Annotated in this window: 123 protein-coding genes and 9 pseudogenes (2 of these 132 cut by a window edge); 90 read left to right on the plus strand and 42 right to left on the minus strand. The window is 44.1% G+C overall.

Features of this window, described 5'->3' with window-relative positions:
- The 7 genes from E8L90_RS06270 to E8L90_RS06300 all read left to right on the plus strand — a co-directional run.
- Nucleotides 1–209, plus strand: the 3' end of a protein-coding gene (locus E8L90_RS06270) for an SDR family NAD(P)-dependent oxidoreductase (protein ID WP_137028466.1). Its footprint begins 5677 nt before the window's first position; only the last 209 of its 5886 coding nucleotides appear in the window; its start codon lies off the left edge, out of view; its stop codon occupies nt 207–209.
- 30 nt (nt 210–239) lie between these two features.
- Nucleotides 240–1232, plus strand: coding sequence for an LLM class flavin-dependent oxidoreductase (locus tag E8L90_RS06275; RefSeq protein ID WP_137028467.1), 993 nt, complete (start codon nt 240–242; stop codon nt 1230–1232).
- 19 nt (nt 1233–1251) lie between these two features.
- Nucleotides 1252–1500, plus strand: coding sequence for an acyl carrier protein (locus tag E8L90_RS06280; protein WP_137028468.1), 249 nt, complete (start codon nt 1252–1254; stop codon nt 1498–1500).
- A 497-nt stretch (nt 1501–1997) separates the two neighbouring features.
- Nucleotides 1998–2975, plus strand: a complete 978-nt coding sequence (locus E8L90_RS06285) for a hypothetical protein (protein WP_137028469.1) — start codon at nt 1998–2000, stop codon at nt 2973–2975.
- A 1-nt stretch (nt 2976) separates the two neighbouring features.
- Nucleotides 2977–3219 (plus strand): hypothetical protein, encoded by a 243-nt coding sequence (locus tag E8L90_RS06290; protein WP_162309050.1) that lies wholly within the window; start codon nt 2977–2979, stop codon nt 3217–3219.
- A gap of 783 nt (nt 3220–4002) precedes the next feature.
- Nucleotides 4003–4251, plus strand: coding sequence for a carbamoyltransferase C-terminal domain-containing protein (locus tag E8L90_RS29865; RefSeq protein ID WP_137028471.1), 249 nt, complete (start codon nt 4003–4005; stop codon nt 4249–4251).
- 121 nt (nt 4252–4372) lie between these two features.
- On the plus strand, nt 4373–5308 hold the full coding sequence (locus tag E8L90_RS06300; RefSeq protein WP_137028472.1) for a GNAT family N-acetyltransferase: 936 nt from the start codon (nt 4373–4375) through the stop codon (nt 5306–5308).
- 161 nt (nt 5309–5469) lie between these two features.
- Here E8L90_RS06300 and E8L90_RS29870 read toward each other — a convergent pair whose 3' ends face one another.
- Complete coding sequence (locus tag E8L90_RS29870; protein WP_162309052.1) at nt 5470–5970, minus strand: hypothetical protein; 501 nt, start codon at nt 5968–5970, stop codon at nt 5470–5472.
- 35 nt (nt 5971–6005) lie between these two features.
- On the opposite strand from E8L90_RS29870, the gene E8L90_RS06310 reads away from it, so the two are divergent.
- From E8L90_RS06310 to mutL, 9 genes and pseudogenes are all read left to right on the plus strand, one after another.
- Entirely contained in the window at nt 6006–7037 is a 1032-nt protein-coding gene (locus E8L90_RS06310; RefSeq protein WP_162309053.1) for a serine hydrolase domain-containing protein, read from the plus strand.
- A gap of 117 nt (nt 7038–7154) precedes the next feature.
- A pseudogene (locus E8L90_RS06315) lies at nt 7155–7448 on the plus strand (thioesterase II family protein); the annotation flags it as partial.
- A 76-nt stretch (nt 7449–7524) separates the two neighbouring features.
- A complete protein-coding gene (locus E8L90_RS06320; protein ID WP_137028476.1) occupies nt 7525–8274 on the plus strand; it encodes a 4'-phosphopantetheinyl transferase family protein in 750 nt (249 codons plus the stop codon).
- 123 nt (nt 8275–8397) lie between these two features.
- Nucleotides 8398–9909, plus strand: coding sequence for a tRNA (N6-isopentenyl adenosine(37)-C2)-methylthiotransferase MiaB (gene miaB, locus E8L90_RS06325; protein WP_137028477.1), 1512 nt, complete (start codon nt 8398–8400; stop codon nt 9907–9909).
- 6 nt (nt 9910–9915) lie between these two features.
- Nucleotides 9916–10359, plus strand: coding sequence for a YlbF/YmcA family competence regulator (locus E8L90_RS06330; RefSeq protein ID WP_137028478.1), 444 nt, complete (start codon nt 9916–9918; stop codon nt 10357–10359).
- A gap of 136 nt (nt 10360–10495) precedes the next feature.
- Nucleotides 10496–11056: an outer spore coat protein CotE gene (gene cotE / locus E8L90_RS06335; protein ID WP_137028479.1), complete on the plus strand. Its 561-nt coding sequence runs from the start codon at nt 10496–10498 to the stop codon at nt 11054–11056.
- A 108-nt stretch (nt 11057–11164) separates the two neighbouring features.
- The gene (locus tag E8L90_RS06340) at nt 11165–12454 is read left to right on the plus strand and encodes a putative amidoligase domain-containing protein (protein ID WP_137028480.1); all 1290 of its coding nucleotides are present in this window, start codon (nt 11165–11167) and stop codon (nt 12452–12454) included.
- Between the two features lie 89 nt (nt 12455–12543).
- Complete coding sequence (mutS, locus tag E8L90_RS06345) at nt 12544–15132, plus strand: DNA mismatch repair protein MutS (protein ID WP_137028481.1); 2589 nt, start codon at nt 12544–12546, stop codon at nt 15130–15132.
- A gap of 24 nt (nt 15133–15156) precedes the next feature.
- Complete coding sequence (gene mutL / locus E8L90_RS06350) at nt 15157–17208, plus strand: DNA mismatch repair endonuclease MutL (protein ID WP_137028482.1); 2052 nt, start codon at nt 15157–15159, stop codon at nt 17206–17208.
- A gap of 538 nt (nt 17209–17746) precedes the next feature.
- Here mutL and E8L90_RS31310 read toward each other — a convergent pair.
- Both E8L90_RS31310 and E8L90_RS31315 read right to left on the minus strand, forming a co-directional pair.
- Nucleotides 17747–18139, minus strand: a complete 393-nt coding sequence (locus tag E8L90_RS31310; protein WP_137033289.1) for a tyrosine-type recombinase/integrase — start codon at nt 18137–18139, stop codon at nt 17747–17749.
- A gap of 540 nt (nt 18140–18679) precedes the next feature.
- Nucleotides 18680–19024, minus strand: a complete 345-nt coding sequence (locus E8L90_RS31315; protein ID WP_137028484.1) for a DUF1871 family protein — start codon at nt 19022–19024, stop codon at nt 18680–18682.
- Between the two features lie 568 nt (nt 19025–19592).
- On the opposite strand from E8L90_RS31315, the gene E8L90_RS06375 reads away from it, so the two are divergent.
- A complete protein-coding gene (locus tag E8L90_RS06375; RefSeq protein WP_137028486.1) occupies nt 19593–19808 on the plus strand; it encodes a hypothetical protein in 216 nt (71 codons plus the stop codon).
- A 437-nt stretch (nt 19809–20245) separates the two neighbouring features.
- Here E8L90_RS06375 and E8L90_RS06380 read toward each other — a convergent pair whose 3' ends face one another.
- Nucleotides 20246–20518 (minus strand): YesK family protein, encoded by a 273-nt coding sequence (locus E8L90_RS06380; protein WP_137028487.1) that lies wholly within the window; start codon nt 20516–20518, stop codon nt 20246–20248.
- Between the two features lie 181 nt (nt 20519–20699).
- The gene (locus E8L90_RS29875) at nt 20700–20861 is read right to left on the minus strand and encodes a hypothetical protein (protein ID WP_162309056.1); all 162 of its coding nucleotides are present in this window, start codon (nt 20859–20861) and stop codon (nt 20700–20702) included.
- Between the two features lie 154 nt (nt 20862–21015).
- On the opposite strand from E8L90_RS29875, the gene E8L90_RS06385 reads away from it, so the two are divergent.
- From E8L90_RS06385 to hfq, 13 genes and pseudogenes are all read left to right on the plus strand, one after another.
- Nucleotides 21016–21660, plus strand: coding sequence for a hypothetical protein (locus E8L90_RS06385; protein ID WP_137028488.1), 645 nt, complete (start codon nt 21016–21018; stop codon nt 21658–21660).
- A 308-nt stretch (nt 21661–21968) separates the two neighbouring features.
- Nucleotides 21969–22385 (plus strand): annotated as a pseudogene (locus tag E8L90_RS06390) (DUF4280 domain-containing protein); the annotation flags it as partial.
- A gap of 857 nt (nt 22386–23242) precedes the next feature.
- Nucleotides 23243–23446: a hypothetical protein gene (locus tag E8L90_RS06395; RefSeq protein ID WP_137028489.1), complete on the plus strand. Its 204-nt coding sequence runs from the start codon at nt 23243–23245 to the stop codon at nt 23444–23446.
- A gap of 167 nt (nt 23447–23613) precedes the next feature.
- Nucleotides 23614–23745, plus strand: coding sequence for a hypothetical protein (locus tag E8L90_RS31065; protein ID WP_279633647.1), 132 nt, complete (start codon nt 23614–23616; stop codon nt 23743–23745).
- Between the two features lie 426 nt (nt 23746–24171).
- Nucleotides 24172–24486: an HNH endonuclease gene (locus E8L90_RS06400; RefSeq protein WP_137028490.1), complete on the plus strand. Its 315-nt coding sequence runs from the start codon at nt 24172–24174 to the stop codon at nt 24484–24486.
- Entirely contained in the window at nt 24476–24739 is a 264-nt protein-coding gene (locus tag E8L90_RS06405) for a hypothetical protein (protein WP_137028491.1), read from the plus strand. Before E8L90_RS06400 ends, E8L90_RS06405 begins: the two co-directional genes overlap by 11 nt.
- Nucleotides 24740–24799: 60 nt before the next feature.
- Nucleotides 24800–25153: a P27 family phage terminase small subunit gene (locus E8L90_RS06410; RefSeq protein WP_137028492.1), complete on the plus strand. Its 354-nt coding sequence runs from the start codon at nt 24800–24802 to the stop codon at nt 25151–25153.
- Nucleotides 25154–25175: 22 nt separating this feature from the next.
- Nucleotides 25176–25758: pseudogene (locus E8L90_RS06415) on the plus strand (terminase large subunit domain-containing protein); the annotation flags it as partial.
- Between the two features lie 1338 nt (nt 25759–27096).
- The gene (locus E8L90_RS06435; RefSeq protein ID WP_137028495.1) at nt 27097–27504 is read left to right on the plus strand and encodes a hypothetical protein; all 408 of its coding nucleotides are present in this window, start codon (nt 27097–27099) and stop codon (nt 27502–27504) included.
- A 681-nt stretch (nt 27505–28185) separates the two neighbouring features.
- Nucleotides 28186–29388: a hypothetical protein gene (locus E8L90_RS06440; protein WP_137028496.1), complete on the plus strand. Its 1203-nt coding sequence runs from the start codon at nt 28186–28188 to the stop codon at nt 29386–29388.
- A 261-nt stretch (nt 29389–29649) separates the two neighbouring features.
- Nucleotides 29650–30435, plus strand: a complete 786-nt coding sequence (locus E8L90_RS06445; RefSeq protein ID WP_137028497.1) for a class I SAM-dependent methyltransferase — start codon at nt 29650–29652, stop codon at nt 30433–30435.
- Complete coding sequence (gene miaA, locus E8L90_RS06450; RefSeq protein ID WP_137028498.1) at nt 30432–31391, plus strand: tRNA (adenosine(37)-N6)-dimethylallyltransferase MiaA; 960 nt, start codon at nt 30432–30434, stop codon at nt 31389–31391. The genes E8L90_RS06445 and miaA overlap by 4 nt, the downstream gene beginning before the upstream one ends.
- Before the next feature lie 29 nt (nt 31392–31420).
- Nucleotides 31421–31660, plus strand: coding sequence for an RNA chaperone Hfq (gene hfq / locus E8L90_RS06455; RefSeq protein WP_007719110.1), 240 nt, complete (start codon nt 31421–31423; stop codon nt 31658–31660).
- A 137-nt stretch (nt 31661–31797) separates the two neighbouring features.
- Here hfq and E8L90_RS06460 read toward each other — a convergent pair whose 3' ends face one another.
- The 3 genes from E8L90_RS06460 to E8L90_RS06470 form a co-directional block, all read right to left on the minus strand.
- Entirely contained in the window at nt 31798–32229 is a 432-nt protein-coding gene (locus E8L90_RS06460) for a VOC family protein (RefSeq protein ID WP_137028499.1), read from the minus strand.
- A gap of 112 nt (nt 32230–32341) precedes the next feature.
- The gene (locus tag E8L90_RS06465) at nt 32342–33574 is read right to left on the minus strand and encodes a multidrug effflux MFS transporter (protein WP_137028500.1); all 1233 of its coding nucleotides are present in this window, start codon (nt 33572–33574) and stop codon (nt 32342–32344) included.
- 23 nt (nt 33575–33597) lie between these two features.
- Nucleotides 33598–34089 (minus strand): MarR family winged helix-turn-helix transcriptional regulator, encoded by a 492-nt coding sequence (locus E8L90_RS06470; protein ID WP_208759416.1) that lies wholly within the window; start codon nt 34087–34089, stop codon nt 33598–33600.
- A gap of 200 nt (nt 34090–34289) precedes the next feature.
- Here E8L90_RS06470 and infC point away from each other — a divergent pair, with 200 nt between their 5' ends.
- Both infC and E8L90_RS06480 read left to right on the plus strand, forming a co-directional pair.
- Nucleotides 34290–34775, plus strand: coding sequence for a translation initiation factor IF-3 (gene infC, locus E8L90_RS06475; RefSeq protein WP_137028502.1), 486 nt, complete (start codon nt 34290–34292; stop codon nt 34773–34775).
- Nucleotides 34776–34796: 21 nt separating this feature from the next.
- On the plus strand, nt 34797–35546 hold the full coding sequence (locus E8L90_RS06480) for a DUF4184 family protein (RefSeq protein WP_137028503.1): 750 nt from the start codon (nt 34797–34799) through the stop codon (nt 35544–35546).
- Nucleotides 35547–35578: 32 nt separating this feature from the next.
- Here E8L90_RS06480 and E8L90_RS06485 read toward each other — a convergent pair whose 3' ends face one another.
- On the minus strand, nt 35579–36529 hold the full coding sequence (locus tag E8L90_RS06485) for an AAA family ATPase (protein ID WP_137028504.1): 951 nt from the start codon (nt 36527–36529) through the stop codon (nt 35579–35581).
- 155 nt (nt 36530–36684) lie between these two features.
- Between E8L90_RS06485 and E8L90_RS06490 the strand changes: the two genes are divergently transcribed.
- The 5 genes from E8L90_RS06490 (at nt 36685) to E8L90_RS06515 (ending at nt 42637) form a co-directional block, all read left to right on the plus strand.
- Nucleotides 36685–36993 carry a hypothetical protein gene (locus E8L90_RS06490; RefSeq protein WP_137028505.1) on the plus strand — a complete coding sequence of 103 codons (309 nt, stop codon included), beginning with the start codon at nt 36685–36687 and terminating at the stop codon, nt 36991–36993.
- A 686-nt stretch (nt 36994–37679) separates the two neighbouring features.
- Nucleotides 37680–37910 (plus strand): aspartyl-phosphate phosphatase Spo0E family protein, encoded by a 231-nt coding sequence (locus E8L90_RS30640; protein WP_244297165.1) that lies wholly within the window; start codon nt 37680–37682, stop codon nt 37908–37910.
- Between the two features lie 157 nt (nt 37911–38067).
- Complete coding sequence (gene katG, locus E8L90_RS06505) at nt 38068–40251, plus strand: catalase/peroxidase HPI (RefSeq protein ID WP_137028506.1); 2184 nt, start codon at nt 38068–38070, stop codon at nt 40249–40251.
- A 199-nt stretch (nt 40252–40450) separates the two neighbouring features.
- On the plus strand, nt 40451–42265 hold the full coding sequence (locus tag E8L90_RS06510; protein ID WP_137033293.1) for a PucR family transcriptional regulator: 1815 nt from the start codon (nt 40451–40453) through the stop codon (nt 42263–42265).
- A gap of 132 nt (nt 42266–42397) precedes the next feature.
- Nucleotides 42398–42637, plus strand: a complete 240-nt coding sequence (locus E8L90_RS06515) for an amidohydrolase family protein (RefSeq protein ID WP_244297166.1) — start codon at nt 42398–42400, stop codon at nt 42635–42637.
- Nucleotides 42638–42829: 192 nt separating this feature from the next.
- Here the strand turns inward: E8L90_RS06515 and E8L90_RS31320 are convergent.
- Nucleotides 42830–42953, minus strand: a pseudogene (locus E8L90_RS31320) (IS256 family transposase); the annotation flags it as partial.
- Nucleotides 42954–42968: 15 nt separating this feature from the next.
- Nucleotides 42969–43181 (minus strand): annotated as a pseudogene (locus E8L90_RS06520) (MFS transporter); the annotation flags it as partial.
- Nucleotides 43182–43550: 369 nt separating this feature from the next.
- Between E8L90_RS06520 and E8L90_RS06530 the strand changes: the two are divergent.
- The 10 genes from E8L90_RS06530 (at nt 43551) to glnA (ending at nt 54508) form a co-directional block, all read left to right on the plus strand.
- Complete coding sequence (locus E8L90_RS06530; RefSeq protein WP_137028507.1) at nt 43551–45263, plus strand: methyl-accepting chemotaxis protein; 1713 nt, start codon at nt 43551–43553, stop codon at nt 45261–45263.
- 113 nt (nt 45264–45376) lie between these two features.
- Nucleotides 45377–46072, plus strand: a complete 696-nt coding sequence (locus E8L90_RS06535; RefSeq protein ID WP_244297167.1) for an IS3 family transposase — start codon at nt 45377–45379, stop codon at nt 46070–46072.
- 428 nt (nt 46073–46500) lie between these two features.
- Nucleotides 46501–47514: an NHL repeat-containing protein gene (locus E8L90_RS06540; RefSeq protein WP_137028508.1), complete on the plus strand. Its 1014-nt coding sequence runs from the start codon at nt 46501–46503 to the stop codon at nt 47512–47514.
- A 97-nt stretch (nt 47515–47611) separates the two neighbouring features.
- A complete protein-coding gene (locus E8L90_RS06545) occupies nt 47612–48121 on the plus strand; it encodes a hypothetical protein (protein ID WP_137028509.1) in 510 nt (169 codons plus the stop codon).
- A gap of 83 nt (nt 48122–48204) precedes the next feature.
- Nucleotides 48205–48666: a hypothetical protein gene (locus E8L90_RS06550; protein ID WP_137028510.1), complete on the plus strand. Its 462-nt coding sequence runs from the start codon at nt 48205–48207 to the stop codon at nt 48664–48666.
- Between the two features lie 311 nt (nt 48667–48977).
- Nucleotides 48978–49895: an RNA ligase family protein gene (locus E8L90_RS06555; protein WP_137028511.1), complete on the plus strand. Its 918-nt coding sequence runs from the start codon at nt 48978–48980 to the stop codon at nt 49893–49895.
- An 86-nt stretch (nt 49896–49981) separates the two neighbouring features.
- Nucleotides 49982–51274, plus strand: a complete 1293-nt coding sequence (gene hflX / locus E8L90_RS06560) for a GTPase HflX (RefSeq protein ID WP_137028512.1) — start codon at nt 49982–49984, stop codon at nt 51272–51274.
- A 7-nt stretch (nt 51275–51281) separates the two neighbouring features.
- Entirely contained in the window at nt 51282–52559 is a 1278-nt protein-coding gene (locus tag E8L90_RS06565) for a methionine gamma-lyase family protein (protein ID WP_007719088.1), read from the plus strand.
- A gap of 168 nt (nt 52560–52727) precedes the next feature.
- Complete coding sequence (locus tag E8L90_RS06570; RefSeq protein WP_137028513.1) at nt 52728–53138, plus strand: MerR family transcriptional regulator; 411 nt, start codon at nt 52728–52730, stop codon at nt 53136–53138.
- Nucleotides 53139–53173: 35 nt separating this feature from the next.
- Nucleotides 53174–54508, plus strand: a complete 1335-nt coding sequence (gene glnA, locus E8L90_RS06575) for a type I glutamate--ammonia ligase (RefSeq protein WP_137028514.1) — start codon at nt 53174–53176, stop codon at nt 54506–54508.
- A gap of 40 nt (nt 54509–54548) precedes the next feature.
- On the opposite strand, the pseudogene E8L90_RS06580 reads toward glnA, so the two are convergent.
- Nucleotides 54549–55140, minus strand: a pseudogene (locus E8L90_RS06580) (site-specific integrase); the annotation flags it as partial.
- A 27-nt stretch (nt 55141–55167) separates the two neighbouring features.
- Here E8L90_RS06580 and E8L90_RS06585 point away from each other — a divergent pair.
- The 6 genes and pseudogenes from E8L90_RS06585 to E8L90_RS06605 all read left to right on the plus strand — a co-directional run bounded on the left by E8L90_RS06585 (nt 55168) and on the right by E8L90_RS06605 (nt 57397).
- Entirely contained in the window at nt 55168–55695 is a 528-nt protein-coding gene (locus tag E8L90_RS06585; protein WP_137028515.1) for a polysaccharide deacetylase family protein, read from the plus strand.
- A 150-nt stretch (nt 55696–55845) separates the two neighbouring features.
- Nucleotides 55846–55995, plus strand: a complete 150-nt coding sequence (locus tag E8L90_RS29880) for a hypothetical protein (RefSeq protein ID WP_162309057.1) — start codon at nt 55846–55848, stop codon at nt 55993–55995.
- Between the two features lie 85 nt (nt 55996–56080).
- On the plus strand, nt 56081–56446 hold the full coding sequence (locus E8L90_RS06595; RefSeq protein WP_137028517.1) for a hypothetical protein: 366 nt from the start codon (nt 56081–56083) through the stop codon (nt 56444–56446).
- Nucleotides 56443–56577, plus strand: a complete 135-nt coding sequence (locus E8L90_RS30645; RefSeq protein ID WP_244297168.1) for a phage holin family protein — start codon at nt 56443–56445, stop codon at nt 56575–56577. The genes E8L90_RS06595 and E8L90_RS30645 overlap by 4 nt, the downstream gene beginning before the upstream one ends.
- Nucleotides 56578–56651: 74 nt before the next feature.
- Nucleotides 56652–56729, plus strand: coding sequence for a hypothetical protein (locus tag E8L90_RS31465; RefSeq protein ID WP_482758294.1), 78 nt, complete (start codon nt 56652–56654; stop codon nt 56727–56729).
- Nucleotides 56730–56746: 17 nt separating this feature from the next.
- A pseudogene (locus E8L90_RS06605) lies at nt 56747–57397 on the plus strand (glycoside hydrolase family 73 protein).
- A gap of 118 nt (nt 57398–57515) precedes the next feature.
- Here the strand turns inward: E8L90_RS06605 and E8L90_RS31325 are convergent.
- Entirely contained in the window at nt 57516–57641 is a 126-nt protein-coding gene (locus E8L90_RS31325) for an AbrB/MazE/SpoVT family DNA-binding domain-containing protein (RefSeq protein WP_425267098.1), read from the minus strand.
- A gap of 484 nt (nt 57642–58125) precedes the next feature.
- On the opposite strand from E8L90_RS31325, the gene E8L90_RS06615 reads away from it, so the two are divergent.
- The gene (locus tag E8L90_RS06615; protein WP_137028518.1) at nt 58126–59178 is read left to right on the plus strand and encodes a hypothetical protein; all 1053 of its coding nucleotides are present in this window, start codon (nt 58126–58128) and stop codon (nt 59176–59178) included.
- Nucleotides 59179–59284: 106 nt separating this feature from the next.
- Here E8L90_RS06615 and E8L90_RS31330 read toward each other — a convergent pair.
- Nucleotides 59285–59497: pseudogene (locus E8L90_RS31330) on the minus strand (hypothetical protein).
- A gap of 94 nt (nt 59498–59591) precedes the next feature.
- Between E8L90_RS31330 and E8L90_RS06625 the strand changes: the two are divergent.
- Complete coding sequence (locus E8L90_RS06625; RefSeq protein WP_137028519.1) at nt 59592–59894, plus strand: hypothetical protein; 303 nt, start codon at nt 59592–59594, stop codon at nt 59892–59894.
- A 548-nt stretch (nt 59895–60442) separates the two neighbouring features.
- Nucleotides 60443–60712 carry a hypothetical protein gene (locus E8L90_RS31470; protein ID WP_482758295.1) on the plus strand — a complete coding sequence of 90 codons (270 nt, stop codon included), beginning with the start codon at nt 60443–60445 and terminating at the stop codon, nt 60710–60712.
- A 932-nt stretch (nt 60713–61644) separates the two neighbouring features.
- Here the strand turns inward: E8L90_RS31470 and E8L90_RS06645 are convergent.
- A complete protein-coding gene (locus E8L90_RS06645) occupies nt 61645–62028 on the minus strand; it encodes a hypothetical protein (RefSeq protein WP_137028521.1) in 384 nt (127 codons plus the stop codon).
- 89 nt (nt 62029–62117) lie between these two features.
- Nucleotides 62118–62582, minus strand: coding sequence for a GNAT family N-acetyltransferase (locus E8L90_RS06650; RefSeq protein ID WP_137028522.1), 465 nt, complete (start codon nt 62580–62582; stop codon nt 62118–62120).
- Nucleotides 62583–63608: 1026 nt separating this feature from the next.
- Here E8L90_RS06650 and E8L90_RS06660 point away from each other — a divergent pair.
- Nucleotides 63609–64166 (plus strand): DUF4062 domain-containing protein, encoded by a 558-nt coding sequence (locus E8L90_RS06660; RefSeq protein ID WP_137028524.1) that lies wholly within the window; start codon nt 63609–63611, stop codon nt 64164–64166.
- A gap of 169 nt (nt 64167–64335) precedes the next feature.
- Here the strand turns inward: E8L90_RS06660 and E8L90_RS30655 are convergent.
- A pseudogene (locus E8L90_RS30655) lies at nt 64336–64422 on the minus strand (Arm DNA-binding domain-containing protein); the annotation flags it as partial.
- 536 nt (nt 64423–64958) lie between these two features.
- On the opposite strand from E8L90_RS30655, the gene E8L90_RS29890 reads away from it, so the two are divergent.
- A complete protein-coding gene (locus E8L90_RS29890; protein WP_162309059.1) occupies nt 64959–65792 on the plus strand; it encodes a hypothetical protein in 834 nt (277 codons plus the stop codon).
- A gap of 456 nt (nt 65793–66248) precedes the next feature.
- Here the strand turns inward: E8L90_RS29890 and E8L90_RS06670 are convergent, their stop codons facing one another.
- Nucleotides 66249–67073 carry a DUF6492 family protein gene (locus E8L90_RS06670; RefSeq protein WP_137028525.1) on the minus strand — a complete coding sequence of 275 codons (825 nt, stop codon included), beginning with the start codon at nt 67071–67073 and terminating at the stop codon, nt 66249–66251.
- 667 nt (nt 67074–67740) lie between these two features.
- On the minus strand, nt 67741–68037 hold the full coding sequence (locus E8L90_RS06675) for a recombinase family protein (protein ID WP_137028526.1): 297 nt from the start codon (nt 68035–68037) through the stop codon (nt 67741–67743).
- Between the two features lie 457 nt (nt 68038–68494).
- On the opposite strand from E8L90_RS06675, the gene E8L90_RS06680 reads away from it, so the two are divergent.
- From E8L90_RS06680 to E8L90_RS29895, 3 genes are all read left to right on the plus strand, one after another.
- Nucleotides 68495–68950 (plus strand): hypothetical protein, encoded by a 456-nt coding sequence (locus E8L90_RS06680; RefSeq protein WP_137028527.1) that lies wholly within the window; start codon nt 68495–68497, stop codon nt 68948–68950.
- A 338-nt stretch (nt 68951–69288) separates the two neighbouring features.
- Nucleotides 69289–69549: a glycoside hydrolase domain-containing protein gene (locus E8L90_RS31335; RefSeq protein ID WP_162309060.1), complete on the plus strand. Its 261-nt coding sequence runs from the start codon at nt 69289–69291 to the stop codon at nt 69547–69549.
- Nucleotides 69434–69715, plus strand: coding sequence for a glycoside hydrolase family 25 domain-containing protein (locus E8L90_RS29895; RefSeq protein WP_162309011.1), 282 nt, complete (start codon nt 69434–69436; stop codon nt 69713–69715). Before E8L90_RS31335 ends, E8L90_RS29895 begins: the two co-directional genes overlap by 116 nt.
- A gap of 153 nt (nt 69716–69868) precedes the next feature.
- On the opposite strand, the gene E8L90_RS06695 is transcribed toward E8L90_RS29895, so the two are convergent.
- Both E8L90_RS06695 and E8L90_RS06705 read right to left on the minus strand, forming a co-directional pair.
- Nucleotides 69869–70303, minus strand: a complete 435-nt coding sequence (locus E8L90_RS06695) for a hypothetical protein (protein WP_137028529.1) — start codon at nt 70301–70303, stop codon at nt 69869–69871.
- A 546-nt stretch (nt 70304–70849) separates the two neighbouring features.
- Complete coding sequence (locus E8L90_RS06705) at nt 70850–71542, minus strand: hypothetical protein (RefSeq protein ID WP_137028530.1); 693 nt, start codon at nt 71540–71542, stop codon at nt 70850–70852.
- A 102-nt stretch (nt 71543–71644) separates the two neighbouring features.
- Between E8L90_RS06705 and E8L90_RS31340 the strand changes: the two genes are divergently transcribed.
- The gene (locus E8L90_RS31340) at nt 71645–71842 is read left to right on the plus strand and encodes a leucine-rich repeat domain-containing protein (RefSeq protein WP_137028531.1); all 198 of its coding nucleotides are present in this window, start codon (nt 71645–71647) and stop codon (nt 71840–71842) included.
- Nucleotides 71843–72281: 439 nt separating this feature from the next.
- Nucleotides 72282–72659, plus strand: coding sequence for a PH domain-containing protein (locus E8L90_RS06715; RefSeq protein ID WP_137028532.1), 378 nt, complete (start codon nt 72282–72284; stop codon nt 72657–72659).
- A 472-nt stretch (nt 72660–73131) separates the two neighbouring features.
- Here E8L90_RS06715 and E8L90_RS29900 read toward each other — a convergent pair whose 3' ends face one another.
- On the minus strand, nt 73132–73455 hold the full coding sequence (locus tag E8L90_RS29900; protein ID WP_162309061.1) for a hypothetical protein: 324 nt from the start codon (nt 73453–73455) through the stop codon (nt 73132–73134).
- 832 nt (nt 73456–74287) lie between these two features.
- Here E8L90_RS29900 and E8L90_RS06730 point away from each other — a divergent pair.
- Nucleotides 74288–75235, plus strand: a complete 948-nt coding sequence (locus E8L90_RS06730; RefSeq protein WP_137028533.1) for an iron-hydroxamate ABC transporter substrate-binding protein — start codon at nt 74288–74290, stop codon at nt 75233–75235.
- 363 nt (nt 75236–75598) lie between these two features.
- On the opposite strand, the gene E8L90_RS06735 is transcribed toward E8L90_RS06730, so the two are convergent.
- Complete coding sequence (locus E8L90_RS06735; protein ID WP_137028534.1) at nt 75599–76105, minus strand: hypothetical protein; 507 nt, start codon at nt 76103–76105, stop codon at nt 75599–75601.
- Between the two features lie 734 nt (nt 76106–76839).
- Nucleotides 76840–76926 (minus strand): YjcZ family sporulation protein, encoded by an 87-nt coding sequence (locus E8L90_RS06745; RefSeq protein WP_016743434.1) that lies wholly within the window; start codon nt 76924–76926, stop codon nt 76840–76842.
- A gap of 1342 nt (nt 76927–78268) precedes the next feature.
- On the opposite strand from E8L90_RS06745, the gene E8L90_RS06755 reads away from it, so the two are divergent.
- Together E8L90_RS06755 and E8L90_RS06760 are read left to right on the plus strand one after the other, a co-directional pair.
- On the plus strand, nt 78269–78613 hold the full coding sequence (locus E8L90_RS06755; protein WP_137033305.1) for an ArsR/SmtB family transcription factor: 345 nt from the start codon (nt 78269–78271) through the stop codon (nt 78611–78613).
- Between the two features lie 31 nt (nt 78614–78644).
- The gene (locus tag E8L90_RS06760) at nt 78645–79160 is read left to right on the plus strand and encodes an SRPBCC domain-containing protein (protein WP_137028535.1); all 516 of its coding nucleotides are present in this window, start codon (nt 78645–78647) and stop codon (nt 79158–79160) included.
- Between the two features lie 63 nt (nt 79161–79223).
- Here the strand turns inward: E8L90_RS06760 and E8L90_RS06765 are convergent, their stop codons facing one another.
- Both E8L90_RS06765 and E8L90_RS06770 read right to left on the minus strand, forming a co-directional pair.
- Entirely contained in the window at nt 79224–79862 is a 639-nt protein-coding gene (locus tag E8L90_RS06765; RefSeq protein WP_137028536.1) for a FusB/FusC family EF-G-binding protein, read from the minus strand.
- A gap of 157 nt (nt 79863–80019) precedes the next feature.
- Nucleotides 80020–80283, minus strand: coding sequence for a CD3324 family protein (locus E8L90_RS06770; RefSeq protein ID WP_137028537.1), 264 nt, complete (start codon nt 80281–80283; stop codon nt 80020–80022).
- 550 nt (nt 80284–80833) lie between these two features.
- Here E8L90_RS06770 and E8L90_RS06775 point away from each other — a divergent pair.
- Nucleotides 80834–81724, plus strand: a complete 891-nt coding sequence (locus E8L90_RS06775; protein WP_137028538.1) for a GNAT family N-acetyltransferase — start codon at nt 80834–80836, stop codon at nt 81722–81724.
- Between the two features lie 63 nt (nt 81725–81787).
- On the opposite strand, the gene E8L90_RS06780 is transcribed toward E8L90_RS06775, so the two are convergent.
- Complete coding sequence (locus E8L90_RS06780) at nt 81788–82363, minus strand: DUF4269 domain-containing protein (RefSeq protein WP_137028539.1); 576 nt, start codon at nt 82361–82363, stop codon at nt 81788–81790.
- 108 nt (nt 82364–82471) lie between these two features.
- Here E8L90_RS06780 and E8L90_RS06785 point away from each other — a divergent pair, with 108 nt between their 5' ends.
- Nucleotides 82472–82957, plus strand: coding sequence for a DUF456 domain-containing protein (locus tag E8L90_RS06785; RefSeq protein WP_137028540.1), 486 nt, complete (start codon nt 82472–82474; stop codon nt 82955–82957).
- Nucleotides 82958–83006: 49 nt separating this feature from the next.
- On the opposite strand, the gene lexA is transcribed toward E8L90_RS06785, so the two are convergent.
- A complete protein-coding gene (lexA, locus tag E8L90_RS06790) occupies nt 83007–83630 on the minus strand; it encodes a transcriptional repressor LexA (RefSeq protein ID WP_137028541.1) in 624 nt (207 codons plus the stop codon).
- A gap of 162 nt (nt 83631–83792) precedes the next feature.
- Between lexA and E8L90_RS06795 the strand changes: the two genes are divergently transcribed.
- The 4 genes from E8L90_RS06795 to E8L90_RS06810 all read left to right on the plus strand — a co-directional run bounded on the left by E8L90_RS06795 (nt 83793) and on the right by E8L90_RS06810 (nt 87152).
- Nucleotides 83793–84128, plus strand: coding sequence for a LysM peptidoglycan-binding domain-containing protein (locus E8L90_RS06795; RefSeq protein ID WP_137028542.1), 336 nt, complete (start codon nt 83793–83795; stop codon nt 84126–84128).
- 76 nt (nt 84129–84204) lie between these two features.
- Nucleotides 84205–84402, plus strand: coding sequence for a DUF896 domain-containing protein (locus E8L90_RS06800; RefSeq protein ID WP_007718933.1), 198 nt, complete (start codon nt 84205–84207; stop codon nt 84400–84402).
- 96 nt (nt 84403–84498) lie between these two features.
- On the plus strand, nt 84499–84864 hold the full coding sequence (gene crcB / locus E8L90_RS06805) for a fluoride efflux transporter CrcB (RefSeq protein ID WP_137028543.1): 366 nt from the start codon (nt 84499–84501) through the stop codon (nt 84862–84864).
- Nucleotides 84865–84902: 38 nt separating this feature from the next.
- On the plus strand, nt 84903–87152 hold the full coding sequence (locus E8L90_RS06810; protein ID WP_137028544.1) for a HelD family protein: 2250 nt from the start codon (nt 84903–84905) through the stop codon (nt 87150–87152).
- Nucleotides 87153–87214: 62 nt separating this feature from the next.
- Here the strand turns inward: E8L90_RS06810 and E8L90_RS06815 are convergent, their stop codons facing one another.
- On the minus strand, nt 87215–87517 hold the full coding sequence (locus tag E8L90_RS06815; RefSeq protein WP_137028545.1) for a HesB/IscA family protein: 303 nt from the start codon (nt 87515–87517) through the stop codon (nt 87215–87217).
- Between the two features lie 125 nt (nt 87518–87642).
- Here E8L90_RS06815 and ltaE point away from each other — a divergent pair, with 125 nt between their 5' ends.
- The 3 genes from ltaE (at nt 87643) to E8L90_RS06830 (ending at nt 90871) form a co-directional block, all read left to right on the plus strand.
- On the plus strand, nt 87643–88668 hold the full coding sequence (ltaE, locus tag E8L90_RS06820) for a low-specificity L-threonine aldolase (protein WP_137028546.1): 1026 nt from the start codon (nt 87643–87645) through the stop codon (nt 88666–88668).
- Nucleotides 88669–88897: 229 nt separating this feature from the next.
- On the plus strand, nt 88898–90541 hold the full coding sequence (locus E8L90_RS06825; protein WP_137028547.1) for a peptide ABC transporter substrate-binding protein: 1644 nt from the start codon (nt 88898–88900) through the stop codon (nt 90539–90541).
- A 132-nt stretch (nt 90542–90673) separates the two neighbouring features.
- The gene (locus E8L90_RS06830; RefSeq protein WP_137028548.1) at nt 90674–90871 is read left to right on the plus strand and encodes a hypothetical protein; all 198 of its coding nucleotides are present in this window, start codon (nt 90674–90676) and stop codon (nt 90869–90871) included.
- A gap of 3 nt (nt 90872–90874) precedes the next feature.
- On the opposite strand, the gene E8L90_RS06835 is transcribed toward E8L90_RS06830, so the two are convergent.
- Complete coding sequence (locus E8L90_RS06835; protein ID WP_137028549.1) at nt 90875–91609, minus strand: alpha/beta hydrolase; 735 nt, start codon at nt 91607–91609, stop codon at nt 90875–90877.
- A 328-nt stretch (nt 91610–91937) separates the two neighbouring features.
- Between E8L90_RS06835 and pdhA the strand changes: the two genes are divergently transcribed.
- From pdhA to E8L90_RS06860, 5 genes are all read left to right on the plus strand, one after another.
- Entirely contained in the window at nt 91938–93023 is a 1086-nt protein-coding gene (gene pdhA / locus E8L90_RS06840; RefSeq protein ID WP_069844732.1) for a pyruvate dehydrogenase (acetyl-transferring) E1 component subunit alpha, read from the plus strand.
- Nucleotides 93024–93026: 3 nt separating this feature from the next.
- Nucleotides 93027–94007, plus strand: a complete 981-nt coding sequence (locus tag E8L90_RS06845; protein WP_137028550.1) for an alpha-ketoacid dehydrogenase subunit beta — start codon at nt 93027–93029, stop codon at nt 94005–94007.
- Nucleotides 94008–94112: 105 nt separating this feature from the next.
- Entirely contained in the window at nt 94113–95501 is a 1389-nt protein-coding gene (locus E8L90_RS06850; protein ID WP_137028551.1) for a dihydrolipoamide acetyltransferase family protein, read from the plus strand.
- Between the two features lie 6 nt (nt 95502–95507).
- Nucleotides 95508–96917, plus strand: coding sequence for a dihydrolipoyl dehydrogenase (gene lpdA / locus E8L90_RS06855; RefSeq protein ID WP_137028552.1), 1410 nt, complete (start codon nt 95508–95510; stop codon nt 96915–96917).
- A 121-nt stretch (nt 96918–97038) separates the two neighbouring features.
- Entirely contained in the window at nt 97039–97200 is a 162-nt protein-coding gene (locus tag E8L90_RS06860; RefSeq protein ID WP_137028553.1) for an aspartyl-phosphate phosphatase Spo0E family protein, read from the plus strand.
- Here the strand turns inward: E8L90_RS06860 and E8L90_RS06865 are convergent.
- Nucleotides 97195–97950, minus strand: coding sequence for a hypothetical protein (locus E8L90_RS06865; RefSeq protein WP_137033307.1), 756 nt, complete (start codon nt 97948–97950; stop codon nt 97195–97197). The genes E8L90_RS06860 and E8L90_RS06865 overlap by 6 nt on opposite strands.
- Nucleotides 97951–98079: 129 nt before the next feature.
- Entirely contained in the window at nt 98080–98229 is a 150-nt protein-coding gene (locus tag E8L90_RS06870) for a small acid-soluble spore protein P (protein ID WP_137028554.1), read from the minus strand.
- A 234-nt stretch (nt 98230–98463) separates the two neighbouring features.
- On the opposite strand from E8L90_RS06870, the gene E8L90_RS06875 reads away from it, so the two are divergent.
- Entirely contained in the window at nt 98464–99321 is an 858-nt protein-coding gene (locus tag E8L90_RS06875; protein ID WP_137028555.1) for a HEPN domain-containing protein, read from the plus strand.
- Between the two features lie 38 nt (nt 99322–99359).
- Entirely contained in the window at nt 99360–100931 is a 1572-nt protein-coding gene (locus E8L90_RS06880; protein WP_137028556.1) for an ABC-F family ATP-binding cassette domain-containing protein, read from the plus strand.
- A gap of 45 nt (nt 100932–100976) precedes the next feature.
- Here E8L90_RS06880 and E8L90_RS06885 read toward each other — a convergent pair whose 3' ends face one another.
- Nucleotides 100977–101492, minus strand: coding sequence for a DUF6886 family protein (locus E8L90_RS06885; protein ID WP_137028557.1), 516 nt, complete (start codon nt 101490–101492; stop codon nt 100977–100979).
- A 35-nt stretch (nt 101493–101527) separates the two neighbouring features.
- The gene (locus tag E8L90_RS06890) at nt 101528–102598 is read right to left on the minus strand and encodes a phosphodiester glycosidase family protein (RefSeq protein WP_137028558.1); all 1071 of its coding nucleotides are present in this window, start codon (nt 102596–102598) and stop codon (nt 101528–101530) included.
- Nucleotides 102599–102733: 135 nt separating this feature from the next.
- Here E8L90_RS06890 and E8L90_RS30165 point away from each other — a divergent pair, with 135 nt between their 5' ends.
- From E8L90_RS30165 to E8L90_RS30170, 3 genes are all read left to right on the plus strand, one after another.
- A complete protein-coding gene (locus E8L90_RS30165) occupies nt 102734–102877 on the plus strand; it encodes a hypothetical protein (RefSeq protein ID WP_162837736.1) in 144 nt (47 codons plus the stop codon).
- A gap of 152 nt (nt 102878–103029) precedes the next feature.
- Nucleotides 103030–104274, plus strand: a complete 1245-nt coding sequence (locus E8L90_RS06895; protein ID WP_137028559.1) for a DEAD/DEAH box helicase — start codon at nt 103030–103032, stop codon at nt 104272–104274.
- 36 nt (nt 104275–104310) lie between these two features.
- Nucleotides 104311–104466 carry a hypothetical protein gene (locus E8L90_RS30170; RefSeq protein WP_167497586.1) on the plus strand — a complete coding sequence of 52 codons (156 nt, stop codon included), beginning with the start codon at nt 104311–104313 and terminating at the stop codon, nt 104464–104466.
- 33 nt (nt 104467–104499) lie between these two features.
- Here the strand turns inward: E8L90_RS30170 and E8L90_RS06900 are convergent, their stop codons facing one another.
- Nucleotides 104500–105342 carry a serine/threonine protein kinase gene (locus tag E8L90_RS06900; protein ID WP_137028560.1) on the minus strand — a complete coding sequence of 281 codons (843 nt, stop codon included), beginning with the start codon at nt 105340–105342 and terminating at the stop codon, nt 104500–104502.
- A 110-nt stretch (nt 105343–105452) separates the two neighbouring features.
- On the opposite strand from E8L90_RS06900, the gene E8L90_RS06905 reads away from it, so the two are divergent.
- From E8L90_RS06905 to E8L90_RS06915, 3 genes are all read left to right on the plus strand, one after another.
- Nucleotides 105453–106568, plus strand: coding sequence for a DUF3900 domain-containing protein (locus E8L90_RS06905; protein ID WP_137028561.1), 1116 nt, complete (start codon nt 105453–105455; stop codon nt 106566–106568).
- A gap of 15 nt (nt 106569–106583) precedes the next feature.
- Nucleotides 106584–107180, plus strand: coding sequence for a DUF1444 family protein (locus E8L90_RS06910; RefSeq protein ID WP_137028562.1), 597 nt, complete (start codon nt 106584–106586; stop codon nt 107178–107180).
- 77 nt (nt 107181–107257) lie between these two features.
- Nucleotides 107258–108175 carry an apurinic/apyrimidinic endonuclease family protein gene (locus E8L90_RS06915; RefSeq protein WP_137028563.1) on the plus strand — a complete coding sequence of 306 codons (918 nt, stop codon included), beginning with the start codon at nt 107258–107260 and terminating at the stop codon, nt 108173–108175.
- Here the strand turns inward: E8L90_RS06915 and E8L90_RS06920 are convergent.
- The 3 genes from E8L90_RS06920 to E8L90_RS30175 all read right to left on the minus strand — a co-directional run bounded on the left by E8L90_RS06920 (nt 108142) and on the right by E8L90_RS30175 (nt 110372).
- Nucleotides 108142–109086 (minus strand): hypothetical protein, encoded by a 945-nt coding sequence (locus tag E8L90_RS06920; RefSeq protein ID WP_137028564.1) that lies wholly within the window; start codon nt 109084–109086, stop codon nt 108142–108144. The genes E8L90_RS06915 and E8L90_RS06920 overlap by 34 nt on opposite strands.
- 21 nt (nt 109087–109107) lie before the next feature.
- Entirely contained in the window at nt 109108–110163 is a 1056-nt protein-coding gene (locus tag E8L90_RS06925; protein WP_137028565.1) for a DUF2515 family protein, read from the minus strand.
- A gap of 68 nt (nt 110164–110231) precedes the next feature.
- A complete protein-coding gene (locus E8L90_RS30175) occupies nt 110232–110372 on the minus strand; it encodes a hypothetical protein (protein ID WP_007718846.1) in 141 nt (46 codons plus the stop codon).
- 101 nt (nt 110373–110473) lie between these two features.
- Between E8L90_RS30175 and E8L90_RS06930 the strand changes: the two genes are divergently transcribed.
- The gene (locus E8L90_RS06930; RefSeq protein WP_137028566.1) at nt 110474–110782 is read left to right on the plus strand and encodes an iron-sulfur cluster biosynthesis family protein; all 309 of its coding nucleotides are present in this window, start codon (nt 110474–110476) and stop codon (nt 110780–110782) included.
- Here the strand turns inward: E8L90_RS06930 and E8L90_RS06935 are convergent, their stop codons facing one another.
- Entirely contained in the window at nt 110783–111232 is a 450-nt protein-coding gene (locus tag E8L90_RS06935; protein WP_137028567.1) for a DUF441 domain-containing protein, read from the minus strand.
- A gap of 112 nt (nt 111233–111344) precedes the next feature.
- On the minus strand, nt 111345–111656 hold the full coding sequence (locus tag E8L90_RS06940; protein WP_137028568.1) for a YfhH family protein: 312 nt from the start codon (nt 111654–111656) through the stop codon (nt 111345–111347).
- Between the two features lie 102 nt (nt 111657–111758).
- Between E8L90_RS06940 and E8L90_RS06945 the strand changes: the two genes are divergently transcribed.
- Entirely contained in the window at nt 111759–112523 is a 765-nt protein-coding gene (locus E8L90_RS06945) for an SDR family NAD(P)-dependent oxidoreductase (protein WP_137028569.1), read from the plus strand.
- Between the two features lie 306 nt (nt 112524–112829).
- Here E8L90_RS06945 and E8L90_RS06950 read toward each other — a convergent pair whose 3' ends face one another.
- Nucleotides 112830–113453: a cell wall hydrolase gene (locus tag E8L90_RS06950; protein ID WP_137028570.1), complete on the minus strand. Its 624-nt coding sequence runs from the start codon at nt 113451–113453 to the stop codon at nt 112830–112832.
- A 219-nt stretch (nt 113454–113672) separates the two neighbouring features.
- Nucleotides 113673–113962 carry the 3' end of a peptidylprolyl isomerase gene (locus E8L90_RS06955; RefSeq protein WP_137028571.1) on the minus strand. 397 nt of this gene lie beyond the right edge of the window, so 290 of the gene's 687 nt are visible here — the last part of the coding sequence; its start codon lies beyond the right edge, outside the window; it ends in the stop codon at nt 113673–113675.

Below are 113962 nucleotides of genomic sequence, written 5' to 3' on the forward strand. Positions count from 1 at the left end.
TTTTCTGTCCCATGCAAGATTCAACTGAAGCCAAGTTATTGACAATGAACATCATTCAGGATTCAAACAAGCTCGTGAATAAATTCGTTACCAGTATCTATCGCAAAAGTATGCTTAGTCATGAGGACATCGCACAATACCGTGAGAGGATTGTCAGTAATACACAATTTTTATTCAGGATTATGGCAAGAGAATATGGTCTACTTTAGTTCCCCCAACACCGTACAAGGAGAGGTCCTATGAAATTTTGTTGGGTACTACCACAAGGAGAATTTCAACGTATCCAAGAAGACGCGATTCAAGCAGAACGTTACAACTTTGAATCTATTTTACATATCAGCTTGCAGTCATATCTCGACCCGTGGATCGTCGCAACGAAGCTCTCCTCAATCACCAAACGGATTCGTATGCTGATAGCCCAAAATCCCCAATTTGTCTCACCTCCTGTAGCACTAAAATCGTTAAACACGATCAACTTGCTTACGGACGGACGGGCTGACATTAATATCGTTTCGGGTAGCTCCATAGTCGAATTATCCCAAGTAGGGAAATTCCAAGACCACACTACCCGCTACAGAAGAACACGTGAGTTCGTCGAAGCATTCCGTGAACTGCAAGCTGGTCCAGCGACCTACCAGGGAGAGTTTTTTGAAGCCAATAATTGCACAGTTATTCCAAAAGGGCATCCCACAATTCCCTCTGCGCTGTTCTTGTCTGGAAGCTCTGACGATGCCATGTTGATTGCTGCCCAGCATGCAGACTATTACCTCGTCTATGCGGATGATTTGCCAAGCATTCAAGATCAGTTCGCTCGTTTCAAAGCACACACCCGGTCGTTCGGAAGGGAAGTATCTTGCGGTATGGTCATTGATATCATCGCCCGTAAGACATCAGAGGAAGCTTGGGAGGCTGCAAGATGTATGCTGTCCTCCTTCGCCCCTCTGGAGAAGCGACTTGTCCGAATGTACCGCAACAGTGCAGACTCCGTTGGCATCTCCAACCAAAAAAAGCATTACAACTATGATCAATTTGTTGTGGACAAAAATTTGTGGGGGGGACTCTGCCAAATCAGTACAGCACACACCTTATCCATCGTGGGAAGCTATGAGGAGGTACGCGATACGATGAAGAGATTTCATGAACTCGGAACCGAGTATTTCCTGTTGACTGGTTCAGTAGGGGATCACGAGATCGAAAGGTTGGGAGAGTATATCCTGCCGTACCTAACCTAGCAGAAAAGGATGAAATGCGATGACGACACCGGAATTGACAGATCTAATCAACGCAAAGATCAAAGAATTGTTTCACTACGATCGAGTTATTCAACCCCAAGAGAACTTGAACGCACTTGGACTCGACTCGAAAAGAGCCTTGGAGCTGCTAGTGGCTTTAGAAACTGAATTAAACGTCATGGTCGATGATGAAGATTTAGTCGTGGAAAATTTCGCAACGATTGAGGCAATTGCCAATATGTTCTCTCAAAAGTTCCAAATCCAATAAATCAAAATATTTAACAATTTATGGTTTGATAGTAAGAATTTATATTGTATAATAGAGGTAATTGAAAAATTTGAAAAATCAATCAACGATTGCTCTAATAGATTCTATGGTCTCTATGAAAGGAGGTGATCATGAATGTACTACATGAAAAAGCTTTTCTCTATCACTCCAGATGCTTGCCAAGCCTAGTCAGATGAAAGATTACTCTAAAAGATTCTATGGTCTCTATGAAAGGAGGTGATCATGAATGTACTACATGAAAAAGCTTTTCTCTATCACTCCAGATGCTTGCCATTTCTAGCCAGATGAAAGATTACTCTAATAGATTCTATGGTCTCTATGAACGGAGGTGATAATGAATGTACTATATCAAAAAGCTTTTCACTATCACTCCAGAAGAGTGCCGATTATAGCCAGATGAGCCTAGCCAGATGAAAGTCTGGCATAGGCTCATTTGTTTCTATTTATAAGCATGGGGGAGAGGAGGAGTTATTTCTATGAAGGATTTCCCTGATAGTTCTGGTGAAAACTGTTTTCTCGAAATCATTCGAAACTGGATTTTTCATCAAACCGGTCAAAGCCTTGAGGAATCATACCTTTATATGGTTTCGGGAAGTTTCGATTTTCAATATTCAGCAGAATGGGTAAGTGAAACCGAAGTTTTCCCCAAAGTGGATATTGTTCAAAAATATCGGTATGATTACTATCCTACCTGGTTAGGGATTAGTCTTACCATGGTCACGCCTCAGAACGCTAAAATTGGATGGGAGCAGATTCAGACTGAGTTAAACGCGGGGAATATCCCGATCGTGCGGATTGATGCATCGAAATTACCTGATATGGTTGATAAAAAAACAGCTACTTATATGGTAGTACACAGATACAATGAGAGTGAAGAAACAGTCGGAGTATCCAGTTTGTTTTACAATGGTCAATTACCGCTCTCAACACTTACTGCCTGTAGAGAAGCGATTAGTATCTATGGACTCCCTGCGCATAGTTGGCTTAAGCTACAAGTGGTGAAAGAGATCCTGACGAGAGACCCTTCCTCATTGTATAAGTTTGTCTGTACGATCCTTTGTCAGGACCCAAAAACAGGAGAATCTATTCAAAACAACATCAATGCCTTTTCTGACATTTTGCAAATTCTCACAGATTTACCTACGCTGTTAGTCAGAATTCAGATGCATAATCTCAGCAATCAATTCTTCCATCCATTGGGTCCCCCGGAGTCAAGAAAGAAAATGCTTCAGATTCTGAAGATCTTACATAACGCCAATTATCTCTCGATTGATACCGTTTCACAATATGAGAAGATATCAAGTGATTGGGATCTCTTAAAAATGTTATTGTACAGAAGCACTATCGGCCAGCCAAAAGAAGCTCTTGAACGCATCCAAGATCGCCTGAGAAATATAGGTAAGCTTGAAAAAGAAGCATACGAACAAATCTTACATGAAATAAAGGTGAAATAATTTGAAAACATATACACTCTCAAATTATGTAGTGAAACTGGAAGAGGATGGACAGACGATGTTTCTCCATCGTGCAACAGGCGATGTGATGGATATTTCTCCGAGAATGAGAGATTTACTCGACTTCCTCGCTGAACCGAAAACCTATCAGCAGCTTCGTGAATTCGTTGAGGTAGATGGAGCTGATGTTGATGATGTGATTGGAATGTTGAAAGATCATTCTTTTCTCGAAATTTCTTCCTGAACAAACTTCGTGAGCAATAAGAATAAGGTGATCCCTAGAATGTCTCCCTAACAAGTACTACTATATCAAAAAACTATTTACTGTCATTCCAGAGACCTGCTGCCTTTAAAAAATGAGGCCTATGCCAAACTGAACTACACCCCAATTGTTAAACACCACTAACAATTGGAGGTGCAGTTTTTCTATGGCCAGGCTCTCTTTTTTATTGATTCTTCTTTGAATATCTGTTGCCAATTGACAAAAAGTATAAAACTATTCCGAAAAGATAACTTTTCACTATAGATTGGTATAACTAAGTAGGAGTTTTGTTTTGGAAGAAGAATTATAAATAATGTGTCCTGGACCTCTTTAGTGATTCGATCACTTAGCTAAGTTGATCCAATTAATGTGATCTGAGATTAACGTGGGGCCAGTACACTCCAAAACATACTACCCACACGTTTTGAGTAGGCAGCCGAAAGGGACCAAACTGGTTCCTATTTTTATTTAGCCAACTAATTCTACATAATAATAATGCGTAATTTTCATCGCGACGCTTATATACATCTACACATTAAAGAAATGGAAATGTGTGTGGCGACACAAACATACTTTCAATTAATTTTACGACACAAACATACTACTAATGAGGTCTGATTTTAGCGTTAAGCAGTATGTTTGTGTCGTAATTAAGATGACGTAAACATACTGCTATAACATTCAAGATTTGGGACAGTCCTATAAACAGGCAGACGATGTCGCGGAACTCGCGGCGGAGTTGTTGGCACAAGGGTATTCTGTTGGCTGTTTCAAGGCCGTGCCGAATACGGACCTCGCGCGCTGAGAAACCGTAGTATGCTGGCCAATCCGTCAGTACCTGGGATTCAAAATCACATGAATCACAACGTCAAAGTGGACAAGCGTGACAAGATACCAGGTGTTGTACACGTCGCCGGATCTTCACGCACACAAACGGTGACCGCAGAGACAAACTGGCGCTATTATGATCTACTCCAAAAATTAAAAGCGAAAACGGGGTTGTCGATGGTGTAGAACACGTCGTTCAACCTGCGCGGCGAACCGATGGTCTGTACCCGTAGGATGCTGTGCTGATCATGGAGGATATTGTCCTGAAGAAACCGCATGTGTTCATGTAAAGAACGGAGGAAGTGAAATGCAAGACATCATTGTACGCCCTTACACCCCTGCAGTGCTGGACGAACTGCAAGAGATTGAAAAGAAAATGAGAAAGCGCTTCCCGGATTTTCCTACGTGGGCAAACTGGGTCTACCTCCACAAACCGGAGTTAAAACCTGACAACATGTACGTAGCCTACAAAGATAGGAAGGCGATTGGGTATGGTCACTTGATTCCCCGTTTCGCTCATGCAAATGATCCAGCACATGTACCGAACACAATCTATCTGGACATGGTTGCCTCGCTGGAGGCAGAACAGCCTGAGAGAGTGCTCGATGCCCTGTATGAGGCTTTGAAAGCGCGTGTTGGAGAGATGCTGGTAGAAGTGTTGCCGCGCAAAACTGAATTGTGCATCCAACACTATGCGACCGTTCATCCGATTCTCGAGTATGCGGCAGGCCAAGGATTTGAGAGGGTAGAGAGCTATCGATTGCTTCAACGTGACCTGAATATGAAAATTCCCGATCGATTGGTACATGGCGACTTGGAGATTCGCGAGTGGAAGCTAGAGACTTTGGCTGATAAGGAAAAGTTTCTAGCGGCTAACAAATTGGCTTTTCCAGAGGAATCCGCAACGCTCGAGCAGTTGGAAGGGATCGTAAGTATTCCGAATTTTACGACGTTTACCGTTTTTACGCCGGCTAATGAGGTGGCAGGCGTAATCATGGTGCGAGCAGAAGATGCGACTGTGGGTTTTATCGAAAATATGTTTGTGTTGCCTGAATTCCGTGGACACGGACTCGCCGAAGCGCTGGTTGCACGTGGGATGCTCTACCTGCTTGAACAGGGCTTTCAGTCGGTGTTGTTGCATGTGGCGGCCCCAAACGTTCCCGCTTGCAACTTGTACCAAAAGGCTGGTTTCGAGATTGTGAAAGAACAAATCGAGATTCGGCGCGACTGGAATGCTCAGTAAAAAGGAGGAGGACATATTGGAGAAAGGTCATAAGCTTGACAAGCAAAACATAGAAGACATTATCGGTTTAAGCCCCTTGTAAGAAGGAATCCTCTTTCACCACGTCAGCGAACCTGGAACATATGTGGAGCAACTTTCCTTCCGCCTGACTAGTTCTAAATCTAGTGAAGCCGTTCGTCAGGCATGGGTTGTGCTCGTAGATAAAATCCAGTCTTTACGTACGGTTTTTCACTGGGAAAAGTTAGAAAAACCTGTGCAGATCTTCTTGCGCCGCAAAGTAATTCCTGTAACGGAACATGACTTTCTTTCTTTGCATCTAGTGGAACAAAAAGCACGCCTGAAGGAAATCCGCGACGCTGTTCGAAAGGGAGCAACACTCCAATTTTGGCGAACTGTTTCGCTTGGTGGCAGCAGTAAAAGCGGATGCTGACCTTGCGTATGACGGGGAAGACGTCTATCGCGCACGGCTGCTTGCTGAGCGCGGTACCGTTTTCCCAGCGTTCGCTGAAGAGGGAGGGAGGCTCGCTCCCTATGACTTTGGAATCGAATGGCAGGCCGCCACGGTCGAACTCCGGATGGTGGTCAATCAAGACCGGGTGGCGGCGGAGAAGCTCCAGACCCTGCACAAGCAATTTATCGGATTTATAAAACACTTCACCCAACAATACACGTCCGTTCAAGGGAGTTGAGCCTGACGATGAAAGCAAACGGCAAGACTACTGCTATTTTTCCGTTTACAAAGCCGGAAGATCAGGGGCTTGACCCGAATCGCCTTGAAAAATGGCAGAAAAGACTACGAAAGGAGAAGGTCACCAGTTGCCTGATTATTAAGAACGGACATTGCGTGTTCGAATACTACAAAAACAAAAAGATCGAAAGCAAACCGCAAAAAATCCACTCGGTGACCAAGAGCATCGTCTCTGCCTTGGTCGGCATTTGCTTCGACCAAAAGCTTATCCCGAGTCTGGATACGCCAATCCTCGATTTTTTTCCTAAATTTGCGGAGTTGGAGCAGGACTCTCGCAAACGGTCGATCACGGTCAATCATCTGTTGACAATGACGCCAGGGTATCACTGGCCAGAGTTTGGCGAATGGGATGGGTTCAGCCACATGTTTTACGCACCAAACTGGGTGCGTTTCGTTCTAGAGCGGAAGTTGGAATGTGATCCTGGTACGCGGATGAACTACAACACGGGCGCCACGCATCTTCTGACAGCCATCGTGCAGAGGGTCAGCGGCATGAAGGCGTCCGAGTTTGCCGATAAACACTTGTTCAAACCCTTGGGTATTACTGAGTACATTTGGCACGAAGATCCCCAGGGCATCAACAACGGCGGGTCTGGGATGATGATGCATACCTTGGACCTAGCCAAGTTCGGTATCATGTACCTCAACCAGGGTAGGTACGGTAAGAAACAGATCGTGTCCAAGGAATGGGTGTCTAATTCGATGACCCCGCAATTTATGACCTATGAAAACATTGGCCACTATGCTCGTCATTGGTGGGTCGGCCAACTAGATCGTGAACAGCCTTTGGAAGGGGCCAATATGTGCTACTTCGCTCTCGGCTATGGCGGTCAATTCATTATCGTTCTCCCAGCCCATCAAATGGTTGCGGTAATTACAAGCGAGTTGTATGAATCCTCTCTGTTGCCTCTGAGCCTGTTCCGCGAGCATATCGTGCCCGCATTGCTCAGAGGGGGGATTGGAAGCAGTGAGCCAGTGTAAACCGTAACAGACTCGAAGCTCAAATTTATCAAAACGTTCGCTTCCGGGGTTTTTATGATAAAAGCCTAGAATTTGAGGCGGTTGGCGATGTAATGAAGCGAATCACGTACACCACAAGAAGTACTTGAGAATAGGGAGCTACTAAAATTGTTCTTGCCAATCTTGCGAGCAGATTTTCAATTGGTTGAGACTTATCAACTGCCTGAAGGAAGAGAACCTCTTGACGTTCCGTTCGTCATTTTGAGTGGAATCAAAGACACCGTTGCCAATGCTGAGGACATGGAAGGGTGGAAGTCCTATACGAAGTCTTCTTGTAAGATCGTTTATTTTAACGGAGGGCACTTCTTTATAAATGATCATACAGATGACATCACTCAGATCGTGAAAAATCAACTTACACGATTAATCTGAACCTATTAAAGCAAGGAAAACAGACATAACAAATGAGAAAACATAGAAGGTAAACCACAAGGGGGAGGGAGAGAAAATGATTGTTTGTACATCGGAGTATGGTGAAAAGCACCCCAAGTGGTCATTTAATAATGGTAAGAACACCGGATTAAACCTATATTGGCTACAGATTCCGGATCATATCACAATTTCAGAAATTCAGCACAATCTGCACTATTTGGATGATGACGAGCGAAAGACCTATGAAGCGTATCGGGTGGAGGAAAAGCGGATCGAATTCCTTTTAGGTCGAGTATTACTCAAAAATTTGTTAGGCGTACGGCTTGGATTGCAACCGGAACAGGTTCGATTTATTAAAAATGCATACGGTCGGCCCTATTTGATTCCGTCACAGGCTCAGCCGGATCTGTTTTTTAATCTTTCGCATACGAGAGGGGTAATTACTTGCGTCATTGCACCTTGGGATAAAGTCGGTATTGACGTGGAGCGGACAGACCATGACGCCTCCGATGTCATGCGAATGGTTTTTGTTGAAAAGGAGATCGAATTTGTAAACAGTCAATGGACATCAGATGCCAAGCGTCAGGCGTTTTATCGAATATGGACACGTAAAGAAGCTGTCATGAAAGCGGAAGGAAAAGGCTTTTCACTTCCTCCTAAGTCATTTACTGTACCCTTGGAAGGCGAATGTGTATCTGATGGAAAGTACGAGTATGTAACGTATTTTCTACTACCAGATTGTTTGTGCTCATTAGTAGTTGAGAAGCTAGATTCTGAAATTAGTTGTAACGAAAGTTTTGTCAGCATTGAAGCCATGATTATATAATGCAAGCGTTTCGTACATATTTTGCCTCATAATGGTTATTAAGCATTGGCTTTTGTATCACCCAAAATGATATAATTCTTTATTGGTTACTTATGTAGATGATTATAGCTGAGGTGATATATGATGAAGGAAACGAAAGAGGCGACTGTGGACTTAAAATCCGTTAAGTCTCCAAAGAAAACGGAAGACTTTGCGAAATACTTCCAGGCCCCTTCTCTGAAAGATGCGAAAACGCGCGGTAAGGAAGAAATTTTAGTCCATTACGATTTTAATATCCCAGAAGACATGCAGAACATCGGAAAAGGAAAGCGTTATCACGTTCGTACGTATGGCTGCCAAATGAACGAGCACGATTCGGAGACAATTTCTGGTATTTTGCAGGCAATGGGCTATACCTCCTCTGATTCTGTCGAAGATGCGGATGTCATCCTTTTTAACACCTGTGCGATTCGCGAAAATGCAGAGGATAAAGTATTTGGAGAGCTCGGCCATATGAAGCGGCTCAAGAATAACAATCCAAATCTGATCCTCGGTGTTTGCGGATGTATGTCCCAAGAAGAGAAAGTCGTCAAGAAAATCTTGAAAAGCTACCAGCAGGTCGACTTGATTTTTGGAACACACAATATTCACCGTCTGCCAGAACTGATGCGCGATGCGATGTTCAGCAAAGAAATGGTGATTGAGGTTTGGTCCAAAGAAGGCGATATCGTCGAAAATATGCCGAAGCTCCGCGAAGGAAACACCAAGGGCTGGGTTAACATCATGTACGGCTGTGACAAGTTCTGTACGTACTGTATCGTGCCGTATACCCGCGGAAAAGAGCGCAGTCGACGCCCGGAAGATGTCATCGCGGAAGTGCGTGATCTCGCTCGCCAAGGTTTTAAGGAAATCATGCTTCTTGGACAAAACGTCAATGCGTATGGGAAAGATTTTGAGGACATTGAGTATGGTTTTGGAGACTTGATGGATGAGGTCCGCAAGATTGATATCCCGCGTGTGCGCTTCACAACAAGTCATCCGCGTGATTTTGACGACCATTTGATCGAGGTGCTGGCAAAAGGCGGCAACCTCGTGGAGCAAATTCATTTGCCTGTCCAATCCGGTTCGACAGAAGTACTCAAGCGGATGGCGCGCAAATATACGCGTGAGCATTATCTGGAGCTCGTTCGCAAAATCAAGGACGCGATCCCGAATGTCTCACTTTCTACCGATATTATTGTTGGCTTCCCAGGGGAAACCGATGAGCAGTTCGAAGATACGATTTCGATGGTGGAAGAGGTCAAATATGAATTTGCGTATACCTTCATTTATTCCCCACGTGAAGGTACACCGGCTGCTGTCATGGAAGACAACGTTCCAATGGAAGTGAAAAAAGCGCGCTTATATCGACTCAATGAAGTGTTGGCTCGCATCGCACTGGAGCAGAACAAAAAACTACAGGATCAGGTTGTCGAGGTACTGGTGGAAGGCGAATCGAGGACGAATGCGGAAGTGCTTGCGGGTCGTACGCGTACAAATAAGCTGGTCCATTTCACCGGCGACAAATCCTTGATCGGACAGTATGTTCACATAAAAATTACAGATGCGAAAACGTGGACACTTCACGGTGAACTCGTATCCAAAGTTGAGGTGTAGATCATTATGGAACAAACAAACGCATATACACAGAAAGAAATTCTCGATAAAGCTCGCGAGCTTGCAGCGATGATTGCACGTACGAATGAAGTTGATTTCTTCAAACGTGCCGAATTGCAAATCAAGAACAATGAACGTGTGCAAGATTTGATTGATACCTTGAAGCAGAAGCAAAAGCAAATGGTGATGTTTGAATCCATCAACAAGCCGGAACTGGTGAAAAAAGTGGAAGATGAGTACAGCCAATTGCATGAGGAACTGGATGCCATTCCAATTGTTACGGAATTCAAGCAATCGCAGGTCGATGTGAATGATCTTTTGCAAATGGTCACGAACGTGATCACGAACACCGTTTCGGAGCGTATTATTTTGGATACAGGCGGAAACCCATTGACAGGAGAGACGGGTGGCGGGCCTGAAAAGAAAAAATCTGGCGGCTGCTGCTCCTAATTCTTGAAGGAAAGCTTTCCCGGCGCTGTTTTGATGAATACCCAACAACTTTCCCAAATATAAAGTGGTTGTTTGCACGCTAGTCGAATGCCCTGCATACAAATGTACAGAAACGTTGTATGGAGGAGGTAACGAAATGTCGGGTATAGACAAAGATCTACAGTGCCGGGAACTTATCGCGAAAGCAGTCTGCGGCAAAGGCCATAAATTTTCTATTACCACCCACACCATCATACCGTCGCAAACTCCTTCGACGATCCTCGGATGCTGGATTATAAACACGAACTTCCAAGCAGAGAAAGTCGGAGATGCCGTTGAAGTATCTGGTATGTATGACGTCAACCTGTGGTTTTCGTTTGCTAATAACACGCAAACCGAAGTCAAGCGGGAAACTGTTCAGTTCTCCGTACTCGTACCGCTTACGTTCTTCGACAAAAACTGCAGAGGCGATTTGGAAATCGTCGCACGCGCCGTGGAGCAACCGAAGTGCATAAAAGCGGAGTTAAGTGGTGGTGGCACAATCACAGTCAGAGTGGAAAGTGAATATGCAGTAGAGGTCATTGGAGAAACAAAGGTGTGCGTTGTCGTCTGCAATAGTTGTGATGAAAAAGAGTTTCATCTGGTTGACGACTTTGAAGACAACAGTGACGAGTTTGATGACTTTGATTCCGCTACGCTACTCGACGAGCTCGATTAAAGAGGAGAAATTATCTCCTCTTTTTTCTTTTTTCGGATGCGTACCATTCACACTTTTTTCTGGGCGCAGTCATAAGATAACGAAAGAAAAGCGGGGAGTGTGGAAGGCATGATTCTACGCACAAGGGCGAGTCAGCAAGCTAACAAGCAGGAGACGCCAGCAACACAACCGATGACGGCCAACGCGAAAGAAGTCGTTGCGTATTTGCATCGTCCAGAAATCGGGCGCTGGTTGCTCCGTATGGGGAGAATACCTGTTACGACAGGAAAAGCTGCGCGACCAGGCTGGCGAACATATAGGCTCTGCCTGTACCAAGACTATGTACTAAATATCGCCAGGAGCGAGGAGCAATCACAATGGCTGCTGCATCGCCTAGAGGAACCCGAGTGGCATTCCGTCTCCTTGCCTTCCACTGAGACAGAGATCCATGTGGTGCAAGTGCTGGCTGCGCGCAGTTTGTATGCCGCCGGAGCCGATGCGGGTCAAGTGACGGTCATGGCGGCTTCTCCCCATCGACTTAAGGTCGTCGAGGTGGAACCAAATTGGCCAGCCAACCATGCTGACGAATATATGCAGCGTGCCCGAGATTGGTGGGAAGCTCGGATGCGCAAACAGCCGCAAAAGCTGCAAAGCATGGGGGCTGATCCCGAATTTGCTTTGCGGAAGCCCACAGGAGAAATGGCACTTGCTTCTGACTTCCTGAGCATCCATGGGACGGTTGGATGTGATACGACACGCTACCGGGAAGAATTAGGTCTCCATCAACACCCAGTTGCAGAGTTGAGACCTGCGCCATCGGAGGACCCTGATCAATTATTTATGCATATATACGATAATCTGGCACTCGCATACCAAAAAATAGGGAACGCGTCTATCGAATGGCTCGCTGGCGGAATGCCGTTTCAAGGTTACCCAATCGGCGGGCATATTCATTTTGGCGGGCTCACACCTACTTTTTCTCTTCGACGAAAGCTGGATGCGTACTTGGCTCTTCCCCTTGTTCTGATTGAGGATGCAGGCTGTATGAACCGCAGAGAGCGCTATGGATTTTTGGGGGATGTAAGGGAGAAGGAATATGGATTCGAATATCGTACACTTCCGAGTTGGCTCGTTGATCCCCTTGTCACTCGAGGTATTCTTCATTTGGCCCATTTGGTTGCAACCAATTACGAGAAGCTACAAGCGACGCCTCATCTAAAGCTCCCGCTTATCAAGGCGTACTACCAGGGCGAAAAAGAAAAGCTCCTGCCGTACGTAGTCCAAGTATGGGAAGAAGTAAAGGAGCTACCAGGCTATACGCTGTCACGCATTCATTTGGATCGATACTTTTCTTTTTTAATCGAAAGCCAATCATGGAGAACGGATGAAGACCTGCGCAAGACATGGAAGCTACCATAAACGGATACTGCCATCGGATGCAGGGTCAACATTACCGTATAATCATGATATAATAGCGACGAGAATTCGTAGGCTAGGAGAAGAAAATCATGGCTCAATATACCCCGATGATTCAACAGTATCTGGCTATCAAAAAAGATTATCCGGATACTTTCTTATTTTTTCGCTTAGGCGATTTTTATGAACTGTTTTTTGATGACGCCACTCTTGCGTCCCGTGAGCTGGAAATTACACTGACGGGACGTGAGGGTGGTGGTTCTGAGCGCATACCCATGTGTGGTGTTCCACATCATGCGGCAGATGGCTATATTGCAGAGCTACTAAAAAAGGGACATAAAGTAGCCGTTTGTGAGCAAGTTGAAGATCCAAAAGAAGCCAAAGGGGTCGTTCGGCGGGAAGTGACACGCGTCATTACTCCGGGAACGATGATGGAAGGCAAATGGCTGACGGATAAGGAGAACAATTACATGGCAGCGTTGGCCCAAGTAGAAGGGCGAACGGGTGTTGCTGCTTGTGATATGAGTACAGGCGAGTTGTACGTTACCTCTTTAGTGGGACAGGCAGAGGCTGTTCTGGATGAAGCCTTGCAATATCGCCCTAAGGAGCTCGTCTTTTTTGGCCTCACTGTTTTGCCGAAGACAGCACTGCCATCTACTATCGTGGATGCACACCAACTGGACGCACTTGCGGTGGATAGTCAATACGGGGAGCAGGCAAAAGGGCTGGACATGTCCATGCGGGCGGCTGTAAATGCTCTCTTGTTCTATATAGGGACAACGCAAAAACGTAGCCTTGCCCATATGCGTCTGTTAAAGCAGTACGATGCAAAGCAGTATCTGCAAATGGACGGATTTTCCAGACGAAATTTGGAATTGACAGAGACCATTCGCGATAAGACGAAAAAAGGCTCTTTGTTGTGGCTGTTGGATCGAACTCAAACGGCAATGGGTGGTCGTCTTTTGCGCAGATGGATTGAGCGTCCATTGCTCAGCCGCGATCAGTTGGAGGCACGTCTGAGCGCTGTGGAAGCCTTGAAGGGTGACATGCTGCTTCGATCCGATTTGCGGACTTGCCTGGACCGTGTCTATGATTTGGAGCGTCTCGCGGGTCGTATTTCCTACGGGAATGCGAACGCTCGCGACCTCATTCAACTGCGGATGTCCTTGGAAGCTGTTCCAGAGCTGAAGCAATATATGAGCCAAACGAATACGCCGGTATTGATGGAACTGGCACAAGGGATGGATGAGTGTACGGATATCGTCAACTATTTGGCTCATGCACTCGTGGATGATCCCCCGATATCGGTTCGTGAAGGCGGAATGATTCGGACAGGATACGATGAGTACCTGGACAAGCTCCATACGGCAAGTCGCGAAGGGAAGACGTGGATAGCCCAACTGGAGCAGGGAGAACGGGAAGCAACAGGGATTCGTTCACTTAAAGTTGGCTTTAATAAAGTGTTCGGCTATTACATCGAAATATCGAAATCCAACATCGCCAATGTCCCGGCTGGACGGTATGAGCGCAAGCAAACTTTGGCCAATGCAGAGCGATATATCACGCCAGAGTTGAAGGAACGCGAAGCGCTCATTCTGGAAGCGGAAGAAAAGATGATTGAGTTGGAATACCAACTGTTCGTGGCTGTAAGAAGTGAAGTCGCGAAGCATATACCAAGATTGCAGAATCTTGCAGAGCGCATTGCATCTGTGGACGTTCTCCAGGCGTTTGCTACGGTAAGTGACGAGCGCGGTTTTATCCGCCCTGAGCTTGTGGAAAGCGGCGAATACGTCATTACAGAAGGGCGTCATCCAGTAGTAGAAGCCGTTCTGGAGCGCGAAAAATATGTGGCTAATGACGTGGAGATGGATCAGACCAATCGTCAAGTTTTACTCATTACGGGTCCGAATATGGCGGGTAAGAGTACGTACATGAGACAGATTGCCTTGATCACAGTGATGGCACAAATCGGTTGCTTTGTTCCTGCTAAACAGGCCAAGCTGTCGATTGTCGATCAGATTTTTACTCGAATTGGGGCAGCCGATGACTTGGTAGGCGGGCACAGTACGTTTATGGTGGAAATGCTGGAGACGAGACACGCCCTGCAAAAAGCGACAGCGAAGAGCTTGATCCTGCTCGATGAAATTGGTCGCGGAACTTCGACGTACGATGGAATGGCGCTTGCACAGGCAGTCATTGAGTACATTTGCCAAAAAATTGGTGCCAAAACACTCTTCTCGACGCATTACCACGAGTTGACCGGGTTAGCGGAGACGTTGAGTGGTGTCGTGAACGTCAACGCTCGATGCGAAGAACGGGAAGGGAAGCTTTTGTTCCTTCACAAAATTGAAGAAGGACGAGCAGATAAAAGTTATGGAATTCATGTCGCAGAGCTGGCTGAAATGCCGACCTGGGTCATTGAGCGGGCGCGCAGTATCTTAACTGGGCTTGAAGCGAATGGAAGTGCAGGGAATGGAAATGCAGCGAGTGACGTGCAAATGTCGCTCGAATCGGTATGGACGGCACCAGTTGCTGCGGTGCGTGAAGAACCGATACAGTTTGCGTCGGCGGAGGAAGATGCGATTATGGCTGAACTGCGCGAGCTGGATTTGAATTCAACGACGCCAATGGACGCCATGATGAAACTGTACGCATGGAAACAGCAATTGAAAAAGCGATAGGGTTGGTCAGGAGGGGAGGCACTCATGGGGAGCATTCAAGTGTTAGATGAGCATCTCGCCAATATGATTGCTGCAGGGGAAGTAGTGGAAAGACCGGCTTCGGTTGTCAAAGAGCTGGTCGAAAATGCAATTGATGCCAGTGCAACGACAATCGAGATCCACGTTGAAGAAGGCGGCCTGGAGATGATTCGGATCGTTGACAATGGGAAAGGGATGGATCGGGAAGATTGTCAGCTGGCTTTTGAGCGCCATGCTACCAGTAAAATCAGCAACGCTCGTGATTTGTTCCGCATTCGTACACTGGGCTTTCGTGGAGAGGCCCTGCCGAGTATTGCGGCAGTCTCGCGCATGGAGTTGACGAGCAGTACGTCTAGTAGTGAGGTTGGCACTCATCTCTTGATTGAAGGTGGGCAGCTCGGAACGATTTCCGATAAAGCCGCTGTAAAAGGGACGGAAGTTTGCGTACGCAGTTTGTTTTTCAACACACCTGCTCGTTTGAAATACATGAAGTCGATCGCCACGGAGGTCGGACATATTTCCGATTATGTGAATCGGCTTGCACTCACACATCCGTCGGTCTCCTTCCTGCTGACTCATAATAGCAAGACACTCTTGCAAACGTCTGGCGACGGAAAGCTGTTGCACGTCATGGCGGCTATCTACGGTGTGCAAGTAGCGAAGCTGTTGCTTCCAATTGCAGGGGAGACCCTCGACTATAAGTGGTCTGGTTTCCTTTCGAAGACGGAAGTGACAAGGGCGAATCGCTCTTACCTTTCGACACTGGTAAACGGTCGGTACGTGCGCAGCTATTCCATCAACAATGCGATTATGCGCGGTTATCATACATTGTTACCTATCGGCCGTTATCCGATTGTGGCTTTGCAGATCGAGATGGATCCGTCACTGGTCGATGTGAACGTACATCCCGCTAAACTAGAGGCGAGATTCAGTAAAGAAGATGAATTGTGCAGTGCAATAGAACAATCGGTAAAAGAAACATTGCGACAAGGCTTGGGGCTTGTCAGACCCATGGCTACGCAACAAAAAGCGAAGGTCGTCACCCAGGTCGTTCAACCGCAGTTTGACCTGCAAATCACCAAGCCTGATACTCCGCAATCGTCGTTATTAGCTGCGAGTCCCCGACTCCAGGAATGGATGGCCAAGCAGGAAACGACAAGCAAGCAAGTGGATCTAGTGACGCCTATCGCTCCATCTTTTGAGAACGGCACGGTGAAGGAGTCTGCAGCCAACTATGAAAAGCTGGAGGCTACAAAAGTAGAGGCTATCCCACAAGAAATCGTGCAGGCGACTTTGTTAGATCGAACGGACACGACGGAAGCTCTCCAACCTTACGGGGCTAAGATTCCAGCACCAACTCCTGTGCATTCATTAAATGAAATCAGCAGCGAGGACAATTCAGCCGCAGCAGGTACCGAACAAACACCGCCACTCCTGGACACCAACAATGCCAATGAAACGGATTCGCCTGTTCCCGTTATGTACCCAGTTGGTCAAGTCCATGGCACCTACATCGTCGCGCAAAATGACGAAGGCATGTATTTAATTGATCAACATGCCGCGCAGGAGCGGATTTTTTACGAGTATTTCATGGACAAGCTTGCGGAAGAGGACATTTCCAGCCAGATCATGCTGTTTCCTCATACAGTGGAATATACGGCTGCCGAGGCAAGCAAACTGGAGAGGCGATTGTCGCTTTTGCAATCGTTTGGTTTGGAAATCGAGGCGTTCGGTGGACGAACCTTTATCGTTCGGGCTCATCCACATTGGTTCCCAGAAGGAGCTGAGCTGGAGGTCATTGAGGAGCTCATTCAGTTTGTACTGGAAACGGGAGAAAACGCCCAAGCCAATGTCGTACTGATGCGCGAAAAAGCTGCCATCATGATGTCCTGCAAAGCATCGATTAAAGCGAATCGCTTCCTGAAGCATGCAGAGATGGAAAGCTTGCTAAACCAGCTGCGTAATACGAGCAGTCCGTATACGTGCCCACACGGCAGGCCGATTGTGATTCATTTTACTGGTTATGACTTGGAAAAAATGTTTAAGCGTGTGATGTAAACATGTATGGGGACGACATTATTTTCGGAGTAGTAAAAAACAAGAATAATGCCGATTCTTTTTGCATGTCAAAAGTTACTTGGCTATAAACATTCAACGTCATTTGAATACTGGAGTGCCCCAAACGTTTAGAAACGATTTTGGGGTGCTCCCCAATTTTTAGCATGAGGGTAGCGTGAGTGTGCCTTTTAAGAGGTTCTCCATCATTTTTTGCTATGATGAAGTCTTGATCAAGATAGCCATCTCCAAATAGTCGTCTATCCTCTTGTTGAATTGATCTGTGTCGTATTAACTCTTCGATAAGTGAATTTCTTCTCCTGGATAACGATCCCCTGCCCAGCGACATAAGATAATGTCTTATTTACACTTATTTTCCCCTCATCTAGCATGCAGTCTTTCCATTTTAGAGCAAGTATTTCACCTCTCCTCATTCCAGTGTATATTGCAAGAAAACGATTTGCTTCCTCTATGTTCCAAACCTTCATTTCTTTACGCTTACGCTTAGGTTGATCTACATTTTGCATACTATTATTTTTAATCAGACCCCATTTAAAAAGTTTTTTAGGATACTATGAAGATATTGTACATACTCTTCTGAAACTTTTTCGTCCAATAGTGACGAGTAGTAACGCATGATTTGTACAGGTTTGATATCAGCCATTTTATATGTACCGAAAGCCGGGATGAGTCTTGAGTGGATAGCACTTCTATATCCAGCCTGTGTTGTAACTCTTAGTGTGGGCTTGGCAACAGTGTGAAGCCAGTCTAAGATAAATTCACCAAATGTAATTTTGCTCTCATTCACATATTCTCCATTTTCGATTTGAGTAATTAATTCTGCACACGATTTTTCAGCTTCTTTCTTCGTCTTAAAGCCACTTACGGTTTTTTGTCTTCTTTTACCCGTTAAAGGATCTGGACCAATATCGATCTAAAAGACCAATTAGCCCCTCGTTTTCTGAAATGTCCTTTCATTCATTTTCCTCCCACTGTCGAATTTTTTAAAAAAGGTGTGTCATCGTCTTTTATTTTTATAGTTTTTTGCAGTGAAGCAAATGGATCAAATGAATCATTTTTACTGGTTATTTCGTTTTGCTCAACATTCCAAGGTTTAAGCAACTCCTTCGCGAAAAATGTAGTTTTATGACCGCATTCAATGCAATAACGAGCATTACCTTATGAGATAGTCCCACATTCATTTATTACCGTAGTATTTATAGGTACATTTATTAATTACTTCTACACCACATACTTTGCAAAATGTTCCATTAGTTATTTGTTCATTTGAGCATCTTGGACATGTCAAAGCTCGTCCATATTCATCAACTGGACTGGCTCGCAAAAATCCCCATTTCCTTTCGTTTATTAAAAAACTTAAGAATATTAATGGCAGCTTTGAAAGAAACATCACACCATTCGGTTAAATCACGTGCTCCGAATGTTCTTAGTTTGCTTAAAACACTTGTAGGTGCTAATAGTGTTCTTGCAAAACAGTTAGCCTCTTTTTCAAGTAAATCGTAACTACTTTTTGATAAGGTATACCTTGCAAGAATTGTTTTATTATTTCTAGAATGCGAGCGACATTCAGATATTCAGCGAACGGACGATTATAAATTTCGTCGTCGAAGTATTCGATGAAAATGCTTTCTACATGTTTGGCCAACTCTTCAGGGGTGCTGTAGTTAGATTGAAGAAGGTTAATAATCTCATTTATTTCAAATCGGTAATGATCGTGTTCGGGATCTATACTAACTAACCCAATCGGGTCCCATCGATCAATAATGGGCACATGAGTAACGACCGAGGATTTTCTCATGGTGGAACATTGTGGGGACTAGTGAACGATTTCAAAGACTTCATTAACGGTGATGATAATGCGAATCACAATAACGGCTATGGTGGCCTGTATTGCCCGCATTGGGGTTATCCCTCAGAAGACATGGAAGCCATTTAGAAGTTTGCAATTGAACTGGGATATATAAAGGCATCTTAACACAACGGTAATTTAGAAAATGTACTCTAAGGCTGTCAGAAATATGCCGAAGAGCAAGAGTATCCAGCCAATCACTACTGTTATGTAGGTTAAAAGCTTCCAGATTCCATAAACAGAGCCTTTTCGTAAACTAATACGACTCCACAGAATCATCCATAATCCCATCAGGGCCGCTTCCTTTTGAAGGACTGGAAAAGCAACGCAAATTAATAGACCTGTGATGAAACCTAATAATATCAATTTTAATGAGCGAGTCATATAAAGTACCTCTCGAATCCCAGATTTATGTTTCAAACAATATATACATTAAAATGATTATTCCTTGAAGTGAATACAAAATTTTACAAAAATTTTACACAACACACGATTTGTTAAATGAGGAGGGAGTCTCATGGATAAAGTAATCGTTGAAATTACAAAAGAAGGCTACAAAGTCACAGTAAACGTGAATGGCGAAGAATACTCGCAGGAGTATAGAGCAACTGAATTCGGCTCTGAGCAGGTATCAGGAGTAGACTTTGAAACCACAGACCAAATCAGTGATGAACTATACGATGCACTTAATTCCTTCTTTGCTTATGATGTTATGAAAGCATTAAGTGAATGAGGAGAAGTAAATGGCGACAAAACATCCGCGTTTTCCGTTGACTCTTCTAGACGACTTGAAAGAGTCGTGGATGGAGGAAGCGAATAAGCAAAATGTCTCTTCGCAATGAGTCTGACTACCTAATTTCGGATATGGTCCGTTGGGCGATCAGAGCAACACTAAAACAATGGGGACTACCGCCAAAAGACGGAATAATTACTTATGTAGATGCTGAAAAAGTTGCTTCGAAGCATCCCGGCTTTTGTTTTAAAAAGGCAGGATTCCAATTGATCGGAAAAAGTAAGAAAGGTCTCTTACTCTTACAACTCTGTCTAAAGGACATCAAACGGGAGTATCGTTCGATTATTTAACTTAACATTACTGCTGTTAATGGTTCAAGGGGTACAAAAGAAAAAAGGATAGCAGTTTGCCATCCTAAATTTCCTCTATTAATAGTATCATCTATGGAAAAAGTGTTTTGTCACTATATTCAAAACACCACCTAATAATGTACCTATGAAAATGGAGATACCTATGACTCCGTATCCCATACCACTCCAACCACCAACAAAAAAGCTGATGATTATAATTACAATGCTTATTATAAGTAATCCAGCAAAACCTATACCAAGGTACTTTCCATTCTTTTCTGGAAAAATTTTTCTTAATAGTATGGATGCAATAGCAAATAGTAAAGTGACTCCCAAGCAAATATAGATGAAGATTTGCATATGTTACCTCCTGGCTGCATGTTGTTAAACTTATTGTAATACTGAATGAAAAAACAAAAAGTACCAAATATCTTTGGTACCATCTTCATCACAACTATGATTGGCGTTATTGCAGGTGAAAGGGACAGCTATTTAACATAAGAGAAATTGAATAAAGCCCCCAAAAGGAGGCTTACTCAAATTATTTGGGTTCACAAAGGGCAAGGGGTTTTTTGGTACCGCCACCACCACCACCCCAACCGCTGCCACCACCCCCACAATTGGGCTCACTGTATGCAAATACAGCAGTAGAGACTGACATTACCATAACGACTGTTAGGGCAAATGAAAAAAGCTTTTTCATTAGTATCACCTCCTTTACAGAAAGTTATGGAAATATAATAACTTAATTTCAAATTTTTGTAAAATATTGACCTATCAACCGTTAGAATTCTTGCCTATGGGAACTCAACACACGATTTGTTAAATAAGAATTAAGAAAAGGGTAGGCGGTGTAGGTGAACGATAAGCTGATCGAACGTGTTTGCGAAAAATGTCCCGCTACTCAATGGGGCAAGAAATCGATCTGTAGTGTCCATAACCTCCACGTTGGTAAAATCGAAACCTGCCCGGATTGGGACAATTACATCATAGAGAATCAAGCATTAATGGATCGGAGCGGGCAGCTCGCCTTTATTAATCTTGAGCCAGCTCTTGAAGTAGTCACGAAAGTCGAGGAAGAAATCAAGGGATTTAATTGGATGGTCAAAGAGGTAGAGCGTCTTAGGAAGGAAATTGATAAGGCAATTATTTCTAATCCGGCGATCCAGCAGAAATTGGTCGCTACCTATGGGGACGCTGCAGGTATGCCAAGCGGGAAAGGCTTGCGCCTCTCTACTCTAACCATTTCGGAAGAGCGGTACGAAAAGCAAATCCAACGAATGAAAAACCTTGAAAACAAAGTGCGGAAGATAAACGAGTTTGCATTAAACCTTGAGGATGACAAATACAGAACAGTCCTTGAATGTATGATGGACGGAATGCGTATGAACAGCATTGCCAGACACGTAGACGTATCCCGCCAACGATTAAACGAGATCAAGCGGGACATCGTTAAACGAATGGCAAGGGAGCTATACAGTGACGAATTGTTAGGCTCCTGAGAGGTTGACATATCTGACGTTATTGAAGGTTTTTGCAAGCAAATCAAAAATCGTTCTATACTAAGTGTACGCATGATGAATAAGCCACTCGGGTAAATAACCGGGTGGCTTTTTTTGGTAGTTCTAAATATCTATAAGTGTATTTGGATATTTGTGTCTTTATATCTATTGTAGATGGCTGTTCCACATCCGATACTTCATCACGTGGGCATTATTTCCTTTTTATATATAGATTGGATATCAGGCGTATCGATCAACATGAGAATCTCCCATCTGTATAGAAACCTTTACAGAGAGGAGGAGACTGTTTGCCCAATATTGAAGGTATCAATATCCAGCAGTCAAGTGCTGAACGCAAGAGCTACGTGGTTGTAGGCGCCATTTTATCTTGCAGCAGCGGAAGTAAACAGAGTCGGCTGAAAATGCCGTTCAGCCATGGTGTTTTTGTAAAAGGAAAGCCGCAAATGAATATCATGGATTTCGTTCCTAACGTTAATATCCTGCCATTTGGAAAGTGTAGCAGCTTAAAGAATCCGACAGTCGCCTCTGCCACAGCAGCGAATAACGGTGTACTTACACCGATGCCGTGCACACCTCTGACGACAATGCCATGGATCGATGGGAAAGCGGACAAAATAGTGGGTGGCCATCCGGCATTGCTGAACAAATCAACAAATATGTGTTTCTATTGTGGGCTGATCAAGATTGAAGATGACGGGCAGGATTTGGGTGGTGTGACGATTGGAAATCAGTCGTCAGCAAATAGTGGGCCGTCAGCTTCCGGCTTTGGACAAGGACCAGCTTGCGAAAAGCCACAGGAAAAACCAAGCATGTTGGATAGTCTCGTCAAAGGAATCTCGATGCTGGGAGACGTTCCTGCTGCAATGCAAAAAGCGGCAAGTGAGTTGCCAGGCGCTTTGGAGAAAGCAGCAAATGATTTGCCGAAGGGTGTTGGAGCGTTTGTAAGGGAAGGATATATCGAGCCAATGCAAGAAGACTTGGATACGTTGCGGGATGGTAAAGTCGAGCTTGCGGATGGAATTGCAATCGGTGGGCTTGCCTTGGGTGTACTTACGCTGGGGGGAAGTAAAAGAATTAAGAATTTATTGGATGCGGCAAGGAAGGGGAAGAAGGGGACACGTTATTCTAGGAGACCAAGTGATTTGTTTATTAATGATTTTGCTCTAAATGGTCAAAGAATTGCTCCAAAGCATTTATATCGTGAGCTTAGAAAATCAGAAGTTGGAAAGGAAACTTTAGATTATATCCAAAATAATAATGTTAGGGTTTTATTGGACTATAGTAAAAAGCCAGGGGTGTATGGTATAGCATATGGACCTGATAAAGCAGTTATTTATGTGAGTAATACACAATCTGTCCAGAAAACTGCTCAAAAAATTATACATGAAACAACTCATAACAAGATTAACTCAACAGTATATACTCAACGAGAGGAAGTGGTTGCACATATGAGAGAAGCTAAGCATCTAAATAATGAGCTTTCTTTTGGTGACATACGTAACATTATTAAAAAAGTAAAGCGGTTGTACTCTGAACTTCCATATAGATAAGGAGTGGGAACTTGAATAATGCTGACTTTTTAAAAGAAATGCGTGAAATTCAATCCATATGTGATAAAGCTGCAAATGGAGAGAATGTTTTTTGCCCTAAATGTGGAGAATTACTACAATTCTTTGGGGTTGACAGTGGTAAGCATCCAGGGGTTTTTTGTCCAAACAACGATTTTCAGGTATTAATCAATTTAAAAACAAAAGAGGATAGATAGACTATTAGAGCAATGAACCTGGAATAGAGTTCGTTAGAGCTATCGACTGCCATAAAACAGATTTGGAAACGTAGGATTGTAAAACCAGAAAACCCATTCTTAACACTTTGACAAACATGCTGGATAAACTATCGAAGGCTTTATTCTAACTTGAACGATGAGGAGGAATGAGCCTTTTTTTGTATGCAGCGGAAAGTAACCAGCATTCTGTATTTCATGGCAGTGCTTGGTCCAAAGGTGAAGCCAACTTCCCGAGTGCCGAAGAGGAAGACGGCATGATCAATAAACTCCGTGTGTAAACGCTAATCAAAAAGTTGACCATTTTTGGGGTAAACGCTCATCTTCGAGTTGACCACCTACGATGCTTCATTCCACACAAAGTAACATTTTATTTTCTGAGCAGAGCATCATCAAGGATAAAGGGTAGACCCCTTGGCTACTCAAGCCCTTGATGATCCTCTGCTCAGAAAAAACGTTTTCAAATAGGTGTGGAAATGATGGTGTGTGTTCAATCTTTCAAGTGGGTAACTTTATGTTGAGCAAAGTGGTCAACATTTTGGCGAGCGTTCACAGTTTACATATCTGACATATCTGACGCTTTTGACGGTTTTTGCAAGCCAATCAATAATTACTCTATACTAAGTGTACGAAAAATGACTAGCCGCTCGGGTAATTAACCGGGCGGTTTTTGTTTTGCTCCGATTAAGTTGAAAGGAGGAAGAGCATTGAGCCAAACGTTATACAAGTCACGGCGTTGGAAGCGGAAGCGGGAAGCTATCTTACGAAGAGATAAATACATGTGTCAGGAGAGTAAGCGGTACGGTAAGACTGAACCAGCTACTACTGTGCATCATATTTACCCGTTGGAGTTTTACCCTGAACTAGCATTCGTAGACTGGAACCTTATTTCTCTCAGCGACAAGCAACACAACGCTATGCATGAGAGGGTGACTCACGAGCTAACAGCATTAGGACGAGCTTGGCAGGAAAGAGTGCGTGATAAGTTTGAGGCGGAACGGAGGGCTAGGAGTGCACAATAAAGAGTTCTTTCCAACTGTTTATGTAGGGGAACGGAAGAGTGGGAAAACAACGAGGTTACTTGAAGAGGCAAGCAAGACAGGCATTCCTATCTTGGCGCACAACATCATGATGAAACGTTACCTTGAAGGGACTGCTAAACAATTAGGGTTTACGAATGTAACAGTGATCACACCGGATGCGTTGGAGCATGGGCATTACGAAAAGGTGATCATAGACGAAGCTCAATTATTGCTCAGATATGCATTTCTGTAGACCGACTCGGCCAGCCGTTTCCAATAACGCGAGTTCTGGGGAAAATTTTTTCGGGAGGTGATGGCGGTGGCTAAAGTGACGAAAGCGGCGGTGAAACGCACGACCATTCGTGATATGAAAAACTTGGGAACGTACAAAAAAGAATACGATCGGATCATCGAAATCTATGCCGAATTAGTAGAACAACATGCGATTCTAAACGAACGTTTCTTGGAAAGTGATTATAAAATCGAAGTTTCAACAACGGATGGGAGTACGAAAAAAGCGCCTATCGTCGCCACACTCGAATCCCTCCGAAAAGATATCCTGGCGTACACGGATCGCTTGTGCTTGAATCCGAAAACCATCGACGGAATCAAGATTGAGAAGAAAAAGACGTCCGCACTGGCTGCGGCGCTAAGTGGTCTTGAGTGAGGCAAAGAACCTTGACGTTGTAATGGAGTACGCCAAGAGCATCGTCGAGGGTAGGAAGATCGCTGGCAGAGAGTTAGTTCAAGCGTGTCGACGATTCCTTAGAGATTTTAAAAAAACGGAGTATGATTTTCGCATGAAGGATGCGGAGTTCGTTATCGGCATTATCGAGCGAACCTTTGTTCATGATAAGGGTGAAGCACTGGACGGTACGCCATTACGTGGGAAGCCGTTTCTCCTTGAACCGTGGCAAAAATTTATCATTTACAACCTGCTTGGATTTTTCAAAGCAGGCACTGAGGAACGTCGATACAAAGAGGCGTTTATTTTTATTCCTCGGAAAAACGGTAAGACTCGGCTCGTTGCTGCTCTTGCTTGGGCGCTTGCGTTGCTTAGTCGAAGATCAGGGGCGACTATCTACATCACGGCCCACGCTTTGAAGCAGGCGAAACAGGCATTTGAGTTCATCCTATTCAACATCAAGAGGATGGGGGAAGAAGAAAGCTTCCGCATCCTGAACAGGCGAAATGGGCGACGGCTCAATCTACATTGAAGCCTTGGCAGCAAACCCGGATTGTCAGGATTCGCTGAACTGTAACATTGCCATGCTTGGAAGTTGCTTTTGAAAAGGTAAGTGGGATAGGTTGGTTTTTTTATAACGACGAAACAGAGGTATGGGAATTTTATGATGGTGCTGGTACTCATAGTTACTATGCAATCAATCAATGTAGAAGGAGAAACCGAGTGTAAGCAATTTGCAAAGGTGTACGAAAAGCAGTCACTTAACACCGGTAATTATATTAAGCACTGAACTAATACCCAGTCCAATCTTCGTCAATATACCAAAGGTTTAGTGAAAGGAAAAAAACAACAGTAATAATCAATACGTATAACCATCTAGCTTTGAGAGACTTTGCATTCAAGATAAGAATCCATGCAACAAGAAGGATCAATGTGATTGTCATATCCGTGCTCCTTTCGATAGGAACTACGAAAAACGGGGATTGTTAGTGACAGAACACACGATTTGTACAAACGTAGTCCAAGCGATAAAATAACCCCCGGACTATCTCCGAGGGCTGTTGATGGATTACATTACTTTTTGAGTAATAACATTTGATTCGCCTTCGTTCTTACCACCTGTAATGACAACCTTAAACAGATAGGTTTTTCCTGCCTCTAACTGAGCAGCACGTACAGAATGCATGGGTCTCCCATTAGCGGAGCCGGATTTAATCCCTAATGGTAGGTAAGCTTCCTCCCAAGTTTCTCCATTATCTGTAGACAGTAAGACTTTCTCAGATGCGGCGTCCTGTGGGGCGGTGTAGTAAAAATCAACAAATCTACCATGAGACACATGCCAACCAGACCCAGAAATTACAACATCATTAATTGGTTTCGTATCGCTATTCTCGACTTATTCCCTACTCTTTGTGAAGGGTTTCGTTCGAGCCTACACCGTGCGGGCGACTTTCATCGCACACGGCGTTCCATCAACGGATAAGAGAGTTTTTACAATGGGCACCTTTAACATACATCACGCCTTCAATGCTGTCTGCTAACGAAAGTTAACTCAGTTGGAAGCAGCTTTAGAAATGAACCAAGTTAAACAAAACAATCGATCTGTAGTTTCCACAACCTCCACGTTGCTAAGATCGAATCTGCCCTAAAAGTGGTGCAAAAAGTAGAAGAAGAGATTAAAGATGATCATTGGATGTTCAAAGAGGTAGAGCGTCTGAGGAAAGAAATCGATAAAGCGATTGCATTGAATCCCACGATCCAATGGAAATTGGTATAAATTGTTTGATTAGGAAACCTGTTGCTACAATGTTACAGGCTTTCTAAATAACCTGTCGAATAGCTTAATATGAAAAAATAGCATCGAGGAGCTTTCTTCTATATGTAATATGTTACGATATTTTCAATATACCGGAAAGGATGGTTATATGTATTTTTTGAAATTTAAAGAAAAAAAGTCAATACTACTTGTTTTTCTAATTGCACTTGTAATTGCGTGTATCAGTACCTATACTTTTTGGTACGATACACCGGAAAAAACACTTGATCGATATTTATCTTTAGTCATTAATAAGCAGGGAGAAGAATCATACGATTTAGTCTATAAGGATAAAAATAGCTATTTTCCGGATAGGGGAGACTTTATTCGATCAGCACAAAGAACACAACTAATCGATTATAAATTAATAGGATCAGCAAATGACAAAGACTCCTTAGCTGAAGTAAAAGTACTCCTTAAATTCAAAAAATCAGAACGAGAGAAAACTTTTACAATGAAAAAAACTTCCGGTCAATGGTATGTTGTTTTAAAAGGACCCGATGAAGAACAGCGCTAATTCGGGGAAAAAGAATGGATTTTACTTATACATTTAGTCTACCTCTACCACCTGTATCATCTACGGCGAAACTTTAGCTGACATTTCTGAATGAAGGGATGTCGGCTTTATCTATTTTCAGAATGGAGTAGGCAAAGAATCGACAGTTTTGCTGGCGGCGACAGATCGCGCTTTTGACTTTGAATGTAATTGTTTCTGCTTTAACTTTCGGTTCGCAAGCCACTTTTGCAAGTGTATATGTTTAGAAATGACTCAGAGAAATCGAATTGGGTATTCGAACTTCAATCCCCTGCTGGTATTAACTTGACTATGATTGGATAGCTGTTGGACCTAATGGCGAGTATATTATGTCTGGTACTGCTGGTGATTTAGGGCCTGGTGAAATTGACGCTGCATCGGCAGGTGGCGAAAGATTTGATAAGGGGGCGACAGTTTACTATAAAGTTCATGCACATGCCTCTAAAGATTTTGATTCGCTACATATGTATGCGGTTTACTTATCGACTTGATAAAATATATGGGCTCCATGAAAAGCACCCAAGTGGTGCTTTATCTTTTTTAATAAAAAACGGACTAGGCGATTATTCTGCCTCCTTTAGTTCATTCGGAAAATTCGAAAATCAGGATTGATTTTAGGCAAACACTGACTTATGATTACTTGCAAAAACGAGGTGAAACGAAATGAGTTCGTCACGCCAAACCGGGATGTTTATCTATCCATGGGATATAGCCGAGAGTGGTATTGAAGCTGTACTGAAAACTTTGCAAGATGCCAAATGCAATACAGCGGTGGTCAATAGTAGCTATCATCAGGGGAGATTTTTTCACCCGCGAAGCAAAACGTTTCGCAGGCTACCATTCTCAGGAATATCTTTTACACCTGAATGGTCGAAATACAACCGTTTGCGCCCGACTGTACATGAGCAAATCGCACAAGCAGGCATTCTTGCCCAAATGAAAGAGGCTTGTGAGCAGGCAGGGATGGGGTTTCATACATGGTGGGTTGGCCTCCACAATTCTACGCTTGGTTTTGCTCATCCAGATCTTTGTGTGCAAAACATTTGGGGGGATACATACACATACGCTTTATGTCCATCGCAGCTTGAGGTTCAGCACTACGCCAAGGCGCTGTTTACCGATACACTGGAGCAGGTCAAGCCAGAGCGGATCTTGATGGAAGCGACTGCCTTTTTGCCGATGAAGCATGGCGAGCATCATGAAGTATGCCTCTTGCCGTTAGGAGAATCGCTGCAATGGTTACTCTCGCTCTGTTTTTGCGGGGCATGTACGGAGCGTGCCGAATCGAAGCGAATCGATGTCGGAGCAGTCCGACAGCTTGTATCGAGGCTAGTCAGTCAGATGGTGGATGCCGATTCTCTCTCGCTAGTATCCGCTGAAGCGAGAGAAGTTGCCTTTTTACTTCTAGAATACCCAGAATTGTATCACTATCAGCAATCTCGTCTGGAAGTGGTAGAAGGGCTATGGAGGGGCTTGAAGGAAATCGCGCTAAGTATGGGGACTGCGTTGGATGGCTTTCCGTCCTCGACCCCTTTTTTTGTGAATCAGTCCTATTGGGAAGGGGTTTCGTTGCGAAAAGCAGCGGCTACTCTCGATCGTGTCGTTCCGCTCGCCTATGGAGACAGTATCGATGATGTGGCATATACGTTTCATGCGATCAAGCTTGTAGCGCCAGAAGCTGCGTTGGGAGCGGCTTTTTCCCTGCATCATAGTCAAATCCAGTCAGCAGTCGAGTTGGCAGCCAGGGTGAAAACAGCAGTGGACGCAGGCGCTCAATCGATTGTTTATTACAATCTCGGTCTGGTAAATAACCGCAGGCTGGACTGGATCAAACAGGCGAACCTTGCAGTTGAGGAGTGGAGATAGCTTTTTCATTCGTGGGTCTTTTTACATGGGTGAAACTGATGGATTAGAAAATCATACTCCAGTCCGACGCGCTTTCATAAAAAATGGTAAGATTGTCATAGTGAAGAGGAAAAAAGTTTGGTTCAGATTCTATTTGACCGGCAAATTAATCCTGCTTACAATAATATGATCGTTACCGTTTATGTAAAAACCGTCGAGTCGTTTTTCTAGAACAGCAGTTCTTGTCAAAAAGGGCGAAGACGTAAGGAAGGGAACAAAGGCGTGATTGTTACGACAGGACTTGAGCCTGGTGAAGAAACCTTGCGTCACGCAGCTGAATTGGCTAGTACTTTGGGGCTACAGGTTGTGAATCGACGCGATTTTTCATTGGGTCAAATGCGCAAGCGATATGGGGTAGAAGAAGTATTGGTGGTTTCCGCTCTCGGAGCACGTCTGGAAGTGCCGGGGAAAAAACCATTCTTTTTTCATCCGAATACATCTGCTTTTCGTATAAAGCGGCTCATGCGCGGCGATACTGATACTATGCTTGTTGCTTGCCAAATTCATCCAGGGGATGAAGTGCTGGACGCAACCTTGGGTTTGGGTGCTGATGCTATTGTATTTTCCCACGCGACTGGCGTAAATGGGAAAGTCGTTGGCATTGAATCTGAGCGATTGTTAGCCATCTTGGTAGAAGATGGACTGCGGCACTGGTCATCCGATGCGGAAGAATTGGAGCAAGCCATGCGTCGTATTGAGGTGCGATGTGGTAACCATCTAGAAGTATTGAGAGGACTGCCTGCACGTTCCTTCGACGTCGTTTATTTCGATCCCATGTTCGAGATAACTGTACAAAGCTCGTCGGGGATCGCTGGAGTCCGGGAGCTCGCCAATCCAGATGCTCTATCCGAGGAGGCTGTTTTGGAAGCGCAGCGAGTTGCGAGAAAACGTGTGGTAATGAAAGAAGGAAAAGAAGGTAGGATGTACGAGCGCTTTGGTTTTACACCGTTTCGCTCCCGCGGCCAGCAGGTCGTGTACAGCTACAAAGAGATAGGTGGAGGGGAGTGACCTTGCAACAAAGGGAAAGGTTAGTCGTGATTATTGGCCCAACATCGGTCGGAAAGACTCAGCTTAGTTTGGAGCTGGCCGAACAGTTCGACGGTGAGATCATTTCTGGAGATTCCATGCAAGTATACCGTGGAATGGATATTGGCACCGCAAAAGCAGAACCGGAGGAGCTTGCGCGCATACCGCATCACCTCATTGATATTAAAAATCCAGACGAAGAATACTCTGTCGCGATGTTTCAGGATAGTGCCGCAGCGTTGATTACAGACATCAATCAGCGCGGCAAACTTCCGTTTATCGTCGGCGGGACAGGTCTGTACATAGAATCGGTTACCCATCGATTTCAGTTTTCCACCACTTCTCAAGACCCCGAGCTCCGTGATCGTCTGCAAAGATTGGCTGACAGCGAGGGTGTGGAAGCACTGCACGCCAGACTAGCCGATGTCGATCCGATTACAGCCGAACGCTTGCATCCCAATGATGTAAAGCGGGTGATTCGTGCATTGGAGATTTATGAAAGCAGCGGGTACAAGATGTCCGACTTTCAGCTCCGGGCGAAGCATTCACCCTATGATTTAGTGATGATTGGTCTCACGATGGACCGCGCAAAGCTGTATGAACGAATCAACCATCGGGTTGAACTCATGATCGAAGCGGGACTGGTTGAGGAAGTGAGGGGGCTCTTGGATGCTGGCTACGACGCGTCACTGGTCTCTATGCAAGGCTTGGGGTACAAGGAGCTCATTCCTTATCTGTATGGAGAAATCACGCTAGAAAAAGCAGTGAACGACATACAGCAGCGAACGCGACATTTTGCCAAACGCCAGCTTTCCTGGTTCCGTCGAATGGAAGAAATTCAATGGTTTGACATGACCGATTCGGCCGAACAGAGGAATAACGTGGAAACTATCAAACGAATATTGGCAGGAAAGTTTCAACAATTGCCGAATATATAACATACAAGTCCTTTTAGGGGGTAGTGTACATGAAACAGACGATCAACATTCAAGATACGTTCTTGAATCATTTGCGGAAAGAAAACATCGCGGTTACCATTTACCTTGTGAACGGATTTCAATTGCGCGGGTATATTAAAGCATTCGATAATTTCACGATTGTGATTGATAGCGAAGGCAAGCAACAATTAGTATACAAGCATGCGATCTCCACTTTCACTCCGCAACGCCCTGTATCACTCATGTCTCAGGAGAACAACCAACAGTAAGCAAAGTAACACCAACAGCCAGGATGCATGCGATCCTGGTTCTTTTTTATGATCTGGCGCGATTAATGAAAATACCGTAAGCGCAAAGTGTATCAATAAAAAGCCCTGTCGCCGTAGAAGCGAACAGGGCTTTCACATTACTCCATGCAATGATTATTCGTGTAAATTTGGAACGTGATGCCGAACTTGTCCTTCACATTACCGTATGCTGGGCTGAAGAACGTTTCTTGCAGAGGCATAAGCACTTGGCCGCCTTCTTGTAGGGCATTAAAAATCTTATGAGATTGTTCTTTGTCATCGGTCGAGATGCAAATGGTCACTTGATCACCAGGCTGATGCGGTTGTCCTGGGAAGGTATCGGAAAACATCAGTTCCGTTTCACCGACGCGAATAGTAGCATGTCCGATGCGATTCTTGGCTTCTGGAGGCAATGGGAACTCGGGATTTTCCGGCATTTCACCGAAGGTTTGCTTGAACAGCACTTCCGCACCTAGCGCACCCTCGTAAAAGCTGATCGCTTCACTTGCCGTACCATTCAAAACGATGTAAGGAATCAAACGCAATGCCATCAGTCAACATCTCCCTTGGTTTTCATATGACCAACTGGTAGAACCCACTTACTATTCTTGCCTATAATGTGATTGTAATGCACGGAACGTATGTTTGCAAGTGAGGAATTGATCAGGACGCTGAAGAACTCCGCCGAACCATGACTACGTAGCAGACAATGGCACCGATTGTAGAAAGCGCAATGATGATCCCCATTGGTACTGCGGTATGTTCGCCGCTGATTCCCACAAGTGGAGCGACAATACCGCCGCTAATGAAGGAAAGTAGCCCCTGGAGAGCAGATGCGCTTCCGGCCGCCTTGCTTTGATTTTGCATGGCGAGGGAAAAGCCTGTTGCGCCGACAATCCCTACACTGGATACGACAAAGAAAAGGGGAACGAGAACAGCAATAAGACCAGCTTGTAGGAGAATCATTGCCAGAAGGAGGATTCCTCCGACTCCCGCAATGGTAATCCCAGCAATAAACAAGGAAGTTTCTTTCACTTTACCTGCAAGCTTCCCCGTGATTTGACTCGCAATAATAATGCCTACACCATTCAACGCGAAAATCAGACTAAACGTTTGTGGAGACACTTCAAATATTTTTTGAAAGACAAAGGGCGATCCGGCGATGTAGGCAAACATAGCAGCAGTCACCAGTCCCTGCGCCATGGCGTAACCCATGAAAACGCGATCCTTCAGCAAGGTACCAAAGGTCGCTAGTGTATTGCCGATTCCCGCCTTGGAGCGGCGCTCTTGTGGCAATGTTTCTGGAAGAGCAAGCACCACGACGAGGAACATGATAGCCCCAATCAGACCCAGTACGACAAACACGCCGTGCCAGGTAGTAAACTCCATGATTTGTCCCCCGACGATAGGTGCCGCAATCGGAGCGATCCCGTTAATGAGCATCAAGAGAGCGAAAAACTTCGTCAATTCTGTCCCCGCATACAAATCGCGAACCGTAGCGCGAGCGATCACAATCCCAGCAGAACCAGCAAGGCCTTGTACGAAGCGAAGCAAGACGAACGTATAAATAGAGGGAGCTACGGCACACAAAAAGGAAGAGACTGCATACAAAATGAGACCAATAATCAAAGGGATTCTTCGACCGCGTACGTCGCTGATCGGCCCCGCGAACAATTGACCGATGGACAGGCCGAGCATGCATGCTGTCAAACTAAGTTGGGTCATGGAGGTGCTCGTTTGCAAATCATCAGCAAGCATAGGAAGGGCAGGTAAATACATATCTAAGGACAGCGGACCAAAGGCAGATAACGATCCGAGAATCGCAGCCATCCACAGCCGTCGTGATTTGGTGCCAGTTAGGGATGAGGGATCAAGTTCTTTTGCTTCATCATTCACGGTAAGTTGTCAAACCTTTCTCATTATTTTTCCAGAAAAGAAGCTTTATGCAACTCTGAAGTGGGTTGCGTATTTTGCAAGTAAAAAGCTTGGAGGTTGCTGTGCATACGATCGAGTAAGCCCCGCAAAACATCTTTTTCTTCCTCTGAGAATCCGATGAAGCAGTGTTCCTCAATGACGCGCAATACTTCTTTGACATGCTTGGTAGCCATCCGACCTTTGTCGGTAAGATAAACGCGGGAGATTCGCTGGTCCCGTTCATCTGCTTTGCGCTCGACAAGTCCCGATTTGGCCATCCGATTAATCATGACCGTAAGCGTAGCGGGCTGTACCCCGATTTTTCGGGCCAATTCTCTTTGAATCATTCCATCTTTATCAAACAACCGCATCAAGAGAATGGGCTGACCGGGATAGACGTCGTATTTTTGAATCAGAAATTCTACATTTTGCCGATGCATTTTCATTACATGCGACGCAGAATGGGTTAATGCGGTTGCATAACTAAACTCCACCAAAGTACCCCCAATTAATTAGTTTGCGAATGAATATTTTGTTTCGTACGTTCGTAAGTCTATGCCTTGTCCTATTATACAAAAACGATTGGTCCCCGTCATGAAAATGATTTGCATTTGCGTGCTTCGGAAGGAAACACTGTATTCTTTGGAGAAGTAATAAAGTCCCTGAAAATCGAAAGAACAGGTTAGGTGAGAGTAAGATGATCCTGAATGAAAAAATAAAAGCGGCAGTCGTGCAATTAACAGGAGTAAACGGAGAAGATCTTGGAATCATCTCCACAAAAGAAGCGCTTCAAATGGCAAAAGAACAGGGAGTGGATTTAGTCTGTCTGTCTTTGGCTTCGAGTCCGCCGCCTTGTCAGTTAGTAAATCAAACGAATTATAAGGAACAGGTCATCAAGGATAACGCCAAAAACCGAAAAGCAGAAAAAGGCGTAAAAGTAAAAGAAATTCGTCTAAGTGCCTACATCGAAGACCATGATTACGATACGAAAAAAAGACAGGCAGAACGAATTCTTTCATCCGGGGATGCCGTGCAGTTGACTGTAAAATTGGAGAAAAAGGAAAGTCAGGAGGCCAAGCGATTAATTGAGCAGCTCATCAAAGATCTGACACATTGTGGAAAACAGGATAAAGGGATTCAAGTAAGCGGCAAGCAAGTAGTTGCCAATCTATTGCCACTCTAATGAGGAAAAGGGAGTAAGTGCATGCCTTTTACTTTTGCACATCCGGCTATTGTTTTACCGTTACGCAAATGCAAGTGGTTTTCGTTCTCTGCTCTCGTTTTTGGCAGTATGGCACCCGATTTTGAGTATTTCTTCCGGATGCAACCATTCAGCGTGTACAGTCACACCATGCTCGGATTGTGGCTGGTTGATTTGCCCATCGCGATCCTATTAGCGTTTTTGTACCAGTACGTGGTCAAAAAGCCGATGCTTGCACGTTTGCCAGAGTGGATTGGACGAGGGCTGGATTACACAAACAATGGAAGCAGAATGCCAGCGTGGCGAACGGCAATTGTTTTTCTATATTCCGCGATAATCGGTAGTTTGAGTCATATTGCATGGGACGCCTTCACTCATGACGGTGGTCGTATGGTTGACCACTTCTTGTTCTTGCAACAATCCATCTCGATCGCTCATTATCAAGTGCCCGTTTACAAGCTGTTGCAGCACGGTAGTACTCTTTTCGGCGGCTTGGCCATTTTGTATGTGATTGGGCGAAGAGCGCGGAAAAACAGACAGATCATCATGAGACAAGTACCTGTCTTGGAAAAATGGTTGTTCTGGTTTGGAGTGGGGTTGTTTGGTATCGTGATGGTCTTTTTACACGCATTCGTGGTAAAAGGACTTTCACCCTTCACCCATCCTTTGCAGCAAGTCGTTCCGTTTCTCTCAGGATCATTGCTTGGAATCGTGCTGCTCTGCTTCGCTGTGGACAGGCTCGGAATGAAATAGTAAAATCCCTCGTATGAGGGATTTTATTGTTTTTAAATGGAAAAATCCTCAGACTTCAAATTCATTAAATCATCACGGGTTGGGTCAGGAATTTTGAGCAATCTAACGGCTTGCACACGTATTGCCTTTTCAATATTGTTTCGTACATATCGTGCATTGCTGAAATTTACATGAAACGGATCGCTCGTTACTGTTAGCAGTCTTCTCCTCAGTTTTTCACTTGCTTCAGCAGAGATTCTATACTCCTTGTGCTTTGCCATTACATTTGCGATATCCATCAACTCATCCACCTCATAATCAGCAAAGTTGATGTGCACGGGAAAACGTGAAGGCAGTCCCGGATTTAACTCAAGGAATGTATCGATTTCATCATTGTACCCTGCAATGATACAGACGAAATCATTGCCAAAGTCCTCAAGGCATTTTGTAAGGCAATCTACAGCCTCTTTTCCAAAGTCTTTTTCACCGCCACGAGCTAAAGAGTAGGCTTCATCGATAAACAGTATTCCTCCCATGGCTTTCTTAACAAGATCACGGGTCTTTTGTGCCGTATGCCCAATAAATTCTCCAACGAGATCGGCACGTTCGACTTCAGTTAGATGACCCTTCGTTAAAACACCCATTTCCTTAAAGATCTTTCCGAAAAGGCGTGCGATTGTTGTTTTCCCAGTACCGGGATTTCCTTTAAAAACCATATGGAAAACTTGCTTCTCAACTTTAAGCCCGTGTCGTTCCCTTGCTTTATTCATTTTGATGAGCGCATAAATTTCATAAATCGTTTTCTTGGCTTCATGTAAACCAATCAGGCTTTCTAATTCTTCAAAAACAGTTGTTAAATTTGAACTCGACGTGGTACGAACTATTTCAGGTAAAGTATTTAGCTGCTTAACACTTACTGGACGGTTGAATACAACTTGAATTCGGTTATTGCTACTTGAAGATTCGAGCACCTCAGTTTGGGGAATGGCACCTGCTTGCTTCACATGTTTCACCTGCCTTGACCATCATACAGAAAGTATACTCAGGAACATCGGAAAACCTGCCAATTTTTGAGGAGTTTATGCCCAAAAGAGGAATGGAAAAAGTATGCCCAGTTAGGATTCGTTTGTCGGTGTGCATTAGCAAGGAGGTAAATCCTATGAAGAAAATAATAGAATACTTGATGATATACTTGTTCTCTGGGGCTTTCTTGTTTTTCGGAAAAGTAATTGTTTATATGCTAGGTGATGAACATGCATTTGGAGATTCCGCGCCTTTTTATTTTAGCTATTTTATATACTACATTGTGGCGCTCTATATCATTTATCTTGGTGTCAAAAGGTTGGGGTTAAATAATCGAAGGAAGACAAATAAAGCACTGGATATTTCCATATTTATTATCTATGTTACTCTAGTATATTTGATTGCAGATGCGTTTATCTCAAAATACGTTGTCTACTTTGTGTAGACAATGAAGATAGTAAGGTGTCCACAGTGCTTAAATGAATTCTGCCAGTATCCGTTTAACGACGGTTCGCATACTTGCCCGAATGGCAAAAACACCTTTAAAACAAAGACTAAATGAAAAGTTGATTTTAGAAGAAGCACTCATGATCGAGTGTTAACAACACAAAAATCGATACGCTCTGAAATTGATAGAAGTATAAAAGAGAACGGATATACGCTTAGTAAACTCGGTGAATTGAGTGGTGTTAATCCTGGACATTTGGGTAAGTTCCTAAATAGCAATCCACCACGTGCTATTACAATTGGATTTGAAAACATCCGTCCTTCAAATAACAAAAAACGGTAACTCGGCAGAACTCACGTTACGAATCTTAATTTCGGACAATTTGAGAGAAAAAATGATGCATACGGAAAAGCCCATTTACTTTTCGTTTGCAGATATGCCGGGTAACGAGACAATTGAAAATTTGCTTGCTGAGACTCCTTCACTCGTTAATACAAAAAGCACCGTACAGATGTACACACATGGAGTAGGAGGTTAAATAGAGTAGACAAAGGTCAGTACCTTCAAGAGGTACTGGCTTTTTTATGTTTTCTTATTTTTGCAATACCAAGTTTTTTGGAGGGTCTAGTATAGCAAAAAATGTCCTCGTCGTACAAATAAAGGAAGAATGAAAATCTGTAGCTGTGAAAAAATTGGATTCTTTGGAACGTGCCGTCTTCTCTACTATGGATCAATTAAATAGAAAACCTCTTTCCCCTATAACCAGATGTATGACCTTGCTGGATAAGAGTCAGGAGGATTTAGAGAAAGAAATGGAAGATTTACGGGGACAGCTTATAGAACTTGCGTATGTAAAAGGTTTTTCCAATATAGAAGTTGTGGAGTTGAGCCAGCTCCTAGACGAATTATTGTAATACAATGAAAACCACTCTGGTCCATAAAACTTTAAGAAAGTTGCATATAGATGCAAGGAAAGAAGAAAAAAATGTTGATTTCTCTTGTAAATTACAATATAACTTAATTAGAAGCATTATCATGTAATACTTAATTTAAATGATGGGAGAGGTACAAATGGACTCTATGGCAACCGCTAACACTGGAAAGTGCCCGTTTTCCCACGGTAGCACTACGAATCACAACCCTAGTGCTACGTCGAATAAACACTGGTGGCCCAACCAGTTGAACTTGAACATCCTGCATCAGCATGACAGAAAATCGAACCCGATGGGCGAAGCTTTCGATTATGCAGAAGAGTTCAAAAAGTTGGACTACCAGGCTCTAAAACAGGATCTTTATGATCTTATGACAAACAGCCAAGATTGGTGGCCTGCCGACTACGGACATTACGGGCCATTATTTATCCGTATGACTTGGCACTCCGCTGGTACATATCGTACAGGAGACGGCCGTGGTGGTGCTGGAACCGGCACACAGCGTTTTGCGCCACTTAACAGCTGGCCAGACAATGCCAACCTTGATAAAGCTCGTCGACTGCTATGGCCGATCAAGCAAAAATATGGAAACAAGATCTCTTGGGCCGATTTGCTTATTTTAGCAGGTAATGCTGCTATTGAATCCATGGGCGGGAAGACAATCGGTTTTGGAGGCGGACGCGCGGACGTTTGGCATCCAGAAGAAGATATTTACTGGGGTGCTGAAAAGGATTGGCTAGGCGATAAGCGTTACACCGGAGATCGTGAGCTCGAGAATCCGCTTGCTGCTGTTCAAATGGGTCTGATTTATGTGAACCCAGAAGGTCCGAACGGGAATCCAGATCCGCTTGCAAGTGCTCGTGACATCCGCGAAACCTTCAAACGCATGGGAATGAACGATGAAGAAACCGTTGCACTCGTGGCAGGTGGCCATACATTTGGGAAGGCTCACGGTGCTGGAGATGCAGCTCTTGTTGGCCCAGAGCCGGAAGCTGCTCCTGTGGAAGCAATGGGCTTAGGATGGCAGAGCACACACGGTTCCGGTATAGGTCGAGACGCCATCTCCAGCGGTATTGAAGGTGCCTGGACTGCGAATCCGACACAATGGGATAATGGTTTCTTTGAACTATTGTTCGGCTATGAATGGGAGCTGACCAAGAGCCCTGCAGGTGCATACCAATGGGCTGCTGTAAATCCTGCTAATGAGCATCTTGCACCAGATGCAGAAGATGCATCCGTTCGCGTTCCAACGATGATGACCACTGCGGATATGGCCTTGCGTATGGATCCAGCATACGAAAAGATTTCTCGTCGTTTCTATGAGAATCCAGAGGAGTTTGCAGATGCATTTGCAAGTGCATGGTTCAAACTCACACACCGTGACATGGGGCCTCGCTCAAGATATTTGGGCCCAGAAGTTCCAGCAGAAGATTTCATCTGGCAAGATCCTGTACCCGCTGCTGAATATGCATTAACAGATGCCGATGTAGCAGAACTAAAAACGCGGATCTTAGACTCGGGCCTTACCGTAAGCGAGCTGGTAACAACGGCTTGGGCTTCCGCATGTACCTTCCGTGGCTCTGACATGCGAGGAGGCGCAAATGGTGCTCGTATCTGTCTTGCTCCACAAAAGGAGTGGGAAGTGAATGAACCTAAAAAACTAGAAAAAGTGCTTACGATCCTGGGAGTCATTCAAGAGGACTTTGGTAAAAAAGTCAGCATGGCTGATTTGATTGTACTCGGCGGTAGTGCCGCAGTTGAAAAAGCTGCACAAGATGCTGGCTTTGATGTAACGGTTCCTTTTGCCCCAGGACGAGGCGATGCAACACAAGAGCAGACAGATGAAGAAAGCTTTGACGTACTCGAGCCAATCGCTGATGGTTTCCGGAACTATCTGAAGAAGCAATATCGTGTAAGTCCTGCAGAGCTCTTGATAGACAAGGCACAGCTATTAAACCTGACTGCTCCGGAAATGACTGCACTCGTTGGCGGTATGCGTGTTATCGGTACAAACCACGGTGGCACACAACACGGTGTTTTCACGGATCGCGTAGGTATACTCACGAACGACTTCTTTGTTAACGTGCTAGACATGGGCGTACAGTGGAAGCTTGTAGACGGAGGAGTATTTGAAGGCCGTGATCGTAAAACCGGTGAAGTCTTACGTACAGCGACTGCTGTTGACCTCGTGTTCGGTTCAAACTCTGTTCTGCGCGCTATTGCAGAAGTTTATGCGCAAGACGATAACAAAGAAAAGTTTGTGAGGGACTTCATAGCGGCATGGGTGAAGGTAATGAATGCAGATCGTTTCGACCTTAAGTAGCAGCTGCTTCGATTTAAGTCTCCAAACATGAAAAGTGTAATCTGAAAATGTTAAGCGAAAGCAAAGAACAGTATTATTGTAAAAAATGGCTCTTTGCTTTATTGCTAAAAATTCCGAAAAATTAACTCTTATAATGCAAGAAACCAGCTTCTGTGACAGGGAAGCTGGTTTTATCTTACTAAAAGAGAAGAGGGATATATTGGACAAATGGAAGTCGATTTGGGGGCAGAATAGCATTGACGATATTGATATACACTTGCGTAATACTGCGAGACACTTACACAAACTAGAAACCGTTGATGAAGCACTGAGGTTTCTATTAGAGTCATTTTGGGATGAGTTTGCCTGTGACTACGTTGCAATTATTGAAAAATCAGAGGATGTCTTGGGTATTCGAACAAGAAGAGGAGACTCACAGAGTTTTGAGAAGAAGTTTCCATTATCGTGTTCGTCTTGTTTGGAATGCTGTTTATCTAAACCCCATTGTTCTATGGATGATATCGAGGTATGGAAGAGTTGTGATTTGCTTAGAGAATTTGAGAATGAAGGTTTTGTTACTTGGTTTACCTTCCCAATTAAAGAAAGCGATTCTACCAGTTTTGATGTATGTCTTGTTGGGTATCGGGAGGAGGCTCCCTTGAATCTCCAAGCGGAAAAGTCATTTAGAGAATATGGCAAAGATTTTGCGATCGTAATGGAAATAGTAAGAAACAAAGAGAAAGAAAAGCAGAAATTGAGGGCAGAACTGGAAGACAAAAATCGCTTGGAAAAACGAATGATTCACTATAAAGAATTAGTGACACAGGCTCTGGTAGGTGATGGTTACTTTGAGATTACCAAAACGCTCTCGCATTTGATTGGAAAAACGGTTATTTTATTTGATCGCTTTCTGCATCCGTTATCCAGTTTTTTTATAGGAGAACGTAATGAGGAGCTTGAGCAAATAATAAGCCAGTTGCATGCAAATAGATGGAAAATAGAGCATATACCTGATCGAGAGCAGTGGCTCCAATATGGGGAAGACAATCAGCTCGGGATATGGAAGGTAGATTGTGGCAGTGAGCTATTTGGATATGTAGGAGTGAAAGCAAGTAAGCAGAAATTCGATCTGGAAAAACGAATGACACTGAATTACGCCTTGGATGTATATGCAATTCAGATCAAAAAGCAAAAACTTGTGGCAGATGCAAAAGAGCAGGTTAATGACGGTTTCATCCATCAACTTTTCCTGGAAAAGATTGAAGATAAAGTTAAAATGATCGAACATGCCAATCTGTTTAATCTCAATCTGTTTCAACCGAATAGAATTGGTGTATTTTCTATTGAATGTAATCAGAGCGATGAGGATTTACAATTAGTAAAGTTCAAAATGACTTGGATTTGGGAAAGAATTAGAACAACATTACAACTTTTTGATCGAAATATTATCACAACACAAAAAGAGGAACGTTATGTTTTGATTGTTCCAGATCAAAAAGAGAAAGACAGCAACCTCTATTGGGAACTGATTTATCAACAAATTAGGGATGTCGTTTCATCAATCATGCCAGGAATTGAAATTTTTTTAGGAATTAGTTCTTGTACGAAGACTATGGATGACTTCCATGTTTGTTATCGTCAGGCTATTCAAGCGCTGAAGATAGTGAAAAATTGCATTTCCAACAAAAGAATCCAAAACTTTGACGATCTTGGTTCTCTTTCTATTTTATTTGATTTTAAAGAGAGTTTTGCGGTAAAACTGTTCATCAAGAAATACCTGGATCCTTTATTAACCTACGGAAACGAAAAAGGAAAAGACCTGTTTGATACATTGCGAGTGTATTTAGCCATGAACGGAAGATTAAAAGAAACGGCTGAATATCTGTTTATCCATCGAAGTTCATTGAAATATAGATTGGAAAAAATAACAGATTTATTACAGCTCGATCTTGATGACCCTGAAGAACGATTTAATCTCATGTTAGCCTTTAAGCTGTACGATTTATTCGAATATAGAAACATCCACCATGAATGAAAAAGCTTTTTTTTTTCCTTCATGATAAACATATTTCTTTACCCATTTTTTATATACAATTTTTCCTGAAGTGAATGGTAAACACGCCAGGGTGTCATCAGAGAGGAGTTCGGAAATACCGATCCTAAGTTAGTGCTGGGATCTGAAGCAAGAGCATCGATTGCTGATTTGATTGCTAGTTTCACGACTAACGGTGCCTATGCCAGCTTTTCAGATAAAATCACTGGTTCCATTGAACAAGGGAAGGATGCAGACCTTGTAGTAATCGATAAGAATCTCTTTAAGATTCCTTCAACAGAAATTGGAAGTGCAAAAGTATTGTTGACGAAGGAAGCAGGAAAAGAAACTTTCTGGGATGAGACATTAGAATAAAGATCTGCCGGTTCAGTCAAAAGTTTTGTGTAAGCACCCTGTGAAGCCAGGTGACAGTATTCCTTTATTCCCCTACATGGAAAAATGCTATTTGAAAGCAATTTTGTCAAGGGTGAGCGTCAGCGAGGCGTAGCATTTCTTTGACAAGATAGCTGGAGAAAAGAACGCTTTCTATAGGGAATGAAGGATTTTTTAACTAATGTAATCTTTGATACGATCATGATAGTACACCGACAATTGCGCAAGTTTGTCCCCAAATTTGGACACGGTCTGTCCATTTTCTGAGAACATCTATCGTAGCCAAATAGAGCATTTTTTGTCATCGGATGGGAGAATCAGGTACTAGGATACCAATTGTTAATAGATAGCCAGTAGTAAGCCACTGTGCTGCCGCCGCTGAAACATTAAACTCAGACATTATGTTTGTAAGTGCCATATTTAATGCTGTCTCACTAAATAACCCTATAAAAGCCGCAAACATAAGTACAAAAGCCATACTTTTAGGATTTCGTACTTGAATTGATGTAGACATTGGTGAAGCCATAAAATACTCCCTTTCTTTGGCACCGAGTTTCCCAGTCTTATTGATAGGTCGTATAATTCAAGCATTTGGAAAAGGAATTATATTCCTGGAAATGATGAATGTACTTTTGCTAATTTCCCCAATTCATAAACGGGGAACTGTGATGGGGGTAAAGGGGCTTGTTGTACAACAGCTCCTGCGATTGGGCCTGCATTGGCTTGTTTAATTGTTGACTCATTGAGTTGGTCGTATATCTTCTGGGTTAGCTTACTATTTTATGTTGGGCTAGTTATAATTGGACTTAATCCAATCCAACGAATATGGACAAAGATGGAATGTTCTTCTTAAATATACAACTAGGAAATTAGTGCATAAAGGAGCTAAAATGGAATGCAGTGGATAAGGGATATAAAAGTAAGAAAAAAAATAATGCTGCTCATAATCATGGCAGTTGTATTTGTAACCATGGTAGGGTTCGTGGGAGTTACATACATCAAAAGTATGGCGGAAAATTCAACTGAAATGTATGAAAATCGGATGACTTCAGTAAGATGGCTTTCTGAAATCCAACTGAATAATCGTATCGTTGAGGTAAATACATTAGGCTTAATCCTAACGAAAGATCCGAAAGAGAATGAAGAAATGAAGAAAACTATGAGCGAGAAAAAGGAAGCTACCTCACAGTTAATAAAAAGCTATGAAAAAACGAAAAAGGATGAACAGGAGAACGAGATATTTGGTCAATATAAAGAGCTGCGCAGTACATACTGGGAAAATGTTGAGAAAGTAATTGATCTGGCGATGGCTAATAAAAATGATCAAGCTTATCAATATTATATACAAAATGTTAAAGAAATTCGTACCCAGTTGAATGATGCGCTGGACAAACTGGCGGATTACAATCAGGAAAGAGCGGAAGAACTCAATATGACAAATACCGCTTATGCAAAGACCGCGATTACTTGGTCGATTGTTCTTACAGTGGTTGCGATTGTATTATGTGCGATTTTTGCTTTAGTCATTGGCCGCACCATTACACGTCCGCTTCACATGATGAAAGAATTGATGGAAAAAGCGGAGCAGGGCGATTTAACAGTACATGTAGAGTATCAAGCGAAAGATGAAATAGGGATGTTAACCCAATTATTTAACAATATGATGAGAAGTGTACGTAGTGTCGTCCAACAGGTAAACACAAATGCAATGGAATTATCCGCAAGCGCTGAGGAGCTATTGGCAACGGGTGAACAGGTGAAACACGCGGCAAGTCAGATCTCAATATCCATTCAAGAAGTGGCAGGAAGTGCAGAGTATCAGTTGTCTGGCGCAGATCAAGTAAATCAAGCTGTTGCAGAAATTTCCAAAGGAATGGAGCAAGTCGCATCTTCTATGCAGGATGTAGCCGATCTGACAGTAACCACAAATTATAAGGCGACGACTGGGAACAGGGTTGTTACAGAAACAGTAGCTCAGATTGAGCTTGTCCAGCAAAAAGTGAATACGACAGCGTCAGTTGTCGATACGCTTGGTGAGAAGTCGAAGGAAATTGGGCGGATTGTTACGCTGATTTCCGAAATCTCCAATCAAACGAACTTGCTTGCCTTAAATGCAGCGATCGAAGCAGCAAGAGCAGGCGAGCATGGAAAAGGGTTTGCGGTTGTAGCAGATGAAGTGCGAAAGCTGGCCGAGCAGTCAGGACAGGCATCTGAAGAAATCGGACAGTTGATTTCTGAAATTCAGGCAGAAGCAGGGCATGCAGTGCGTTCGATGGGAGAAGGAACGTCTGCTGTTCATAAAGGGATTGAGATGGTTCAGCACGCAGGTGAAGCGTTTCATGATATTACCAAGATGGTGGAACATGTATCGGTACAATCACAGGAAGTGTCTTCGATTGTAGAAGAAGTAACGGCGAGTTCGCAGCATGTGGTGAAAATGATAAGAGGGCTTGCAGATACTTCACAGCAATCTATGACCCATACGCAAAATGTGTCTGCCGCAGCGCAAGAACAGTATGCATCGATGGAAGAAATCGCTTCTGCTATTGAAGTCGTAAGCAGAATGGCGGAAGAATTGCAGCAATCTATAACTAAGTTCAAAGCATAAAAGTACAGGAAACAGTTAAAAACCTCTTAGGTAATGTAGTGCACCCCTTAAAGTAGACATTGGAAAAACACCCTGGTGTTAAAACCGATGAATATTTTAGGGGGTGCTTTTTCGTGGCTAAAAAGTGGCAAAAATTCCAGTCATTTAGTTATGCGTTGAAGAAGAAAGCTATTGAGATGAGGCTACAGGGAATGACGAAACAGCAAGTGGCTGATGAAATGGGGATTCGTTCTCGGACACGTCGGAAGAGAAGGCATATGGTTGGATCGACGGTCAGCAGCCGTGTTGCTGAGAATCTTTTACAACGTGATTTCCATGCAGAACAACCCAATCAGAAATGGGTAACAGATGTGACGCAGTATCGTGTATGTGACAAATGGTTGTACCTTTCAGCTATAAAAGACCTGTTTAATAATGAAATTGTGGCATATCACATGAGTCTTCGAAATGATAATGACCTTGTTTTACAAACCTTTCTCAAAGCATTTGAAAAACATAAGGACGTGACTGGATTGATCGTTCACAGCGACCAAGGATTCCAATACACGTCCTACACTTATCACGACATGCTGCCAAAGGTTGGCGCCCAAATCAGCATGTCTCGTCGAGGCAATTGTTACGACAATGCCTCTAGGGAAAGCTTCTTTTCTCATCTCAAGACAGAAGCCCTCTATCCTTATGATATACGAACTATGGATGAGGTACAAAGACGAATCGAGGAATTCATCCATTTTTACAATAACAATCGACCACAAAAAAAATTAAACAAACTGACGCCGGTTCAGTACCGACGCCAGTTTGCAGCCTAGGTATTTTTTTCATTGTCTACTAAATAGGGTCTTGACCAAAATACGTTGTCTACTTGTGTAGACAGAAACGTCTTGATTGATTCATTTAAATTTGATCTAACATCGATTATCTAATTTGACCCAACATAAATGGGTCTCTTTTTATAGTGTTTATTTGTAATATAATTAATTTCTAATGTATTTGTGACAAATTTGCAAATATAATACAAATTTTAAAGAGAAAATTTGGAAATGATTTGAACAGGTAATTTTGAATGTGATAAATTCTTGTAAGAAAAACATGTTACCAAATATTGGTTGTATACATTATTTTCTGATGAGCATCTTTTACACGTTTTTCAATTCTTTAAGTGAAAGAAGCCAGAAGGAACGAGATTAAACGGATGTAAGAGTAAGAAAATTCAATATTTATATCGGGAGTGAAGAAAATGTTTAGTAACAAACATATCAAAGGCATTATAGCTAGTGTCTTAGGTGTATCATTGACAAGCAGTGGCACCTCCGCTCCTGTTGGAAACAAAGTTAATAACCATGCAGAAATAGTTCTAAAAGTTGATGTAGGGCAGGGGAGTGGAGAAATTACTTATTCCTCAGAAGAGGAATTAGAGGATATAGAACTAAGAGGCCCAAAAAGTTTTGCAGTTTCGGGTAGCGGTGAATTTTTCATCTTAGATACGATTGGGTATCAGATTGAAGTATATGATAAAAATGGAAAAAGCAAACAAACTATTGACTTACCAGAAGATAAAGAGTTTTTTGATATTGAAATTAATGAAGATGGCAATATCTTCGTTCTGAGTGACTTGGGGCATGTTCTTCAATTCAAAAACGGCGAGCTGGAGAATGAATATCAAGTACCTGTAAATCAGAAAAGATTTGAAATCAGTGGTTTGTTTTTCAATAAGAACAACGAGATTGTTGTTCGCTTGCATGATGATACAGAGCTAAGTCTTAATAAGGGAAAGAGTCTTCTTAAAGAAGAGCCTACTTTTGAAGTGAAAAGTATCGATGATAACACAGTTGAATTAATTACCGCAGACCAGAAAATTGAAGTTTCATATGACTATGTTCCTGTTGAAACAGCACTGCTAAAAAGCACAGAAGAAGGGGAGCAGCTTATTGTTGAAAAGGAAGCACTAATTGGAGAAGGTCTGTATGTTGAAACAAGGGTTGGACGCTATCAAGATGGTGAGCAAATTGGAACTGCTCTCGCAATTCCTACAAAAGATACTTACTATACTTCGATTCCGTTTAAATACTTATACGTAACTAAAGATGGAAAAGCATATCAAATGATCACAAAGAAAAATTCTGTAGAGATTTATGAGCTTCCCTTTACTGAAGAAAAAAAGACGAATATTGACAAGCAACTTCTTAAAAAAATCCAACCTGAAGATAAACGAAATGTAGCATTCTTTGACGAAGAAAAGCTTGGAGATTAGAAGTTTTAAAGCAAAAGCTCAAGCAAATGATTGGTATACTGCGTTACAACGAGCAGAAAAAATGACATATATCTCATAGGATTACAATCCTAAGAAAATGAAAACTTCTTCAACTAAAAACACTGCACCGCCTGATCATTTGGCAAAAGTTAAAGAGACTGTCGAAGAACAGGGGATTCCTTATAACTGGGGAGGATATGACGGAGTAGATACCTCAAACTCTTCAGGAAAAAATTTTAAGGATAGCATATCAAAAGGGGATACGGCAGGCAACGTAAATACGAACCTAGACTACCGTTCGTCTGGTACAGCAGGAATTGATTGCAGTGGTTTTATATCATCTGCATATGAATTAGGCGACAAATTTGGAACCTCTAATTTGACAAAGAAATTTAAAAAGACTAGCTGGTATGACTTTCAAGCAGGTGACATCTGGCTTAGAAAAGGACATGTTTGGATGTTGGAATCAGTCAAAAAAGGATCAGACAATCCTAAAGGATTTTATACCTATGAAGCAACAACTGACGGGACAGGAGACAAAGCAAAGTCGTACTATAGAAGTTGGAATGATGCTCAAAGTTACACACCGTATACGATAAAAGAATAAAGGGAATTTACATTTCTGCTAAGATATTCATATTATTGGGTATCTTAGCTTTTATTCTAACGACAGTAGGGGGATGTGATATTTTGCATAGAAATATAACGAAGGGTATGTGGATTTTGCTTTGTTGTATTCTGACTACTCTATTAGCAGGATGTCTTCCAGCAGATGAAAAGGCGACAGAAAACCATCAAGATCCGGATCTAGTATTGAATCAATATTTTGATGCTTTGAGTAAACAAGACTATGACACAATGGTAAAATTGTACGGTGGTGATTATGAATCCTTGATTGGAAACAATCCGTCAGTTGCCAAAGATGATTATAAAAAGCTGTTTGAGAATTACTGTACAATCAATGGAGGAAACATAGTAAAAATCGATACGATAATTGAAAAAACCAAGATCAGTGATGAAGAGTATATTTACAAACTTTCTTTTAAATATTTGGACGATACATCATTTGAGAACAGAAAGCAAATTGAATACACTGTGAAAAAAATAGACGACTCTTTTAAAGTAATGGAGTTGCCACCATATATCCCATAGGAATGACTTTATCTTTGAATAATAATTCTAAAGTTGAATGAGGGAACACTGATCGGGGTTAAAGTGCTAATACAGGAGTTTAAAACTCATATCAGAAAATAGTAATTTAGCTCTACCATGATGAATTTCTATTGGAAATGAAATGGAAATCTAAGTTCCCCTGAGAACATTCCTTTCATCGGAGCACGACCATTACTCCGTGATGAAGAGTGATGGTCGTTCTGTTTTCTTCAAGGAATCCCATTCAAAATTCCATAATATGATATAATCTTCCAAAATAAAGGGCTTTACCAAACAGGCGGAGGATTAAGATGGAACAAAAGAAATATACGGACGTCATACGTCTCGGCCATCAAACGACAGAAGGTGTATTCAACGAAGGGAATTTCATTATCATTCAAGAAAAGCTTGACGGAGCAAATGCTAGCTTTCGATATGATGAAGAAACGAACAACATCCGGGCATTCTCTCGGAATATGGAATTGCATGAGGAAGAGAATCTGCACGGTTTTTTTCAATGGACACAACAGCTCCCAAAAGAGGAAATCCTGGCGGGCTTGGTTTATTTCGGAGAGTGGTTGAATCCGCACAAAATTAAATATCCTCAGTATGAAAAGCAGTTCTTTTTATTTGATATGTACGATACTGTAGCCTGCGAATATGTGGATTTCGGTATCGTGGAGAGGGAAGCGCAGCGACTTGGCTTGCATCTCGTACCAGTCTTTTATCAGGGGGAATACCAAGGGGAAGAGCATCTCAAATCGTTTGTGGGCAAAACAGCGTTAGCTGGCAAGCTCCGGGATGAAGAAATCGGTGAGGGCATCGTCGTGAAAAATGCCGATTACCGGGATCGCTTTGGGCGACAGTTATTTGTCAAAATCGTCACAGATGTATTTAGTGAAGTCAAACGGCTAAAGCCACCGAAAGACCCGAATCAACCGAAGTCGGGAGAAGTGTTATTCGTAGAGCAGTATGTAACACTCGCGCGTGTAGAGAAGTTTCTTTACAAATTGATAGACGAAGGTGTACTGGAGGAGAACTTTGGCGTAAAAGACATGGGGATTATCCTGAAAAATCTAAATCTCCGCATTCAAGAAGATCTCCTCAAGGAAGAGGTGGATGCCCTACCTGATGGATACGATGAGAAGGAGCTCCGCAAAGCGATTAGTAAAGTGATTCCGCTTTTCGTCAAGGAGATTTTCGCAGAGAAAGCGTCAGGTACCCCATGATACAGGTTGATTTCAGTTGACGTGCCTCACTGCCGTAACGTTTTGGGCAAAATGTGGTATGATAGTGCATGAAGGGGCGTGAATCGGTGAACGATCTGATCAAAACGAAAGAAACAGCCATACTGATTGGTTGCTATTTAGATAACCGGAATGAAGAAAGAACCCGTCTTTCCATGGAAGAACTGCATGAGCTGGCCGATACTGCTGGTGTAGAAGTACTGGACGTCATCACGCAAAATCGGGACCGGGTTGATTCTGCCTGGTATTTGGGGACAGGAAAAATTGATGAAATCGCGCAGCGGGCTGAAGAGCTGGATGTGGACGTCATCATTTTCAACGATGAGTTGTCTCCGAGTCAGACTCGTAATTTGGATAAAGTTTTTGATTGCAAAGTGATTGACCGTACACAGCTCATTTTGGATATTTTCGCAGGGCGAGCACAGTCGCGTGAAGGGAAAATCCAGGTAGAGCTGGCGCAGTACAATTACCTGCTGCCTCGGCTTGCCGGACAAGGGAAACAGCTTTCCCGTCTCGGAGGCGGTATCGGTACGCGTGGTCCAGGTGAAACCAAGCTGGAAAGCGACCGTCGTCATATTCGCAAGCGGATTAGTGAACTCAAGCAGCAATTAGAGGATACCGTTCGGACGAGACAATTGCATCGGGAGCGTCGGAAGAAAAACAATGTGTTCCAGATTGCGTTGGTCGGCTATACGAACGCTGGGAAGTCGACGATCCTCAACAAGCTTACAAATGCAAACACCTTGCAGGAAGACAAACTGTTTGCCACTTTGGACCCGACGACCAGGCAGCTGGAGTTGCCAAGCGGACTGGATGTGCTATTGACGGATACGGTTGGCTTTATTCAAGACTTGCCAACGAGTCTGGTCGCTGCATTCCGTTCGACGCTGGAAGGTGTAAAGGAAGCAGACCTCATCCTGCATGTGGTGGATAGTCATCACCCTGATTTCCAAGTACACATGGAAGTTGTAGACAAGATTTTGCGCGAGCTAAAAGCAGAAGAAATTCCGCACCTCGTCGTTTTCAACAAGGCAGACATGCTTGTAGAGGGCTCTTACTTGCCGCGTGCAGACGAATCGATTCTGATTTCTGCTATGCGAGAAGATGACCTGAAGCAACTGCTCACCCGGATTGAGTCATTTGCCCTACAATCATTTAATGAAATGAAGCTGCGTGTTCCTGTTGAGCGCGGAGACATTCTCTCCTTATTGCATCGGGATGGGGTAGAGATGGAACAAGAATTTAATGAAGAGGAAGCGGCCTACTTGATCACCGTCCGTGTGAACAAGGATAATCCGATATATGGCAGGATTGCTCCTTTCCTCCTGGATAAACCAGAGACTGTTGAAGAGAGTTGGTAAGTAACAGATGTTTTCATATTTTTCCCATGGAGAAAAGCTTCGTCCTCTCGTGATGGAGGTGGAAGCGACGATCTCAGAGAGACATCGTCAAATTTCCGCTTTAGTGGATACGAATCAACTGAAAGTATTGCGTTCCTTCCAAAAGCATGAAGTCAACGAATTTCATTTTTCAACTTCCACAGGCTATGGCTACGATGATTCTGGACGTGCAACATTAGAATCGATTTATGCCGAAGTATTCGGTGGAGAAGCGGCTTTGGTGCGCAATCATATCATCTCGGGTACGCATGCGATCGCGATTTCGTTGTTTGGAATCCTTCGCCCTGGAGACGATCTTCTCTATATTACGGGCAAACCATACGATACGCTTGAAGAAGTAGTAGGTGTGCGTGGCGAAGGGCAAGGCTCGCTCAAGGATTATGGCATCGGTTATAGCTACGTGCCTTTGACGCCAGAAGGTGAAATTGATTTTGTGGCAGTCGCACAAGCAATTACGCCAAAGACAAAGGTCATCGGGATTCAACGTTCGCGAGGCTATGCAGATCGTCCTTCTTTCACCATCGCGAAAATCAAAGAAATGATTCGGGTTGTAAAAGAAATCAAGCCTGATCTGATCGTATTTGTAGACAACTGCTACGGAGAGTTCACCGAAGAACAAGAACCATTGCACGTAGGTGCAGACATCATGGCAGGCTCTCTCATCAAAAACCCGGGTGGCGGCTTGGTCAAAACAGGCGGATATATAGTAGGACGCGAGGATTTGGTTCAGCTTGCTTCGTATCGGATGGCAGCACCGGGAATTGGTGCAGAGGGTGGTGCATCGCTCTACTCGCTACTGGAGATGTACCAAGGTTTCTTCTTGGCTCCACACGTAGTGGGAGAAGCATTAAAGGGAGCGGTATTCTCTTCGGCAATGCTGGAGCGTTTGGGCTTCAAAACAAATCCACTGTGGCATGAGCCGCGAACCGACCTGATTCAATCCGTGGAATTCGGCAGTGCTGAACGACTGATCACGTTTTGCCAAGGGATACAAAAAGCAGCACCAGTCGATTCGCACGTCACTCCGTATCCAAGCGAAATGCCTGGATATGCTGACCCTGTGATTATGGCAGCAGGTACGTTTATTCAAGGGGCGAGCATCGAATTTTCGGCAGATGGCCCGATTCGTCCACCTTACTTGGGCTTCGTTCAAGGTGGGTTGACGTACTCGCACGTAAAAGTGGGGATTTTGACGGCGTTGAATGGGATGTTGGAAAAAGGTTTACTCGAAATACCGGGTGAATAGGATAAAAGCACAAGGAATGGCGGCATTCTCTAGAAGATGGAGGATGCCATTTTTTTATGTGAAAAAACTGTACATAACTTTCTGTGTAATATTATCTAACATCTATTGACAGGGATTTTGTTATAAAATAGAATAAGACTAAGAAATACGAAACAGGAGGGACAAGTCATGAGTGATGACCTTCGCCGGAATATGGCCCTCTTCCCCATAGGGATCGTCATGAAGCTGACGGATCTCACTGCGAGGCAAATCCGTTACTACGAACAAAACGACCTGATTCAGCCCGCCCGCACAGAAGGGAAGCAGAGGCTCTTTTCTTTCAACGACGTAGATCGCTTGTTGGAAATCAAAGCTCTGATTGAAAAAGGACTGAATATTGCAGGGATCAAGCAAGTCCTGCAAATGCAAGAGCCAGCTATAGAACAAACAGAGATTACCACGACGTCCGAAGAGAAACGTAAGGACATGTCCGACAAAGAGCTGCATCAGCTCCTAAGGCAACAAATTATGTATCGCGATGCCACTCGCCATGGCGAGGGTGCATTGATACGTGGAGAGCTTTCCCGCTTCTTCCACTAGATAGAAAGCCGATATAGAGACAGGAGGAGAGAAATGTGAGCAAGTTTACAAGAGAAGACATCATGCGCATGGCCAAAGAAGAGGACGTAAGGTATATTCGACTGCAGTTTACCGACCTGATGGGGATCATTAAAAACGTAGAAATCCCGCTGTCCCAATTGCCAAAAGCACTCGATGGCAAAATGATGTTTGATGGGTCTTCCATCGAAGGCTTCGTTCGCATCGAGGAATCCGACATGTACCTGGTACCAGATCTGGATACATGGGTTGTATTCCCGTGGGGCAATGAGTTTGGAAAAATTGCACGTCTGATCTGTGATATCCACATGCCAGATGGCTCTCCATTCGAAGGAGACCCGCGCTACATCCTGAAGCGTGCCTTGAAAGAAGCCGAAGAAATGGGCTTCACAGCTTTCAACGTAGGTCCAGAGCCTGAGTTTTTCCTGTTCAAGCTGGACGCAAAAGGTGAGCCTACGCTGGATCTGAACGACCAAGGCGGATACTTCGACTTTGCTCCACTCGACTCCGGTGAAAACTGCCGTCGTGATATCGTTTTGACGTTGGAAAAAATGGGCTTTGAAGTGGAAGCATCTCACCACGAGGTAGCTCCAGGTCAACACGAAATCGACTTCAAGTATGCAAATGCACTCCAAGCAGCTGACCAAATCTTGACGTTCAAATTGGTTGTCAAAACCATCGCGCAAAAACACGGTCTGCATGCGACCTTCATGCCAAAACCGCTGTACGGTGTAGCTGGTTCCGGTATGCACGCGAACCAATCGCTGTTCCGTGGGAAAGAAAATGCTTTCTATGACGAGTCCGATGTAATGGGACTGAGCCAAACAGCGAAGCATTACCTGGCAGGTATTTTGCAGCATGCTCGCAGCTTTACAGCGATCACGAACCCGCTCGTAAACTCTTACAAGCGTTTGGTTCCAGGTTACGAGGCTCCTTGCTACGTAGCTTGGTCTGCGAAAAACCGTTCTCCATTGATCCGTATCCCTGCTTCCAGAGGCTTGAGTACGCGTATTGAAGTACGCAGCCCAGACCCTGCAACAAACCCATACTTGGCGTTGGCAGTCATGCTGAAAGCTGGTTTGGACGGAATTAAAAACAAGCTTACGCCACCACCTGCTATTGATCGCAACATCTACGTGATGACCGAGCAAGACCGCGAAGCAAACGGTATCGATAACTTGCCTGCTACTTTGAAGGAAGCAATCGAGTGCCTGAAAGCAGATCCGGTGATTTGCGAAGCATTGGGCGAACATGCATTGGTACACTTTATTGAAGCGAAAGAAATTGAGTGGGATATGTTTAGAACACGCGTTCACGATTGGGAGCGTGAGCAATACATGACTGCTTACTAATATGCGAAACCCCTTGTGCCTGTAGGTGCGAGGGGTTTTTCTATTTGGTGGGCAAATTTGATTTTTTAAGAGGTTTATCACTTTTGCCCACTTTTTGCCCACTTTTATTTTCGGAGTACACATCTTGCATGTAGGTTTCAAACTTGTCCATGTTGTCTGTTTCAATCTTTTTTGATATATGTGCGTAAACATCTGAAGTTATCTGGATACTACCATGTCCTAATCGCTCCTGAATGTATTTCATATCAGCGCCAGTTTCCATGAGCAAGACTGCATGGGTATGTCGGTGAGAGTGGATAGGCATGAGGGTATGTTCAACTTCTTTAATGTTCGTGAAAAGGCGTTAAACAAGGAAGATTTCGGTATGAAGTTTCCTTCTTTTCTACACAATACAAGATTTAGATCATGATGGTAGAGTTCTCCAAGTCCTAATTTTTTTGGTTCTGGTAGGTTAGGTGATGTTTGAGATCATTGATTAGTGATTGGCTAATTTTGATCGTCCTAATAGAGTTAAATGTCTTAGTGTCACCAAAAAGTTCGCTTTTATTTTTAGCTTCGAAGTCGAGAGTCTTATTAATGCTTATCGTATATTTTTTAAAGTCTATGTCTGTCCACTGTAACGCAGCTGCTTTTTGGGCAACACCGCTCGGGGATGGCGGATGGCGCTAGGGTGGAATGAACATATCATCGATGTCAGCAAGCTGGAGCCCAATGGAGTTGCAAGTCTGACTCGGGATATCGTCTCTATGCAAATCCGGGTTAAGTTCAACGAGAATACAACAGCCACTTTGATTTTTGATTCAATCATTCGTGATGAAACGCAGCGCGGTAAGGTGATTTTCATGTTCGATGATGGATGGTCTTCGCAGTACACTGAAGCGTTCAGGTTCATGGGAAAATACAACCTCCCAGCTGTCATTGCCGTCATTCCGTCGCATGTGGGGTGGTCTGGCTATTGCAGTCTGCAACAGCTAAAGGAAATGTACGCCTACGGGTGGGACATGGCCAACCACACTATGAACCACGCAACTTTGAAAGACCTGAAAGACGTAGTAGACATCGAGAAAGAAATTGGAGACGCTGAAGCCTGGCTAAATACAAATGGCTTTACAAGAGCGTCAAAATCTTGGCGTACCCATATAGGGCATATGATGCAAGAGTGCTGCAAGTTATGCAATCTCGCATAGTGGGCCGTACTGTCCAAGAAGATACAGCGACCACACCGCCACCGGATAAACGGACGATCAAGATACGTAATGTGGAATCAGCCGATCACGCCTGATGTGCTGAAAGCGCACATTGATGATGCGGCCAATGTAAGGGGAGTGTGTTTGTTCATGTTCCACAAGCTAGTTAGTGGTGAAGCCTCGTCCAGCATCGAGTATAACGTAAGCAACTTCCAAGAGGTTGTGGATTACGCCTATTCCCGGCGAGCTTACATCGATACCGTGACAATGAGCAAATGGCTGGACAATTGTGGGATGTAGAAAACAAATAGCGTTCGTTTTTAGGGGTGCTGCAATTGCGGCTCCTTTAATTTTTGCCTCGAGGGGGTGAGGAGGTCATGCGCTAGTGACAGATGAGATCAAGGATCTTCAAAAGGGAATTACAAAAATCCTAGTTGCAATCGGAAAAATTGAAACAGAAATTAAGCAACTAGGTATTATGGCAAACAAACTCGATTCAACTGAAAAGATGGCCATCGAGGCTATGCAAAGCACAAAAGCGGCTCATAAACGTCTCGATGAATTGGGCGTAGAAATCACGGACCTGAGCAAAAAGGCAGAGGATATCAAAAAGGAAATAGAAAAACGAATTGATGAAGACAAGCGACAAGGTAGGGACGATAAACGCTGGATTGTTGGGACTGTACTTGGTGCTGGTGCTTTCATTTGGAAACTTATTGAAATAATTGCGAAAGGTGGAAGAACAATGTGAAAGAAATGGACCTGTTTGCATTGGCAAATCAATCCCTATTGGATGACATGCTTGCTGTTGTTATCGCACTCCTAGTGATTGGAGTAATGCTCAAGAAAACGCCTCGTGTTGCTGATTGGATGATTCCGTAGCTTCTAACCGGAAGCGGCGTTGGACTAGCCTGGGGAGTAATGGGGGCGATTAGTGTCAAGCGACGATTCAGGGCATCCTTGCTGCTGGGATAACAACGCTGGGGCACCAGTTGTGGAAGCAGACATTTGTGAAAAGGGAAGGTGAACAGTAACGACCCAGCAAGAGTTTATCGCAAAGATCGCACTTGCAGCTTGTGGCGGATATGCAAAAGACACGAGTACCAGCCTCGCTGACCATTGCACAGGCAATCTTGGAAAGCAAATGGGGAAATAGCGTTCTGTTCGGCATCAAAGGCACAGGAACAGCAGGATATGTAACAATGCCGGCCAGAGAGTTTTCGGCCGGGAAATGGATTACAATCGACTCCAACTTTAGAGCCTACAACAGTTGGGATGAATCCATCGCTGACCACTCTAAGTTTATCCTGAATGGCACAAGGACAAGCCTACTCGGTATCATGGTGTCTTGGGGGCTGACTACAAATCCGCATGTTACGCCATATGGAAAGGCGGTTATGCGACCGATCCTGACTATCCTGGAAAGCTGCTCAGCCTGATTGAGAAATATGAGCTGCACCAGTACGATGTTGATAAGTCTGACAACTCTGTGGATAAGGAAGCAGCCACGACGTTGAAGCTTGAACAGTGGGAACTCGAAGCAGGCTTAAAGGCGATCGACAGTCTTGCTTGCAAAGGACTGCTGAATGAACCAGATAAATGGAAGCAGAGGCTAATAGACGACCCGAAAGGCATTCTTGAAGAAGTGCCGTGGCTAATGTTCACACTTATGGACAGTGCAACAGATAAAATACTACAGTAGTAGTGAAGCCCTCCTTCAGATTTTTTGTCTGGGGAGGGCTTCACTTGTTTATTCTGATTCATATTTTGCTTCACTAGCACAGGTTGAGCAGACCGGTTTCCCCTTAATTCGGAAATTATTAAGGAATTTCGCAGAATACACACGGTTCATACTTCTTCAATACAATACGTTCATCATCAACGTAAATCTCCAATGGATCTTTAAGGTTAATATCAAAGATGTCTCGTAGCTTCTTTTGAAGCACAAGGCGTCCCAACTTATCGACTTTTCTAACACCCCTCGGTTGCTTTCATCGTTATCCTTCATTTCATATAAAGTAAGTGTTTCTAGTTTATTACTCGAAACTAAATAAATAGAATTAAGAAAAAGGTAATAAGTGGAAAATATTTCAAAACTGTGTTAAATTTTAATAGGGAATTATGGTAAATGTTGTAAAATAGAGGGGGTTAGTTTTTTGAGAGATAATTGAAAAGCCAAAAAAAGAAGATTAATGATGTTGGAAATACAATGATAAAAATTATTAGTGTCTCTTTTTGATTCTTAATCGAGTCACGAATAAAACTAGAAAAACCAAGTGTAAAGAAAAACGTGATATTCTCAAAAGCTTTGTCTATAAAGCTCTTGTTTTGATCTTCATTGTTTTTCAAGGTCAACACCTCGTTTTTTGGGGTTATTTCATAATATTACCATTTTATTCCCCGCTAATAAATAGTAAGGAGTCGTGAAAAATGAAGAAAATTACAAGTACACTTCTAGCTTTATCGGTTGTAGGAATGTCCATATTTTCTAATTTTGCTGTAATACCTACGACTTTCGCGAAAAGCAGCAAAGCTGATGAAAAAATTCCTCAGCCTAAATTTGATTCTTATAAGATTGAGTTGAATGATGGATATAAAATTGTTTCCGAAAGTGTTAGAATCAACAAAAATGATGATTTCATCGAGACATCAGTTTATTCGAGAGAGGATTTTTTTGATAATGACGATAATTATCAGAATACAGTCCTTGAGATTTCTTCTTTCTACAATGATTTTGAGACTGGAGAGGCGAAGAATAAATTTCTAACTAAAACGGTTCATGATGAAAAAGGAATAATGAAGTTGTCAAGCAAGAAATATGTCTCTTTTGAGAACGCTGAATTTGAAGAAGAGATTGGAAGGTATTTTGAAGGTGAAGAAGGGTTATTTGATAAAATCGAGGGGTATACCCTAGAAGATGTTAAAGAAGAGAAGGAAACAATAAATAAAGAAATTGAAAAGAATAATGATTCCATTGGAATGGCTGTTTTAGCCAGAGGCGCTTTTGACAATTATTACAACCATGATAATAAATCGGGAGACTTTGAAATTCAGGCTTTGAGTGCCTCAGCGCGGGAATATATTAGGGTTACAGGTAATGAAGATGATGGGGATAACTCTAAATCTTTGTCGAATTTCAAGAGCTATATCAGAGCTTATGAAGATGCGGTTATTACAAAAATGGATCGAGAAGAGTTTAGGGATGAGGTAAATGCTTGGGCTGGAGGTATTTCTGCCTTCCTTACTATTGGCCAATACGGAGGAGATGCTTTAAAAGGACCAGCGGGATGGGTTAAAGGAGTTAAGTACCTCGGAAAATCGTTCATGATTGCTAAGATAGCACTTTGGACAACTCAAGCCTATGCTTCAGGGGCAGTTTTGGGTTATTCAAATATCGCAGCAGAAAATCTAGATGACGCTAGAAAAGAATTGAATTATAGAAACTGGACGAAGGTAAAAATGAAGACTGTTAGTGGATACTAGGAGAGTGGAGAGCATTTATTAGACTCTCAAATTATTACCCATGCGAATTTAAGACAATGTAAGCGTAGAGCCCTCCCTCATCTGCTTGATGTAGGGAAGGCATTTTTTATTTGAATAACTTCTTGATCACGGAAAAAATATCAAAGGTGGTCTGCTGATACACTTTGTTATAAGCGTATTTCTTCGGATTCCTCAACCATCCTCAGCCCCCCAGCCTCGGGGCATCTTTAATCTCGCCCGATGAACGAGTTGGCTTTTTAAGACTGGTTCTCGCTGCGATCCTCTTTTTTAGGCTTGGCTTGCGTATGCCGAATTTCAAAGTGATCACTCCTTTAATACGGTATAGTGAATTATCGAAGTCTTTTCCAATATTCAGTTTAGATGTATGATTGAGAAAAATTGAGGTGGATAGAATGACTTACAATTTAAAAGATGCCGGTGAACGTGGTATTCCACAGAGTCTTGATCTTGGAGAAAGACCCAAAATTCTATTTACTGGTCCTGAGTGGAAGATGGAAGATGGAATGAAGCTTGATGATGGTCCAGTTTGGGCAATGAAAACTTCAGGTCCTGACTCGGAACTTAACGTATCAGATCCTGATTGGGTAATGAACTTGGACGATGGTCCTGGTTGGCAACTATATGGGCCACCAGATGGCTGGGAAAAAACATTACAATGCGGACCTGTCGAAACTGGCACGGTTGTGCTCCACTAAAAAGTGGGGCTTTTCTTTTTTTATCACCCATCATAAAACAGGAACTAACGTTCGCAAATGGTGGATGGAGACACTCAAAATCGTGATTGATGGCCAACTCCAAGCTGTTCCCGTTTTAACTGCAAGGCATCTCATAGCTATCAGCAATATCCGTACTGGTGTAATCCCTGGATGTGCCCCAGACATTCTCAGGGATCTGGTTGAAGCTGGATTGGTGGAGGAGCCTGCACATGAATTTGCTCTATGAACATCACTATGAGCCGGTAGTAACTCCGTTACCACTAATCGATTCAGATGCTTTGGCATTATTTACGACTCTGTTCGAAAAGACTATGCGATCAACGTCAGCTGGCTTGAGGGCTGCACCCGTCGAGAATGCGGAGTGGTCAAGGATATCGACCAAATTGAGCAACAGATGAAGCTCGTTCGCGTTGATGGTGTGTGGTGGGTACCCATTGAAAAAATGCTACAGGTAGAACGGGTGTATTAGACGATGATACAACCTGACCAATAAGCGTGAGATACTACACGAAACAATCATGTTTGGCATGCTGTTTAAGGCGATCGCGTCTGATGCAGAAAGACTTAATCAGGATCAGCTCAAAATGTCATGCCGCCCAATGTTCGATACGGTTTCGAAGTGGGCAGAGCGGAAACACCACGAGTACCGAAGCCAATTCGGACGACTTGGGGGCAAGATACACTCACAACAGTCACCTGATGGCTTTTTATATATGTTTTTACTAAAATCACAAAATCCTCCTTGCATTGCTAAAAAAATGAATGATTTCTCCTGGGAATATATTGAATTCCCTTGATTTGAGCAAAACAATAAAAGGTATAAATTCAAATCAAAGGAATGCTCAGGGAAATGTTCATAAGGCTTTCAAAAAATAGCTAACCCAACTCTGTTTTAAGGAGACGGGTTGTTCACTTAGTATCGAACCATGTAATCGGACAAATAAACGAGCTGCTTTCCTCCACCAATCATGTATCGCTTGAGTTTCTCACGATCAGCGAGGGCCAACTCAACTACAAATCAAATGCAAAGGCACTCCCCAGCGAGCTTGGATGGAAGCTGGTGGGGGTGAGATCCTGTAGCAAACAAGCGTGAAGGAAAGAAATTATTGCATAAAGCAAAGTGCAAAACCCAGGAGCTTATTAGCCCCTGGGTCGACTTAATTTGAACAATAGGACTTTCAAATTTTGCCCACTATTTGCCCACTGCTTTTTTCAGAGTACTTTCAAGATTCCTACAGGTTGGTATTCGGAGCCGGGATCTCACGGAACGATTCATAGACAGGGACGGAACGTATTCGAGCCGTTCGGCAGATCGGGAACGAAAGGTGTTGGGCGGAGAAGCTTAGTCGGAAATACATCCTGATCGAAATGGGGGCACCGTACAACCAAATCGCTGATGAACAAATCAAGTGAGACGGCCGAAATGAACATTTTCGAATTTGGTACTTAACAAGATGCTTAGAGTGTTATTTACTTCTTTAAATTACTCGTAGTATTTCGTAGCATATAAGATTTTTGCGAAGGCCTTCCAAGAAGGGATGTCGGGCGACAGTGGGGTTTCAAGCCCAGCAGCCATTGATTCGAGAAAATGTGACCAACGTCCGTCCATAACTGGTTTAATAGGAAGCTAAGGCAATTTCAATTACCGCTATGTGTAAAAGGATAACCCTGCAGCAGTTTCTCTACAGGGTTTCCATAGCAGTAGCTGAAAGAATCCAGCTGAGACATTTTAAAAAGTTCTTCTAATCACTGGGATTCTCCGTGCTCCATTACGAATAAGCCTTTGCGCTCGTTGACGGCTGATTCTTACAAGTACTGAAATATCGGTTGAGTTTTCCACGTCGAAGACTGAGAAAAACCGACCATTAGCGAACAGTACACCTTTAAATTCAACTTTCAATCCTGGACGAGATCGCGGTCGTGTGTTCTGAATAATAGTGCGCATTACACCTGCATTAATGAGCGCCCTCGCTTGTTGGGGCGTTGTACGAACCGCAAAAACGGGGTCAATTTCAACACCAGGTGCCTTTGCTTCCACTTCAACAATTAGGAAAAATCGGTCTCCGATCCGTGCAATGCTATTTGCTCCGATTGTAATCGGCTGTGTTGCCATGAGAGATATCACCTCCTTGTACCAACATATGCAGGAGGTGTTAGAGGGGACAAGGGCATTACTACAATTTATAATTTTTGGTATTTTGACTAGGATACGTAAGCGGTAACGAGTCTTATTTTACTATAAACAAGATTGTCCTTTAATTCTTTTTGCTTTTGAAAACCTAGCCGATTAAGCAAACGAGTCGATCGCAAGTTTGCGGGGTCAACAGTAGCTTCAATCAAATCTAACTTCATTGTGGTAAATCCAAAATCGATAATTGGGATCACGGCTTCTTGCATTAATCCTATACCCCAATACTCCTTTGCGAGATCATACCCAATTTCAGCCTTTGAAAATTCTTTGGTAACTTGCCACAAATGAAATCCAGCTGTACCGATTAACCCTGAGGTCGTTATATCAAATAAACCCCAGCGACAACCGGAGTCGTCTAGGTGGAATTGAATAATCTCCTCAGCTTCTCTTATATCTTTACACGGTTCGATATCCATGAACTTTGTAACATCTTTTGAAGAAAAGTGATGATAAATCTCCGCGGAGTGTTGAGATATGGTATTGACTTAACAGAACGGTAATTATGTATAAAACTCCCACACCTTAATAAAGGGTAGGAGTCGGGTAACATACAACGGCATCGATAAACCTTGGATCAATACCATAAAACATCCAGGACCTGCCGTTCCACCGATAGCCCGTAACCCCGTTGTACTCAACGGTAGTTGGATAAAACCAAAATTGTTCTCCATTTACGAGCCAAACATAAGTGTTTTCGTACACACAATCGACAAGATAGGTAGATGGCTGCGGAGGGATGTAAGTTGGCCTGGGGGGGATGAAGCTTGGGGGTGGAGATGTTGGAGCCTGAGCAGGATACGCCATTCGCTTTCCACTCCTTCCTAATCTAATGAGCATAATATTCCTGGTCATTTCAAGGAGTGCGGAGTGTTTCTAAAAACAATACTCGAAATAACAACTATTGGTGAGGGGATTCTTAATAGGGTGGATACAAAGAGGCTATCACACTACTAAACACATTGACGTTTTTTGAGAGTGACTGTTACGGTGGTGTTGCTACTACGTCCTTGTGATTATGGGCGAAGATACAAGGAACGTACTTCGAACCCTAGGAAAAACAGATGGAACGGGATGAATATACAACCACTATTCGAAAAACAACGGCAGTTTGATCCATACATCATCAAAAAAACGGACTTGAAGGGCAGGACCCACTGCAAGACAAGATTCTGGCATTGCAGGTGGAACGCGGGGAGAAAAACTGTCAAGATGTCTGTAAAAGTCCAAATAAGCAAAGAGCCTTCCAAATTGGTACTGCGTCAGAAATGAATTGAAGTGCTAGTCGGCTAGAGTGTGTATATATATGTAGAGGAAATATATAACGACAAAAGGAAATATGTCGTTTCAGCAGTAGCAGATTGGCGTGCCATTCTACTGAAAACAAATGATACGGGAGAGACTCCCAAGTTAGCTTGTCGCATGAAAACCCCAGTCAATTTTGACAAATAAAGTGAGTGAATGGTAGATTCTATTTATACTAATTCTTTCATGTGGGTGGGCCTATGAGAAAAAAATTACAAATTTACATATCGTCTACTTACTACGATCTTATTGAGGAAAGACATACCGCTGTTGAAGCCATACTTCAAGCCGGTCATATCCCTGCTGGAATTGAGCAATCTTTCAATGAAAGTCCAATGAAAATTAGGAAGAGATGGATCGACGAGTCCGATGTATATATCCTGCTTCTCGGAGGATTTTATGGTTTAACGCTTCCTGATGAATCCAAGAGCTATACGCATTGGGAATATGAGTATGCCGGAGAAGCGGGCAAACCTAGAATTGCTTTTGTTGTCACAGATGAAGCATTAAGACAAAAGCCATACGATTTCGCAGCAATTGAATACTATCAGAAGTTTCAAGAGTTTAAGCAATCGGTCATGGAACAAATTCCTACTTACTATGTTGAAGATGTACGGCACATTAAAATGGTACTTCGTGATCAATTGCCGGAGTATGCAGCAAGAGACGATTTGTACGGCTGGTTTTCCGGCAAGGATGTCCCTGACGTTCAAAAGCTGTTGGAAGAGAATGCAAGATTAAAAGCGGAGTTGGAGTAAAAGAAATGAAAGAGGGGCTGGCACAACCAGCCCCTTTCTTCCTTCTTCCATTTATAGTCTCCTTTAATGACAAAGAACGAACCCCGAATGGTCTTGGTACCTGCATCTCCTCAGAAAGCTCAAACCCAACAAATGGACGTCATTTAGCACATTAACGTTAATACCCCAGGGATGCGAGTTGTGCTTCCTTTTTTGTTGCAAATCCGTGTTTTGATTTCTCTTTATACTTTTGAGTAAAAGGGTCTTTATAGCGGATTCCGTTTTTTGTCTATTTTACTGAATTTTGCCATAAATACAACCCCTTACTAATCTGATTTAGAAGAAGCGCATCCGATTGGGTGCGTTTTATTTTTTGTCTATATCTGGCATATGCCCACCTTCCGGTAATCGAGGGAGGGCCTTTTATCCATAAATAATATGAATAAGCTAGTATGAAGCATAATCGGGTTAGGGTACTTTCTTGATTTTTACACCTTAGATGTTGGCTTGCATAGTATGGTGTCGATGTGATGAAATCATTTTGATTAGGAGGTTTGATATTCCGATGTTTAATAATTGCTGGAGACCTCCACCAAGCGGTTGTCAACCTATATTCCCCCCAAGATGCACTTGTCCCCCTGGTCCTCCTGGACCGCCGGGCCCAACCGGTCCGCAAGGTCTACTGGCCCCCCTGGTCCAGGGTGTATAGATCCGCCACCAGTAGCAACTCAGGTTGTTTACGTAAATAAGGGCGGGAATGATACAACGGGTGATGGTACGGAATGCAACCCCTTTTTAACTGTGACAAGGGCGATGGCGTTTATTGTAGATGCTTCACCGACAAAACGTTATGCAATTTCCATAGGACCAGGAACCTTCACAGAACCCCTTATTCATTTGAAGGCAAACGTCCAATTAATTGGAGCAAGTACATTGTTAACTAGACTCGCTATCCCATTCGATATAAATGACCCATCCTGGAATGGCAACCTAAATGTTGATAATCGTGCTGGCTTTGTGGATTTATCGTTATTGACAGCGCCCCTTGATTTTAACTTTACAACCAACGCAATTACCCCTTCTACGGGTCGATTGTTCTTTGTGAGTATCAATTTTACTCCAACACCAGTGTTTACAGGAAACAGCACTTTTCTTAGTCAGATTAATATTCGTGACTCCCAGTTATTTGGTGGCTACACGCAGAATGGTGCGAATGTGACAATGTTCGCTTCTTATGTTGGAGGTGTTCCTCTGCCGTTACCTCAACCCGTCATCACAATAAATTCAATCGTTCCATACGATACTCAAGTACATCTAATTGGTGGAGGGACAGATGGCGATGTAGTAGTGAATGTGGCAAATGGAACCGTTCCAATCGATCCATTCGACCTCTTGAGTTTCGCTATAAAAGGCAGTTTGATTGTGAATGGTGTAGCAGGTGTCGTAACTAGAATTAGGGCTACTGTCGACTCGATTCCTATTAGAAGCAGAGTGACTTTAATAGGAAATTCATCGATTGAAAAATTGAATGATGCTGCTGGCTTAGGTTATACCCCTGCCAATCCCGCAGATTGGTCAGTGGGACCTGTTCCTACAACAGTTCAAGAAGCATTGGATAGGATTGCTGCCAAGATAGCCCCGGTGTAGATTTGGCGAATGAACCAAAACGTTAATACCCTGCAAACAAAAAATCCTCCCGCACAGAAATTTGCAGGAGGATTTTTTGTTTGCACGTTTGCTTTCTGTTCGTATATGATGCAAACGAATTTTCTTATTTTCGTAGGGGTGGTTACTATGGCCTTATCTGATTTTAAGCGTAAGGTGCTTTGGATTATTGGAAACAATCCGGAGATGGAACCGAGACCTCCGAGTGCGATGAGATATGCATAAAGACAAGACAAAGCTGCGAGGAAGTAATTTTCAAACTTGTCCATGTTATCTAATTCATTTTTCTTTGAGCTGTTGGCATACACATCTGAAGTGATCCGGATACCGCATCCCGCATCCCGCATCCCCCTGTAACGAATCCATGATTGCCGCAGAGACATTTAGCCAAGGTCTGGAGACTATCTTACATCTCAAGAAGTTGGACTCGGCAGCTCTTCATTTTCTCACACTCTTCTTCTTACGGATATACCAGCCGCGTTTATGAAAGGAGATGGACCTGTATTTCTGGGCCAGCCTGACGATCCGTTTGCGAGTAAGTGATGCCGGTTTTGAAGATAAGCTTTTATTAAGGGAACTTCTTACAACCAGATGACCGGGGTAGTGAGCCTTCACGAAATTACCGTAAGTTTCGAACTCGGAAAAGCCGGCATAACTCTGCTTGTTGGTTTTCTTGATAATCGCCCAGTACCATCTAGTTTTATGCCTAGCCTCAATTTTAGACTTCAGCCGGGAGAGCTTCGATTTGTCGAACAGCATATAGTGCGCAACGAAGGAGCGCGAAGCGGTTGGCTTGGTTCCCATTAATTTCTTATAGGTGCGAAAATACTCGGGACGACTCCAGTTACGGCAGTAAAAAACGGTTTTCCCGTTGACGAGAAAGACATGAGGTCGGATGAGAATGGTGTCGGCGTCAATCACAAGATAATACCTTTGCTTGGTCAAGTTTCCTCCCGCTAGCTTCAACAATTGTTGGAGCAGCCAGCCCGACCGATTGGTGCGTTTGGTTTGGTAGTGAATGTCTTTTTTTGTAATTGGTAGGACGCGTCTTTCATTGATGAAAGTGCAGTTTTTACGCCTGCAAAGGGCTTGGATTCGTTTGCTTGGTGGCGATACAACCATGATCTTACCGATGGGGTGCTTCACTTGCTTGCGGATACTGTCAATGACATAGGGAAGAGTGCCAAGGTCTTTCTCAATAGCTGGAATCAGGACATCAATTTTGATAGAGCTGTTGAAGGGGCTTTTCGCTGAACGTGTCAACTTCTCAACTCCTTTTCGCTAAGCAGGCTCAAGCATATGTGTCTGAACAGGCTGACCAGGGTGTCCGACTTTCCAGATAGAATATGATTTTCTTCCTGAGCGTGAATATGGCAGACATGGAAATCCTGCAAAATGTATGTTTGTCTGCCTTCTTGAGTCATTGAGTAACTCTCCTCACTCACTTTCTCATGTCGAAATCGACTCCGATGGTACTGGAAATTGGAGGAAAAGGAGATGGAAAGCTGCTTTTACGTCTCAGTAGTGAGAGTCTTGTTGAAGTAGAGCACGAAACCGAGGGTCAGCGCCCTTTGAAAATGAAAGAATGCACGAATTGCCTGTCAATAACAAAGGTTGCACCCTAGACAAAGATTCACAACTATAGAGAAAACGAACACATATTGGTGCAGTTCTGACTGTCTAGAGAGCGTGTGAAGGTGGAGGGGATGAGATGACTAATGACAAAATGTAAACAATTAAGAAAGCAAAAAGACGTATACTTCCCATCAACCACGTTAAAAAATACTGCTTCGTCTTTACCAGATCTGTCTTCAGTAAATCTAATGTTATCGCGGCTAAATGTTTGCTCAAAAAACACAATGAAATAAAGAACCTGGGATATTTTACTGTGCGCGATGCTCCTGAAAGAAAAAAGTGATTCCATTCAGAATCACTCGGCAAATACCACAGGGACATTCATCTGATTAGCTATCCACATAAAGTTACTTAACTCAACAGGGTTCCGGGAGATTCGCTCAGCACTTTGGCAGATGACCTCTTTTACCAATCCAGCTTCTATGTCAGCGATCAACTGAGACAGGCCAGGACGATCGGAGTCATTGGTTTTAACGTCGATTTCCATGTATAACTTATGTTCTATATCTTTGACAAACGGCATGCAGGACTCCATTTGCTTTTGGGTCTTCCGAAAATCACTGGAGGCAGTTCTGATAAAAACAGCAACCATAGGATCACCTCAAATCAAAATGTAAATTATTGGCAATATATGCAAGCGACGTCATCAGGGAGAGTAATTAATTAATTGATTTATGTATGATGCTCCAAAAAAGAAAAGCCCCCAGCTGGGAGCCCAAATGGTCTGACGCGCTAGTCCTGCGGCGGTTGTGGGGGGGAAGGAAGACTAAAACCGTCTTCCGTCATTGTTACCTCTTTTTTCGGTTTAACGAAGCTTGTTTAACTTCTCGGCAGTCTTGTAGGACCGAATCAACGGTGAATAAAGATAATTTGCAGACCCAGTTAGCAGGGATTAATACGGAATCCAATGACAAACTGTGTGCAATGTTTCGGCTATTCGCTCCTTGCTCAGTGTGCGTTGAGATATTTTGTCTAAAAAACTATTGCAGCTAAGCAGTCTCATAAATAAACTAAAAATGTAATTAAATGGAATCTGGGAGTGGAATAAGATGTTGAGAGGCAAATTTAAAAATACGCTGCTATGTGCTGTTGCTGTTTCCGCTTTAACCGTTGGTACTCAAGCTGCATTTGCAAGTGATGGCACACAGAATTCGATCCAGAAACGAAATCAAGAGAAAGTCCAAGCCAATGCCCAAGGGCAGGTTCTTCACTCGTTTGATATTTCTAGAGTAGATCGCTGGCATAGCTCTGGTCCGTTCACTCTTAACTCAACTAAGTCAGTTAAGCTAAAAGTCCTTACGGCGAATATATATTGGTCTCCAGTGACTCCATATTCAGAAGTTAGTATAGTTAGACAGGGTGACGGCAAACGCGTGACCATGTCGATTTATGCAAGGGATTATAAGGAAGAGGATTTTGTTCTTGAGGCTGGTACGTATTCCTTAGAGTTTCTAAACCACACTAGTATGCCGGTTTATATGAGGGGATCCGTAATGGAAAATTAATTTTTTTCAATAAGAACAATATGGACGTGGGTGAGATGTAGTGCGCTAGTATGTCGACATAGTAACCGGAGAAGTACTCTACTCAGAGGAAGTTTTGCGCCGACCAGACGAGATTGTAAAAGTATTTCGTCCAAGTGGCCGCAACTCAAAATTCGTGAAGATGAAAGCCGTCACTCCCTGAGGCTGGCTTTTTGTTGAAGATCGCTCCATATGCCAGCGATGGAACCAACTAATCAATTGTATTCTCTCGACGGGAAGACAGCTGAAGTGTGGCTCCTCCACCTACTCAGCCTGGAGATCACAGAGGCAGGCGAAGACACAATTTGGGAGAAAGAGGAGTGAATCAATGCAAAAATGGGAGCCTGAAGGTTGAGCAAGCAAAAAATGGTGACAAGGAATCGCAGCGCATCACTGATGCGGACTTGTATATTATCGTAGTCTATCAGAATGGTGGACGAGATAGTAACGAGTTCACTTACAAAAATGGAAAAAAAGCTTGCAGAAGTGCCAGTAGCCAAGGTGTCGATGTGGGACAGCCGTTCAATACGATCATTTATTTTTGCGGTAGATATGGATATTGGAGATTCAGTCGAATTTGAAGCAATCGATGACTACTCTAGAGGCATCGTGGATGCGATGGAGGATTTCAAAGAAAGGGACGGCAGTGATGGCTTTAAAATCGGAGTATATGGGAGTTACTATGTAGTGAAGTACGTCGATGAAAATGTAAGCGGGGCTACTTGCTTTTGGCAGACTAGCGGTTAACTTTAACGATTCAAATGGTCGCGCTAGTGGATTCAAAGTCTAGCAAAAAATTAGATAACAAGCATCCTGTTCCACTGATGAGGTGGAACAGGATACTTGTTTCTCATGCAAAAGTAACGATGTGAGTGGGGGGGCGACCACATTCACCAGTTGTTATTTGGTGAGGGGTTGAAGGGAAGCTGCCATTTCTTCAACAGATTGTGTAATTTTAAAAGGTTTTTTGAATTCCGATTCTGCAATTCGAATAAAAGTAGATTCCATTTTGAAATATAGCCCTGCCGAAGCGGCCTCGACATTATCTCTGCTGTTAGAGAACGAGATCCATTTGGCAGGGATATCTTTTATTTTCGTCTCTTTCTCTTCGATAATAACCCCGTCTAATAAAACTTCTTCTGGTGACTCTGTAATTTGCAAGTAATATCCTTCTCCTTCACCACTAAAAACTAGACGGAAATAAAATACATCACCCGTACTCACTACCACTTTCATTAGCTTCTGCCCTTTTCTTACAAAAGAAGGAATATACACCTTCTCGACCCCTGTTTTCTCAGCGGCCTCCCAAATCTCTGTTTTCTGCTGATCAGTCAAGACCAAAGCCTCATATCCTTCAGGGATGGACGGGTTCGTTGCGTTTTGATTGCCTTGCGTACAACCGGTGATGAAGATGACGCAACTGAGCAGAAAAACAAGGAAATACCTGATCATGTTCATTCCTCCAATCTTGAATTTGATTAATGAATGCAGTTATCTGATTCAGCGCGTGCGGATTATGCGATTACAATAACATGGTGGAAGCAAGTAAAAGGCAACCTGGGAACCACATGCACGATGTGGGGTGTTGTTAAGTGGATCGATCAGAACGGCAGGAGAATTAAGCTTGTGACTGATGAAGATAGCCAATGGATATCGATGGATCACATAACAAGCTTAGTGAGGAGAAAGCCCAAAAAACGACATGCCAGAATGCATTCAAGAAATAGCTAACCCATCTCTTTTTTAAGGAGACGGGTTCTTGCTATGAAATGATTTGTTGTATCAGGAATCTGCGGGTACACAAAACGTACACCTTATTTGACCAGGATTTCAGAAAGTGAAAACTTTAATTCCCTATTTAAGCAGTATACGTACATAAGTTTACTTTGTATCGACCGGTTTCATATCGATCATCTCTAAAATTTCATCATAAGTCATTTTTTTAATCACATTGTAGTCAAGTGCCCTAAAAATAAATTCACGACGTAATTCCTCTTGTTCATTTTTAGGCTCAGGAAGATTTTCTCCAGTAGCTATCGTGTTAAAACGAGGATTAAAAATTTCCATATTGTCGTCTGCATGAAGTTCTACCCAAATCTCTTTCGATGAGCCGTCATTTAGTGTGAGAAGGTAACATGCTTTTACGAGATAACCGTAATTATCGGTGTTTCTTTCAGCCATAATATTCTTTACATGTACTTCCTTTGCGGGAAGAATGCCTTTTTTCTGCATTTCCAAGTATGTTGCGATCTCTTTATGGGTTGTAGATAGTTCTTTCTTTACTCGTTCTTTTTCGTCTGGACGTAGATTCCAAGTGAGATAAAAATAAGTATTCCATAAATCCTCTTCATTCTTTTGTGTAAATAAATGATGCCATTCATTCGCTAGTATTTCCGTCATTCGACTTAAGGTAGTGTCGTGGTTCTCTAATCGATCAAGAATTTCTAGCTTTTTATTATAGTCTACAGATTGAGGGTAGGGACTTGCTGGCATGGATGACGCACTGTTACTAGTAGTACAGCCAGCTATTGAAACGACAGAAAGCAACAAGAATACTTTTAACTTTTTGTACATGTGAATCCCCACCTTTTACAAGAATAATATCTAAATTGATTGACGATTAATTGAATGGTGAATATAACCCCAACATCAATAATATACTATATATGATAGTAAATGGAAATCAACTTACCCCATGCTAAATTAACTGCCTTGCCATGCCTAAATATATCTCTAAATGAAATTACATATATAAATCTATTTGATAATAATTTCACAAAAGTTCCAAAAGAGATCTATAAAATGACCAATCTAAAGGTACTAAATATTTCTGCTAATGAGATTGGGGAAATTCCTGCTAGTATAAAAATTTAATAGAACTTAAAATGATGGACTTAGGACACAATCAGATTGAGACAGTTCCATCAGAAATTAGGAGCCTAGGCAATTACCAAAAGAAATTGGTAAATTAACCAACCTGAGAGTTTTAGCATGTTCATTTGTAGACTAACTATCATTAAAAGATAGAGGGGAAAATAGTCAATATTTTTTATTGACTACAAATCCGAATACTATGCCGTTTGGAAGAAGCGATTGACCGATGATCCGGCAGTTGCTGAATGAATTACCCTGGCTGATGTTTGCGATGACTGGATCGTGTAACAGAAAAAATCGACAATGTTTGGCTTAGTTTTTGTATCCTGAATGTCAGGGTAATCACTGCCGCCTTGAGGCAATAGTAACCACTTTGGTAGGAATTTTGAACTGTTTGGAGAATATGATTTATGAATGATTTCTATAAGGGGATGTTAATGTGGGTTTATTAGACGGTCTAATGGGTAACGCTTCGGAAGTTAACATTGCAGATGTTCAAAATGAATATGCTCAAATCTTAGCGAACAATGAGAGAATAGAAAAGGCGTACAAATTAATTCGCGATATGTTCATCTTCACAAACAAGCGGTTAATACTAGTTGATAAGCAAGGCATTACTGGTAGAAAGACAGAGTACCATTCCATTCCTTATAAAAGCATTAATCATTTTAGTATTGAAACAGCTGGAAATTTTGATTTGGATGCGGAATTGAAAATTTGGCTTTCTGGAAGTGCAGTACCGATCCAAAAACAATTTAACAAAAACTTGAATATTTACAAGATACAGAGCGTATTGGCCGAGTACATTTTGGATTAGTCTCGCTTGATAAAAAGCCTTCCTTCAAATTCTGGGGAGGGCTTTTATTGATTTTTTTGGTATAAATTAGTGAGAATGTTTAACAAAAATGAGGAAGTGGATTTTTTCGAACACTTCCAAAAAAGTTCATTGTAGCAAAAACGCGAAGCTGCGGCATAAATTGTTGAAGAGAACAAAAGAGTAAGGAAGAAACTACAAAGAATAAATTCTAGGACAGTATGAAGGTTACGGAATATGAAATCTAGTGTAACTCTCTTGGGGATAAGGCGTACGACTTAATCTGTGCAGATGAGTCTGCGCTATTTTTCTTTTGGCAAGAGAAGGTGTGTATACCTATATATACTTATAGTAAATATCGAGCGGATAACCTACTATATTGATGACCACTTTTTTATTCACGTATTACTTCTTGTGTACCCCAATTTGCTTAAAGCAGTTGGGGGCTTTTTTTTCTATGTGACCTAAGGCTATGTTAAACTTTGTTGCTCGCCGGTGCATTTTGATTCATTCCAAGTAATATGCCCAGCCATTCAAATTCCTGATGGTATGGTTGTCTTAACGTATCGATCTCTCGTTCCAATATTGCTCCTATGGTTCCGCGTGAAGTAGGGAAGCCAAGGTACCCGACGTATGCCCGTAGGCTGCAGGCAAGCAGGTTGCCAAGCGGCTCTGGCCATTGAGTGAAGAACTCACTGGAGTTCGTTTTACCATTTGAGCTGTTCGACATCGAGATACAGAAAGAAGGCACATTACGACCACTACCGTTATTATGAAAGAAGTTGTTCGGCCCATTCACCACACGGTTCTCCGGCAGTTTCCCATTGTGTTTAAATGGTTTCGTTATTCATCAAGAACTGTGAAGACAAAGAGCAGCATGCTTCGTTCACCAGTATTTGTCGGCTTTACCCTTTCAGCATAGTCAGCGTCTTCAAAAATTTGAGGCACCTGTACTTCGGATGCAGTTAATTCAAATTCCTTCTCGAGACCACTGATCATTTTAATTACAAGAAGTGAGTGATCTCCAGTTGGCTTGGGTTTTGGATCAGAACCTGGATCGTTTGTTTTTTCTCCATCATTTCCATTTCGTCGAATCCCATATAAATGCCATCATTACTGGCTGTTATATGAATGCGATATAAACTGTATGTATTTGTGTTAGCGAACGTAAACTTCCTTATCCACTAAAATCCAAAGAACACTGTCCAGCCAATAATGTGTTCGAGAGGCATGCCAGATGCTCGTAGTTCTACCATGTCCGAGGGTCCAGTCGTTTTCCCTGAAGTTTTGTGACGATGAATTGATCGCCATGAATCTCATTATCATTCAAAGACTAATCACACGATTTGAAAAATGGCGGGGCTTGTGTGGATGAGTGAGTGAAGAAGGAGTGAAAGTGGCAGAAATGTTAAAATGTTAACTGGATACGTTAGTAGACTAAAAAGAAAAAGGGGTTGTCCTTAAAGTCGAGAGACAATGGGACAACCTTTTTTCTTTATATATCCAAAAAAAGTATAAAAATTATTGACATGAGAGCTCAAATATGTGATTATCTACTCTGTCACTTATAATGATAATCATTATCAAAAACACACCACACTAAACATCACGTGACAAGGAGAAATGAACACATGAAAAAAGGAACACGAATCGTACTGGCCTGCTTGGTCGCAGTAGTTACTGCCGTATCGGCGGGTTGTGGAAGCAGCCAAACGGCTTCGGAAGCACCGAAGAAGTCTGAGACACGCGTAGTCAAGCATCTGATGGGGGAAGTGACGATCCCGGCGGAACCAAAGCGAATTGCAGACGTATCCGGAGCAGCGGAGGAGCTTTTAATTTTAGGTCACAAGCCGGTTGCTACGGCCAATACATACAAGACAAAAATCATGTCCCACGTAGCGGATAAGCTGACAGATGTAAAACCAGTTGGCTGGATGTGGGATGACTCCATCAATCTAGAAGCAGTGGTAGAAACAAAGCCAGACCTAATTATTATGAATAACCGCCAGCAAAAGATGTACGAGCAACTGTCCAAAATTGCGCCGACTGTCGTTCTGGAGACAGACCTGGACAAATGGCGTGATAAGTTTAAAGAAATCGGCCGCCTATTTGGACAAGAAGAGGACGTGAACAAATGGCTGGCTGGGTATGACGAGAAGACGAAAGGAATGCGCGAGCAACTCAAGCAAGCGTACGGCGACGAGACCTTTATGTTCCTGGCGGTAACGCCAAAATTGTTCCGTGTGTACGGGAACTATGGATATGCAGATATCTTGTTCACTGACCTTGGCCTGAAGCCGGCAGCCGGAACACCTACTGATAAAACAATGGAAATGATCGAGCTGGAAGGACTGACGAATTTTCAGCCAGACCATATGTTCCTCGTCAATTTCGGCGGAAAAGCGGATGATGTATACGCAGAGCTGAAGAAGAGCCCAGTATGGAAGAGCAACAAAGCAGTTCAACAGGGTCATCTCTATGAGGTTACCAATGAAACATTCAACATCAAAGCTTTTGGCCCAATTGGAAAAGAAATGCTCCTAGAGGAGATTGGTAGCATGTTGTTGAAAAAGCAATAACCATGCGATCGTCATAAAAGCTGGGGCTGTCCGAAAACTCAGTTTCGACTTCTCATTGTGAGGAAAAATGATTTCTTAACGTGGACTTGATAACGGTATATATTGCGGTTATGGGCCTGAGGATCTAACCTTTCAAAAGTGCGCCTAGCCACTTTTCTTTAAGCCAATTAGAACAAATACGGGAGTAGAAGCTGGGAGAAACGAGATGTTTTTTCCAGCTTTCTTTCTTTTTTGGGACCTGTTCGACGGTTTACTGTTCAACCTTTCGTGAACCTCGTAAAATGTACGAAAGTGCTAAACGCCATAAAAAAAGCCATTTACAAAACGCACGTTTGTAAAATGGCCCCGGAAAATGTAACTATCTTATTTTAGAAGTACGAAAGATTCATTTATTTTCAAATCACCATATAGTTGATCAAACAGCTTGCCGTCTTCAGATTGGGAATCAAACGGATTGGACTGTGGCGTCGTATAGACATACACCATGTCATTTGATTCTGCAATAGATGTTCCTACTGGCGGCCCTTCTTCGTTAGAGAGGCGAGTCCAATCCGTTTTCGTCAAAACGGAGATCATTAGAAGCGTTTCAGAGCCTTGTCCATCTTTCGTAGTATAATCGAATTGCACTACATGCTTGGCTGATGGCAGAATTTTGTCCGCATCTACACCTGCATATTGGTTCACCTTGTAATGCCCCTTCCAAGAAGTTGGCGGCGTAAAGCTGAAATTTGCTTGAGAGTTAGTGTAAAGCTCAGTTTTTTGGCTTTCCTGTGCTACAGGCTGTATGGAGCCATTGTTAACAGCGAGGATGATGCCGATCACTACGACGGATGTCAGTATGGTGCCGACGATGATTTTTTTGACATTCATGTTGGTTTCCTCTTTCTTTGTATAAGGGGTATAGTTGTTTATTAGGATATTATAAACGAAAAACATAAGAAGATCGTTACAGAAAAGAGACATTTTTCTATTCCATAAAATCTACTCAGTTTTACTGAATCGTATAAGTAGCAGCGATTACATTTTGATCCTGATAAGAGTAGGGCGCTTGAAATTGTACGTAGCGATACCCATCCACATCTAGGGGATAGGCTTTTCGTTTTTAAAGGCTGGAATCGAATTCGCCAAACAGCAATTTGAACCCAAATATCTACGATTAAGTGTTGCTCGCTTTAATCGTAGAGCAATCAAAGTTTATACTAGAACGAGATTTAAAGAAACGGCCTCATTCGTAAACAACGGGACCCCCGCTATTGTGATGACGATGGAAGTGAAAAGTGTAAAATAAATTAAATTTGAAAGTATGTATAGTAAATCGATTAACACGGGAGCTATAGAGTGAGTTGTTAGATTCCTAAGTATGAAGACGTTAAGCCGCTCGGGGAAAGAACCGGGCGGCTCTTTTGTTGAAATCGGAGGAGAGTGAAATACCACAGAAAAAGTTTTGTCGTATGATAGGGTGTCCTAATCTAACCTCCCCACAACTCTACACTCCTTCTACGAAAGCGTAACGTGGGAGGATTGGACAAAGAAGGGCTCAAAGCTCAATGATGCCAAAGAGGGAGGAAGAGGGCAGCTTAGCCGCCCATAACATTGGACAGATATTAGCACTCATCACAACTGCAAGCAACAATTGTTAATAAAACGAAAAGAACCAAGACCAAAGCAAAATTGTCGTCAAAGAATCCCATCGATATCACCCCTTTGAAAAGTATGAGGAAGAACCTCAAACTCAAGCTATTCAAATCGCGGAGCTATGTAAGGGCGATATCACAGGAAGCGGAAAATTTGGGCAAGTAAAAAGGTTACCTGTCAAGTCCAGCCGCTCAACAATGTTAAATCAACAGGGGGATATACGATAAAAAAAGCGATCCCCTAGCCACATTCATGGGATTTGGGACTGTGTGCGGTGTCAACGCTTCGGACCTGCATTCAGCGCACTCACGGAAAAAAGATAAAATCATTTATCACACCAGCCAATCATGTATGTAGTGATTGCATGTGCTCTAGGTAAAATTCGAAGATTTATGTTGCATCAAAATCGAAAAGAACATGATCAGCGCAGAGCCTAAAAAGCCAATAACACTCATCAGCGTATCATAGGGGTGATACTGATGGGTAAATACTTGAGTAATCATAGATGAGAGCTACTAACGTAGAAACGAGATGACTGAAAGAGAAAAGGATCGTGTCCCAGGTTGAGATGATTACTAGAATATCACTTGAAAGAAGAGATTTACAGGCTCAAACAATAAAGATAGTGAGACGAGGAACAGCAAGAAAACGATTCAATAGAAAGATTCAATAGAAAATGCAAATGATACTTAAGAAGAGATCATTGTCGGGCTCGGCATCAGAAAAAAAGAAAAACATCATACCGATAGTTTAACAGTCGGTGGATGATGTTTGATTCATACTACAATGTAAAAGTTACGAACTTCTTATATCGCATAGCACCTTTGTCGCCAATATCGCCTGTCATATTGGTTTCTTTCCAAGTTTCATCTCAGTCTTCATTGGAATAGTTGGTGTTAAACGTTATAGGTTGGCCATCCGCAATACCCGTCAACTTCACATGGTATCCGTTGTTCTTTTGCGCTGCTAACACCAGGAAATGAAAGTGATAGAAATAGTGCAGCAGCAATACCAAACAGAGCAAATTTTTTCATATATCTTCCCCTTCATAAGTTTATCTTCCTAGAAAAGTATACGCTTGGGAATAACATATATTCCAATAATCGGTGAATCTGAAAAGAATAAAACAAAAGTTAATCCCAGCCAGTAATTCTTGTTCCTTCTGATTGAATTATGATCCAGCCGACGTATTTCGAGGAGGGTATTACGGTAACAATCCAGCATTTGGAGAATCATACTTCCATGAAATAAATATTAGTTGTCACCTCTCGCAATATCTCCAAACGTTCCTTTACAGGAATATTCCTTTCGGTGTATCTTCCACCTAACAAGATGATCACAACAACGCTGAAGGGGATGAGATGAACGTAGAATCCATCATGTAACGAGGTGAGTGACATGTCAGGGATGAATCCGGGCATGGACATGGCGACGCTGAGTGCTTTAGCTGAACCGAATCGTATGAAAATCGTCGAGCTTTTGCGCGATGGTCCTCTAACTGTAGGGGAAATCGCTGACCAACTGGGGCTTCGCCAGCCCCAAGCCTCGAAGCATTTGAAGGTGCTTAGTGACAACGGGATCGTGGATATGAAGGCCGAAGCCAACCGTCGAATTTACAAACTCAGGCCCGAGCCCTTTCAAGCGCTAGATTCTTGGGTGAAGTCATTCCAGCGTGTAATGGAAGAAAGATTCGATAATCTGGAAGACTATTTGCGGGAACTGCAAAACAAGGAAAATACTTGAGATCCATTCAAATGAATGAGGAGGAATTGCTATGTCAAGAAACGCAATGGTTTCAAGGGTAGAGAATGAGCGGGTGCTTGTATTGGAGCGTGTATTCGACGCGCCTAGAGATCTCGTATTCCAGATGTTTAAGGAGCCTGAGCATCTCAAGCGCTGGTGGGGACCGAAAGGCTGGGAACTCCCGGTTTGTCATGTTGATTTCCGACCAGGCGGTGTTTGGCACTACTGCATGAAGTGCGTCGATAAGAATCAAGGTGATTTTTACGGCATGGAATCTTGGGGCAAGGCCGTTTATAAGGAAATTGTCGAGCCGGAAAAGATCATCTATACCGACTACTTTTCAGATGCAGAAGGCCACACAAATGATACCATGCCTTCGACAGAGGTTATGATGGAATTCATCGATTTGGTTGGCAAGACGAAACTGGTTAGCCGTTCTGAATATGTAACTGCGGAAGCCCTTAAAACAGTCATGGACATGGGCATACTAGAGGGTATCACCCAAACGTGGGATCGTTTGGAAGAGAGTCTGAACGAGATCAAGTAAGGGACATAGAGGAAAGGCCGCCTGGCATGGAGACCCAGCGGCTTTTTCATTTTAGGTGCAGATTTATTTCACCATCAGCGCAATAAAATCGTTCAGCTTATCCAGCGAAATGATGTTTTGATTGCACGTCACACTGTCCTGACAAATGTAGTTTCCTTTTTTCAAATACGTTCCATCCCCAGAACCTTTGGCTTCAAGGACGAACATGCCGATTTCCTCAAAGCGATTACAAAGCGCGCAAACGCCTTTTTTGTTTAGATTTGTAAACTGTCCGTGTATGCCAATCAGTTTTCCTTGGTGGTAAGCAACAATAAATTTCTTTTCCGTCGCAGTGTCTAGCCAGCTCACATAAGAGATTTCTGAAAAATCGATTTCAGCGACATTCGAGACTTTCAGCTTCTTTACCTTTGGAAAGAGCTTCTTAATGGAAGACTCTGTGAGAGCAGGGAATGGAATTACAAACGTTGAAAGCTGATGCAATAACTGCTTTCCTTCTGCCTTTTCTTTTATCGAGTCAATCGGATGCAAAATCTCTTTTTGTTCTTCTGTTATGTTTGGGAACAACTGAAAGATTTCTTCATGGGCGATTTCTTTTCGTGCACGAATCACATTGATATCTGTACTGGTCGCGTAGGCGTTCATGATTGCTTGAACGCGTGATTTAATGAAGTGATATTGATGCGTATGGATAAAAGGTTCCATCTTGCGGTTCCTCCTTGTTCTGTCTTGTAAGGTGGGTTCCTCTTTACTTTAGTGTGTTTGCAAGAGAGGAGAAAGGGAAAGGACATTTCCCAAAAAAACTCGCCATAAAAAAGCACTAACAACGTAAATGGAAAGGTCGTCAGTGCTTTATAAACGTCTATTTGGTATACACGATTTTTTTAATCGTCTCTGTAGACAAAAAGTATTCCTCCGCTAACTGAGAAATAGCCGTTCCGGCCCGAAAGCTGCTTTTAATAGCCGTATTCCGCTCATCCAGGAGTTTTCTCCCGCCAGTGCGCGACCCCCATTTTTGATGGGTTACTTTTGTCTTCGGAATATAAATGGTTTCTCCTTGCACGTACTTTTGAATTTCTGCGAGTAACGATTCGGGAAGGATTAAATTTGCTTTCACACATTTCATTTCTGCTCGCTCCTTATTTATAGATAAGAAAATAAGGGGCAAAGCCAAGAAATAGGAAATGAGATACGCAAAGGAAGGCGATGATTTAATTAAACGGAAGACCACCCCATGCAAAGTATCGCCTTACTATTTCTAGGCTTTGCATGAGCCGCTGCGGTATGTGGCAAATTGAGAGCATTCGCCATTGTTACACCCCCTCGAGGTCCATTTTAAAAACGGCATTCCCTTTCCTTTTCGAAAAGGGAGTATTTGTAATTATATAAGAAAACGGCTTTTTTGTATAACGATACTTATAAACATGTAAGTGGATATGTAAGGAAAGTCGATTATTTACAGGATGCTCCCAGGACGCAAATGGAGTTAGAATGAGATGGGTACTTTTGATGTAGAAACGGAACAGCTCATTCACATGAAAGAACAAGATATATCTCATTCAAACAAATTTCACGTGATGAGAATTCTTCTTGTGGTCTTTTTTATTGGAAAGAAGGGATTGCTGAAAAGGAGTATGATTACAACCAGCACAAGCAACAGGATGGGAGGGTTTTACATGGGTGAATATCGATTGATTAGTGACTACAAGCATATCGAAACATACAAGGAAAGCTTTAATGAGCTCGCCAAACAGATCTTTCAGCTCGATTTTAAAGAATGGTATAACAAGGGCTTTTGGAATGACAACTATGTTTGCTATTCCTATTTGGATGGGGAACAGGTTATTGCCAACGCTTCCGTTAGTAAGATGATCGTGAACATCAATGGTAAGGACTACGAGGCGCTCCAGGTAGGAACGGTCATGACTCATCCAGCTTATCGCAATCAAGGATTGGCAGCAAAGCTGATGAACCATATTATTCAAAGATATGAGAAGGAATACGATTTTATTTATTTGTATGCCAATGATACCGTGCTCGATTTTTATCCGAAGTTTGGATTTGAGAGAATACAGGAAAGTAGTTTTTGCTTATTGGCATCCGATTTGAAAAAACAAGTGGAACAAAAAGCGGTTTTGCGCAAGCTGGAAGTTGATAGCGAGGCCGATTATCTCGTCATGAAGGAATTTGTCGCCAAGCGAATCCCCGTATCATCGCGATTGGGCGTCAAGAATAGTGAGCAACTGGTGATGTTTTACTTTCTGCTTGTTTTTCGGGATGCGATCTATTACGTCGAAGAGCAGGATGTGATCGTATTATTTGAACGGGCGGAAGACCAACTTCATGTATTTGATTTGGTAAGTAAAAAGCCAGTTGATATAGAAGCGGTTATTTCTCATTTGGTAACAGATGAGACAGCAATCATTCATTTTCACTTTATGCCGGATAGTGAGAATGAGAAGATCCAATCTGCTTTGATGACAACGACGGACGATGTCTTATTTGTTCGTCCCTCGTTCAAAATGGAGATAGAACATTTTCGTTTCCCGCTAACTTCTCACGCATAAAAAGTCCGTTTTTTTGTTGTTAGGGACAACATAAAACATAATCAAAACCATGTTCTCTGAAGATCAATCCTTTCGCAGGAGCTGAACTCTTTGTCGTAATTCCTGTTCGGTTAACGGCTCCAATTGCAACAAGGCCTCATATGGATCATCACCCGGAATTTGAAAGTACCTGGCAAATGCTGGCTCTGTCTTGATGCCGTTTTGCTTCAGATCCCTGATATGTTGGTAGGCATCCAAGCCCGCTATGTCTAACAATCGTGCCTCGATGTCCATATGACGATAGGCATTTTGCTTTTCGACAGCAACCGGTTGAGCAAACAATTCAAACCAAAAGTCAGCTGTGAAAAACGAGATAACGCATGTGGGAATACTTTTTACATCTAGCTGTGTCACTTCAAATCCGGGCAAGCCGCCAAATGCTGTACGAACAGCCTGCTCAAACTGTTCCAGGTCATGACTCTCGCAAATAATATCCAGATCGCTTTGCACAACATCAATGTCCAATGGGATGGTTCCGGCCAGCACAGGACGGTAATCGGATAGTACTTCCATGATGTGCGTCTGTTGAATCGCTTCCCATGCGGCTTTTTGGCGCATCGTTCCTCTGCTCAAGTAAGAGAGATCATGCCAATTTCTCATGAGACTACCTCCATGTCTACTTTCTTTTAAAATAGTTTAGACAAAAGTGAATAAGTACGCAACGAAATCGGCAATCACTCGTATACCTAAAGGAAGGGAGTGTAGTGAATGGAAATACTTTTGTGGGTCGTGGTTGTGTTATTGTTCTTACTAAGCATCGCAGGAATTTTTTTGCCCGTTTTACCGGATACGATTTTGCTGTGGGCGGGCTTTTTGCTCTATCACTTTTTCATTGCAGATCCAGGAGCGGGATTGCCGGCCTCCTTTTGGTGGGGAATGGTCGTTCTAAGTATTCTGCTTTATGGTGCTGACTTGCTGACGAACATGTACTTCGTGAAAAAGTATGGGGGATCCAAATGGTCATCCATTGCTGCTGCGGTCGGAATTTTCCTCGGGATTTTCGTTTTTCCACCGTTTGGTATGCTGATCTTGCCGTTCGTATTCGTCGTTCTCGTAGAGTTGATGGTACAGAAGCAGTCGATGGAGCGAGCATTGAAAGCGGGGGTAGGCTCACTGATCGGATTTTTGGGCAGCGCGGTCGTAAAAGTTATCTTGCAAGTTACGATGATCATCTGGTTTTTTGTCGCTAGATAACATATAGAAAACGCAAAGGACAGCCGAGGCTGTCCTTTTTTACGTGGAACTAATGAATGAGGCGATAGACACCGATGACTTTACCGAGAATGGTGACTTGCTCCAGAATGATCGGTTCCATTGTGGCATTTTCCGGTTGGAGACGGAAGTGGTTCTTCTCTTTGAAAAATCTTTTGACGGTGGCTTCGTCTTCTTCCGTCATGGCTACGACAATGTCACCATTGTCCGCTACATGCTGTTGGCGAACAATGACGTAGTCTCCGTCGAGAATTCCAGCATCAATCATACTGTTCCCGGAGACGCGCAGCATGTAAACCTTGTCAGAAGTCACGATATTGTCTGGAAGCGGGAAGTATTCTTCTACATCCTCAATGGCAGTAATCGGTTGTCCAGCGGTTACTTTACCGATTACTGGCACACGGACGACAGAGTCTTCAAAATTGTCTTGAAAACGATCTTCATCTGATAGCAATTCGATAGCGCGAGGTTTGGTAGGATCTCGACGAATGAGGCCTTTTTTCTCCAAACGTGCTAAATGACCATGTACCGTTGAGCTGGAAGCTAGTCCGACAGCCTCTCCAATTTCACGTACGGAAGGCGGATACCCTTTATCGCGAACTTCCTTTCGTATGAACTCGATGATGGCTTGTTGTCTACTCGATAATTTTGACATAAAAAGACACCTCTGATTTCTCGAACATATTTTCCAGTATTATACCATGGGAGCTTGCGTTCGACAAACATAAGTTCGATTATTCGTTGACATGAACGTATGTTCTCATTTATCATGAGGTTACAAGAGATCAGAACGTATGTTTGCAAGGGGGCCATTATTATGAATTCATCGACTGTACGTAATCGTTTCGAGAAAAAAGAAGAACGTCGTGTTCGTTTTGGTATCACGAGAGGTCAAGCTCTCTTGTTTCTAATTACATTTACTCTCTTTTTTTATCTGCTGACCGAACTGGTGTTTGCTTCTTCGCCAATGGAGGAGCCACAAGGGTTAGAAGTAATCGTACAAACCGGTGATAGCCTATGGTCGTTAGCTGTTCGCCACTCAGATCAGCATATAGATGTTCGTGACTATATCATAGAAATCAAGGAAGCAAACGGTTTGGATAGCAACAGGATTTACCCGGGTCAGACTCTGATCATGCCTGATATGCCGTAAGTGCTCGGTTGTCTTGCGGGATCATTCGAATGTGGTATAATGAAGCGGCACTACTACAGAGTGGGAGGAACCAGCAGTGGTATCTGACGCAGAAATTAAACGCATTAACGAATTGGTCAAAAAATCTCGCGAAGAAGGTTTGACCGAAGAGGAAAAGCTCGAACAAAAAGCATTGCGCCAAAAGTACATTGACGCCGTTAAGCTTTCGTTGAGAGCAAATTTGGATTCCATCCGTTATGTGGAAGACCTTGAAGAAAATAAGCCAAAACAGTAAGATAACAATTACTGATACGACAGACATCCTCGCTTGACGCTAGGGTGTCTTTTTCTGTGACATACATAACGCTCTGATAACCAGGGAGGGAAAGCAATGGCGTGGATAGCTGTGGCGGTTGGAGGAGCAGTTGGCTCACTTTTGCGCTACGTATTGTCTTTGCTCGCGAATCAGCCGGGATGGCCGTGGGGAACCTGGATCGCCAATGTTTGTGGATCTTTGATCATCGGCATCTTGTTCGTGCTGGGGAAAGAACGTGGCTTTTTATCTCCGACACTCTATCTCTTATTTGCAACGGGTGTCATGGGAGGATTTACGACTTTCTCTAGCTTCTCCTTGGAAGTGGTCTCTTTTTGGGGAGAAGGCCACTTGTTACGTGGCACTTTGTACGCTCTTCTCAGTTTGGGAGTCGGTTTACTTTCTTGTGCGGTTGGAATTTGGCTGGCTAGGCAATGGTCCTGATACTTGCAATGACACGATACATGTGAGGGGGAATGAAGATGAGTACACAGCATCGTGATTATGAATTGGAACAAAAAAAACTGGATGAAACCATTTCAGCGATCGACGAAGAAATGGAGCAGCTTCGCAATGAGATTCGCGAGGCAACAGATGACTATGTGAAACAGGTCGTTAACTATAAAAAGGCAAAGGATTTGACCTATCTTGAAGATCAGGGGCGAGAGAAGCCTTATTTCGGCAGAGTAGATTTCTTGAAAGATGAAATCTACGAGCTGGATCAGGTCTACATAGGAAAACGCGGAATTGTACGCAGCGATACATTTGATTCTGTCGTCGTGGATTGGCGCGCGCCTATCGCCAGTCTTTATTATTCCGGAGAGAGCAAAGAAGCGTTTTACCGGATGGGACGCGAGATCGTGCGTGGTGAAGTTCGATTAAAGCGTAATTTTGCGATCGAAGACGGGAAGATCGTCGGCATTTATGATGGAGCGGTAAAAGAAACGATTAACCGCGAAATGGGGCATCCTGACGAGTTCTTGCAAGAGGGCTTCATTGATGAATTTTTGGCAGCCAATCTGAATCAGGCGAACGATAGCAGGTTAAAAGACATCGTCGCTACGATTCAATCCGAGCAGAATGATATTATCCGGGCGGAAAAAGAACGGCCTATTGTTGTGCAAGGAGTAGCGGGGAGCGGAAAAACGACCATTGCGCTGCACCGACTCTCCTATTTGATTTACAACTACCAGGATTCCATGATGTCCAAAAAATTTATGGTGTTTGCACCAAACCGGATGTTTCTTACCTATATATCCGAGGTTTTACCTGAGTTGGGAGTCGATGACGTTCAACAGTCTACCTTTGTAGACTGGGCAGCGCGTCTTGTGAAGCCTCTGCTGCCAAAGGGATGGAGAATCGTGAGTCCCGATAAGCCTCTTCAATTGTTCTTCGAAGAGGGGCAGGATGAGCGCCAGCAAGAAATGACGCGAAACAGGCTTCGTTTCAAAGGATCGCTCGCTTGTCGGGAGGCGCTGGAGCAATACATTCGGCATATCGTCGAAACAAGAATCCCTTTTAAGAAGCTCAGCTTTTTATACAACAAAACGAAGCAAGTCTTTTCCATTCCGGGTGATTTTATTCGCCAATGCTTCTTGGAGCAATTCGGAAATATGCCGTATCATCGACGGGTAGAAGCGCTTCGCAAGCATTTGAAACAAGAAATGAACAAGCAATTGTTTGCCCATTTGCGAGAGCGAAAAGTAGATTTGGACAAAGAAGGCTTGTACAAATTCGAGAAAATGCTGGAGCAAATACTGGATACGTACCTGACTTCGTTTCCAAGACTGGAAATCTTCACAGCTTATCGCGAGTTGATTGCTGACGAGGAATTGCTGCGCAAGCTCGTCCCTGCTGATATTTCAGACGAAGTTGTGCGTGATGTGACTCAGTCAAGTGCGGCGCTGCTTTCAGAGGAGAGATTGGAGCCGGAAGATATCGCGCCGTTGCTATACTTGCAGCATATTGTTGAAGGAATGAATAAAGCAGAGCATTTTGATCATACGGTTGTGGATGAAGCACAAGACTTGAGTGCGCTAGAAATAGCCGTTATAGCATTGGCAACCAAGCGAAACTCACTAACGATCGTGGGAGATATTGCGCAAGGCATTCATAGCTACCGGGGGATTCATGCCTGGGAAGAGTTGACGAAGGGGATTTTTGAAAAGCTGTTTCCTTCCTATTATACGTTGTCGCAAAGCTATCGTTCGACCATTGAGATCATGCGCTGTGCCAATGAAGTGTTGCGGCAAATTGAATTGCCCGAGACGGTATTGGCAAAACCGGTTTTGCGCCATGGTGATAAACCGATCATGGTCAAGACTCGTTCACGAGCGCAACTGTGGGAGGACATCTCTTCGCGTGTGGCTGCCTACCAATCGGAAGGCTTCAAAACGATTGCGATCGTAGCGAAAACCATTCAAGCGAGTAAAAAAGCACATAAATGCCTGCAAGACAAAATAGCTGATTTGACCCTGTTAGGCACCAAAGATAACCAATTTCCAGGTGGCGTAACCATCATGCCTGCTTTTTTAACGAAAGGCTTGCAGTTCGATGTGGTCATCATACTGGATGTGGACGCCTATCAAAATAATGAATGGGACGCAAAACTATTGTATGTCGCGATGACGCGTCCGGTCCATCGGCTTATAATGACGCAGGTTGACGGCGTTTCTTCACCGTTGCTGAAAGATTTACGGACTGAGCAGTACACCATGGCGACCGACGAGTAAGAATCTACTCATCAAAGAAACCCTCTGCCTGTAAAAAAGCAGAGGGTTTATCTGTATCATGCTTAGTGGTCGCCTGTGTTACCTTTAGAAGGGTTGGTAATCACAAAACCTTCTTCCGGCAAGAAAAGGTAATCAATGATGATGCCATCCAGCAATGGCTCATCCTTTTTCACGATCACATCGATCTCTTTGTCTGTCGAGATCACAACATCTTCTTCTGTTGGCTTGTCCAGAGCGAGTCCGTAGTGTGCATGATCACCGTGAGCGTGAGTAATATAAACGCGCAGTTTCAATTCTTTGTCTTCTTCTGCCTCGATGATTGGAGTCAATTGTTTGGCAGCGTTACGAGTGATTTTTAGTTTCACAGGTCAAATCCCCTAACTGTATGTAAGTTACCCCTCCATCTTAGCAAGAGGGAAATCAGGATGCAATGTTGAAAGTGTTACGATATGTCTAGAAAATGACAACACCGTGGAAGGAGAAGTCATCTATGAAAATCGATTTGCGCAGCGATACCGTTACGAAACCAACCGAGGAGATGCTTCGAGCAATGGCGGAAGCGGAGGTTGGTGATGATGTTTATAGAGAGGACCCAACTGCCAATCGTTTGGAAACGATCGCGGCTGAAATACTCGGAAAGGAAGCTGCCCTGTTCGTAACAAGCGGCACGCAAGGCAATCAGGTCGCTGTTTTGACGCATTGTGTCAACGGAGACGAGGTCATTGCGGAAGCGGATTCGCACATTTTTTACTATGAAGGCGGCGCTATGTCGGCATTGGCAGGGGTGCAAACACGGACGCTGGTTGGAGAACGTGGTGCTTTGCGTGCAGAAGAGGTAGAGAAGGCGATTCGGGGCAACAATATCCATTTTCCACGCACAAAATTGATCTGTCTCGAAAATACACATAATCGCGCTGGCGGGGCGGTAATCTCTGTCGCGCAAATGAAGAGTGTCTATAATATCGCACAAAAACACGGTATTCCCGTTCATTTGGATGGTGCTCGCCTCTTCAATGCGGCTGTGGCCCAAGGTGTTGCAGTCAGTGAGCTAAGCGCTTTTGCCGATACTGTTCAGATTTGCTTGTCAAAAGGACTGAGTGCTCCAGTTGGTTCCATTTTGGCTGGAGATCGTGCTTTTATCGAAGAAGCGAGATGGTGGAGAAAAAAGTTAGGAGGCGGGCTGCGTCAGGTAGGGTATTTGGCAGCACCGGGTATCATCGCTCTCACACAGATGACCGGACGATTGGCAGAAGACCATGACAGGGCACAGCAATTGGCAAAAGGCTTGCGCCAGCTATCACTTCAGGTCGAGCAAGTTGAGACGAATATCGTGCTGGTGAATACGGGCTCGATTGGACTAACAGCTGTTGCCTTATTAGAACGCTTGGAGGAAAAAGGAGTGCTCGCTGTTGATTTTGACGAGTACGTCATTCGCTTTACGACGCATCGACACATCAGCGATCAACATATCAAGACCGTTTTGGAAGCAGTCGAGCAATTATTGGAAACGGTGTAATGGTTTCAACCGCTTGTAACCAGTCGAAGGAAAGACTGGTTTTTTCTTTATATCAACATTAAATTCAAAATAATTAGACAATTTGTACAAAACAAGAGTCTTTACACGATCTGTTTTTCGCCATATCGTCTGATTTGTTTCGTCTACACTTACGCTATCATGGTAGTGTGATAAAGCGAAAGCGCTTACTGCTGTATGGAATCGAATGGAATCAAGGGGGATGGTCTCAATGAGAAAGAGGATGAGCTTCATTTTGAGTTGCTTCTTGATGCTTCAAGTTTTAGCGGGATGTAGTACAAGTGAAACGACGGGAACGAACAAACCGAATGATCAGGCATCTCAACCAGTGCAGCCAACAGGAAAAGAAATGGTATTGAATTGGAATGCAGACGGTGGTGAGCCTCCGACAGCAGATCCCGGACTTGCTTCCGATGGCACTTCCTTTGATGTCATTACTGCCTGTTTTGAAGGATTGACTCGCTATGGTCCGGATGGGAAAATAGGCAATGCAATTGCTGACAGTTATACGGTATCCGAGGATTTGACGACGTACACGTTCAAATTGAAGTCGAATGCGCTATGGAGCAACGGAGATTCGGTAACCGCCCATGATTTTGAGTTCGCCTGGAAAAGAAATCTCGATCCGAAGACAGCATCCGAATATGCCTATATGCTTTATTTCATTAAAGGAGCAGAGGAATTCAACACAGGGAAAGGATCGCACGAGGACGTAGGGGTCAAAGCGATAGACGACTTTACACTAGAGGTCAAGCTTAATTCACCAGCTCCGTTTTTTTACGAGCTGACAGCTTTCCCGACATTGTTTCCTTTACATAAAAAGACCTTGGAGGCACAACCGGATTGGGCAGCGTCTCCAGATAACTACGTAGGCAACGGCCCGTTCAAAATGGAGCTGTGGGAGCATAAAAACAAATTAGTTCTTGTGAAAAACGAGAAGTATCATGACAAAAATGCCGTGAAACTCGACAAGATCGTCTGGAGCATGATTACCGATACGAACACTGCGCAAGCGTTGTTTGATTCTGGTGATTTGGATTGGGGAGGGCATCCAAGCTACGTGTTGCCCGTCGACGTGATCCCCGCGTTGCAAGAGGAAGGAAAAATCGTAATGGCGCCGTATCCGAATACAGTTGCCGTCACTTTTAATACAACCAAGCCCCCTTTTACGAATAAAAAGATTCGACAAGCCTTCTCGTATTCGATCCAACGGCAGCCTCTCGTAGACGGAATCGTGCAGACAGGGGTGCCAGCGGCTTTTGCATGGGTTCCGCCCTCTATGCAACTGAGTGGAAATGACTATTTTAAAGAGGATGTAGACAAAGCCAAACAGTTATTGGCGGAAGGGCTAAAGGAGCTGGGTCTTTCAACGATGCCTGAAGTGACTTACACGTATGGATCAGGTGACGATCGTCAGAAAAAGCTGGCTGAAGCTCTTCAGGATCAATGGAAAAGAAGCCTTGGTGTAGATGTGAAAATCAGTGGATTGGAGGAAAAAGTTTTTTTACAAAACAAGCGCTCCAAAAACTATCAGTTTGCCTACCGAAATTGGGGTGCTGATTTTAACGACCCCATCAATTTCTTGGAAATTTTCAAGGACAAAACAGTGGGGACAAACGACGCTGCTTGGGAAAACGACAGATACCGAGAGCTAATCGTCCAGAGTTACTTGGAAAAAGACCCGACGAAGCGTAATGCGATCATGCGTGAGGCAGAGACCATCTTAATGGAGGAAACGCCGATTGCTCCTGTGTATTATGGCGCAAGACCGTATATAAGAAATGACAAAGTCAAAGGATTTTTGATCAACCCGTTTGGCGGTAGAGATTTTAAGTATACAACCATCGAACAATAAAAAGAGTCTTGCCGAGCCCAGAAACTTGGAGAGCGGCAAGACTTTTTTTGGTTCCATTCGGTTGACTCACTTGTGTGTAATTCAGACCTGCCAATGAAATACTATAGCTATCCAACATAGGGGAAAAGAGGGATGGATATGATCTCGGCTACAGAGCGAGAACGCATTATCAATCAAATGAAACGGGATGAGAGCAAGATTGTCAATATCGTCCTAAACGATTCTAATCAGGTTGCAGGCGAAATTGAAAAAGCCAACCACCAAGGCATCTTCCTGGTGGATGGCCGGTACTACGGGTACGAGGACATCAAAGAAATCAATGGCTCGTAATGGTTACAGACGGGGAGGGGGGAAGAAGTAGCGCAAGGCATCTGGCAGCTCTTTTTGCCACAACCCCCAGACGTGATTCCCTGGTTTTTCTCGATAGGACAAGGTTGCTTGCTTGTCCTCAAGAATCTGTTTTGCCTGGCGATTCCATTGTACGAAATCGAAGGTACCCGCACTTGTTTCTACAGCAGTCTCATCGAGGCCAACGACCATCCAGATTCGCAGCCAGGATAGACTCTCCTGATTCAAAAGCGGATCGAGTGTCGTTTGGAAAAACGCCCCCGACAGTGCGAGTACTTGTGGAAAGAGATCGGGGTTTTCCAATGCGAGATGCAAAGAAACGGTCCCACCCAAAGAGTCTCCTGCCAGCACACGTGAAGCAGGATCACGGCGTACAGGATAGCGTTCCTCTATGTAAGGCAACAGCTCTTCAGTGAAAAATCGCTGATAGGCTGCGTTTCTCGACCCAGATGGAGAATACTCGCTCGTGCGTTTGTTGCGATCGACTGAAACACCGACAACGATGTAGGGTTCGATACCATCTTCAAGAATCAATTGATTGGAGATGGTCGCGATTCGCCCCATTGTAAAAAAGTCGTTCCCATCCTGGCAGTACACAACAGGGTAAGAAAGAAGCTCATTGTACCCCGGCGGTAGGTATACTTTGACCGAGCGGGGAGTGTCCACGTGGATGCTGGGCACTTCTTCTTTCATGATGGTTCGCTTTACATAGTCAGACATCGATTCACACTCCCTGTTTGCTCAAATGAAAAACTAAGCCTTGAAAAAAACTGATACAGCTTATATAGTAAATGATAACAGAGAGGAAATAAACCCTGTAATATCAATACTGTAACACGTTAAACAGGTATTTTAACTGCAATATAACAGGGTGTTGCAAGCGGCGCTGTAAGCCCTTTCTTGCACCATGCAACTTTCTTCTGGTTTTTATCAGGGTTACTTCCGCCGCGAATTGCATTCGTCACTCATCGAGCAGATGCTCAGATTGAGGCGACAAAGGGCAACTCGGGAAAAGGAAGTCCCTTATTCTAGTGACGAGGTGAATGTGATGAGCGTATCCACTGCTGTTGAACAAACAGAGAACAACGCCCCGCTGCAAATTCTTGCCCCGGATGGTACGGTTGTTCGTCCTGACTTGATGCCTAAGCTCTCCGATGATGAATTGCGTGAACTGATGCGTAAAATGGTATTTACCCGTGTATGGGACCAACGCGCAATCAGCTTGAACCGCCAAGGTCGTCTTGGTTTCTATGCACCAGTAGCTGGTCAAGAAGCAAGCATGATCGGTTCCGAGGGTGCTCTTTCCAAAGAAGACTTTGTCCTGCCTAGCTACCGTGATATTCCACAAATGGTATGGCATGGTTACCCTATGCACAAGGCGTTCCTGTACTCCCGCGGACACATCGAGGGCGGCAAAATTCCTGAAGGTGTAAACGTATTGATGCCACAAATCATCATTGCGGCTCAATGTACACAAGCAACAGGTGTTGCAATGGGTTACAAGCTGCGCGGTGAAAAGAAAGTAGCGATCAACTACTTTGGTGACGGTGCGACTTCCCAAGGTGACTTCTACGAGGGTATGAACTTTGCAGGGGTATACAAGCTGCCTGTTATCTTCTTCTCCCAAAACAACGGTTATGCGATCTCTCTGCCGTTCGAAAAACAAACGGCTTCTGAAAATATCGCAGTCAAAGCAGTTGCAGCTGGTATTGCTAGCGAACGCGTTGACGGTATGGATATTCTCGCCGTTTACTACGCGGTTCAACAAGCAAAAGAGCGCGGCGTGAATGGCGAAGGTGCGACTCTGATCGAAGCAATGACGTACCGTTATGGTCCTCACACCATGGCTGGTGACGACCCAACTCGTTACCGTACAGGTGAAGAGCAAAGCGAGTGGGAACTGCGCGATCCACTGATCCGCTTCCGCAAGTTCCTCGAAGCAAAAGGCCTCTGGAGCGAAAAAGACGAAGAAGCTGTCATCGAAGAAGCGAAAGCAGCTGTTGCGGACGCAATCAAAAAAGCGGACGAAACACCTAAGATGAAAGTTTCCGAACTGATCGATGTAATGTTTGAGACACTGCCGCCTGCACTCGAAGAGCAAAAGGCAGAATTCCTGGCGAAGGAGTCGAAATAAGCCATGGCACAAATGACAATGGTTCAAGCCATTACGGATGCAATGCGCGTAGAGTTGAAGCGCGATGAAACCGTTCTTGTCTTCGGTGAAGACGTAGGTAACAACGGCGGGGTGTTCCGTGCAACAGAAGGTCTGCAAGCTGAGTTCGGCGAGCAGCGTGTATTCGATACACCACTTGCTGAGTCCGGAATCGGCGGTTTGGCTGTCGGTCTTTCCATCAACGGCTTCCGTCCAGTAGCAGAAATTCAGTTCTTCGGTTTCGTATTTGAAACGTTTGATGCTGTAGCATCCCAATCTTCCCGTATGCGCTACCGTTCCGGTGGTCGCTTCACGAGCCCAATTACATTCCGCTCCCCATTTGGTGGCGGTGTGAAAACGCCTGAGCTGCATGCTGACTCTTTGGAAGGCTTGATGCTGCAAACTCCGGGTCTGAAAGTGGTTATCCCTTCCAACCCGTATGATGCAAAAGGACTGTTGATCGCAGCAATTCGCGACAACGATCCAGTTGTATTCCTCGAGCACATGAAGCTGTACCGTTCCTTCCGTCAAGAAGTTCCAGAAGGCGAGTACACGATTCCACTCGGCAAAGCAAACGTAGTAAAAGAAGGTAGCGATGTTACCATCATCACCTATGGTGCGATGGTGCATACCAGCCTGAAAGCAGCAGAAGAAATCGAGAAAGCGCGTGGAGCAAAAGTAGAAGTAATCGACCTGCGTACCATCAGCCCACTCGATATCGATACGATCGTGGCTTCTGTGAAGAAAACAAATCGTGCGATTGTGGTTCAAGAAGCACAAAAAACGTCTGGTGTTGCGGCAGAAATCATCACGCAAATCAACGAGCGTGCGATCCTGCACCTCGAAGCACCAGTACTGCGTATTACAGCACCAGATACCGTTTACCCGTTTGCACAAGCAGAAGATGTATGGCTGCCTGACGTAAAACGCGTAGTAGATGGTCTGACTCAAGTCCTCGATTTTTAATTGAGAAACGGACATAATGGCGGAAAAGTTGAAAGCTTTCCGCCTTCTTTCTCACGATATAAGAACTAAAAATAAATGATAACTCTCTTTTAAGGAGGAGATACTGTGAGTCGTTTTACATTCAGACTCCCGGAGCTCGGCGAGGGTATCCATGAAGGCGAAATCGTCAAATGGCACGTACAGCCCGGAGATTCCGTAGAAGAAGACCAAGTCATCATGGAAGTACAAAATGACAAGGCGGTTGTAGAAGTACCGTCGCCTGTTAAAGGGAAAGTTATCGAGTTGAAAGTAACCGAGGGTACGGTTTCCGTAGTCGGCGATCCACTGATCGAGTTTGACGTAGAAGGCGAAATTCCGAACCTGCCAGACCATGGTCATGGCGATTCCCACGCTGCTGAAGCGGCACCAGCGCCACAAGCTGCAGACAAAATGGAGCCAGGCTGCGACATCGGTTCCCAAGTGAGCGCAAATGCGAACCAAGCACTGGAAACGCCAATGGCACAAGCAACTGCAACAGCAGTAGCGGCACCAATTGACCGTAAGCATGTGTTGGCTACGCCTTCCGTTCGCAAATACGCTCGTGAAAAAGGCGTTCAATTGGTTAACGTACCTGGTACAGGCAAATTGGGTCGCATCACACGCGAAGACGTAGATCGTTTTGCAGCTGGCGGAGTAGCACCAACTGCACAAGCAGCGGCAACTCCAGTAGCAACTGAGGCTCCTGCAGCAGCAGCTACAGGTGTAGCACAAGCAGCAGCGGCTCCAACAGTTCACCACGCACCTACAGCAGGCGAGCTGGAAGAGCGCGTTCCGATGAAGGGTATGCGTAAAGCAATCGCGAAAGCAATGGTGAAATCCGCATACACTGCACCACACGTAACCATCTTCGACGAAGTGGATGTTACAGCTCTTGTCGCTATGCGTAAAGACGCGAAGCCACTTGCTGAAGAGCGTGGTGTGAAGCTGACTTACCTGCCTATGATCGTGAAAGCAGTTGTAGCTGGTCTGAAGAAATTCCCAGAACTCAACGCTTCTATCGACGATGAAAAACAAGAAATCATCTTTAAAAAGTACTACAACATCGGTATCGCTACCTCGACAGAAGAAGGCTTGCTCGTTCCAGTTGTGAAATCCGCTGACAGCAAATCCATCTTCCAAATCGCAGGCGAAATCGGCGAGCTGGCGAAGAAAGCACGCGACCGCAAGGCGTCTGCTGACGAGTTGAAAGGTTCTACTTTCAGCATCACAAACATCGGTTCTGCGGGTGGTATGTTCTTCACGCCAATCATTAACTATCCAGAAGTAGCTATTCTGGGTGTTGGCCGCATTAGCGAAAAACCAGTTGTGAAAAACGGAGAAATCGTGGTAGGTCAAATGTTGCACCTGTCCTTGAGCTTTGACCACCGCTTGGTTGATGGCGAACCTGCACAGCGTTTCGTCAACTACGTGAAGCAGCTCTTGGAAAACCCAACGCTGCTCGTCATGGAGGGATAAGAGACAATGGTAGTAGGTGAATTTACCACAGAAGTAGACGTGCTCGTAATCGGTGCCGGCCCAGGTGGATATGTTGCAGCGATTCGTGCTGCTCAAATGGGAAAAACAGTAGCTGTCGTGGAAAAAGGTGAACTGGGCGGCGTGTGCCTGAACGTAGGTTGCATCCCTTCCAAAGCGATGATCCACGCTGCACACACATATGAGCACACACAACATACAGAATCCATGGGTATTACTATGGAAAATGTAAAAGTGGATTTTGCTAAAGTACAAGAGTGGAAAAGCGGCATCGTGAAGCAACTGACTGGTGGCGTAGGCTCCCTCTTCAAAGGCAACAAAATCCAGGTAATCCCTGGTGAAGCGCTGTTCGTAAGTGAAAATGAAGTACGTGTATTCCACGGTTATGATGTCAACCGTTATCGCTTCCAGCATTGCATCATTGCAACTGGTTCGCGTCCAATCGAGTTGCCTGCATTCCCGTTTGGCAAACGTGTAATGTCATCTACTGAAGCGTTGTCCTTGACTGAACTGCCGAAGAGCCTCGTGGTAATCGGCGGCGGATACATCGGTATCGAGCTTGGTACGGTGTTCGCGAAGTTTGGAACAAAAGTTACGATTTTGGAAGGTTCCGATCAAATCTTGCCAGGATTTGAGCCAGACATGCCACGTTTGGTGGAACGCAAGCTCAAAAAGCTCGACGTTACCATCCATACAAAAGCACTGGCACAAGGAATGGAAGAGACAGAAAACGGCGTGATCGTGACTGCAGAAGTAAAAGGCGAGCAACAAAAAATCGAGGCGGAATACGTGCTCGTTACTGTTGGACGCCGTCCGAATACAGATGAACTCGGTATTCGCGATATTGGCATGAACGTGACTGACCGTGGGTTGATCGTTGTCGACAAGCAAGGCCGCACGAGCATTCCTAACGTGTACGCGATCGGGGATATCGTAGCAGGTCCTGCGTTGGCTCACAAAGCTTCTTACGAAGGTAAGGTTGCTGCTGAGGTGATTGCTGGACATCCGGCAGAAGTGGACTACAAAGCGATTCCAGCGGTTGTATTCTGCGATCCAGAAATCGCAAGCGTTGGTATCAATGAGAAAGAAGCAAAAGAAAAGGGCATCGATTACGTTGTAGGTCGTTTCCCATTCGCAGCAAACGGTCGCGCTCTGTCTGTAAATGCAGGCGAAGGCTACGTGAAGCTGATTGCAGAAAAAGAAACGAATCTCGTATTGGGTGCGCAAATCGTTGGTCCAGAAGCATCCAACATCATCGCAGAGATCGGATTGGCGATCGAAATGGGCGCAACACTCGAAGACATCGAGCTGACCATCCACGCACATCCAACACTGGGTGAAGTAACAATGGAAGCTGCTGAATTGGCTCTGGGTCGTCCGATCCACGTCATGAAATAGAAAGTGGGAAAGCCTTGTGCCGGAAATGGGTACAAGGCTTTTTCTTCCACATCTTACCCTTTCCACCAGTTCTTAAATAATGTAAAATAGTGGGAGACAACGTAAGGTGGGGGTCTGCAGCATGGAAATTACGAGTAAGATGATTGATGACTTGCGATTAAAGCTAGAACGCGCAGCAAAAGATGCAGGTTACAATTTTCTTGACCCTGAAATCGTGAGCATCAGCCAACAATTAGATAAATTAATTGTCGCACATATGCAACATGAAAAACGCCCTTCATGAGGGCGTTTTTGGTTGAGTGGGTACTTCCGAAATGGAATAAAGCAAATGGGCATTCCAGCCCTTTTTCGTAAGCGTGGGTTCTTGGGCATAATAATAGCTAGGATACAGAATCAGATGCTGCGCATCATAGCTAGGACCATTACTCGGACAGGTAAGCTGATTCGTTTCTGTGTCATAAGTAATTTCGGGCGAAATGGATTGGAGATAGGTAGTAAGGGATTCGATTCCTTGCAAAGAGTAATAAATCCGTTCTGCTTCACGCACAAATTTTGGAGCAATTGCCTCCCAATTCGCCTCAAAAAATAGCTGCCAATAAGATGATACGAATAGGCTAAAACGGCCTTTCACATAATCGGCGTCCTCTTCTAAATCGAAGGCTACAGCAGGAGCATTGTGATGTATGATCCACTCCTCCAAGATCGGTTTCATACTACGCACGAAATGATCGGTAGGAAGTGTTACGAAATACTCATATTGATCATCGACAGCCATCACACCTTTTGTATGTAGGGGGTCAAATGAGTCAGGGATCCCATATCGAAAGAGGGGGACAAAATAGCCCCATTCTTTCAAAAGACGGGCAGATTCAAACTGCCCTAACTTTTCTTCGGTCCAATACGCAAATCGCTCGGGAGGTGTCTCTTGGGCGAGTGTATACAAGCTGGCAGCCATCTCGTACAGCGGGGAAACACTATAGCTGAATAAATTGGAAAGAGGGCTATGGTTGCCCGGAAGTGGAATGGTGATCATCTTCACTTAACCTCCATCAAGGATACTAAATTTATCATAGTGCATCCTTGTGGGACAATTCAATCTTTTTTGGTGTAAAAAAAAGGAAGAGCAGAGACACCCGACTGCAATGGAGCCGGGTGCTACTCCTTATCCTTCTCGTGTTTGAATGGACCGCGAATGATTTTGTTGCTTCACTTTTTTAGAGCCGGGCTGGGGTTCCCCAGTCTGTTCGAGCGGTTGAGCTACGTTATTGTAAGTTTGATGCGGATTTTCATCCAAAATATGATCCTTTTCCATAAAATCAACTCCTTCTTTACCTAGTTTGGCGTAAACACATGATGACGAATCATAGGAAATGCTGGTATTCTATAATGAGATTGTTCCAAACTCGTATGGTGAGGAAGCATGTCCGCATTTAGAAGGAATTGATATGTTGTCAAAACTACAGAATGGCACGATACTGTTTATAGAACATAATATTTATTATGTAAACAATAAACGAGCTCTGCTGGTCTGGAAGGAGCGAGAACTATGCCGGTCTTAATCGCCCCCGTTTTCAATTCAACAACAGCACAGCCCGTTCGGATCGATTTGCCTAATTCGTACACGCTCATATCAGGCGCAAAGCGGCCATATGAGATCGCGTCTCGTTTCTTGCGTAATGAGATGGACGAGAACAAGCGAACCTTTGATTTGCGTGTAGATCCCAGCAGTTTATTTTTAGTTGCGGATCACGAAGAGATGAAAGTAACGGATGATCGGGTGTGGATTGAAGAAATCGAAAGTAAGTTGAATCTAGCGTCCACAATGGGGACTTGTTCGATTCCTTACGTCATCACTGTCAATGACAATATGTATGGTATTACGTATTTAAAGCGATCGCTTGATGGTGACAAGTACACTTTTGATGATGAAACGGCTGGAATTTTTACTTCATTAGTCGAACAGAAGCTACCGTCCCTTGCTTTTCGTCGCTATGCGCTTTCGCTGGAGAAGAAAAACTACGAGGATCAACTGTTGGATCTGTGGATTGCATTGGAATCATTGTTCGTTCCCGATGGCAAAAAAGGCGAGATTACCTATAAATTGCGTGTTCGAATGGCGTACTATTTTGGAGAAACCGCCTTGCAGCGTGAACGGATTGCACAGTTTGTAAAAAAATCGTACAATCATCGCTCAGAGATTGTGCATAGCGGCAAGCTGTTCGGTGACAAGCTGGCTACAGAGGTCACTATGCTGAGGACGATGACACGAGCCGCGATTTTGAACATCGCCGGGGAAAGTGTCAACCTTCAGGATATGCGTGTCCGGCTAGATGAATTGGTATTTACGGGCGAATCTTATGTGGCAAGGTACGGTCCTACTTTTTTTGAAAGAATTTTGTTGTAAGCCTCATAGAGGAAACAGATCAGGAGGAAGAATAGAGCATGAGTGTTTTGATTGTAGAGAATTTGTCCCATGGTTTTGGGGACCGTGTGTTGTTTCGTGATGTGTCTTTCCGTTTGCAACCGAATGACCGTGTAGGACTCGTAGGCGCAAATGGTACTGGGAAATCAACGATGATGGGGATTTTGACAGGCCAAAACTTGCCTGATAACGGTCGTATTGAATGGATGCCCAAAATCGAATACGGATATTTGGATCAGCATACCAAGCTACAAGCTGGTAAAACGATTCGTGACGTACTCAAGGATGCCTTCCTGCCATTGTTGGAGCAAGAGGCTGAACTGATGACGATTGGGGAAAAGATGGCCGAGGCAACTCCAGAGGAACTGGAAGAATTGCTGGAGCGTATGGGCGAAATTCAAGACAAGCTGGAAACGAGCGGCTTTTATTTGATCGATGCAAAAGTAGATGAAATCGCCAACGCTTTGGGTTTGAGTGCAATCGGTTTGGAGCGCGATGTTGCATCCCTCTCTGGTGGTCAGCGTACCAAGGTTCTTTTGGCAAAATTGCTGCTGGAACAACCTACTGTTCTTTTGCTAGATGAGCCGACGAACTACTTGGATGAAGAGCATATCGTGTGGCTGAAAAACTACCTGAAGGAATATCCATATGCCTTCATGCTGATTTCCCATGACACGACCTTCATGAACGAAGTCGTGAATGTGATTTATCATTTGGAATTTACCAAGTTGAATCGTTACACAGGGAACTACGAATCCTTCCTGGCACAGTCTGAGACAAAACGCAGTCAGCACTTTGACGCATTTGAGAAGCAGCAGGAAGAAATCGCTAAAATGGAAGATTTTATTGCGCGCAATAAAGCACGTGCTTCTACTACCGGTCGCGCGAAGAGCCGTCAAAAGCAGCTCGATAAAATGGATCGCATCGACAAGCCGGAAACGGCTGCGAAACCTTCGTTTATCTTTAAAGAATCCCGGGCAAGTAGCCGTTTTGTCATCGAGGCTGAAAACCTGGAGATCGGATATTCTCATCCATTGCTGCCTAAGCTGAGTGTAAAGCTGGAGCGGGGTGAAAAAGTAGCCATTGTCGGCATGAACGGTGTCGGTAAGTCTACCCTGTTGAAAACGTTGCTGGGTGTGATTCCTCCGCTGGATGGAAAGCTGGAAAAAGGCGACTTCCTCCATCCTGCTTACTTCGAGCAAGAAGTAAAGGCGAAGCCAATTACCGCACTCGATGATGTATGGAATGATTTCCCTTCCATGAATAACCATGAGGTTCGCGGAGCACTTGCACGTTGTGGCTTGAAAAACGAGCATATCAACCGGAATATGAATGCTCTGTCCGGGGGCGAGCAAGCAAAAGTTCGTCTTTGTAAATTACTGCAACGCGAAAGCAACTGGCTAGTGTTTGACGAGCCGACGAACCACTTGGATGTCGTCGCTAAGGAAGAGCTCAAACGCTCCTTGAAGGAGTTCAAAGGGACTGTTCTTCTCGTATGTCACGAACCTGAATTTTATGAGGATTGGGTTACACAGACGTGGGATGTTGAGAAGTGGAGCTTGGAACAGGCAAAAACTCCGATAAAATTGTAAAAGCAAAAACAGGCAGCCACCTATTGGGTGAGACTGCCTGTTTTTTTATGTGAGTGACGCATTTCGCATACGGATCATGGAAAAGTGCAGACTGCTTTTTAGTAATGCATCTCGAAGCGGCAACAGGGAAGGAGTAATTCTCAACTCAATATCCGCTTGGCTAAGGCAGTGCACGAGGTCACCTAATGGCCTTACGTCTAGTGGCGTAACGGTTTCCTTTGACAAATAGTAGCCCGCGCCTTCGTCCCAGCAATAAAAAGATTCTGGTGAGAAGGTATATTCATATAGCTTTGTTTGTGTAAGCTCGGAATACCATTTGCTCTCGATAGCCATAACCATGTTAGCGCTCGTCAAACCAAGAAAGCGCTCGACGTCTGCTGACTCGGAATCTGCTTTTTTGTAAAAACAAATTCTTGGGCAATCTCGTGGTAAAAAATACATCGGCGCTCGTGCTTCATCAATCGCCCACACAGCGGGAGCAAGTGTGGGATGGGAGGGATGGGCGCGAGGCTGAAATATCGTAATAGTCGGATCTTCACTATAATGAAAAAGTCTTTGCATAAATCAGTGACCTCCCCGATCCCCTCTACACTTCCTTAAAAAACAGCCCACGCATTTGGCAAATAGCGGCCTCGATGATACGGAGAAGATGTCTTCGTGATGGCTTCACCGTTGTGCAGCATCATGGAGCTGGAACCACCGTCCATGGCCATTGCTGTAACCACACCGCGCTCGGCCAATACTTCCGCCATGTCGTTCATGCTTGCGCCGATGGAATGGCCGGGCTGACGTCCGTCAATGACAGCAAATACGATCGTACCGTCTTCTTTTTGTCCAATTGCGGTACGCGGTTGAATCCCCCAGCTTTTGGCAGGCTTTCCTTCAAACATATTTTTCCCGTTTACAATCAACTGCGGACGGAAGCTCACAGCGTCACGCACGCCCATTTTTACGAGTTCCTCAGCCGAGTAGCTGCCCGTAATCAGTTTACCGTCGTAGGTAAGCCCTAACGCCGTTTCTCCGCTTCTCGGGTTGTAACCCTGCAAAATCTTTCCGTCGTGAATGACGACGCCATAGGCTCGCGCTCCTTTGCCGTAGCCGTCTGGGTCAGAGAATCCGCTGGCATTGACAATCCCGATGGCTCCTGTTTTCTTTACAAACTCATCCAGTAAATCTCCACGGTCCTTGCGATTGGTGACGACGAGACGTACTCTGCTCGGATCGCTAATGTACATGATTTTTCCTTTAAAGTAATAACTACCTTTCGAGACGTCAATTTCCTCGATCTCGATTAGTTCTTTTGGTTTCTCCGGAAGTGTGACGGTTACCAGATTCGATTTCGGCGGAATGGCAGGTCCTGTCGTGACTGTGCCTGTGCCTTCGGAATTGATAACGGTCGGATGTGTAATTTGCTGCTTTAGTTCTTTCAGTTTTTCCTCAGGCAAAAATGTATAGGGGGCCCAGTAATCGTGCTGGGTTGTCAGCAAAGTACCTGCCGCCCACTCGCGCAATTCTACTCCGTTTTTCGTACCAAATAAAAAAATAATTCCCAGTAGAGCTAAGGTTGTACAGGTTAAGGCAGTTCCAAGCATCCATTTCTTAACCCAACGCCATGGTCTTTTGCGCTTGGTTCGCTTGCGTGTGCGTGTGCGCGACAACATCTCCATTCACTATTCACATCCATCTAACAAATTGTACGAGGGTTATCATTCCTAAAGGAAGAGACGTATGAGTGGGAAAAAGGTTTCAGGAAAATAATATGTGATCACTGTGGTCAAAATAAAGAACAGGAGGTGATAGGTGTGCGTGACTATGATGAGGCGTTTCAAAAAGAAGTAGAGGAGTACATGGAAAGTCCAAAAGGGACACGTAACCAAACCACCAGCCGGGACCGTCAAGACCAGGGTGAGAAGCAGGAGACCCGTTTCGATTCCAATAACGGGTAGAAGGAAGGTCAGGCGAAGTCCAAAGCGGATTTCGCCTGTTTTTATCTGTCTCTACATGAACCTTACCTCACGAGGGCTGGCTTACCTCTGTATTCTACCTGTAAAGTGTGGTAAGCTTACCCAATGCACGACTTTATGCCAGGAGGGTTTTTGTGAGCACCACGTTTGAAGATTTACAAATTAGCGCACCGCTGTTGACTATATTGCGAGAGCGAAAAATGGAAACACCGACACCTGTACAGAGTGAAGCCATCCCGTTGATTATGGCTGGTCGAGATGCCTTGATTGAATCACCGACAGGGACAGGCAAGACGTTTGCTTATCTCTTGCCGATTTTATCGAAAATCAATATGGAGCAAAAAGATGTACAGGCTATTGTACTCGCACCGACGCATGAGCTTGTTGTTCAGATTGCGCGGGAAGCAGAAAGCCTTCTGCCTGGGAAGGACACGGCCGTGATGTCCATTATTGGCGGAGTCGATGTGAAACGCCAAATCGAGAGACTGAAAAAGAAGCCTGTATTGATCGTAGCAACACCAGGAAGACTGTTGGAGCTGATTGAGCAGCGCAAGCTAAAGGTCCATGAAGTAAAGACAGTTGTTGTCGACGAGGCAGACCGAATGCTGGATGCGGGCTTTGGCAAGCCAGTTCAAGAGGTCATGAAAAAAACACTGCGTGATACACAACGCCTGTTATTCTCAGCGACAATCGCAGAGGAAGTCGTACATACGGCTGAAATTTTCACAAAAGATGCTGCCGTTATTCGCGCAGCAGCTCCAGAAGGCGCCGCAGGGGTAGCACACATGTATTTGGTCACTGACCCACGCAAAAAGGTGGACACGCTCCGTCGTTTGCTGCGCCTCGTCAATGTTCGCTCGTCGATTGTTTTTGTTAATCAAATCGAAAAAGTGGACGAGGTTGTATCGAAGCTCAACTACCACAATTTGCCATGCAGACTCCTGCACCGTGATGCTACAAAAGAAGAGCGTGCCCGCACCCTGCAACAATTCCGAGATGGAGCATTCCCCGTCTTGATTACGACAGATGTATCGGCACGTGGCATTGATATTCCAGGTGTGGAATGTATTGTTCATTACGATCCTGCATCGGACGCTGACACGTACATTCATCGCAGTGGGCGAACTGGGCGTATGGGGCGTGCCGGACTGGTATTTTCGATTATTACGACACAGGAACGTTTTATCATCGAAAAATTTTCCAAGCAAACAGGTTTGCCGATTGCTGAAAAATTCATGACGCACGGAGCGCTGGAAGATCCGCGTCCTGTGCGAAAGCCTGCGCCAGCACAAAAGTCAGGAGCTCCAGCCAAAAATACGAGCCCTGCCAAACGGAATCAAAATCGTGCACATAAGAAGGGCGGCTTTGGAACAAAGTAGGACAAGAAGTACACAACTTGTCTGCAGGAGGTTTCCATGCGCAAAGATCGCTTATATGAAGAGGATTTGCTGGTAAATGGCACAGTTGGTGGAGAAGTTCTGACGAAACACGAACGACAAGTGCTGCGCCAGGAAGCAGGGGAACTGAGGGAAAAGATGGAACAGGCGAAACAAGAGCCGATTGCAGAATGAATGACGAAGAAGAGCAGGGAGAATCCGTGAAGTTTACGGATGCCCTGCTCTTTTTTCTTGGTAGTGGATTAAATAGCGGTCCAGCTCTTTTAGCCAATCATGTACGCTTTCATAAGGGGCATCCATTTGTAACAAACGCCGAATCATCATGCGAATGGAAGGGGATATCGAGAGCTCCTCTTCCCAGCTTTTTTCAGGTGCGTCTGGTTCCGATTCGTATCCGGAATAGAGCAAAAATAAAAAGAAATGTCCTAAAGCGTACAAATCACTGGAAGGAGCGACTTTTCGCTTCAATTGTTTATCAGATGGGTAGGCGGAAAGAGCATCAGCCGTGTACGTCGGCCGATCACCAATGAACCGAGCGAGACCAAAATCAATCAGGTAGGGCTTGTCCTCTTTCCAGATGACGTTGGGAATGCGTACGTCGCGGTGAATCACATTTTGCTCATGGAGGTAGGCCACGAGTTCTCCGATTTGGCGGATCCATTCGACGCATTTTTGCTCATTAGCGACGATGTTATGATCAAATAACATGTCTTCGAGTGTCGGGCCTGCTATATAAGTCATGACCATAAACGAGTCTTGCCGATAAGTGAAGGAATCCAGACAGCGAGGGATTTGTGGATGCGAGAGGGACATCAGCACTTTTTTTTCATACGCCTGCATGGCTTCTCCTTTTGGTGTGTGACGCAGGCTTGGCTTCACTTGCTTCAGCACAACCTGATTCCCTGTAGGGTTGTGCGTGGCGAGATATGCGATCCCGTAGCTTCCCATCCCTAGTACTTTTGTTATGTCATAGTGTCCTGCCAGGTGGCCAGGCCGATATGGTTTGTCACGTATCGTTTCGTTCCACCATGACTTCATACGAGTCCACATTGTCTGATTTTCCCCTCCTCCCTTCATCTTATCATGATTTGAAAAAGCTGACCTTTTTTTCAATAGGTTTGCTATAATCAGTTCGTTACATGCAGACAGGAGCGAAGGGTATGAATTTTACAATCGACTGGTTATCCTTTTATCTAATGGAACAGCCTGAAGAAGAGGATGGCATAAAACAAGTGCGGATGACGCGCTATTTGGGTCATGATGAATATCAGAAAAGCGAGCTGAAAGATTTTCTCGATGGGGAATTCGCCCGGATTGCGAAAAGAAAAGTCGAGATGAATCCGAAGACAGAAGGCACGCCGACAAAGCTGGGTCAATTTGTCCTGGAGCCTGGACATCCATTGGACTCGAACCCCAACTATGCCCTCTTGAATCGATTGTTGGTAGCGGAGACGCCAGGAGAGAGCAAGGAGCCTTGTCAGGAGTTGATTCAGTCGTATTTGCGAACCTCTCAGGTGAGAGGTGGGGTCATGATTGTAGTGCGGACGAGGCTCGATCTGATTGATGAGCGCTATCTCTTTATTTTAAAGTGCGATTTCGAACAAAAAACAGCGGTCATCACAGATGAGAAGAGCCTCATATCGAATGTACGTATGGCGATTAACGCCAAAAACATGAAATCGCTGATGTATCCGTATATGATCGAATCGGGAATGAATGATCCTTATCACGTGAAAATTCATCAGTTCTCTCACGCGCGGTATTTCGAAGAATTTCTGCGTTTTATCGAGTATCCGCAAACGATGACACAGATCGTTTCTGAAGAAGTCATTTCATTGGCGAGACAGCACATTGAATATACGTATCCCGAAGCGTCCGAAGAGCGGATGCGGGAAGAGGAAGCCATCGAACTCATTGCTGCAAGTCCTAAGCGGGAGCTCGCAGAAAAATGGGAGCATGAGACCGTGATGGAAGCCATGCAAATCATTACAGATCGCCAACCAGAGGTCGAGCTGAAGTTCAAGCTGGATCATATGCAGATTCGCACATTATTGGCCGATTACGGTACCAGCCTGCATATCGCAAAAGTAAACGGGCGTTATTTGGTCTTATTAGAAGGTGAACAGCTACAATTCGAGCGTGGCATGTCCCCTGTTGAGTTTTTAAAGCCAAAGGCATTGACGGACATCGTGAAAGAAATCGAAGAGCGAAGCCAAAACGTTGCGTATACCCCAATGAGCACGCCAACGGAGGACAATGATAATCCACCTTGGTAATAAACGAGGAAGGGAGTGATTAAGTTGGATCGACAACTGAAAGTAATCGGTCAAGAGCATAACATTTATCCGGTTTTGCGCCATGCCTCGATGATCAACAAGTACCCGGAGCGGTGGGTTGTGAAGGAACATACAGCAGATACGTATGTCCTGTACGCGCTAGATCAAGGGGAAGGCTACGCATTGATTGAGCAGCGGATGTTACAGGAAGCAGGCTGGACGAGCGAGCAGCTTCATTCATACGCGATGGAAAACTTGCGAAAGCTCCCCTTTTCAGTGAAGTCACAAGAGGTAGGAGGTCAGCGTATCCATTTTATTAGTCCGACAGATGGATACGCGGCAAGTCGGATTTTACTTGACTCATTTCTGGCGGAGATGGATCAGAAAAAGCAAGGAGACTCGCTTGGTGTCGCGATTCCGCATCAGGATGTGCTGATTGTGGCGGATATGGCAGGAGAAGCTGGAGCCCATCTGTTAGCTCGTCTTACTTATGATTTTGCATCCAAAGGGCAAGTGCCGATTTCTGTCTTGCCTTTTTATTGGGAGGAAGGGGAATTGACCCCATTTCTCGTAGTGACGCACGACTCGGGTACGAAAATTGAAAGAAAGTAGAGCAAGCGCGGGGAGAGGCTTCCCGCGTTTTCTATACCGTTGGAAAATCGGAGGAAACCCTCGAATGAAAAATTTTCATGATTGGTCAACATGGAGGGTTTGATCAGGTAAAATACGCGCGAGATTTTAAGGAGGGCTTTTACGGAATAGAGGCATGCTTGTTTGATTCGGAGGAGGATATCCAAGTCTTACAGCGTGAAGCTCAAGCAAAAGGATTTGCGGTTGGTGTTCATTTTCCGCTGCGTGCAGGTCAATCCGAGCTGCGGGATGCTTTATTCATGGATGCTCATGATCAGACGAGTGCCGAGGCGTTTGAAAGAATAAAGAGGGAACTGGCGTATATGGCATTCCTTTCGCCAACCTATGTCTTATTCCACTATCCAAAGCCTGTCATTTTGGATGAGCGTGTCGACTGGAATGTTTGGCGTTTTCATGATACGCGAGACTATGTTTGGGAGCAGGTTTACACAGAAGCAGAGTTTCAATCACGTAGTGAGCAGGTGTTTGCGTGGTTGGCTGCGAAAGGCAAGGAGTTTCACTTCACACCAGTCCTTGAATTCGATGCACTCAACCGATATGTGTATGGGACAAAGTTTTTAGAGGACTTGCTGCAGAAATATCCAACGATCAAGCTCTGTCTCGATACGGGCCGATTGTTCCTGCAAGAAAAAATCGACCCGTGTTTCGATGCGCGCAAGGTCATCCAAACGTATACGAAATATGCGTTTAGCATTCATTTGAAGAGTATGAAGGTGACCGCGAGTGGGGTAGAATTCATTCACTTTCCCGTTCTTCCCGAATGGAAACCAGAAGAAGGGTGGGCTCCGATTGAGGACTACCTGACAATCATCCGGAAGGAAAACCCGCACATAAAGATCATGTTCGAGCATCGTTCCGACCAAGTAACAGACGAACAACTCGAGCGTTGCTATCGTTGGGTGAAGCAGCTCTTATCTGAACCTTATGAATCCACGTCCAGTAATAACTCAATATAGCGTCCGGCATCCTGAATCAGCCAGTACGGGTACCTGGGACCGTGTATATACAAGTCTGTGGCGCTCACGAGCATCGTCTTCACCCGTGTCTTATCACGCATCAACTGCGCACATACCCCCATCGTCATCCACGGATATAAATCACCAGTCGAAAACGTATCAAAATGCGGGAACGCGTCGGTGATCCTCTGGTAGAGCAGCGAGGCCGTGTTGGCATCTGTCATGCTGTAGACAATGGGAAACGCTTGGGAAGTAACGTCTGGGTACCATTTTCGCCAGCCTGGATACGTCCGGTCATACATTGCATATGACTTGCGAATCCGACTGTACATTCCACGGATGCCAAGCTCGCAGGCTCTCGCACGTGAAGCCGCTTCCTCGGCAGCCTCCACATCTCCGATCAACGAAAATAAATACGAAGCATCTGCCAGTCCCTTGGCCACTTCGCAATTATCCATCAAATATTTTACCCGATACGAATGCTTCGCCCAGGTTAGGCCGTCCTTCTGTTGCAGGCGGGCAACGGCTTTGAGAAGGGACAAGAGTGTAGAGTGGTTGGCATACAGCCAGTCCATACGCCCCGTTGCTCGTATCCATTCCGCGAGCAAGCTAAAATAAGTGGTGTGGTAGCTATCTTCGCTATCATTTGTGCCGGTATCGATTTCTCTGCCCTGCTCAAGACGAAAATCATTGATATAGCCGTCCGTATTCAGGTTTTGCAAATACCAATCGAGATGACCACGAACAGCCTCTACCTCCTTCATGCGGATAAGGGAAATGATTCCAAGGTTAGTAAAGTACGGATTGATTTGATCACGTTGGGAGCCAAGGCGAAAGGTCCCGCTCGACAATTGACAGGATAGCAAAAAACTTGTTTGATTCAACGCCATTTCTTGCATCCATTTTTCCATGAAACGGATCTCCTCTCCAAGCTACGTGATTGCTGAGACGAATTTGACGCCGTATTCGATCCATTGCAAGGAACGTACATAGGAATCACTGTCGATGGACGGCAGTGAAGCAGCTTCTTTCACGACCGTGTGCCATTTTTCATCTCGAAACCAATCTACCCCATCTGCCGGATCGTGTCCATAATCAGGCCATGCCTCTTGAAGACGTGGGCTGTATATCTTCGGGCTTCCTTCTAGCAACTCATGTCCATCCAATCGTAGTTGGTACTCATTTTCTGTGGTAGAAGGAGTATGATGAGGTGTGAACAAATGCGGCCAATAATCCGCTCGTGAGCCTGTATGAGGAATACGAGAGCAATAGGAGATTATTTTTTCGAAGCGAAAAGGATCCCCGAACAATTGCTGATACAACGTTTTTCCGATCTGAATACGGTTTCTGACGTCAGGAAAATGATGAACATTCAACCCGATCATGCTAAGTCGGCGGTCAGTAGGATGCGCTTTATAAGGAATGAGCACTTGGTTCATCGAGAGAGCAGATTGGGCGACGAAAGCAAACGAAGCGAAAATACGATTCAGTGTAAACGGTTTCTGTACGACACGTTCTTCAATATATTGTTGTTCATTGACGATGAGTGCATGTGTAATGCTCGCACTATCTTTGGATGCAAGGAACTCTTGCCAATACGATTGCATAAAGACTGAAACACCTAGTGGCGCCAAAAGCTTTGTTAAATCTGTCCCTGTTCGTTTCATCTCCGCATACAATAGTAATTGCGGATAGGCATCGTGAAAAATCAGCCAGTTACATCTTTCCAAAAACCAAAAAAATGGCTCGATTGCTTGTGCATCCATGATAAGTGGTAGCCATTCTCCTTTTAAATCGGTCATATTCCATCCGCCATTTCGTGAGACCAGATGGGCCAATAACGCCCAGTGAACCTCTTCGTGCTCGAGATAAAAGGCGAGGTATGCTTGTGTGCGGGTGACATTGTTGCGATTGGCTTTGGTTGTTGCTTGTCTGATTTGAGCAACCAGGTGCTGCTCGGCCATTTTCGTTGCTGTCGTATCTATCATAGGTATGGGTAGCTCCTTGTTGTTTTCACATGGAAAAAAGCAGGTCCACTGGATGACCCGCTTTTTACTCAACCAATCATTTCTAGTACGAGGAGCCGAACGAGTAGTTTTTCCTTGGCTTCCTCCCACGTATTTGCAAAAATGACAACGTGCTCCGATTGGAACTCCGTTTCAGCGACAAAAATCCCATCTTGTTCGTAGATGTTCATAGATGATCGTCCTTTCTGCTGCCTTTCAAGCATTGTATGCTATCATGTAAGAGATGATGCATCCAGGATGCTGGAAAATCATGAGAAGGGTGGCACCAAACATGATAGTAAAAGTGACAAAAGAAGCAGTAGAACGCATAGCCCGTACAGACAAGCCTATTCGGATCAATGGTGAGCTAGTCGGTGGCTGCGGGATGAATGTAGAGTATGCGTTGTGGTGGGATAGCCAAGGTCCAGAGGATAAAGTCTACCAGGTCGATTCTTTGACGTTTCTAATAGATAGCGAAACGATCGCCTATATTGGATCTGATCTGCTTACGATTGATTATCGTGCGCAGCAAGGCTTCCGGATGGTAACGCCACAGCAAATTTTGGCCTATGGTCTTCAGTTGAAAGAGCGCTGGAGTTAACTACTTCGGGAGAAATTGCAAAAGAAAGGCGAGAATTCCTGCTGCAATTAAAGGACCGACTGCAACACCGCGGAAAAAAGTGACGCCAGCGATTGTACCTAGCAAGAGGCCAGTAACGATCAATGGATTTTGGGTCATCAAGACCGTTCCTTTTCCCGCCAGGTAAGCCACAAATATACCGACAGCGACGGCTAGTAACGAATGCCAATTTGTAAAAATCTCGAAGATGGACGAAGGATTGATTTTGCCGCTTGCAAGCGGAGTCATGATGCCAATCGTTAGTATAATGATCCCGAGCTGTAATCCATACTGCTCGAGTAGTGGGAAATATCGGTCCAATGACAGGAGCCTCATTAAGAGAAGGATCGCAACTGCAATGGATACGGTTGCGTTGTTGCCAATGACACCGAGCGCCAGTAATACCAAAAGGATGATCGAAATCCAGTCCATATGCGGGGGCTCCCTTTCGTTTTTCTTAGTATATCCATGCTGCTGGGGCATGTGAGCGGGCAAGAAAAAAGAGATCGGCGTGCACAAGAGTGCGAGTGCCGATCTCTTTTTTCTAGTCAAACCATAGTTCCAGCATTCCTACCGGAAAACCTGTCTGTTCGTCTGAATCAGGGAAACGTCCCCAAGCAAAGACGCCGTTGAAATAATCGATTGTAAACGGCTGATCGTAATCAGGCACGCTGTATTTGCTGCCGATTCGGAACTCACCCGTTCCTAAATAGTACGATTTCGCCATAAAGTACTTTTGTGTAATGATCGCAAGCTGTGAGTGATCACCAAGCTCCTTTTTCTCTTTCGCATCTACGTGCAGGCGCTCCATTTCTTCCTGCAGCTCAGCGAGTGTCATCTGACTGTACAAACGCAACGGACTGCCCCCTTTCCATACAGGTATATTGTAGCAAAAGACAAGGGAAAAGGCGATGGATGCAGAATCCTCTAAGGAAACGAAAGGGGAGTCAATGCGAATATGACACGTTTTGATTTACATGGGAAGAAAGCAATCATAACGGGTGCTGGGCGAGGAATTGGGAAGGCACTTGCGTTGGGAATCGCAGAAGCGGGTGCGGAGGTTGCGGTGGTCTCGCGAACAGCTTCCGATTTGCAAGAAGTGGTATCGGCGATTGAAGCAAAAGGTGGGGTGGCTTTTCCTGTTGAAGTTGACTTGACTGTGTCTGATGCAGCGGACCGTGTTGTGAAGAAGGTAGTCGAAGGTCTAGGGGGTGTTCATATCCTGATCAACAATGCAGGAATGAATATCCGCAAAAAAGCTCATGAGGTAACGGAAGAAGAGTGGGACAGGGTATTGGATTTGAATTTGAAAGCAGCATTTTTCATGAGCCAAGCTGCTGGCAAAATCATGTGCGAGCAGCGCTATGGAAGAATCGTCAATATCGCTTCGGTCGCAGGTGTAGAAGCACTTCGCACGGGTGTCGCTTATGGTGCCAGCAAAGCAGGGCTCATCCAGATGACGCGGGTGCTGGCATTGGAATGGAGCAAGTTTGGTGTCAACGTAAATGCAATCGCGCCGTGGTATTTCCGTACACCACTAACGGAGAGCTTGCTTAACGAAGAAGCGTTCGTCCAAGAGGTGTTGCAGCGAACGCCGAGTGGACGAATCGGGGATGTGGAGGACTTGGTAGGACCAGCGATATTCTTGTCCTCTGATGCAGCTTCATATATATCAGGTCAAACAATATCGGTTGATGGCGGTATGTCTATATATGGGTTTTAAAATAAAAAAAGGGGCATTCCCAGATGGGAATGCCTAATTATTGGGGGCGATTGAGAAAAAGAACGACTGATTGTTCTATGACTGGTTTGCTCTCACCCAAAACAGTCAATCAATCAAAGCTATTAGCGTAGGCATACTCAGATTGAACGATCGATCTAAACATGCTTACGTTAAAAAGTCACCCAAAGAAGAGAATCGGACTTTTTCTCAATGCGTTGAAAAAGTGCTTACACCTACAACATAGCAAGCAAAAGTAAAACATCAATAAAATAAAAATAAAGTATTATTAAATTTGTGAGTAGCGTGTTAACGAGCAAAACGATGGTTACCGATTTCAACCGTTACAGGACGTGACCAAATCCACTTGGATGTAGCCGTATCGGGGTTGAAGAAGTACAGGGAACCATTGCTCGGATCTTTTCCATTCACGGCGTCATGGACCGCTTTTCTCGTACTTTCATTTGATTTATGTGTCAAATTGCCGTCATGGACAGGCGAAAACGCATTGGGAGCATAAATAACCTCCCGTACCGTATTTGGAAATTTATCTGACGCAACCCGATTCAATACAACGGCAGCAATCGCTACCTGTCCTTCATACGGTTCTCCCCGGCCTTCCGCATACACTAACCGGGTGAGCAGTTCCATATCCCTCTCCGAAACTTTCCCTTTCCCATTACGAACCACTATTGGGCGACTACCACGACTAACCTGCACAGACTCGCGTTTTACTGCTTTAGCAGTTGTGGTTGATTTCTTTTCCTTCTTCAAGGCTTGTTCCGATGGCTCCTGTGCACTACCGAGAACAGGAAGAATTGGTATTGGTTGTGGTGCCATTGCACTTGTCGGTGTGACAAATAAGCATAACAGCAACAAGCCAAAACTGTTCAAAAAGAAGAAAAAGCGCGTTGGCGCTTCTTGTGTCAACATGGTTTGAACCACTCCTTTTCGCTTTTTGCGTTTTGATTGCGGAAGCGAATCAGGTCTTTTGCAAGTCTATCGGTCTTATTGGAATGGTTCAAGAGGGAATTGGTTCCATAGAACTATTTACAAAGTAATGAAGTTTGTGAAAGTGTTTTCATAAACGGATGATAAAAAAGCCACTTTCCCGTTGAGAAAGTGGCTTTCGTGTGCAATTTGAAGCTGCTCTTATTTTTCCGTAATCGTAATGGATTTAATGGTAATCGTTTGCTCAGGAACACTTGGTTCACCTGTTTGGTCTTTCTTTACTTTTGTTCCTGCAATTTTTTGAACGACATCCATGCCACCCGTGACCTTTCCGAAAATCGTGTAGTCCGGAGAGTTGTCCAATCCTTTCACGTCAGGTCCAGAACCAATGAAGAATTGGCTACCATTCGTATTTTTACCGGAATTTGCCATAGCAACCACGCCTGGCTCATATTTATGACCATTTTTCAATTCGTCTTCAAACGTGTAGC

This window comes from Brevibacillus antibioticus (assembly GCF_005217615.1).
In the GTDB taxonomy this organism is placed as follows: domain Bacteria; phylum Bacillota; class Bacilli; order Brevibacillales; family Brevibacillaceae; genus Brevibacillus; species Brevibacillus antibioticus.

What these genes read in the sequence shown, in the direction of transcription:
- E8L90_RS31470 (WP_482758295.1), top strand. Translation starts at nt 60,443, where the DNA reads ATGCTGTTTAAGGCGATCGCGTCTGATGCAGAAAGACTTAATCAGGAT.
- mutL (WP_137028482.1), top strand. Translation starts at nt 15,157, where the DNA reads ATGGGGAGCATTCAAGTGTTAGATGAGCATCTCGCCAATATGATTGCT.
- E8L90_RS06480 (WP_137028503.1), top strand. Translation starts at nt 34,797, where the DNA reads ATGCCTTTTACTTTTGCACATCCGGCTATTGTTTTACCGTTACGCAAA.
- E8L90_RS06860 (WP_137028553.1), top strand. Translation starts at nt 97,039, where the DNA reads ATGGAAATTACGAGTAAGATGATTGATGACTTGCGATTAAAGCTAGAA.
- E8L90_RS06920 (WP_137028564.1), bottom strand. Translation starts at nt 109,086, where the DNA reads ATGGAAAAATGGATGCAAGAAATGGCGTTGAATCAAACAAGTTTTTTG.
- ltaE (WP_137028546.1), top strand. Translation starts at nt 87,643, where the DNA reads ATGAAAATCGATTTGCGCAGCGATACCGTTACGAAACCAACCGAGGAG.
- E8L90_RS06730 (WP_137028533.1), top strand. Translation starts at nt 74,288, where the DNA reads ATGAAAAAAGGAACACGAATCGTACTGGCCTGCTTGGTCGCAGTAGTT.
- E8L90_RS06435 (WP_137028495.1), top strand. Translation starts at nt 27,097, where the DNA reads ATGTATTTTTTGAAATTTAAAGAAAAAAAGTCAATACTACTTGTTTTT.
- E8L90_RS06870 (WP_137028554.1), bottom strand. Translation starts at nt 98,229, where the DNA reads ATGGAAAAGGATCATATTTTGGATGAAAATCCGCATCAAACTTACAAT.
- E8L90_RS31065 (WP_279633647.1), top strand. Translation starts at nt 23,614, where the DNA reads ATGAGCCTTTTTTTGTATGCAGCGGAAAGTAACCAGCATTCTGTATTT.
- E8L90_RS31340 (WP_137028531.1), top strand. Translation starts at nt 71,645, where the DNA reads ATGGAAATCAACTTACCCCATGCTAAATTAACTGCCTTGCCATGCCTA.
- pdhA (WP_069844732.1), top strand. Translation starts at nt 91,938, where the DNA reads ATGAGCGTATCCACTGCTGTTGAACAAACAGAGAACAACGCCCCGCTG.
- E8L90_RS29880 (WP_162309057.1), top strand. Translation starts at nt 55,846, where the DNA reads ATGTTCCACAAGCTAGTTAGTGGTGAAGCCTCGTCCAGCATCGAGTAT.
- E8L90_RS06755 (WP_137033305.1), top strand. Translation starts at nt 78,269, where the DNA reads ATGTCAGGGATGAATCCGGGCATGGACATGGCGACGCTGAGTGCTTTA.
- E8L90_RS06900 (WP_137028560.1), bottom strand. Translation starts at nt 105,342, where the DNA reads ATGTGGACTCGTATGAAGTCATGGTGGAACGAAACGATACGTGACAAA.
- E8L90_RS06625 (WP_137028519.1), top strand. Translation starts at nt 59,592, where the DNA reads ATGACTTACAATTTAAAAGATGCCGGTGAACGTGGTATTCCACAGAGT.
- E8L90_RS06890 (WP_137028558.1), bottom strand. Translation starts at nt 102,598, where the DNA reads ATGGAGATGTTGTCGCGCACACGCACACGCAAGCGAACCAAGCGCAAA.
- E8L90_RS06745 (WP_016743434.1), bottom strand. Translation starts at nt 76,926, where the DNA reads ATGGGATTCTTTGACGACAATTTTGCTTTGGTCTTGGTTCTTTTCGTT.
- E8L90_RS06765 (WP_137028536.1), bottom strand. Translation starts at nt 79,862, where the DNA reads ATGGAACCTTTTATCCATACGCATCAATATCACTTCATTAAATCACGC.
- E8L90_RS06460 (WP_137028499.1), bottom strand. Translation starts at nt 32,229, where the DNA reads ATGGCATTGCGTTTGATTCCTTACATCGTTTTGAATGGTACGGCAAGT.
- katG (WP_137028506.1), top strand. Translation starts at nt 38,068, where the DNA reads ATGGACTCTATGGCAACCGCTAACACTGGAAAGTGCCCGTTTTCCCAC.
- E8L90_RS06945 (WP_137028569.1), top strand. Translation starts at nt 111,759, where the DNA reads ATGACACGTTTTGATTTACATGGGAAGAAAGCAATCATAACGGGTGCT.
- E8L90_RS06930 (WP_137028566.1), top strand. Translation starts at nt 110,474, where the DNA reads ATGATAGTAAAAGTGACAAAAGAAGCAGTAGAACGCATAGCCCGTACA.
- E8L90_RS06935 (WP_137028567.1), bottom strand. Translation starts at nt 111,232, where the DNA reads ATGGACTGGATTTCGATCATCCTTTTGGTATTACTGGCGCTCGGTGTC.
- E8L90_RS06375 (WP_137028486.1), top strand. Translation starts at nt 19,593, where the DNA reads ATGGATAAAGTAATCGTTGAAATTACAAAAGAAGGCTACAAAGTCACA.
- E8L90_RS29890 (WP_162309059.1), top strand. Translation starts at nt 64,959, where the DNA reads ATGGCGTTTATTGTAGATGCTTCACCGACAAAACGTTATGCAATTTCC.
- E8L90_RS06810 (WP_137028544.1), top strand. Translation starts at nt 84,903, where the DNA reads ATGAGTACACAGCATCGTGATTATGAATTGGAACAAAAAAAACTGGAT.
- E8L90_RS06660 (WP_137028524.1), top strand. Translation starts at nt 63,609, where the DNA reads ATGAGAAAAAAATTACAAATTTACATATCGTCTACTTACTACGATCTT.
- E8L90_RS06950 (WP_137028570.1), bottom strand. Translation starts at nt 113,453, where the DNA reads ATGTTGACACAAGAAGCGCCAACGCGCTTTTTCTTCTTTTTGAACAGT.
- E8L90_RS06835 (WP_137028549.1), bottom strand. Translation starts at nt 91,609, where the DNA reads ATGTCTGACTATGTAAAGCGAACCATCATGAAAGAAGAAGTGCCCAGC.
- E8L90_RS06310 (WP_162309053.1), top strand. Translation starts at nt 6,006, where the DNA reads ATGAAAGCAAACGGCAAGACTACTGCTATTTTTCCGTTTACAAAGCCG.
- E8L90_RS06705 (WP_137028530.1), bottom strand. Translation starts at nt 71,542, where the DNA reads ATGTACAAAAAGTTAAAAGTATTCTTGTTGCTTTCTGTCGTTTCAATA.
- infC (WP_137028502.1), top strand. Translation starts at nt 34,290, where the DNA reads ATGATCCTGAATGAAAAAATAAAAGCGGCAGTCGTGCAATTAACAGGA.
- E8L90_RS06880 (WP_137028556.1), top strand. Translation starts at nt 99,360, where the DNA reads ATGAGTGTTTTGATTGTAGAGAATTTGTCCCATGGTTTTGGGGACCGT.
- E8L90_RS06490 (WP_137028505.1), top strand. Translation starts at nt 36,685, where the DNA reads ATGAAGAAAATAATAGAATACTTGATGATATACTTGTTCTCTGGGGCT.
- E8L90_RS06675 (WP_137028526.1), bottom strand. Translation starts at nt 68,037, where the DNA reads ATGGTTGCTGTTTTTATCAGAACTGCCTCCAGTGATTTTCGGAAGACC.
- E8L90_RS29895 (WP_162309011.1), top strand. Translation starts at nt 69,434, where the DNA reads ATGGAAAAAAAGCTTGCAGAAGTGCCAGTAGCCAAGGTGTCGATGTGG.
- E8L90_RS06300 (WP_137028472.1), top strand. Translation starts at nt 4,373, where the DNA reads ATGCAAGACATCATTGTACGCCCTTACACCCCTGCAGTGCTGGACGAA.
- E8L90_RS31315 (WP_137028484.1), bottom strand. Translation starts at nt 19,024, where the DNA reads ATGAGAAAATCCTCGGTCGTTACTCATGTGCCCATTATTGATCGATGG.
- E8L90_RS06915 (WP_137028563.1), top strand. Translation starts at nt 107,258, where the DNA reads ATGATTGGTCAACATGGAGGGTTTGATCAGGTAAAATACGCGCGAGAT.
- E8L90_RS06785 (WP_137028540.1), top strand. Translation starts at nt 82,472, where the DNA reads ATGGAAATACTTTTGTGGGTCGTGGTTGTGTTATTGTTCTTACTAAGC.
- E8L90_RS06320 (WP_137028476.1), top strand. Translation starts at nt 7,525, where the DNA reads ATGATTGTTTGTACATCGGAGTATGGTGAAAAGCACCCCAAGTGGTCA.
- lexA (WP_137028541.1), bottom strand. Translation starts at nt 83,630, where the DNA reads ATGTCAAAATTATCGAGTAGACAACAAGCCATCATCGAGTTCATACGA.
- E8L90_RS06760 (WP_137028535.1), top strand. Translation starts at nt 78,645, where the DNA reads ATGTCAAGAAACGCAATGGTTTCAAGGGTAGAGAATGAGCGGGTGCTT.
- E8L90_RS06795 (WP_137028542.1), top strand. Translation starts at nt 83,793, where the DNA reads ATGAATTCATCGACTGTACGTAATCGTTTCGAGAAAAAAGAAGAACGT.
- E8L90_RS06735 (WP_137028534.1), bottom strand. Translation starts at nt 76,105, where the DNA reads ATGAATGTCAAAAAAATCATCGTCGGCACCATACTGACATCCGTCGTA.
- E8L90_RS29875 (WP_162309056.1), bottom strand. Translation starts at nt 20,861, where the DNA reads ATGAAAAAGCTTTTTTCATTTGCCCTAACAGTCGTTATGGTAATGTCA.
- E8L90_RS06540 (WP_137028508.1), top strand. Translation starts at nt 46,501, where the DNA reads ATGTTTAGTAACAAACATATCAAAGGCATTATAGCTAGTGTCTTAGGT.
- E8L90_RS06885 (WP_137028557.1), bottom strand. Translation starts at nt 101,492, where the DNA reads ATGCAAAGACTTTTTCATTATAGTGAAGATCCGACTATTACGATATTT.
- E8L90_RS30170 (WP_167497586.1), top strand. Translation starts at nt 104,311, where the DNA reads ATGCGCAAAGATCGCTTATATGAAGAGGATTTGCTGGTAAATGGCACA.
- crcB (WP_137028543.1), top strand. Translation starts at nt 84,499, where the DNA reads ATGGCGTGGATAGCTGTGGCGGTTGGAGGAGCAGTTGGCTCACTTTTG.
- hfq (WP_007719110.1), top strand. Translation starts at nt 31,421, where the DNA reads ATGAAACAGACGATCAACATTCAAGATACGTTCTTGAATCATTTGCGG.
- E8L90_RS06680 (WP_137028527.1), top strand. Translation starts at nt 68,495, where the DNA reads ATGTTGAGAGGCAAATTTAAAAATACGCTGCTATGTGCTGTTGCTGTT.
- E8L90_RS06340 (WP_137028480.1), top strand. Translation starts at nt 11,165, where the DNA reads ATGATTCTACGCACAAGGGCGAGTCAGCAAGCTAACAAGCAGGAGACG.
- lpdA (WP_137028552.1), top strand. Translation starts at nt 95,508, where the DNA reads ATGGTAGTAGGTGAATTTACCACAGAAGTAGACGTGCTCGTAATCGGT.
- E8L90_RS06275 (WP_137028467.1), top strand. Translation starts at nt 240, where the DNA reads ATGAAATTTTGTTGGGTACTACCACAAGGAGAATTTCAACGTATCCAA.
- E8L90_RS06875 (WP_137028555.1), top strand. Translation starts at nt 98,464, where the DNA reads ATGCCGGTCTTAATCGCCCCCGTTTTCAATTCAACAACAGCACAGCCC.
- E8L90_RS06330 (WP_137028478.1), top strand. Translation starts at nt 9,916, where the DNA reads ATGGAACAAACAAACGCATATACACAGAAAGAAATTCTCGATAAAGCT.
- E8L90_RS06440 (WP_137028496.1), top strand. Translation starts at nt 28,186, where the DNA reads ATGAGTTCGTCACGCCAAACCGGGATGTTTATCTATCCATGGGATATA.
- E8L90_RS06615 (WP_137028518.1), top strand. Translation starts at nt 58,126, where the DNA reads ATGAAGAAAATTACAAGTACACTTCTAGCTTTATCGGTTGTAGGAATG.
- E8L90_RS06570 (WP_137028513.1), top strand. Translation starts at nt 52,728, where the DNA reads ATGAGTGATGACCTTCGCCGGAATATGGCCCTCTTCCCCATAGGGATC.
- E8L90_RS06780 (WP_137028539.1), bottom strand. Translation starts at nt 82,363, where the DNA reads ATGAGAAATTGGCATGATCTCTCTTACTTGAGCAGAGGAACGATGCGC.
- E8L90_RS06905 (WP_137028561.1), top strand. Translation starts at nt 105,453, where the DNA reads ATGAATTTTACAATCGACTGGTTATCCTTTTATCTAATGGAACAGCCT.
- cotE (WP_137028479.1), top strand. Translation starts at nt 10,496, where the DNA reads ATGTCGGGTATAGACAAAGATCTACAGTGCCGGGAACTTATCGCGAAA.
- E8L90_RS06830 (WP_137028548.1), top strand. Translation starts at nt 90,674, where the DNA reads ATGGATATGATCTCGGCTACAGAGCGAGAACGCATTATCAATCAAATG.
- E8L90_RS06825 (WP_137028547.1), top strand. Translation starts at nt 88,898, where the DNA reads ATGAGAAAGAGGATGAGCTTCATTTTGAGTTGCTTCTTGATGCTTCAA.
- E8L90_RS30175 (WP_007718846.1), bottom strand. Translation starts at nt 110,372, where the DNA reads ATGAACATCTACGAACAAGATGGGATTTTTGTCGCTGAAACGGAGTTC.
- mutS (WP_137028481.1), top strand. Translation starts at nt 12,544, where the DNA reads ATGGCTCAATATACCCCGATGATTCAACAGTATCTGGCTATCAAAAAA.
- E8L90_RS06545 (WP_137028509.1), top strand. Translation starts at nt 47,612, where the DNA reads ATGAAAACTTCTTCAACTAAAAACACTGCACCGCCTGATCATTTGGCA.
- E8L90_RS06865 (WP_137033307.1), bottom strand. Translation starts at nt 97,950, where the DNA reads ATGATCACCATTCCACTTCCGGGCAACCATAGCCCTCTTTCCAATTTA.
- E8L90_RS06530 (WP_137028507.1), top strand. Translation starts at nt 43,551, where the DNA reads ATGCAGTGGATAAGGGATATAAAAGTAAGAAAAAAAATAATGCTGCTC.
- E8L90_RS06925 (WP_137028565.1), bottom strand. Translation starts at nt 110,163, where the DNA reads ATGATAGATACGACAGCAACGAAAATGGCCGAGCAGCACCTGGTTGCT.
- E8L90_RS06770 (WP_137028537.1), bottom strand. Translation starts at nt 80,283, where the DNA reads ATGAAATGTGTGAAAGCAAATTTAATCCTTCCCGAATCGTTACTCGCA.
- E8L90_RS06410 (WP_137028492.1), top strand. Translation starts at nt 24,800, where the DNA reads ATGGCGGTGGCTAAAGTGACGAAAGCGGCGGTGAAACGCACGACCATT.
- E8L90_RS06555 (WP_137028511.1), top strand. Translation starts at nt 48,978, where the DNA reads ATGGAACAAAAGAAATATACGGACGTCATACGTCTCGGCCATCAAACG.
- E8L90_RS06285 (WP_137028469.1), top strand. Translation starts at nt 1,998, where the DNA reads ATGAAGGATTTCCCTGATAGTTCTGGTGAAAACTGTTTTCTCGAAATC.
- miaB (WP_137028477.1), top strand. Translation starts at nt 8,398, where the DNA reads ATGAAGGAAACGAAAGAGGCGACTGTGGACTTAAAATCCGTTAAGTCT.
- E8L90_RS06565 (WP_007719088.1), top strand. Translation starts at nt 51,282, where the DNA reads ATGTTTTCATATTTTTCCCATGGAGAAAAGCTTCGTCCTCTCGTGATG.
- E8L90_RS06645 (WP_137028521.1), bottom strand. Translation starts at nt 62,028, where the DNA reads ATGGCAACACAGCCGATTACAATCGGAGCAAATAGCATTGCACGGATC.
- E8L90_RS06845 (WP_137028550.1), top strand. Translation starts at nt 93,027, where the DNA reads ATGGCACAAATGACAATGGTTCAAGCCATTACGGATGCAATGCGCGTA.
- E8L90_RS06585 (WP_137028515.1), top strand. Translation starts at nt 55,168, where the DNA reads ATGGCGCTAGGGTGGAATGAACATATCATCGATGTCAGCAAGCTGGAG.
- E8L90_RS06280 (WP_137028468.1), top strand. Translation starts at nt 1,252, where the DNA reads ATGACGACACCGGAATTGACAGATCTAATCAACGCAAAGATCAAAGAA.
- E8L90_RS06380 (WP_137028487.1), bottom strand. Translation starts at nt 20,518, where the DNA reads ATGCAAATCTTCATCTATATTTGCTTGGGAGTCACTTTACTATTTGCT.
- E8L90_RS06775 (WP_137028538.1), top strand. Translation starts at nt 80,834, where the DNA reads ATGGGTGAATATCGATTGATTAGTGACTACAAGCATATCGAAACATAC.